Genomic DNA, 112,834 nt, shown 5'->3' with positions numbered 1-112,834 from the left:
CAGCGTGCGATCCTGGCCGACAAAGGAAGCGACGAAGTCGTTGGCCGGCCGCGCCAGCAGCTCATCGGCGCTGGCGTTCTGCACGATTTTGCCTTGGCGGAACACCGCGATGCGATCGCCGAGCTTCAGCGCTTCGTCGATGTCGTGGCTCACCAGCATCACGGTCTTTTTCAACTGGCGCTGCATGTCGAGAAACTCGTTCTGGATGGTTTCGCGGTTGATCGGATCCACTGCGCCGAAGGGTTCATCCATCAGCAGCACCGGTGGATCGGCCGCCAGCGCGCGGATCACGCCGATGCGCTGCTGCTGCCCGCCGGACATCTCTTTCGGGTAGCGGTGCAAAAAACGCTTGGGATCCAGCGCCACCATGCTCATCAGCTCCTCGGCGCGATCGTGGCAGCGTTTTTTGTCCCAGCCCAGCATGCGCGGCACCACGGTGATGTTCTCCTCGATGGTCATGTTGGGAAACAGGCCGATCTGCTGGATGACGTAGCCGATTTTGCGGCGCAGGCTGACGGTATCCAGCGCGCTGGTGTCTTCGCCGTTGACCAGAATGGTGCCGCCGGTGGGTTCGATCAGGCGGTTGATCATCTTGAGCGTGGTGGTTTTGCCGCAGCCGGAAGGGCCGAGCAGCACGCAGATTTCGCCTTCCGGCACGTCCAGATTGATGTTGTCGACGGCGTTGAACGGCGTGCCGTTCTTTTGCATGAACTGTTTGGTCAGATTTTCCAATTTAATCATGAGCGGATCCCCTTGGGCGTTAGCGCAATTTGCAAGCGGTGCAATAACCAATCGAGGACGATCGCCAGCAGGCTGATCATCACGGCGCCGGTAATCAACTGGCGAATGTCGCTGCTGCTGATGCCGTTGAGCAGCAGCAGGCCGAGGCCGCCGGCGCCGATCACCGCGGCGATCGCCATCACGCCGATATTCATCACCACGGCGGTGCGGATGCCGCCGAAGATCACCGGCAGCGCCACCGGGATCTCCACCCAGCGCAGGCGTTGCCAGAACGTCATGCCGATGCCGCGGCCGGCTTCGCGCAGCCCGCCGGGCAGGTTGTCGAGCGCGGTGTGGGTGTTGCGCACGATTGGCAGCAGCGAGTAAAGGAACACCGCGGTGATCGCCGGCACGTAGCCGATGCCGTGGCCGATTAAGGAAAACAGCGGGATCATCAGCCCGAACAGGGCGATGGAGGGCACGGTCAGCACCAGCGTGGCCAGGCTCAGCACCGGCGTCGCCAGCCATTTGTGGCGGACGATCAGCACGCCGAGCGGCACGCCGATCAGGATCGCCAGGCCGACGGCGACGCCGACCAGCAGCAGGTGTTCCAGCGTCAATCCGGCGATATAGGCCCAGTTTTGCCAAGCGTAAAGTATGGTATTCATCATGCCTCCCTAAATCAGGCCGCGCTGCTTGAGGAACGCGTCGGCGACCTGTTGCGGCGTCTGGTAGTCGATATCCACCCTGGCGTTAAGCTCGGTGATCACCTGATTGTTGAACTGTTTCGACAGCGTGTTCAGCGCCTCTTCCAGCCCCGGCGTGTTTTGCAACACGTCGGCGCGCACCACCGGCGTGACCGCATAGCTCGGGAAGTAACCCTTGTCGTCTTCGAGCACCTGCAGATCGAAGCCTTTCACCCGGCCGTCGGTGGTGTACACCAGCCCGGCGTCGACGAAGCCGTCGCGGATGGCGTTGTAGACCAGGCCGGGGTCCATTTGGCGGATTTGCGGACGATCGAGCGGCATGTCGTACAGCGCCTGCATCGGCTTCAGGCCGTCCGAGCGGCCGGCAAACTCCAGATCCAGCCCCAGCAGCCAGTTGTGTTTCGGGTCGGTTCTACGCACCTGTTCCACTTTGGCCACCAGCTGCGACATGGTGCGAATCTGCTCTTTTTCCGCGCGCTGGCGCTGCATGGCGAAGGCGTAGGTGTTGTTCATGTCCGCCGGCTGCAGCCACACCAGGCCGAGTTTGGCGTCGAGCTTTTTCACCGTGTCGTAAGTTTCCTGCGGCGTCATGCGCTTATTGATGTGGTTAAAGATGATCAGCGAGGTGCCGGTGTATTCCCAGGTCATGTCGATCTGTTTGTTGATCATGGCGTTGCGGGTGATCACCGTGGCCAGATTGGTCTTGGGTTCGACCTGAAAACCTTTGGCCCGCAGGTATTGCACGGTGATCGCCGACAGAATGCGCTGTTCGGTGAAGTTCTTGCTCGCCAGCGTCAGCGGGGCGGCCCAGGCGGCCGCGCCGGTCATCAGCAAGGAGAACAGCAGCGCGTGGCGGAGGCGTTGTAACCATCGAGTCATCGCGTTTCTCCCATCAGGATGCGGTGTGCGGGCTGAGCCGGCGGCCGAGACCGGCCAGCGCCAGATCGAGCAGCAGGGCGATCAGCGCGGTGGCGGCGGCGCCGAGGATCAGCGTCGGGAAGTCGTTCAGGTAGATGCCGGGGAAGATCAGTTCGCCGTAGCTGCTGGCGCCGATCAAAAATGCCAGCGGCGCGGTGCCGACGTTGATCGCCATTGCGATGCGCACCCCGGCGAAGATCACCGGCAGGGCGTTGGGCAGTTCGACCTGTCGCAGCCGCTGCCCGGCGGTCATGCCAATACCGTTGGCGGCCTCGACCAGCGCCGGCGGCACCGAACGCAGGCCGGCATAGGTATTGCGCACGATGGGCAGCAGCGAGGCGAGGAACAGCGCCACCACCGCCGGCCGGTCGCCGATGCCGATGATCACCATCGCCAGCGCCAGCACCGCCAGCGGCGGCAGGGTGTTGCCGACGTTAAAGATCTGCATCACGTGCTCCGCCCAGCGGCGGGCGAAAGGGCGGCTCAGCAGGATGCCGCTGGGAATGCCGACCAGCAGCGACAGCAGCATGGAGCACGCCACCAGGAACATGTGCTGCTGGCCGAGGTAAATCAAATCTTCCCGGCGCGACTTGAGGGTTTCCCAGCCGATGCCGTAAACCAGCAGCGCGACGACGGCGATAAACAGCAGGCTCCCGAGGAGCAGGCGCCGGTATGGCGCTGACTTGTGCATGATGTTGCGTCCTCCGTTGCGCGGAGCGGCCGATAGGCGGCGCATTCCGCTCTGATTGTTACCCACTGCCCGGCGGGCGTGGCGGTACAAAACGGGCGTTTCGCATGAGGTTAGCGAGATTGAGCGAAGGGTGCGTTCGGCACAGCGTGCTGAACGTAGGCTCAATACGTGAGTTAATCAGCATAAGATACTGATATTTAAACCCGAGAAAGCACGAAGCCCAAAGGCGCCGGCTAGGGAAGGTATAGCACCCTGTCGTTGAGCGTGCCAAGTTTTATGAACAAAATCAGCTGATTGAGTTTGCCCAGATTGGCGCCGCAGACCGCGTCAGCGCTGGGATGCGTGGAAAGTAAAAAAAATCCGCAGCAAAACGTTACGCCGTAACAATCAGTCCAAATGGTGCGATTCGCCGCCGGCAAAGGCAGGATGTGAGGGCGGATAGACTCGGCGCAGACGCTTGCTGATATACTCAGGGAAAATAAAAACGCCAGGAAGCCTGCATAACGCCATGACAAATAACGTTTCACCCGCACCCATCGCCCACCGCCCGCTGATCCTGATCGCCTGCATGCTGGCGATGTTCATGTCGGCGATCGAAGCCACCATCGTCGCCACCGCCATGCCGACCATCATCGGCGATCTCGGCGGCTTTTCGCTGCTGGGCTGGGTGTTCGCGGTCTATTTGCTGGCGCAGGCGATCACCATTCCCATCTACGGCCGGCTGGCGGATCTCTACGGCCGCAAGCGGGTGTTCTTCTTCGGCGCCACGCTGTTCCTGCTGGGATCGGTGCTGTGCGGCTTCGCCCCCGACATGTATTGGCTGATCGGCTTCCGTCTGCTGCAGGGGCTGGGCGCCGGCGCCATCATGCCGATCGCCTCCACCATCATCGGCGACATCTACAGCGCCACCGAGCGGCCGAAGGTGATGGGCTACCTGTCGAGCGTGTGGGGCGTGTCGGCGATCATCGGCCCGCTGCTGGGGGCGTTTATCGTGCAGCACCTGCCGTGGGCGCTGGTTTTCTGGGTCAACCTGCCGATCGGCCTGCTGGCGATGTTCTTCCTCTGGCGCTATCTGCCGGCGCATCAGCAGCTGCGGCGGCACGCGCTGGATCTGGCGGGCACCGCCTGGCTGACGCTGTTTGTTTCGGCGCTGCTGCTCGCGCTGTTGCAGATGGAAAGCCTGGGATGGTGGGTGGCGCCGTTGCTCGCGCTGGCGGCGGCGTCGCTGGCGCTGCTTGTCCGCCAGGAGCGGCGCGCGGTCGAACCGCTGTTCCCGCTGGCGCTGTGGCAAAGCCGGGTGATCGTCGCCGGCAACATCGGCGGGCTGGTGATCGGCGCGGCGATGATGGGCATCAGCGCCTTCCTGCCTACTTTCATTCAGGGCGTAATGGGCGGCTCGCCGCTGGAGGCGGGCACCACGCTGGCGCTGATGTCGATCGGTTGGCCGCTGGCCAGCACGCTGAGCGGCCGTTTGATGCTGATGACCTCGTACCGCGCGACGGCGTTGCTGGGTGCGCTGCTGTTGGTGGCGGGCGGCCTGATCCTGCTGATGCTGCAGCCGACCGGCGGCCTGCTGTGGGGGCGGGTGGCGGCGTTTATGGTCGGCGCCGGCATGGGGTTGTGCAACACCACGTTTTTAGTGTCGGTGCAGAACGCGGCGCATTACAGCATTCGCGGCATCGCCACTGCCTGTACGGTGTTTACCCGCATGGTGGGTTCGGCCATCGGCACTGCGATTTTGGGCGCCACGCTGAACCTCAACCTGCAGTGGCGTTTGCCGGAGGTTGACGATCCGGTGCAGCGGCTGATGGAGCCGGCGGTGCGGCAGAGCATGGGAAGCGAAGCGCTGGCGCAGCTGATCCAGCAGGTGGCGGCTTCGCTGCATTGGGTGTTCCTGGCGTCGGCGTTGGTGTCGTTGCTGGCGTTGGCGGCGGCGATGCTGATCCCGGCGCGTTGTCGGCCGCAGGGCGAAGGGGAAGAGGCGGAGCAGGCGTAAGGGAAAAGTAAAGGGCGCGGCTGTGAATGAACTGCGCCCTGGATAGCCGATGCGGCTTACTGCGTGTTGGAGGTATCCTGGCTGCTGCCGGTCTGCGCCGCGTCACCGCGATCGTCGCCATTGTTCAGGCGGGTATAGACGATCTTCTGGGTGTCGTTTTCGCAGTGGCCGACCACTTGGCCGCCCGCTTGATCGGCCTGATCGTTAGGCACGATCTCCAGTTTGAAGCCGGACTCCGGAACGCCGTTATTGATGATTTTCTGCGAAATGTCCGCTTTCACGCTTTCGCAGGAGGCCAGAGCCGCCAACGGCGCGCCGGCCAGCAAGACAGCGGTTAATATCAGCGTTTTCTTCATCACGTCATCCTTTTAGACAATGGACTTCCTGTAACAGGATAGCAGTAATGGCGGCCGGGTTTCACGCTTGCCCGCCCGCCGCAGGCGGATTAAGGATTAATCCGACGCCCGGTCTGACGATCCAGACATTTACGGGTGTCCGGCTCCCAGTATGCGTTAACGTTGTTGCTGTCGTTGCAGCGATCTTCGTCATCCGCCGCGCGATCGGCCTTGTCGAACTCTTTCTCGACGCGAGTGTTAACCTTGTGGCGCAGGGATTTGGTATCATTCCACTGCTCTTTGCTCTGGCGTGCTTCTTCGGTGCTCATCGCGCCGCTGCCTTTGCCATCGACGGTGACGCAGGTGCTGCCCTGCGTGCAGGTGGCGGCCAGCGCCGGCGCCTGCCAGGCGCCCATAACGGCCAGCATGGCGACCGGCAGCATCCCGCGCAGCAGTCGTTGGGTCGAAAATGTTTTCATCGTTTCATCCTTATGAGTGAGTGCGCCTGATGATGGCGACACTGGCGTTACTTCGCCCGCAGGCGTGGTGACAAATATACCACCGCGCTTCTGAAATTCACCAGCCAAGCGCCGATTCGTTTACTTTATCGAGAGAAAACTGCGACCGATGTTAAAAACCACGCTGTTGTTTTTCGCCACCGCCCTGGCTGAAATTATCGGCTGTTTCTTGCCTTATCTCTGGCTCAAAAAGCAGGGCAGCGCCTGGCTATTGCTGCCGGCGGCAGTGAGCCTGATGCTGTTTGTTTGGCTGTTGACGCTGCATCCGGCGGCCAGCGGGCGGGTCTATGCGGCCTACGGCGGCGTGTATGTGGCGACGGCGTTGCTGTGGCTGCGGGTGGTGGACGGGGTGAAGCTGTCTGCGCTGGACTGGGTGGGCGCGGGGGTGGCGCTGGCGGGCATGTTGATCATCGTTTCCGGCTGGCGCGCAGCCTGAGCAAACACGGCGGGAGTCGCCTCCCGCCGCCGGAGATCAGGCGCCGCGGTGGATGTTCAGCCCGGCGAAGGACTGGCTGACCGGCATCATTTCCAGCGTGTTGATGTTGACGCGCGCCGGCAACGTCGCGACCCAGAACACCGACTCGGCGATGTCTTCCGGCGTCAGCGCATCGGCGCCTTCGTAGGTTTTGTTGACCTTGCCGTCATCGCCCTTGAAGCGCACGTTGGAGAACTCGGTGCCGCCCACCAGGCCCGGCTCGATATCGGTCACGCGGATGCGCGTGCCGTGCAGATCGGCGCGCAGCCCCAGGCTGAACTGTTTGACGAACGCCTTGGTGGCGCCGTACACATTGCCGCCGGCGTAAGGCCAGTTGGCGGCGGTGGAGCCGATGTTGATCACATGGCCGACGTTGCGCTCGACCATGGCCGGCAGCAGCGCACGCGTCATGTTCACCAGCCCTTTGGCGTTGGTGTCGATCATGGTTTCCCAGTCATCGGCGTTGGCCTTGTGCGCCGGCTCCAGCCCCAGCGCCAGCCCGGCGTTGTTCACCAGCACGTCGATCTGGCGCAGCTCGGCCGGCAGTGCTTCGATCGCCTGTTGAATGGCGGCGCGGTTGCGCACGTCGAGCCGCACGATGTGCAGCGCTTGCCCTAATTCGTCCTGCAGCTCTTCGAGACGCTCAAGGCGGCGCCCGGCGGCGATCACCTGATGGCCTTCACGGATAAAACGGCGTGCGATTGCCTCGCCGAAACCGGAGGTGGCGCCGGTAACAAAAATAATCATGTTGCTGTTCCTCAACTGTTTTTACCCTACATGCCTCTATCATTAGCACAAACCCGCTGGCAGTGGCAGCGGTTATCGCGGCGCAGAGAAAAAAAGGCCGCACCGGGCCGGCGGGCCGGCGCGGATCAATGCTGAGGCGGCAGGTGGTAGACCACGGCGTCATACTTGATGTTTTCACGCTTGCCGGCCAGCACGCCGCCCAGCGACTCGGCGAGGCGGCGGCTGGCGGTATTTTGCTCGGCCACCGGGTAGATAAGGTGCTGAGGCTGAAAGCGCTCGCTGACCCAGCGCGCGATGCCCTGCACGATTTCGCGCCCGTAGCCCTGGCCGTGCAGGCTCTCTTTCACCCAGATGCCCAGCTCCGGGGTGCGGCTGCGCAGGTTGTGCGCGCCGCCGACGCCGACAAACTGCCGGTCTTCGCGCCGACGGGCGACGAAGATCACTTCTTCGCCTTCGCGCATCAGCGGCAGCCAACCTTGCCAGACGTTGGCGAAATCTTCCGGCGACGCCTCCGGCTCAAAGGCCATAAAGCGCGTCAGAGTGGGGGTGATCGCCTGGTAAACATCGTCGGCGTCTGCTGCGGTAAAGGGGGCAATCAACAAACGGTCGGTGTCCACGCGGCACTGAGAAAGGTCATTATGATTCATCTTATTTTCCCTCGCTTTTCAGGCCAGAACGGCAAAAAATCCGCGCCCATAAATCAGGGCGGATCGTCGATATTACGCGCATTGACGGCAGAAGCGACTTATTTTTCGCCGCTTGGGCAAGATGGAAAGATCGGGCTTGGTGACAATGTCACGTTATGAATGAAGCGGCGAGCGCGCTGAGGTGCGCCCGCCGTCGGGGATCAGAACTTCACCGAGCCTTGCAGATAGATCGTGCGCGGCTGGCCGATGTACAGACCTTTGTTATTGTCGTCATAGGCGCGGGTGAAATATTCGTGGTTGAACAGGTTTTTCACGCCGACGCCCAGATTCAGGCCGGCCATTTCCGGGCCGAAATCATAGGCGGCGCGCACGCCCCACAGCATATAGCCGGGAATGCGACCGGTGCTGCCGTCGGCGCTTTCCGCCACGGTGTTGGCGTTATCGGCGAACTGGCTGGATTGGAACTCGCCGTTGAGGTTAAACGCCCAGTTGCCCGGCGTGTAGTCCAGCCCCAGCGTGCCTTTATGCTTCGGTGAGAACGGCACCTGGTTGCCCTTGTAGCCGCCGTCTTCGCGGATAGTGGCGTTGACGTAGGCGTAGCTGGCGTAGGCGGTCAGATCGTCCAGTTTCGGCGTCAGCTGCGACAGATCGTAACGCAGGCTGCCCTCCAGCCCGGCGTGGCGAGTTTTGCCGCGCGCGGTCACGCTGTCGGTCACCTGGTTGGAGTCGTACTGGTTGTTGAAGTTGATCAGGAACAGCCCGATCTCGCCGGTCAGCGCATCGCCGGCGTAGCGGGTGCCCAGCTCCCAGGTGCGCGCCTTCTCCGGTTCAATCTTGCCGCTGTCGACCGCTTTGCCCATCTGGCTGTACTGCACGGTGCCGAAGGAGCCTTCGGTGTTGGCGTACAGGTTCCAGTATTCGTTCAGGTGATACATCACGTTCAACGCCGGCAGCGGCGCGTTATAGCTGACGTCGAGGCGGTTGTTCTTGATGTAGTTGTTCTGATACGACTTGATGTACTCGTAGCGCATGCCTGGCGTGATGGTCCAGTCGCCGATGTCGATGCGATCGTCGATATAGAAGGCGTGCGCCTCGGTGCCGGACTGGGTATCGCGATCGTACGGGCTGGCGCTGGACGGCAGCCGGCCGGTGCTGGCCTTGCTGGTGTAGCGCAGCTCGTGGGTGGATTCGCTGACGTAGCGATAGCCGACGCCGACCTCATGCGCCGAGTCTCCCCAGCGGAAGCTCTGGCTGTAGCGCGGTTCCACGCCGCGCACCCAGTATTCGCGCGGTGACAGCGTCAGATTTTTGCCCTGATCCAGATAGCCGCTGCGCAGGGTGTAGGTGTAGAAGCTCTGCACGTCGAACTTGTGCTGTTGATCCGACTGATACTGATAGCCGAAGTTCGCCAGCTGGCGGCGGCCCCAGAACTTGTCGTACGGGCGCGTCGACTGGAACGGGTTGGCGTTGTAGTCCGCCCGGCTCAGGCCGCCCGGCATGTCCGCCTCGCCTTCGTAGTATTGCAGCAGGCTGTTGAAGGTGTGCACCTCGTTCGGGGCGTAACGGCTTTTCAGCATCACGTCGTCAATCTTGGTCGCGCTGTGCTCGCGCCAGTCGCTGCCGCGGGTGCCGGAGTAGAGCAGCGCCGCGCCGAAGCCGTTGTCGGCGGTGCCGCCGATCATCAGGTTGCCGGTGCCTTTCGGGTGATCCTGGCGCGAAGTCGGGCTGAGCTGCCCCTGCATGCCGGCCTCCATGCCGAAGGTTTTCGGGATGGCGCGGGTGACGAAGTTGACGACGCCGCCGACGCTCTGCGGCCCATAACGCACCGCGCCGCCGCCGCGCACCACGTCGATCGCGTCCATATTGCCGAGCGAGACCGGCGCCAGCGACAGCTGCGGCTGGCCGTAAGGAGCGAAGGGCACCGGGATGCCGTCCATCAGCACGGTGGAGCGGCTGGCGAGGCGCGGGTTGAGGCCGCGAATGCCGAAGTTCAGCGCCATGTCATGGCTGCCGGTGCCGTTGTTCTCCGGCGCCACTACGCCCGGCACGCGGTTCAACGCTTCGCGCACGGTGGTGGTGCCGGTTTTGGCGAATTCTTCGCGGCGCACCACGTCGCGCGCGCCGGGATGTTCGAACACGTCTACCTGGCGGCCTTCCGCCAGCCAGTCACCGACCACGGTGATGTCTTCTTCCTTCTGCGGCTGAGGCAGTTTGGCCAGCGTGTAACCGTTGTTGCCGAGCGCTTTAGCCTGCAGGCCGCTGCCCGCCAGCAGGGCGTTCAGGCCGTCATCGACGCCGTAGCTGCCGCTCAGGCCCGGCGAACGTTTACCGGCGGTCAGCGTGCCGTCCACCGAGAGCGCGATGCCGGCGCGAGCGGCGAAAGCGTTCAGCGCGCCGTCCAGCTCACCGGCCGGAATATGATAGGCTGCGGCGACGCTGGCGGCGCTCGCCGTCAGCGGTGCGGCGAATGCCAGGCCAATGGCCACGGCCAGCGGCGTGGCGCGTTTTCCCCAAAGCGAAGCCGGCGCTACCTTTCCCCAAGCGTTGTTCATACCTTCTCCTGAATCATTTTTTATTTATTGCTGCAGTGTTTTCCTGGGAGTCGGATGAGCGAAGCAAAAGGGACAATCAAGAATGCGATTTTTTATCATTTTCATTTAAAAAATTCAGGCGGGAACGATTTGCAGCCAATAGCGGGTAAAGCTCTGCAGGCGCACCGGCAGCGTCTGGCTGAGCAGGGCGAGGGCGCGATCGGTATCGTTGAGCGGGAAACTGCCGCTGACGCGCAGGCCGGCGACGGCCGGATCGCAGCTCAGGTGGCCGCGTCGGTAGCGCGCCAGTTCGGCGATCACCCGGTCCAGCCGCCATTGGCTGACGCTCAGCACGCCGCGCAGCCAGCCGTCCTCCGCCGCAGCCGGTTGCTTGTCGCTGAAGGCCGAGGCGCTGAAGCCGATCTGTTCCCCGGCGTCCACCCGGCGCGTTTGCTGCGGATCCTGCGCCAGCTGCGCTTCGACCGCATGCTCCAGCACCGTCAGGCGCGTCTCTCCGCCGATCTCGCGCACCAAAAAGCGGGTGCCGAGCGCGCGCATCGCCCCTTGCGGGCTTTGCACCCACAGCGGCCGGGGGTCGCGCCCGGTAATCAGGCTGATTTCTCCGGCGTGCAAACGGATCAACCGTTGACGATCGTCGTAATGCACGTCCACCGCACTGGCGGTGTTCAGCACCAGCTGGGTGCCGTCGCTTAACACAATGGGTTTGATTTCGCCGGTGGCGGTGCGGTAGTCGGCGCGCAGCTCCCGGCCGAACGGCGATTGGTAAAGGAAACCGCCGCCGCCTACGCCGAGCAACAGCAGCAGGCTCTTCAGCAGGGTGCGGCGATCGATTGCCGACTGGCGGCCGGCGCGATCGAGCGCGCGGTAGCTGAACTTGCCCGGCACGCCCTGCAGCTGGCTCTGCAGCGCTTCGACGCGCTGCCAGGCCCAGCGGTGATCGGCGTGCTGCTGGTGCCAGGCTTGCCACTGTAGGCGCTGGCGGTCGGTGACGTGCTCATCGCACAGCAGGGCATACCAGTGTGCGGCCATCTTCAGCGCCTGGCGCTGCTCGGGGGTAATGGCGTTGCTCATGAGAAAACGTCGTTTTCCAGGCTGAACAGCAGGCAATGCTCGGTGGCCTTGGCCATGTATTTTTTAACCGAACTGACCGACACGCCGAGGCGCACGGCGATGTCCGCATAGCCCAGGCCTTCGAGCTGCGACAGCAGAAAGGCCTGTTTCGCTTTCGGCCCCAGGCCGTCGAGCATGGCATCGATCTGCTGCAGGCTTTCCAACAGGCTCTGGCGCTGTTCCGGCGACGGGGCGTAGCCTTCCGGGATCAGCGTCAGCATCTCCAGATAGGCGCGCTCCAGCGTTCTGCGGCGGAACAGATCGACCATCACCCGCTTGGCGACGGTGACCAGAAAGTCTTTCGGCTCGCGCAGGGTCGCCGCGGCGTCGCTTTTCAGCAGGCGCATAAAGGTGTCCTGCGCCACATCGTCCGCGTCGAAAGCGCAGCCCAGCCGACGGCGCAACCATCCCTGCAACCAGGCGTGATGGGTGGCGTAAAGGCGCGACAGCGCGGCGTGCGGGGCGGAAGCGGTGGCGGACATGGTTTTCGCATTGCTGGTCAAAAAGATGCGCGGATGATAATTGAGAATGGTTATCGTTTCAAGTTTGTCGGGTGGGTTCCTGAATGGTTCCGGCCTCTTTTTATCGCGTTGAAATAGGCTGACGGGCGCGAAAATATCCCTTTGCCCATTAAAGGTGCAGCAACGGTGTTATTTCGGTAAGCAAACGGTTGCTATTAGTCTGCCGTCGAAGATCGCCGCGTGTTTTATTCTTTTTCTTCGGTTGGTTTTCTTTGTTTAATTAGTATCACTTTGTTTTAACGTGAAAATATATTTTATGTCGGTCTGTTGGCACACGGCTTGCTATGCTTAACCCGGTCTTTAAGTTTGGGCAACAGAAGGCATTGTTTCATCGACGCAGGTTATTATGCGGGTGAGATTGGCCGGTCGTCACAAGGAAGAAAATAATGGCACTGCAATTCACCACGGCTATTCGTGGCAATTTTTTTGATATCGCGGCCTGCGTGGAGGAACCGCAACAGCTTGACGAACGCCTGCGGCACATTCCCGACGGTTTGTTGCTGCTGAACGGGGGCGTCATCGTCTGGTTCGGCAGCTGGCAACAGGGCGAGGCGCTGCTGCCGCCGGGTTTCGCGGTCACGGAGTATCGCGACAAACCGATCGTACCGGGCTTTATCGACACCCATATCCACTATCCGCAAACCGAAATGATTGGCGCCTATGGCGACCAACTGCTGGACTGGTTAAATAATTACACCTTCCCGACCGAAAGCCGCTATGGCTGCGAGCGGCACGCCGACGCGATGTCGGCCTTCTTTCTGCGGGAGTTGCTGAGCAACGGCACTACCACCGCGCTGGTGTTCGGCAGCGTGCATCCGCAGTCGGTCGATGCGCTGTTCAGCCAGGCGCAAACGCTGAACATGCGCCTGATCGCCGGTAAGGTGATGATGGATCGCCATGCGCCGCAGGCGCTGCTGGAAACGCCGGAGCAGAGTTACCGCGACACGCGCGAGTTGATTGAACGCTGGCACGGCAAAGGCCGCCTCGGTTACGCCATTACGCCGCGCTTTGCGCCAACCAGCACCCCGGCGCTGCTGGCGCAGGTGCAGCGGCTGCGCGAAGAATTCCCCGACGTGTGGCTGCAGACGCACCTGAGCGAGAATCCGCAGGAAGTGGCCTGGGTAAAATCGCTGTTCCCGCAAAGCCAAAGCTATCTGGACGTTTACCATCGCTACGGCATGACCGGCGGCAAAAGCGTGTTCGCCCACTGCCTGCACCTGGAGGAGCAGGAGTGGGACTGCCTGTGCGAGACCCGTTCGGCGATCGCCTTTTGCCCCACCTCCAACCTGTTCCTCGGCAGCGGGCTGTTCGACCTGCAGCAGGCCTGGCGCAAGCGGGTGAAGCTCGGCATCGGCACCGACGTGGGGGCAGGCACCTCCTTCAATATGCTGCGCACGCTGGGCGAGGCGTACAAGGTCGGCCAGCTGCAGCATTACCGGCTCTCCGCCGTAGAAGCGTTCTATCACGCCACCCTGGGCGGCGCCCGCGCGCTGTCGCTGGACGACAAAATCGGCAACTTCGACGTCGGCAAAGAGGCGGATTTCGTGGTGCTCGATCCGGCGGTGACGCCGCTGCAGCAGTTACGCTACGCCAACAGCGCCACGCCGGCGGAACAAGGCTTCGTGCTGATGACGCTGGGGGACGATCGCAATATTTATCGCACCTATGTGGACGGCAAGGTGGTTTATCAGGCGGCGGTGTCAGACTGATTTCATTCGCGGTGCCGGCGCAAAGGCATATTGGAATACGCCGACACCGCGTGGCGACAATTTTAACATAAGGAAGTGAAAGCCTTGATAGCGTTATTGCTGCACACATTGTGGATGAAAAACAGACAATGGAAGGGCGGCGCATGATTATTTATTGGACATGCCGAGATGTAGTCTGAATACGATTATTTGGTTAGGAGACTCTTTATTGGTTTTTTATGAATATACCTAGTGATATACAGCCATGTTGCTGGATAAGTGCGTAAAAAGCATTGCATTTCTTCGGGGGGCTCTATATCATAATGAGAATAATTATCTTTACGATATCGCTGCTTAAAAAGCAACAGGCTTGTTTTAATCACTGTTGCTGTTTTTTCGGTGTACTTCTGCATTTTACGAGCCAGGATTGGCTTGCGCTTTATTTCTGGAAAGGGATTTCATGCGTGATTTGTTTCGACAGGAAGCCACGGATCATCAGCGGGCGAAATGGGCGGGTAAGGCCTTATTGATAAACGGCTTGCCCGCCTGGTGCTTTGGTCTTTTATCGTTTTTATTTATTCTTGTTTTCCTCTCTTTTCTTATATTCAGTCATTATACTCGCCGCATTAATGTTTATGGTGAAATCACCACCTTCCCCCGCTCAGTCAATGTGTTTGCACCCCAGCAGGGTTTTATCTCGGAACGCTTCGTCGAAGTGGGCGACGTGGTTAAAAAAGGCCAGCGTCTTTATCAGATTGATGTCAGCAGGGTGACGGATAACGGGAAAGTGAGCGCCAATACGCGCCTGGCGCTGGAAAACCAGTTAAAACACGTTGACAGCATCATCCTTAAGTTGCAAGACAACAAGCGCATGACGCTGGAAAATCTACGCGCGCAAAAAAAACAGTATGAATTGGCGCACATGCAGTCCAAACAGCTGTTGGATAACGCACGAGAAGGGGTGGCATTTGCTCAGGACAACATGCGTTCCTATAAGGAATATCAGCAGCGCGGTCTGATTACCAAAGATCAGCTTAGCGGACAAACCTATTCGTTTTATCAACAACAAAGTCTGTTCCAAAACCTGCATAGCCAACACATTCAGGAATCGTTGCAAATTACGAATTTGGAAAGCGACATCGTTACGCGCGCGGCAGATTTCGATAATCAAATTTCACAGTACCAGTTTCAGCGTAATGATTTGCAACGGCAGTTAGCGGAAGCCGATGCCAGCGGCGCATTGATCGTGAACGCCCCGAGCGATGGCCGCATTGAATCTCTCAGCGTTACCCCGGGTCAGATGGTCAATAGCGGTGACAGTCTGGTACAGATTATTCCACGTAATTAAACATGATGTTTGGCGGCCTGGGGGCGTTTATCGCCACCTGCGATCAGGTGATCATCCTTTGGCTAGGCGCGGCATTGGTCATAGACAATCAAATGACGATCGGCATGTTTATCGCGTTTAACGCCTACCGCGGGCAGTTTTCGGAGCGTGCCAGCAGCCTGATCGACATGATGCTTCAGCTGCGAATGCTGAGTTTGCATAATGAAAGGGTGGCGGACATTGTGCTTTCGTCACCGGAATCGCAAATGCCCGCGCGCCAGCTCTTCACAAAAGGCAAAGCCGCGGAGCTTCGGGTGCGGAATCTGCGCTACCAGTATGATCGCTTGGCGAAACCCATTATCGCGGATTTGAATCTCAGCATTGCAGCGGGAGAAAGCGTGGCGATTGTCGGTCCCTCCGGCGCGGGTAAAACCACGTTGATGAAGTTAATGTGTGGGTTGCTGTCGCCGGATGAAGGGGCCGTGCTGGTCGACGGTATGGATATCAGCAACATTGGCGTTAATAATTATCGCCAATGTATCGCTTGCGTGTTGCAGGATGACAAGCTGCTGGCGGGATCTATCGCTGAAAATATTTCAGGATTTGATGCCGAAATGGATCTGAAGCGTATTGAGGCGTGCGCACGACGTTGCAATATGCATGATGATATTCAAAACATGCCGATGGGCTATGAAACATTGATCGGCGAACTGGGGGGGAGCCTTTCTGGCGGGCAGAAACAGCGCTTATTGATAGCCCGTGCGCTCTATCGTCGCCCCAGCATTCTGTTTATGGACGAAGCGACTAGCCACCTGGATCTAGATAATGAAACACATATTAACCGCGCTATTTCACAACTGAACATTACCCGCGTGATTATTGCGCACCGTCCGTCGACGATTGCCTCTGCGGATAGAGTCATTCGACTCGGGTAATGTCAGCTTCGCTTTACCTGGCCTCTTCACCCCGATATTTTCGCTACGTCAACCGCGCACTCATCCTGCGGTGAACCCATGAAAAAAGGGTTATCACAATGATAACCCTGGCATGATGTGACGCTTTAGGCGCTGAAGCCAATGTTAACCGCTGAGGTCAACCGCGAGGCTTGCAGGGCCCCGATCAGTTCGAATCGGTATTGTTGTTGTTCCCCCACATGGTACCGCCGCCGTTGCTCCCGCCCCAGGGAATGCCTGATGGGCCAACTGAGCCGGGGGCACGATCGCCGGTGACATAGTTACCGACAGCACCGCCGACAATAGTGCCGACAACGCCGCCCGCCACGCCACCAATAGAGCCGATGCCGCCGCCGATCGCTGCGCCGACAGTTTCTGCGGAAACCGTCAATGTACCGCTGCGATCTCCTGCACCGGAAATGATTGAACATTCTTCAGAGGTAAGATTGCGCATACTTGCTCCTTAGTAATTAAATTTTAAAATAAGCCACGTTGATCATGCTGAGCGTCGCCCGCGATCGCTATTGAGCAATTTATGCGTGGCGATAACGGCAAAGGCGATAAGGGCGTATTTCAAGAAACGATTGAGGCTGAAATAATCCGCAATCGCGCCAACAACAAGCCCGATTAAAATGGCGAACAATATAATGAATAATCTTTTCATATGATGGATACGAATCTTCCTGCATTAGTTACTGTCGGCAGGATTGTTCGTCGATGTTTGTTTATTGCCACCCAACATGGATTCCACCATTTTGCCAGCGGTATAGGCGGCACCACCGATAACGGCACCGGCAACAGCGCCTGGGCCGGCACCGACGCCGCCAGCCATGGCGCCGGTCATCGCTCCACCAACCGCGCCGGCAGCGACTGCACCGCCCAACTCTGCATAGCTGAAATCCCCAGCTGCCGCGATAAAGTTCACTTCATTAAGTGTAAGCTCTCTCATAATGACTTCCTTATATTATTGGTTTTTGGTTTTTGCAGTTTTCCGATACCAGAAAAATGCCACTAGCAAGGTTGAAAAGATAAAGGATTGAATGATTGTGCTGGTAAACCTCCTGTCTTCGGAAAAAAATAAAGAATAAAAAATATCCATAAATGTGTAGTAAAAGCAGAACAAAAAAATCCAACTGCTTGGTAATTTCATCAGTGCCTCGATAGGTTTGATTGATAGGGGGTATCTTCTCGCGTTATTCCAATGATGTTGACAACGCGTGCAGCAATTGCGTCAGCGCTCGAAGAAGTTGAGCGTTGTTTAAAATGCTGTAATGCGTTTCTGCACAATAACTGAGTTGAACGCTATGCGAGGATTGCATCTCCCAGCGTTGTGCAAGATGGGGGTGTTTACGCTGACGTTGCTGGCTGAGCCAAAGCGTTAGCGGTATCGCTATCTGCGGCAGGGGGCCGGCGTTATTCGTTAGTTCGAACGATTTTTTCAGCGCCCAACAGAAGGTTTCGGCATGTTCCAGCGTGATCTTCTCCGCAAGCACGCTCTGATTCAGCGCATAGTGCATTTTTATCTCGTTGGCGAAGCTGTCTATCGCATTCGTTTCTTGACGCCGACACAAATGGCGCGCAATACCGAGGGAGTCGAACAGACTGAGGTAACTTTGGGCCACGCTGAAACGTCGCTTCACTGCGGGCTGCTGGGCGGGCAAACCGCTGTCGACAACCACCGCATGCGCAAAGGGCGCGCCTTGTTCCGTGGCCAGCGCCGCCATATGGACAGCTAATTGGCCACCCAATGACCAGCCGGCGATAACGGCCGTGTCGCGTTTGGCACGCGGTATGGCCGCCAAGTGGGAGGCGGCCAATCGCTGCAGGGTGAGTGTGTCGTCTGCGCCTGGCGCGGCCAACCCCGGGCTGGCGATGGTAATGATGTTGGCGCAGGCGCAAAGCTGTTTTGTCCACTTTGCATATTGATGTACCTGGCCGCCGGCGCCATGCACCAAATACAAGGTGGGCAGAGAGGGGCGATCGGCTGAGCCGGACAGCATCGATAACGGCAGGGGCGCATTCGCGCGCAGACGCTCGGCAAGTTTATCGAGCTGTGAGTAGCCAAGGATTTCCGCCAGGGTTAATTCCACATTAAGGGCGCGCTTGATGTTGCCCAAAAACGTGATGCCGGAAAGCGAGCTGCCGCCATTGCTGAAGAAGCTGGCATGGGGGTCGATCTTGTCTGGGGTACAGCCTAACGTATTCGCCAACAGCTCTCGTAGCAGCATGAGTTCCGCGGACGCCGCGGGTGCAACATCGCTGGCCTGACTCCGTTCGGTGCCTGGCGATAGCAAGGTGCGATCCAATTTGCCGTTGCGTGAAAGCGGGAAACGTTCAATGAGATGATAGCGGGATGGCGCCATATACGTGGGCAATGCGGCCGTAACCAGCTCGCGTATTCTTTGCTCTGCTTGAATGCAGGTTTTCCCCGCCTCGGTCAATGTGATGTAAGCCTCCAGATGCGGTGTGCCGTTCCCGGTTTCATCGCGACAGACGACACACGCTTCAGCGACCAGCTCGCTGCTTTTGAGCGCGAATTCGACGTCACCCAATTCGACGCGAAAACCCTGCAGTTTCACCTGTTGGTCTTCGCGGCCGAGAAACTCGATGTAACCGCTGCGATGCCAACGGCCGCGATCGCCGGTGCGGTACACGCGTTCTCCGGTGGTTGGGAAAAGCACAAAGCTGCCGGCGGTGGTTTGGCTATCGCGCCAATACTCGCGGGCAACCCCAACGCCACCGATATAAATGTCGCCGGTAACGCCGAAACCGCACGGCTCGAGTTTTTCATCCAACACCCACATGCTCTGATTTGGCAATGCGGTTCCATAGGGGATGGCGTTTCTGTAGTGCGTATCTCGTGTAACCGGATGATAAATTGACCATATTGCCCCTTCGGTTGCACCGCCAAGGCTGGTGATGGTGGCGTTGGGGCAAAGCCGATGTGCCTCGGCGATCAGCCGCGAAGAGATGCGATCGCCGCTCAGCCAAATATGCCGCAGTTGAGGCAGCGACAGGATGTTTTCTTGTGCGCAATATTGCACCAGCATTTGCAAGATGGCGGGAACCGAGTTCCAGATGCTGATTTGCCGCTGGCGTATCGCATTTAGCCATGCTGACGGCTCTTTCGCTTCATGCGGCGATAGCACCGTTACCGATGCGCCGGCTAGCCAGCTGCCGAACAGGTCATAGACCGATAAATCGAAGGCCAGATCGGCGAGCGCCAATACGTTGTCACGATGAGAAACGTTAAACTGTCGGTTCATGGTCAGCAAGGTATTGGTGACGGCACCCTGTTCCATAGCCACACCTTTTGGCGTGCCGGTCGTCCCCGACGTATAAATGACATAGGCGAGCGCTTCCGCTTCGCCTGGCGGGAAGGTCGCTGTGTCTGTGACATGAGGGGAAAACAGCGCCTCCGGATCTTGAATGCGGGTAGTCTGCGGATAGCGGGCGCGATGGTGAGCCTGGTTGCTCAAAACCCAGGCGCAACCTGATATCCGCATAATGGCGGCTGCGCGGGCATCCGGCAATCCTTCGGCCAACGGCAAGTAGGCGCGTCCGGCGAGGATCACGCCGAGCGCCGCAATAGCTTGATGAGCGCCGCGTGGAAGATCGATGGCGATGAGCGCGCCTGGGGCGGTATGGGCGATCAGCCAATGCGCCACGAGGCCGGCGTGCCGCAACAGCCGATCGTAATGCCATACGCTATCGCCCTCGTACAACGCCGGGCGATCCGCATGCTGGTGGGCAGTGCGTAACAGCCGATCGGAAAGAGGTTGCCGCAAGAATGCCGGCATCGCCTGTCCGATGGAGAGCTGATGCAATTGCCGGTTATCGGCCATTGACGCCAGCGAATAGTGGCCGACGGCCCGCGAGGGATCGCAGGCAATTTGCTGCAGCAGCAATGCGTAAGCTTGCGCCAATCCGTCAATGCGCTCCGGCGTAAACAGCTTGGCGTTGTATTGCCATTCCAACTGAATGCCCTCCGCGCTGGAAATCACCTCCAGAACCAGATCAAACTTGGGCGGCGCATAGCGTCTCGGCAGGGTGTTAACCTGCGCACCGCCAACATTCAGCTCATTGCTTTTGCGATGTTGGCAGACGAACATGATTTGAAAAATGGGGTGAAACTTGCCGCGCGTGGGCTTGAGTTGTTCAACCAGGTAAGAGAATGGCAAACCCTGATGTTTGAAAGCGCGCGCAAATTTATTCGCGTTCTTTTGCAGCAGCGCGGTGAAACTGTCGTCGCCAGTGATGATAAATTGGTGAGCGATCGTGTTGACGAAGCTGCCCACGGCATCGTTTAACGTCGGCTCGTTCCTGTTGGCGATCGGGCTACCGATGACCACGCGATCCGTCGCAGATTCTCTGGCAATCAGTAACGCGAAGGCGGAGTGCAACAGCGTAAACAGCGTCGTACCGTTATGTTTGGCTAACTGGGCCAGAGCCGACTGCAGTTCGTTCGTCAGCGATGTTCTGACGATATTCTGTGTTTTGCCTGCCGCGGTGATGGCGATATCGTATTCAAGCGCGTGTTTTTCCGGCGCACCATCCAGTTCATCGCGCCAAAACGCCATGCTGTCATCGACATTGGCGACGGCGAGGAAAGGGTCTTCAAGGTAGCGGAAAAACGCCTGGCCGTTGTCATAATGGCAATGCTCTTCGTGCGCGTGATAGCCACGGCTCAGTTCATCCACCAGCAAATTGGCCGTCCAGCCGTCGACCACGCAATGGTGAAAGGTCAAGAACAGATAGTGGTGCTGCGCGCTCTTTCTCAAGATCCGGCAGCGCAGGGGATACTCGGCACCGAGATCAAACGGAATCGTGCACTGGGCGTTAAGCGCCGCCAGCATACTTTTTTGCTGCTCCTCACTATTCTGCCCGCTGATGTCCTCGAGACTGTGTTCGAAAATGGTTTCATCAGGATGCACGATGTCAACGGTGATGGCTTCCCCGTCTAGCCGATAGCGGCCGCAAAGCGCACCGTGCCGCTTGAGTAGTTTTTTCAGCGCGGCGAGCAAACGCGTGGGTTCAAAGGGCCCCAGGATCTCTTTGGCGATCGGAATGTTATACAGCGGGCTGTTCTTGGTGAAGTTTTCATACAGCCACAGGTATTGCCCCGCGTAGTGATTGACGGTGTAACAAGGCTTCTCCCCGGTGTCTCGCACTGCATTATCTGGCGTACAGACAGATAAAAATGCGGTGATGTCTTCCTGCACCGCACTGAGGGCGGCGGCGTCGACATGCTCGATGGTTTGGCGTCGAGGTGACAGCTCGCCGAATGTTGCTCCCTGTTTCGCCATTTCCATCAGATTGATCAGGCCGATGACGCTCATCAGTGCACTCCTTCTATGTTGACGTCGATAGCTTTCCCTGTTCGACCGCTTTTATTCGGGCGTTTGTCGCTGTGGGCGGAAATCAAATTCAGCCAATGCGACAAGCTACACAACTGCACTCCCGGGTTTCTCCGCTGTGCCATTGTGAAGGCGGCGCGATGATCGATATTCTCGCCATCATCGAAGCCGAAGATCCTCAGTACGCAGCCGTTCAATCGCTCATTGGCCGTATCGAACCGGATGTGCGGGAAATAGCCAAGCCGCGCGGAAAAGGCTATCAACTCAGTAACGCCGGCGTCGACGGCTTGGCGGCGCGAATCGGTTTTATGCAGCAACAGCAGCCGCTCATGCCGAAAATCGCGCAGCAGGCTTTGCGTGAGTCTGGCGCCGCCGGCTGTATCATGCATAAAGATCATGTAGTTAACTCGGCCGGGCAGGACGAGCAGCAGGGCCGAAAGCGCATCAAGCCAGCTGGCATATTGCGTGGCTTCGTTCGGTACGTTGAATATGGCCACGTTCAGCGGCCATTCAGCATGCAACGGCAGCGCCTGCGGTGACAGAATGTCCACACCGTGTTTGTCGGCGAGGGCGGCCAACAAAAGTCGTTCATCTGCGCCTTCGGGAGATTGAATAAACAGCCGGCTGCTGGCCGGCGCCTCGGTTGATAGGCGGCGGCCGATAGCGCAACGGATGTCAAGATGCTGCGGATCCAGGCCATAGCGTGCATGGGCCAGCTGCGTTAGGTGTCGGCAGAAATCGGCGAGTCTCGGATGTTCAAAAATGTCGCTCAGGTTCAGATCCAACCGACAGTGGGCGTTAAGCGCGTTAATGATTTTTATGGCCTGCAGCGACTCGCCGCCGAGCGTGAAGAAGTCGCCATCGTCACTGCCCAGCGTCGCCAGCCAAACCTCATGCACCAGGGTGTTGAATGTCGTCGAACGCAATTCCCGTGTGGGTTCAGGCAGCCGGGATTGTCTTTCCAGGGTGCGATAATCAATCTTGCCGTTAGCCAGTTTGGCCAGCGGCGTTGGGTGATGCACGAAGCGCTGAGGAATATGTGCATTGGGCAGTTCGCCATACAGCGTGCGGCGCATTGCCTCGCTGAGCGGCTGCCGGCTGTGATAATGCGCGTACAGTTCCGTTCCCGCGTCGCCGCTTTTGGCCAGCACGGCAATTTCGACAATTGCGGGCAACCGGGCCAGACAGCTTTCTATCTCACCCATATTGACGCGCTGCCCGGCGATTTTCGCTTCACGAATTTTGCGGCCAAGGAACACCAACTGCCCATCCTGGCGCTGGCAGGCGATATCGCCGGTACGAAAGGCGGGCATGGGATGGCCGTTAACCTCAAGGGTGACGAACTTTTCCGCGCTCAGCGTTGGCTGATGCAAATATCCCAGGCTGACGGTCGCTCCGGCTATCAGTAATTCGCCGCTGCAGCCGAGCGGCAACAGCCTGAGATCCTCGCCGACGATCGCCGTGTATATACCGTCCAACGGTGCGCCTATCGTCACGGCGGCGCCATCGTTTTTGATTTCGGCGACCGTCGCCACCACGGTTGTCTCGGTTGGGCCGTAGGAGTTGAATAACTTTCTGCCTTTGGGATAGTGCGCGAACCAGCTTTCTTTGGCTCGCGGTGAAAGGCTTTCGCCGCCGATGATAACGGTCGTGACGGCCGGCGGCAGCGTCTGTTCGCCGCCGGAGGCGAACAGCATCTCATTAAAGTAGGCGGTCGGCAGATCCAGCAGGCTGATTTGATGATCGGCGCAGAATGTGAAGAAAGCGGCAAAACTGTGCTTGACGGCCTCAGGGGCGATACACAGGTGGGCGCCGGCACCCAGCGTCATGAAAATTTCTTCAATGCACGCATCGAAATGCAAGGGCGCAAATTGCAACACGCGTTCATGCGGTTGAATGCCATAGCATTTTATCGCCGCATCGACAAAAACGTTGAGAGCATGTCGGGCGCCTATCACGCCTTTAGGCATTCCCGTCGAGCCGGAGGTAAACATGATATAGCCGGTTCCGGCCGGGAATGGCGGCGCCTCTGCCGCTGTTTGCCGGCGAAACACGGTGAAGTGCGCGAAATCCGCCGGCATATCGAGTGTCGATGCGCGCCAATGCGCCAATGCGTCAGGTTCGGAATGAAAGGAGGGAAGTGTGCGATCGGTAATCAGGATAGCGTCGCTAAACTGTTCAAGCAGTTGACGATGAGCCGCTCCATCCCCTTTGGCATTCAGGTTGACGAACGGCATTTTCAACTGCAGCGCAGCAAGCATGCAGATGATGGCTTCCGGCCCTTGCAGCAAGTCGAGCAACAGCACGGTGTATGCAGCACGGGCGGGGGCGAGGGTATCGGCCAGCGCACGCCACTGTTGCTGCAAAACGGCATAAGACAGCGCTCTTAGCGACAACGAAGCGTGTGCGGGCGTGAGGATCGCCGTGCGTTGCGGCGCTTGAACGACGGCACGATCGATACGTTGCATTATATCGACCACGTTCTCGTTGGCTGCTTTACCCTGCAGCGAGAGCGGGAAACGTTGTCGCAATGCCGCGACGGAAAGATTTTCCGGGTCGTGATACAGCAAGTCGCACAAGGTCTGTATCCCCTGGCTGTGCCGCACCAGGCTGGCCGCATCGTAAAGCCCTGAGTCGGCATCGATCTCCAGCCGAAGCGTTTGGTTATCGAGATCGGGACGCATGTTGAAGACCAGATCCTGCGCGCCTCCTGAGCGTAAATTACGGATTTCGCTGCGCTGCGCGGAAGAAAATGAGGCTGCCGCTTCAAAGGGAATGATATTGACCACGATGTTGAACAGCGGCGAGCGGCTGGTGACGCTCCTCAGACTTTTTATCTCTTCGTAACGGAACGCTTGATGTTTTTTGAGTTGCCTGAGCATGCGTTCAATGGTTTGCGCCAACTGTCGGCATGAGGCCGTGTCCTCAATATCGAGCGTCAAAGGAACAACGTTGGTTTTGCAAGTCAGCGCCTGCCTCGTCAGGGAGTCTGTTCGCGCCATCATTGGGACGCCGATCGTTTGCTGTTTCTCGCCGGTACACAAGTACAAATATGCCATCACTGCCACGAAAGTGCGCGCCAGCCAAGAAGGGTGCCCGGTTTGCAGCGCAAGGCGCTCGGCAGGATAGGGCAACGAAGTCACATGGCGGATCGTTTGTCCCGAGGGAATATTGGCGCAGGCTAATGTCATCGGGTCTGGCAGTGAGGCGCTGGCTGCTTGCCAAAAATGTCGGTCCGCTTGATAGGCGGCTGACTGTTTATACTCAGATTCAGCCCTGAGCAAGGCATCGATCGCAGGTACGTCTTGCGGTTGCTGCGTTTGGCCTCGGTAGGCCTGTGCCACTTGGTGGATCAGCAAATAAGTGCCGTAACCATCAAGCAGCAGATGGTGGCTGCAGAAATACCACAGAAAGCGTTGCTCACCCAGTCTAATGATTTTTTGTCTGAATAACGGCGCAGCGTTCAACGAGAACGGGCGCTTGGTATCCGCTTCCATTAATTCGATAGCGGTGGCCATATTGTTGGCGCGCTGCGAAAGATCTACCCATTCCACTGAGATGTTGGCGGTGACGGGATATTGATAAGGCGTACCGTTATCTTCATCAAACAGAACGTGCAGCGTCGGCGTTTGGCTGATGACGCGATGAATGGCACGTTTCATTCTTGCGATATCGAGAGTGTGATTTATTTCGACATATTCCGCGATATTATAGCTCGATTTGTCATCGCCGATCTTGGTGCCGTAGTAAAATCCCGCCTGTGAATCCAATAGTTGATGCTTGCTCATCGGCTCATCCCTGATGTTTATTTTTCTTTATTTTTTTACCGTCATCAGTTTGCCCGTTCGGCGGGAACGCCATACAACCGTGCGACGTTCTGCGATTGGGTGAACTGTTTTAAGGTGTTCCAAACATAAATGCGCGCTGCCTGGTTTGCAGCAAAAATCTAAAATACACAGCGTGCCGCCCTCATCCCATTCTGAGGTATGGAGAAGAAACTGCGGATCGTTAATAAATCGACCCAGCGTCTCATCTCTCAGGTAGGCCCAGGTTATATATCCTAACGGATTGTCCAAATGGTCGAATAATATTTTGAATTGGTTTTGATTAATCGCTTCCTGAGTCCATAGCTGCAACGTTTTTATATGGTACAAACTGTAATTTTTATTCATCAGCATACAGTTAACGGCGAAGCCCAGGCTCTCGTATTGACTGAACTTACTTTTACCCTGCTGGTTTTCTTTGATAAAACTCACGAAATATCCTCAGCGTTATTATTGTAATACGTTGATCGCCTGGCGCTCGAAACGATCCAGATAGGTTTGCAACTGTTCGCTGATCTCGCTGACTTCACCGCGCCAGCCGGCAATTTCTTGAAAAATCACTTCACGGCGCATGAACGCGCGGGAGCCCAACCTTCGGGTGACGGTCTGCTTCATCGCCTGTTGTAATCCGGCGGCGGTTTGATCCGCTGATGTTTCCTGAAGGTACTTCGCGTATAACCGCTGGAATGCCAGAGAAAATTTCTCCTCCGCTGTCGTACCCTGTTGTTCGGCGGAAACCCTTACGGGCGAGTCGATGAGCCGATGCAACAGGGCAATCGCCGGATGAGCATTCCCCTGGCCCAGACCTTGTCGACGGCTAAAGACGCCGGGAGCCAAATCGAACATTTTTTGCAAGCGTTCGCCTAAGGCGAACCATTCGGCGGTGAGAGGCAGGCGTTGTAAAAATGCAGGGGCAAAACCCGCCATACCGAGATTATCCAGCAGGCAGGCTCGCTTGTAGGCCATACTAAAGGCCGCGCCGATGCCTTGGTGCGCTGCCGCGAGAAATGCCGGGCCAAATTGATGCTTGGCTAAATAAAAAGCGAGATCTTGCATGCCTCTCAGCAACAAAGGGGCGTCTTCGTTGAGTTTGTTGTGCTGAATGTAGCTGCGGCCGGGATCTCGACGTTCTGCGGGAAAAACGCTGCGAACACCATGAAAGTCCAGCAGCCTGCCGGCCATATCGCAATTGGAGGGTGAGGTCATCATCACCAAATGGCGGGTACGGCAGTAAGCTATCTGCGTCGCAAGGCGCCGGGCAAGCTCGCAGAGCCCGTAGAATGCTCGTTCTTCCTGCGGCAATGCCAACCAGCGCACAGCGTCAAACTCAGAGGGACGAGGCAGAAAGGACGGTGCGGCGACAATGAGCTTTTCGGTCCGCTCAATATCCGAAGGCTGCCTTTGCATCGCATCATGAGGATGATAGTAGGGCGCGCGGCAAAAATGTGCAGGGCGCACGACGGGTTCGCGCACCAGCAACGCCTTGCGGTTATGGACATCTCCCGCCGATGCAGGAGAGAGGGTGGCGATGGGGTTGTCGGTCAGCAAGATCGCCTTATTGGGCACGGCGCCGTAAGGCAGCAGTTTGGCCATGACGTTTCCCCACAATGCCTCCAAGACTGCGCCGGTCATTGTCAACTCGCCATCGACATGCTTTGCCCCTTGACCGACTAACGCATTGGCTCCGATGCCTTTAACCTGCCATCGCCCATCAAAGCCACAGCGTGCGCCACCGCCGTTGCGCGAAATAGCCCCGCCGCCATAACGTTCGGCGAAAAAGACTTTTTCATCGTTTAAGAGCGGCGTGCCGTCATCAAAAATAGCATGACGATTATTTTCTTCGATGAGATAGCTGGCCTCATTTTTCAGTTCGTCCTGCTCGGCAGGGCTTAATTCGTTGTGCCAGAGTAATTGAGAACCTGTCTTTTTTGCGACAAAAGGAATCAAGCTTTCGTGAAGCATGGCGAGGTTTTTCATTTTTTTAATCGTTATTTTTATGGGTGCAGGGCAAGTTAAATATCGGCCTTGTTGTTCAAGGGATAATAAGGCCCACGTTTTTTAATTTGAAGAATCCGGTGTTGAAAGTGACGACGACGGTGAAGGGCGACCACCGCCACTGCCATTCCATGTTGGGCCCATGGGAACCTGTGGAATAGCAACGTTAACCGGCATGTGCGGTGCGGCCTGAATAGCGATTTCCGTGCCCACGCCCACGGCTAATGATACGGGGGTGGGCAATTTCGCTATTGTGCTCAGGCTGCCGACAATAAGTGAAGTCGGATTATAAGAATCATTGCCGTCAGAACCGTTAATACATGACAACTCAACTTCCGTTAAGGCTCTCATTTAAGCTCCTTCTTGCGAGAGGTAATAGATAACACAAGCGAAAAAATAACTGCCATCGACAAACCATACATTGCCGTGATTTTAAGGGCGGCCGTATCCAAAAGGATCGCTTGGCGCTGCAGGCAGTAGTCTAAAAATACGGCAAGGGGGAATATCAAGAACAGCATGACGATATGGTACGTGCGCAAGCCTTTTTTCTTCGCGTTTTTATAAGTTGCACTGATAATGAGGATGAAAATGACAATAAGAACTATTTCCGTTATAAGCTGCAATTTGATTAGCTCCATTAATCAAAATTTACATCAAGTTACATTGAGTAACCTGATAAGTCAACAGGGTATTTTATGATTCTTCTTTATTTATCAATGGCATTGAATTAATTTCCTATAAACTAATTACATTATGTGACTATATATTGATGATAAAAAACAAAGATGTCACTGGCGCTTCTGGCAGCGGCCGGCGAGGCGGCTAACTTCTAATCACTTGTTTTTGCTCAAACTGCCAACTGCACCTAAGCTAGGAGGTGACTCAGAGGGAGCGATTCCCCGAGACCTTATTCCGTGGACATGGAGGAGTTTCGATTTGATGCGTTTATCCACATTGGTGCTGGCGATCGGCATGGCGCTGGGCTCGCAGGCACAGGCAGCAGAAACCCAACCTCACGCCGACCATAGCGCACTGCCCAGCGGCCAGGCGAAGGAGGCTAACGTGACCGGTGAAGCCAATCAGCACGACAAGCAAAAGACTCAAAATCCGTTCTTCTATCAAAGCCGTCTGCCGTTCCAGGCGCCGCCGTTCAACCTGATCAAGGAGAGCGACTACGCGCCGGCGATCGAAGCGGGCATCAAGCAAAAGCGGGAAGAGGTGGAGAAGATCGCCAACAACCCGGCCAAGCCTAATTTCAAGAATACCTTGGTGGCGCTGGAGCAGGCCGGTTCGCTGCTGACGCGGGTGATGAACGTGTTCGGCGCCATGACCTCGGCCAACACCAGCGACGCGCTGCAAAAGCTGGATGAAGAAACCTCGCCGAAGCTGGCGGCGCTGAACGACGACATTATGCTCAACGGCAAGCTGTTCGCGCGCATCAAGGCCATCTATCAGGATCGCGACGCGCTGAAGCTGGATCCGGAGTCGCGCCGGCTGGTGGAAGTGACCTACAAGAACTTCGAGCTGGCGGGCGCCAACCTGTCGGACGCCGACAAGGCCAAGCTAAAGGCGCTGAACCAGGAAGCGGCGACGCTGAGCACCCAGTTCACCAACAAGCTGCTGGCGGCGAGCAAAAACGGTGCGCTGGCGATAACCGACCAGGCGAAGCTGGACGGCCTGTCGGAAGGCGAGCTGGCTGCGGCGGCCCAGGCGGCCGCCGAACGCAAGCTGGAGAAACAGTGGCTGCTGGTGCTGCAAAACACCACGCAACAGCCGTTGCTGCAGAGCCTGAAAGATCGCGACACCCGCCAGGCGCTGTTCGACGCCTCCTGGACGCGTGCGGAGAAGGGCGACGGCAACGATACCCGCCAGACCATTTCCCGTCTGGCCAAGGTGCGCGCCGAGCAGGCCAGGCTGCTGGGCTACCCGAACTACGCCGCCTGGAAACTGCAAAACCAGATGGCCAAGACGCCGGATGCCGCGCTGAGCTTTATGCGCAACATCGTGCCGGCGGCCACCGCGCGCGCCGAGCGTGAAGCCAAAGACATTCAGGCGGTGATCGACCAGCAGAAAGGCGACTTCAAGGTGCAGGCCTGGGACTGGCAGTTCTATGCCGAACAGGTGCGCAAGGCCAAGTACGATCTGGACGAGTCGCAGATCAAGCCTTACTTCGAGCTGAACAACGTGCTGAACAACGGTGTGTTCTACGCCGCCAACCTGCTGTACGGCATCAGTTTCAAGGAGCGCAAGGACATTCCGGTCTATCAGCCGGACGTCAAGGTGTACGAAGTGTTCGACAAGGACGGCAAGTCGCTGGCGCTGTTCTACACCGACTACTTCAAGCGCGACAACAAGGGCGGCGGCGCCTGGATGAGCAACTTCGTCGATCAGTCGAAGCTCAACGGCACCAAGCCGGTGATTTACAACGTCGCCAACTTCACCAAACCGGCGCCGGGCCAGCCGGCGCTGCTGTCGTATGACGATGTAATCACCATGTTCCACGAGTTCGGCCATGCGCTGCACGGCATGTTCGCCGATCAGGAATACCCGAGCCTGTCGGGCACCAACACCGCGCGCGACTTCGTCGAGTTCCCGTCGCAGTTCAACGAGCACTGGGTCAGCGATCCGAAAGTGTTCAGCCACTTCGCCAAGCACTACCAGACCGGCGAAGCGATGCCGCAGGAACTGGTCGACAAGATCAAGAAGGCCGACAAGTTCAACAAGGGCTACAGCATGACCGAGCTGCTGTCCGCCGCGCTGCTGGACATGCACTGGCACATGCTGACCGCCGATCAGCCGCAGCAGGACGTGGACAAGTTCGAGGCCGAGTCGCTGCAAAAAGACAAGGTCGATCTCAGCTACGTGCCGCCGCGCTACCGCTCCAGCTACTTCCAGCACATCTGGGGTAACGGCTATGCCGCGGGCTACTATGCCTATCTGTGGACGGAAATGCTGGCGGACGACGCCTTCCAGTGGTTCACCGAACACGGCGGCCTGACCGCCGAAAACGGCCAGCGCTTCCGCGACATGATCCTGTCGCGCGGCAACAGTCAGGATCTGGAGAAGCTGTACATCGACTGGCGCGGCAAAGAGCCGAGCATCGAACCGATGCTGATCAACCGCGGGCTGAAGGACGAGTAAGTTCGGCCACTCCCGGTAAGCAAACAAAAGGGCGCGTTATGCGCCCTTGGTCTTTTTGGCTTGGTCGACATTCAGCGGTTCACCACCTTGGCCGGCAGGGCCACCACCAGCAGCGAGCTGAGCAGCAGGCAGCCGGCGAAGGCCCAGAGCGCGCCGCCGCTCTTGCCGGTCAGATCCAGCGCCAGCCCCATCAGCGAATTACTCACCAGCCCGGCGATGTTGGCCAGCGAACAGGCCAGCGCGAAGCCGGTCGCCGCCGCCGTGCCGCGCAGGAAGGTGGCCGGCAGGCTGAAGAACACCGGCACCGCGCCGATGATCGCCGCCTGGGCGATGGAGAATAGCAGCACCGTGGCCAGCGCGTTGTGGGTAAAGAAGGTGCTGCCGGCCATCGCCAGCGCGCCGACGATAAACGGCACGATGATATGCCAGCGCCGTTCGCGCAGCCGGTCGGAACTGCTGCCGATCAGCAGCATGCCGAGCAGGGCGGCGACGCTGGGGATCGCCGTCAGGTAACCGATGGTGGTGATGTCGGTGACGCCGGCGGTTTTGATGAAGGTCGGCATCCAAAAGCCCATGGCGTAGGCGCTGAGCAGAATGGCGAAGTCGATGCCGCCGAGCATCCAGACTTTCAGGTTGAAGAAGCCGTCGCGGAAGCTGTGCTTGCCGTGATCGGCCTCGGCGTCGTCGCGCGCCAGATCGTCGGCGATGCGCTGTTTCTCCTCGGGCGTCAGCCACTTGGCCTGCTGGTAGGTGTTAGGCAACAGCCAAAAGGTCAGCACGCCCAACAGCACGCTGGGAATGCCCTCCAGCAAAAACAGCCATTGCCAGCCGTGCAGCCCGTGAAGCATGTCGAAATGGCCCATGATCCAGCCGGACAGCGGCCCGCCGATCACGCTGGACAGCGGCAGGCCGATCATGAACAGCGCGATGATGCGGCCGCGGCGATAGGTCGGGAACCACAGCGTCAGGTAAAAGAGCACGCCGGGCAGGAAACCGGCCTCCGCCACGCCGAGCAGGAAACGAATGACGTAGAACTGGGTCGGCGTGGTGACGAACATGGTGGCGGTAGACAACAGCCCCCAGGTGATCATGATGCGGGCGATCCACATCTTGGCGCCGACGCGCTGCAGGATCAGGTTGCTCGGCACTTCGAACAGAATATAGCCGACGAAGAACAGCCCGGCGCCGAGGCCGAAGGCCGCTTCGCTCAGCTGCAGCGCGTCGGCCATCTGCAGCTTGGCCAGCCCGACGTTGATGCGATCGAGGTAGGCCGCCAGGTAACACAGGCAAAGAAACGGGATCAGTTTCCAGGTGATTTTGCGGTACAGCAGCAGCGATTCTGCGTCCGCTTTCCCCGCCAGCGGGGTGTCGACAATGGCCATGATGTTGTCTCCAGGTGGTGCGTATTGGCCTCCGCAGGAGGCGCCTGTTGTGTTTGCGTTGCATGGGCGCCGCCCTGTTTCGGGCGGTCGCGTGAGGCGCTGTTTGCGCCTTCGTTATTGTCGTTGCAGGTGAATCCTTGACTCATAACCGGTTCAGGTAGTCGAGCGCCTCCCGTTTGTGCACCACGTCGCCGTATTTGCTGTCGATATCGAACAGGTTGGCTTCGTGCGGGCCGGGGTGACGATCGCCGACGCACTCGCGCACCACCATGGCGCGAAAGCCGTGCTGCACCGCGTCCACCGCGCTGGCGCGGATGCAGCCGCTGGTGGAGCAGCCGATCATCAGCAGCGTGTCGATCCCTTGCGCCACCAGCAGCGGCGCCAGCGCGGTGCCGAAGAAGGCGCTGGCGTATTGCTTGCTCAGCACCACCTCATCGGCCAGCGGCGCTACCGCCGGGCAGAACGCCGCCAGCGGGTTGCCCGCCACCATGTCCTTCATCACCGGCGCTTTTTTGACCCACAGACCGCCATCGGCAAAATGGCCTGCATGATAACGGATATGGGTGTGGATGACAGGAATTCCCGTGCGGCGCGCGCAGGCCAGCAGCTCGCGGCTCTCCTCGACCGCGCTCACCACGCCCGGCGCGAACAGCGGCGCGCCTTCGGTGGTGTAGGCCTGCATAAAGTCGATCGCCAGCAGCGCCGGGCGCCGGCCGAAGCCGATGCGCTGGCCCCAGACGCCGCGGTAGTTGTCGCTGAGGGTGTCGTTCATTCTGCCTCCTCAATAGGCGCCGGACAGCAGGGCGCCGGCGCCGGGAACGATCGGTTCCAGCTCCAGCGCGGTCAGCATCGCGTAAGTGGTGGCGATGGCGGCGGTGATCACCGGCTTGCCGGTTTGAGCCTCCACCGTCGGAACCGCCGGCAGCGAAGGCATCTGCACGCAGGCGGACAGCACGATAGCATCGACCTCGCGTAAATCCATCTCGGCGACGATCCCCGGCAGCCTGGCCGGATCGTGCCGGCCGACTTCGAGGTTGTCCGGGATCTCCAGCGCGCGCCACACCTTGACCTCAATGCCTTCGTGCTGGATGTAGTCCACCACCAGCTGGGTCAGCGGTTTCATGTAGGGCGCCACCAGCGCGATGCGTTTGGCGCCGATCACCTTCAGGCCGTTGACCAGCGCGCCGGCGCTGCTGATAACCGGCGCGGCGGCCTGATTGTCTTTCGTCACCTGCGCCAGCCGGGCCTGCGATTCGCGGTGGTAGCCCAGCCCCATCGCCATGATGGCCACCAGGCAGGCGTAGCCGAGCACGTCGACCCGCGCGTCGGACAGCTCCAGCGCGCAGCGATCGGACTCGGCGTCCATCGCCGCCAGCTCTTCTTTATTGACGTGTTTCATGCGCATGCGGCTGGAATGAAAGGTGAAGCGCTCCGGGCGTATCAGCTGGCGCGCGCCCAGCATCGCCGGGATCTCGGTTTCCATCGTGGTGTTGGAGCTGGGCACGATCTGGCCGATGCGGTAGTGGTTGCTCATGTCGGTGTTCCTCAGTTAATCCAGAAAATCGCCCAGGGCGCGGAAGAAGCCGTCGAAGTCGTCCCACGGGATCATGTGCCCGGCGTTCTCGACCTCGACGATGGCGATCTCCGGCTGCAGCGCGCGGATCTCCGCCCGGTCTTCGGGCTGAATGACGCCGCCTTTGCCTGCGGCCATCAGCAGCGTCGGCATGGTCAGCAGCGGGTAGTCGCGGTGGCTGTCCACCTGATGAAAATCGTCGTAGGCGCGTTGGATCGCCGGCTCGTAGCAGGTGTGCAGCCACTCGGCGCGCAGCCGGCGCTGCTCTTCGCTCCAGGTCGGGCAGAAGGCGCGCATCTGCTCGGCGCTCATGCCCGGCAGCGACTGCCGGATCGAGTCGGCGTACCACGGCCATTGGCCGGGATAGGCGCGGCGGCCGGGGCCGGAAACCGGCGGATCGACCAGCACCAGCCGCCGCACGCCGGCGGGCTGCAAAACGGCGGCGCGCAGGGCGAAGCGGGCGCCCATCGAATGGCCGAGCAGGGCGTAACTGTCCAGGCTCAGCGCGGCGGCGAAGGCGTTGACGTCCTGCGCGCAGGTCTCCGCGTCATAAGCCAGTTCCGGGCCGCTGGACGACAGACCGCGGCCGCGCACGTCGAGCACGTAGACGTCGTATTTTTCCCCCAGCCGCTCGGCGACGAAACCCCAGGTGATCGCCGGGCTGGTGATGCCGGGGATCAGGATCAGCGCCGGGCCGTGGCCGCCATAGCGCAGGTAGTGTTGGCGAATGCCGTTGGCGTGAACGTGGGCGCCGTAGAGGAAGGTGCTCATGCGGCGTTCTCCGATTTCAGCGCTTGCGCGTACAGGTCATAGCCGTAGACCCAGGCCGGATCTTCCTGGGTGCGCAGGAAGGTGTTGGCGTTGGACACCGCCTGCACCCGTGAAGCGCGCTCCTTGCGGTTGGCTTCATACAGCTGGAAGGCGGTGCGGTAGTCGCCGAGGCCGGTTTCCTGCAGGCAGCGGGTCAGCATGGCGGCGTCTTCGATCGCCATCGCCGCGCCCTGCGCCATGTGCGGCTTCATCGGGTGGCAGGCGTCGCCGAGCAGCACCAGGCGGCCTTCGCTCCACAGCGGCAGCGGTTTGCGGTTCAGCAATGGCCATTTGGTGACCTGCTCGCTGGATTCGATCAGCGCCTGCACGATCGGGTGGTAGCCGGCGAAGGTCTCGAACATCTCTTCGCGGCTGCTGTCGATGAAGCTGCCCTGGAAATCCCAGGCCGGGTGCGGCACGCCGCTGACGTAGTAATACTCGTCGCGCCGTTGGGTGGTGTAGTAGACCATCAGATGGCGGTCCGCCGACCACCACTTCACGCAGTCTTCGAACGTCAGGTTGTATTTCGCCAGCTTCTCGCCGCGGATCAGCGCGCGGTGGGCCACCCAGCCGCTGTAGGTCGGCGCTTCGGCGCCCAGCAGATGTTCGCGGATGCGCGAATTGATGCCGTCGGCGCCGATCACGATGTCGGCATGGGCCGAGGTGCCGTCGATGAAGTTCAGCACCACCTCGTCACCGCGATCTTCAATCTTGCTCAGGCATTTGCCGAAGTGCAGGGTGCCGGGCTGCAGCGCGGAGAGCTGCAACGCCTGCAAATCGCCGCGGTGCACCGTCACATAGGCGGCGCCGTACTCCCGGCGGGCGAAGCCGCCCAGTTCGATGCGCGACAGGTAGTCGCCGCTTTCGGCGTCGCGGCTGAACCAAAAATCGGGATGAGACGCCATCTGCTCCAGCCGCTGCTCAATACCGAGCCGGCGGAAAATCTTCAGGACGTTCGGCCCCATGTGAATGCCGGCGCCGAGGCGCGAGAACGCCGGGCTCTGTTCATACAGATCGACGGTAAAGCCGGCTTTTTGCAGCAGCCCGGCGGCGGCGGCGCCCCCCAGCCCGGCGCCGACGACGGCGATGCGTGGTTGTTTGCTCATCATGTTTCCCCTGTCTGTTGGCTTTTTCAGCGTAGGTCCAACGCATGGCTGGACGATCGATTTATAGTGTATGCACTAGATAACGCAAAGTTGCAAAAGTGTTAAATCAGATCTTGCTCACGCTAATTGACAGCGCTTTACTGTTAAACTCATGTTAATCACAGGATTGACAAGGGATGAAATAGGACTTTCTTATGGTGGATATTCGCAGCTTGCTTTCCTTTGATTTTTTGACTTAGATAAAAATGAGTGTGTTCGCTTTAAATTGTTTAGAAAATCACCGCCGCCTTGCGGGCGTCGGACCCCCTTGACGAGACAGGAGACAGGCCATGGCGGTCAATGAAACCCAGTTGGTACAGCTGTTCGAGCAGGTGCTTACGCTGTCGAAGGTCGATGCTTCGCAGAGCGTGGCGATTTTGAAAAGCCATTATTCCGATGCGCGCACGGTGCGCGCCGCGACCGACGCGGCGCTGCGGCTGGGCGCCAGGGTGTATGCCGTCGAGCTGCCGGCGTTCAACCATCCGCGGGCGATGGGCAACGACATGACCGCCTATTGCGGCGATACCGCGCTGACCGGCAACCTGGCGGCGCAGCGTGCGCTGGAAGCCGCCGACCTGATCGTCGATACCATGATGCTGCTGCATTCGCCGGAGCAGGAGCAGATCCTGAAAACCGGCACCCGCATCCTGCTGGCGGTGGAGCCGCCGGAGGTGCTGGCGCGCATGTTGCCTAACGCGGAGGACAAGGCGCGGGTGCTGGCCGCCGCCGCCGTGCTGGAGCAGGCGAAGCTGATGCAGGTGACCTCCGCCGCCGGCAGCGATTTCCGCGCGCCGCTCGGGCAATACCCGACGGTGACCGAGTACGGCTATGCCGATGAACCGGGGCGCTGGGATCACTGGCCGAGCGGTTTCCTGTTCACCTGGCCGAATGAGGAGCAGGCGGAAGGGGTGCTGGTGCTGGAGGTCGGCGATATCTTGCTGCCGTTTAAAAGCTACGCGCGCGAACGCATCACGCTGGAGATCGAACAAGGCTTCGTCACCCGCATTCACGGCGGCTTCGAGGCGGAATACCTGCGCGAATACATGAAATACTTCGACGATCCGGAGGTGTACGGCATCTCGCATATCGGCTGGGGCCTGCAGCCGCGCGCCCAGTGGACGGCGATGGGCCTGCACGACAAGAACGACGGCATGTGCATGGACGCGCGCGCGTTCTACGGCAACTTCCTGTTCTCCACCGGGCCGAACACCGAAGTGGGCGGCACGCGCAAAACGCCTTGCCATATGGACATCGCGCTGCGCCGCTGCGACATCCGCCTCGACGGGCAAACGGTGGTGGCGGATGGGGAAGTGGTGGCGCCGGAGGCCTCGCGCGTGCGTCGGGCTTAATCGTTGCTGCCAACGGCGGGGGTTTGTACTATTCTCGTGAATTCCATAGATGGTGAGAGTAACGCAATGACGCCTCCCGAATACCCGTCAGCCGTGAGCGGCCAACCCGAAAATTATCATTTTACCGAGCAAGTCGGGCACCTGCTGCGCAAGGTTTATCAGCGCCACCTGGCGATTTTTCAGCAAAACGTCGGCGATTCGCAGCTGACGGCGGTGCAGTTCATCACCCTGTGCGCGGTGCGCGATATGGGGCCGAGCTCGCTGACCGAGCTGGTGCAGGTGACGGCGGTGGATCAGGCCACCATACGCGGCATCGTCGAGCGGCTAAAGGCGCGCGATCTGATCACGGTGACGCCGGATCCGGTGGATCGGCGCAAGGTGGTGGTCGGCCTGACCGACGCCGGCGCCGTGCTGCTGACGGAAACGGTGCCGCAGGCGGCGAAAATCACAGAGCTGACGTTCGGCACGCTCAACCCGGCCGAACGGATAGCGCTGATATTCCTGCTGAATAAAATGCTGGAAGATCCGCCCACCGGCTGATTCGCCCGCGCAACGTCGGTTGCCTGGTGGTCGGTGGCGAGAGGCCAGCCCATAAGACCATCAAGTGCAGGCGGAGACGCGAACAATGGCGATATCTGAAGTGCAATCGCCCAGGGAAGGCGCGAAAACCACGCTGACGGAGCATCCGCTGATGCTGTCGGTGAACGGCGAACAGCTTCATGCGCAGGTGATGGCGGATACGCCGCTCTTGCTGGTACTGCGCAACGATCTGGCGCTCAACGGCCCGAAATACGGCTGCGGCCTGGGCGAATGCGGCGCCTGTACCGTGTTGATCGACGGCGTGGCGGCGCGCTCCTGCGTGATCCCGGCGCTCGGCGTGTCCGGCCGGGCGATCGTGACCCTGGAAGGCCTTGGCGATCGCCAGCGCCCGCACCCGGTGCAGCGTGCCTTTATCGAAGAGCAGGCGGCGCAATGCGGCTACTGCCTCAACGGCATGATCATGACCACCAAAGCCCTGTTGGATCGCAATCCCGCCCCGAGCGAGGCGGAGATCCGTCAGGCGCTGTCCGGCAACCTGTGCCGCTGCGGCACCCATCTCGAAATCCTGCGTGCGGTTCAGCGCGCCATCATTCTCTGCCGCGATGAGGGCGCCCACGCTTATGACTGATTCCCGTCCCTCATCGCCGAGCCAGGCCGAATTGCTGCAGCGCGACGGCGTGCTGCTGATCGTCGACAGCGTGCAACCGCCTTCGGGGCCGGTGCCCAAAGGGCAAGCGCCGGTGCTGAAGCCCAGGGAGCAAGGGCTGTTTATCGCCCTGTGCGGCAGCGGCGAAATCTATGCCTTTAACGGCCATGTCGATCTCGGCACCGGCGTGCGCACCGCGCTCGGCCAGATCGTCGCCGAAGAGCTGTACCTGCGCATGGATCAGGTGCGCATGGTGTTGGGCGATACCGAACGCGCACCGAATCAGGGCGCCACCATCGCCAGCGCCACGCTGCAGATCTCCGCCGTGCCGCTGCGCAACGCCGCCGCCGAAGCGCGCCGTTGGCTGTTGCGCCAGGCGGCGCAGCGCTTCGATGCGCCGGTGGAACAGCTCACGCTGGAGGAGGGCGTGATCCGCAGCCCGCAGGGGCAGGCGCTCAGCTACGCCGAGCTGGTGGCCGGCGGTCATGTCGAGCTGTCGATTTCCGGCAACGCGCCGCTGAAACCGCAGGCGGAGTACCGCCTGGTGGGCACCAGCGCCGCGCGCGTCGATATTCCGGCCAAGGCGACCGGCGAAACCACCTATGTACACGATATGCGCCTGCCGAACATGCTGCACGGCCGGGTGGTGCGGCCGCCCTATGCCGGGTACGACAGCGGCGAATTTGTCGGCACCAGCCTGCTGGCGGTGGACGAAACCTCGATCGCGCATATTCCCGGCATCGTCAAACTGGTGGTGATCGGCGATTTCATCGGCATTGTCGCCGAGCGCGAAGAGCAGGCGATCAAGGCGGCGCAGGCGCTGCAGGTCAGTTGGAAAGACTGGCGGCGCAATTTGCCGCAGATGACCGACGTGGCGCAGGCGCTGCGCGACAACCCGCACTCGACCCGGGTGGTGCACGATACCGGCGATGTGGACGCGGCGCTGGCGACGGCCGACAGGCGTTTCACCCGCAGCTACCTGTGGCCGTATCAGCTGCATGCCTCGATTGGCCCTTCCTGCGCGCTGGCGGACTACCGGCCGGAGCGCCTGCAGGTCTGGTCAGGCAGCCAGAACCCGCACCTGCTGCGCGCCGATCTGGCCTGGCTGCTGGAATACCCGGAAGCGCAGATCGAGATCGTTCGCATGGAGGCGGCCGGTTGCTATGGCCGCAATTGCGCCGATGACGTCTGCGCCGACGCGGCGCTGCTGTCGCGCGCGGTGGGCAGGCCGGTGCGGGTGCAGCTGACCCGCGAGCAAGAGCATGTGTGGGAACCGAAGGGCACCGCGCAGCTGATGGAGGTGGACGGCGGGCTGGACGCCGCCGGGCATCCGGTCGCCTACGATTTTCGCACCTATTATCCTTCCAACGGCGCGCCGACGCTGGCGCTGCTGCTGACCGGCCGGGTTGAACCGCTGCCGGTGGCCTATGAAATGGGCGACCGTACCTCGGTGCCGCCTTATGAATATCCGGCGCTGCGCGTCAGCATCGAGGACATGGCGCCGATCGTGCGCGCCTCCTGGATGCGCGGCGTTTCCGCCTTGCCGAACACCTTCGCCCACGAATCTTATATCGATGAGCTGGCCCACGCCGCCGGTGTCGATCCGCTGGAATATCGGCTGCGCTATATCGATGACGAACGCGCCAGTGAGCTGATGCGCAGCACGGCAGAACGCGCCGGCTGGACGCCGCATACCGAACCGATGCAGACCCCGGCGGAAGACGGCGTGCTGCGCGGGCGCGGCTTTGCCTACGCCCGTTACATCCACAGCAAGTTTCCCGGCTTTGGCGCGGCCTGGGCCGCCTGGGTGGCCGACGTGGCGATCGACAAAGCCAGCGGCGAAGTGGCGGTGACGCGCATCGTGGTCGGCCACGACGCGGGCATGATGGTCAACCCGGACGGCGTGCGCCACCAAATTCACGGCAACGTATTGCAATCGACCAGCCGGGTATTGAAAGAGCGCGTGACCTTTGAGGAATCGACGGTCTCCGCCAAAGAATGGGGAGCTTACCCGATCCTGACCTTCCCGGAGGTGCCGGAAGTGGACGTGGTGATGATGCCGCGCCCTTACGATCCGCCGCTGGGCGCCGGGGAGTCGGCGTCGGTGCCCAGCGCGGCGGCCATCGCCAACGCGGTATTCGACGCCACCGGCATTCGTTTTCGCGAGCTGCCGATCACCTCGGATAAACTGCGCGAGGCGCTGAACGGGCCGGACGCCGAGCGGCAGGCCGCCCCGCCCAAGAAAAAGAAGCGCGGCAAATGGTGGTTCGGCGGTGCGGCGGGGCTGTTCGGCGCGGTGCTGGGCATCGCCGGCAGCGCCTTGCCGTGGCGGGCGGAGATCGCGCCGGTGGCGACGCCCGGCGCCGGCACCTGGTCGGCGGCCACGCTGGAGCGCGGCCGCCAGTTGGCCGCTGCCGGAGACTGCGCGGTTTGCCATACCGCGTCGGAAGGGGCGACCAACGCCGGCGGGCTGGCGATGGCGACGCCGTTCGGCACGCTCTACAGCACCAACATTACCCCGGACGTGGCAACCGGCATCGGCAACTGGTCGTTTACCGCGTTCGATCGGGCGATGCGCCAGGGCATCGCCCGCGACGGCCGCCATCTGTATCCGGCATTTCCTTACACCGCCTTCAGCAAAATGACCGACGGCGACATGCAGGCGCTGTACGCTTATCTGATGTCGCAACCGGCGGTGCGCCAGAGCAATCCGGCCAATCAGATGCGCTTCCCGTTTAACCTGCGGCCACTGATGGCCGGCTGGAACGCGCTGTTCCTGCGTCAGGGGGAATTTCAACCCGATCCGCAACAAAGCGCGCAGTGGAACCGCGGCGCCTATCTGGTCAACGGGCTCGGCCACTGCGCCGCCTGCCATTCGCCGCGCAATCTGCTGGGGGCGGAAAAGGGCGGCGCGGCTTTCCTGGCGGGGGGAATGGTGGACGGGTGGGAAGCGCCGGCGCTGAATCAATTGGCCAATGCGGACAAGCCCTGGACCGAGGAACAGCTGTTTCAGTACTTCCGCAGCGGGCATTCCGCCGAGCACGGCGTGGCGGCCGGGCCGATGGGGCCGGTGGTCAGCGAACTGGCGACGTTGCCGCAGAGCGATCTGCGGGCGATGGCCAACTATGTGATGTCGCTGAGCACCAAGGCGACGCTGAATGTGGAACCGCAGGCGCAGTTGGCGGCCCGCGCCTTGCCGGCGGCGGGGCAACTGGCCGGAGAGCGGTTATTTCAGGGCGCTTGCCAGGCCTGCCACAGCGCCGCCGCCGGCGGGCCGCGGCTGTTCGGCGTCAGTCCCGATCTGGCCAATAACACCAATATCTTCAGCGATCGCCCCGATAACCTGATCAAGGTGATCCTGCAAGGGATCCCCAAACCGGCTACCGCCGAATTGGGCTTTATGCCGGGCTTTAAGGACAGCTTTTCCGATCGGCAGGTGACGGCGCTGGTGAATTATTTGCGCCAACGCTATGCCGGCGACAAACCGGCCTGGCGCGACGTGGAGGAGCAGGTGGCGCGGCTGCGCGCGGAGCCGGGGAATCATTAACATTGTAAATTGTTACATTGGGTTATTGACTGGCGGCGCTCATTTGGTGATTAATGTTAGCCTGATTTTCACCTTACCTATAAAAAACAGGAAGTTAACATGGCATTAACCACGCATAAAATGGAAAGCGGCCTGGCCGTAACAGTTCGTTTACCTGAGAATCAGGCCAAGGTTCCGGCGATTATTCTGTGTCACGGCTTCTGCGGCATTCAGGAGCTGTTGCTGCCGGCCTTTGCCGAGGCCTTCGTCAACGCCGGTTTTGCGGCGGTGACGTTTGACTATCGCGGCTTCGGCGCCAGCGAGGGTGAACGCGGGCGGCTGGTGCCGGCGCTGCAGATTGAGGACATTCTGGCGGTGAGCCGTTGGGTGCAAACGCAGCCGCAGATCGACAGTGAGCGCATCGGCCTGTGGGGCACATCGTTTGGCGGTTGCCACGTGTTCGGCGCTGCCGCGGCCGATCCGGCCATCAAGTGCATCGTTAGCCAGCTGGCCTTCGCCGACGGGGAAACCATCGTGACGGGGAAAATGGCCGCCGACGAAAAACAGGCGTTCATCGCCACGCTGGACAAAATGGCGGAGAAGAAACAGGCCACCGGCAAAGAGATGTTTGTCGCCGTCACCCGGGTGTTGAGCGATGACGAGTCGAAAGCGTTCTTCGAGGAGAACAAGGCGCGCTACCCGGCGATGGACATCAAGATCCCGTTCCTGACCGTGCGCGAAACGCTGCGCTATCAGCCGCGCGACAATGCGGCGCGCGTCACATGCCCGGTGCTGGTGGTGGTGGCGGGCAACGATACCGTCAACCCGCCGGAGCAGGGCATCGCGCTGTATGAGGCGGTAGGCAGCGCGAAAAAGGCGCTGCACGTCGAGCAGAATGCGAAGCACTACGACATGTACGCCGGCCCGCATTTCGCCGGCATCATCGGCCGTCAGATCGCCTGGTTCAACGAGCACCTGTAATATCGTCCTCCTCCTGGCGCAGAAATGCCACCAGCCGCTGCGCCGGCAATGGCAGCTGCGCCCGTTCGCGCACCACGATCGACAGACGCCGGATCGCCCAGTCGTCCGTCAGCGGCAGGGCGTTGCGCAGGATCTCGGGCAGCCGCCGGGCGCTCTCTTCCGGCACCACCGCCAGACCGGCGCCGCGCAGCACCATGCGGCAGATGGCGTCGAAATTGGCGGCGCGCGCCCGCAGCCGCATCGGGCCGCCGCTGCGTATCGCCAGCTGCTCCAAATGCTGTTGCAGCGCGCTCTGTTCCGGCAGGCCGATAAAGTCGAAAGGCAGGGCGTCCGCAAAGCTGAGCTGGCGGCGGCCGCTGAGCGCATGCCCCGGCGGCAGCGCCAGCACCAGACGATCCTGCCGGAAGGGGTAGCTTGCCAGCCCGCGCAGATCGGCATGATCCGCCACGATGCCGATATCCGCCGCCCGTTCGGCGATCGCCTGCGCGATGGCTGGGCTGGGCAGCTCCTCCAGCGCGATGTCGGTGTACGGGTGCAGCACCAGAAAATCGGCCAGCAGTTCCGGCAGAAAAGCGTCGGCGGCGACGGTATTGGCGACGATGCGCAGCTGGCTGCGCTGGCCCGGTGCGAACTCGGCCATGTCGCCGCGCAGCCGGTCGCGCTGCTGCAGCAGCACGCGCGCGTGTTGCAACAGGCGTTCACCGGCGGGCGTCGCCTGGACGCCGCGCGGATTGCGCGTCAGCAGCGCCACGCCGGCCTGTTGCTCCAGCCCGCGCATGCGTGCGCTGGCGGCGGCCAGCGACAGCCCGACGCGCTCGGCGCCGGCGGTGATGCTGCCGGTCTCGAGCACCGCCGCCAACAGCCGCAGATCGATAAAGTCAAAATGCATGCGTTCTTCCTCTGTCTTTGCCGCAGGCAGGCTCTGCCATTGCCGCATTGTGCCGTGGCGCGGCGCCGGCCACAATCGGGCCGTTGATTCGCCATAAGGATAGACGCATGTCGCTGACGTTACTCGAAATTGTCGCCCTGACGGGCATTTTTACGCTGGCCGGCACGGTCAAAGGGGCGATCGGTTTGGGATTACCGACGGTGTCGATGGGGCTGCTCAGCCTGATGATGCCGCCGGGGCAGGCCGCCGCGCTGCTGCTGTTGCCCTCATTGATCACCAACCTGTGGCAACTGCTGTGCGGGCCGCGGTTGGGGGCGCTGTGCCGTCGGCTCTGGCCGATGATGCTGTGCGTCACGCTGGGCACCTTGCTGAGCGCCGGCGCGCTCACCGCCATCGACGGCCGCCTGGCGCCGCTGGCGCTGGGCATTTGCCTGACCGGCTATGCGCTGTTGGGTTTTACCCGTTTCGACTGGCGGGTTTCCGCTGCGGCGGAGCCGTGGCTGGGGCCGCTGTGCGGCCTGTTGACCGGCGTGCTGACCGGCGCCACCGGCGTGTTCGTCATACCGGCGGTGCCCTATCTGAACGCATTGGGTCTGGCGCGTGACGATCTGGTGCAGGCGCTGGGGCTGTCGTTCACCGTCTCGACGCTGGCGCTGGCCGCCGGATTAGCCTGGCATCAGGTGCTGCCCGGCGCGCTGCTCGGTGTTTCGCTGTTGGCACTGCTGCCGGCGTTGGCCGGCATGTGGCTGGGCGGGATCGCGCGTCGTCACAGCAGCCCGCTGATTTTTCGTCGCCTTTTCTTTATTGGGTTATTCATCTTGGGCGTTGAGATTATTTGGCGTTCAATTAATTGAATCGATAGCACCTACGTGTAATCAGGTTCGGTATATTATTCTGGGTTTTATTCTAATATGATGGTTTTCGATATTTTAAATACACTTTGCTTATTGGTTTGTTTATGAAATACAGAGTGGTTATGGATTGTTATTAGTGTATTTTACTTTTGCAACTACAACCCGTTTTAAACAGGGTAACCCCAGTGAATCCATAGGAGAATATTGATGAAGGAAATTTTAAGCAGCCAACTCGATGCGGTGTCGGGTGGATGGCAGGATCGAGATGGGAGTGGAAAAAGATCGTCTGATAACGGAGGCTCCGGTTCTTCAAGTCGCGGCGGAAATAACGGCGGTGACCGCGGGCTTCAGTCATTCCTGTCAAAAAATAGCCCGTATGGCAGTGGTTCCGGCGCCAGTGGTTTCTGGGGGAATGGCAGTTCTGCAAGAAATGGGTATGGCGGCAATGGCACTGGGCCGAGAGAAGCCAGAGAATTCGGAACCAAACGCTAATTAACTGATGCAATCCCAGCACAGAAGTAAAATTCTGTGCTTTTATGGGGTATATGATGAATAGATATGTTGTTTTTATAAAGAGTGATGAATCAAGAGTGCTAAGAAAGGACGTGGTTACACGCGAAATCATTAAGGATATGAAGCTGAAGGGCTTCAGAAAGCATCATGTCGAAGTAGAGGCTGATAACGAAAGCGATGCCATTAACAAATTAAATAAGAACAGCAATGACTATTTGGATTCATTGAAAAATTTTTCCGGTGATTTATTGCTCTGTTCTATTTGTGTTATTGTGATGGCGATCGTCTATTTTTTTAGCTAAGCCATAATCCAGCATTGAATCATTCAAGTTTTCCATACTATAGTTTTCGTGGTGATTTAAATGAGCCATCAGGCATTGGGTATTGATTTATCAAAGGTAGAAAGGTCATCCGTTCCAAATATCCTGCATTTTGTATGGATTGGTGACTTAAATGAAGTAAATACGCATTATATCGACATATGGAAAAAAACAAACAAAGATAAGCAGATATTCTTTTGGTATGACCAAGACTCTTCACTGTGCCATTTGCTAAACAATGCCATACGCGATTTCGTCAGCGTCAAAAAAATTAAAAATAAAGTTAAGGCTGAATTAAAAATAAAAAATCAAGCCTTCAAATATATATATCCAAAAATAAAGGCAGGTTTTTCTTTTGATGAGCTCGTTATTGAATTCTTAACCAAGCATAAAATCCCTTATCAGAGACCGCCAAAAGCGATTGAAGACGCATGGTTTGGCAACAGAGGTTTTATAAAAAAGTCTATAACGGAGCTTTTTTGCAATGATTTCGATGATTTTATGAGGTATTATCACTATGAGATTATACTAAGGCATAACATTGCCAGTGCAAGTGACATTGTCAGACTTTTAATTATCTATCAGTATGGCGGTACTTATATAGATGTTGATACGCTCCCATACATTGACAATATATATCATAAATTAAATGAATATATAAGAAAAGAGGGCATTGTCGAGAGTGACTCGTTTCTATTGTTTAAAACCGTATGTTTTTTAAAAAAGATAAATTCAGAAGGGGTGCTGCCTGAAGCCGTGATCGGCTGCGATGAAAATGAGTTAGGGTTAGATGCTGTTGGATTTGAAGAAATCAAAAGGCTTATCGAACTGGATCTCACTGATTTTTCTTTGGATATGATATTGCCATTGGGTGAGACATACGTTCATAAAAATTTATTGGCGCTAGGATCACTCAGAAGATTTAAAGGTGTTTATTTTAATAACTTCATATCCTCTCACCAAAAATCCAAGGCGGTAAGGATCATTCTTAGAGTAATGAAAAAAAGATACCGCTTTTTAGAAAGAAACAATTGCATATTTGACTGTTATATTGATGATGGGTCAAGGTGTTATCTGACCAGGATCTTACCATGGAGGAGCGAGTTAACAACAAGGAACTATTGCGTTACCTCGGTCTTAACGGGGCCGGGTTTAATTGTCGAGGTTTTATTGGGGTTGGCTTATAAGGCCTTTAATATTGGATGTCTGATAGAGCCCTCCAGCATTGCGGAATATATGCAAAATCCTGATTTTGGAATTGCATTGTTTCAACACACTATAGATACCCCTGATGGCGCCTATTCCACGTGGCGCAAATAAAAAGGGATGGTTTGTAATGCAGATTCACTGACGTTCCGCTTGTTTTATTACCAATGCAATAGCCTGTGAATTTGAATATTAGCTTTCAATAAGGGACGCTGATGATGTTTCGCCAGGAAGCGATCGATAATCAGAAAATGAAATGGCGTGGTCGGGCCATCCTGCTACCCGGTATTCCCTTTTGGCTCACGGCAGGGCTCTGCCTGTTTTTTCTCATTGCTTTTCTCACCTTCGCCATCGCCGGCACCTATACCCGGCGGGTCAACGTGACCGGCGAAATCAGCACCTATCCCCGGGCCGCCAACGTCTATTCCGCCGTCCAGGGGGTGGTGGTCAAACAATTCGTCACCGAAGGGCAGGTGATCGCCGCCGGCGCGCCCATTTACCAGATTGACGTCAGCAAAAGCACCCGCAGCGGTGTCGTCAGCGATAACCAGCAGCGGGATATCGACGGCCAGCTGGCGCGCATTGCGCAAATCATCAGCCGGCTGGAAAGCAGCAAGCAGGCCACGCTTACCATGCTGGAACAGCAGAAGGCGCAATACACCGCCGCGTTCACCCGTTCAACCGACATCCTCAAACGCGCCCAGGAAGGGATACGCATCATGAAGGAAAATATGGAGAATTACCGGCACTATCAAACCAAGGGATTGATCACTAAGGATCAGCTCACCAACCAGGTGGCGCTGTATTACCAACAGCAGAACAACCTGCTGGGCCTGTCCGGCCAGAACGAACAGAATTCGCTGCAGATCACCGCGCTGGAAAGCCAGATCCATATCCAGGCCGCCAACTTCGACAACCAGATTTACCAGATGGAGCTGCAGCGCCACGAGCTGCAGAAGGAGCGGCTCAACATTGATGCCGGCGGGGCGATCATCGTTCGCGCGCTGGCCGACGGCCGCATCGATTCGCTGAGCGTCACGGTTGGCCAGATGGTCAACGTCGGTGACAGTCTGCTGCAAGTGATCCCCCACAATATCGCTCACTACGCCCTGGTGCTATGGGTGCCCAACGACGCCATCCCCTACATCGCCGCCGGTGACAAAGTCAATGTGCGTTATGACGCCTTTCCGGCGGAGAAATTCGGCCAGTTTGCCGCTACGGTATCCGTCATCTCCAAAGCCCCGGCCTCACCGCAGGAAATGCTGACCTACCAGGGGGCGCCCAAAGCGGCGCTGACCGCCGCCGTGCCGTACTACAAGACGATCGTCATTCCGGAAAAACAGGTCATTGCCTATGACGGTAAACGTCTGAGCCTGGAAAACGGCATGAAAGCGCAAAGCACCCTGTTTTTGGAAAAAAGGCAGATTTATCAGTGGATGTTGTCACCGTTTTACGACATGAAACACAGCGCGACGGGGCCGATCAATGAGTAAGCCCACGTTCAAACAGCGGATCAGCCAGCTGGATCTGCGGCTGCGCCAGCGGGTTCCGATGGTGCACCAGACCGAGTCGTCAGAATGCGGGCTGGCCTGCCTGGCGATGATCTGCGGTTACTATGGTAAAAACGTCGACCTGATCGCGCTGCGTCGGCAGTTCAGCCTGTCGACCCGCGGCGCCACGCTGACCGGGTTAACCGGTATAGCCGAACAGCTGGGCCTGGCCACTCGCCCTCTATCACTTGATATTGACGAGCTCAGCGCGCTGAAACTCCCCTGTATTTTGCACTGGGAGTTCAACCATTTCGTGGTGCTGGTCAGTATCAAGGGGCACCGCGCGGTGCTGCATGATCCGGCGCGCGGGCACCGGGCCATCAGCCTGACGGAACTGTCGCACAGTTTTACCGGCGTGGCGCTTGAGGCCTAGCCCGGCAGCGCCTTCACCGCCGGCAGCGTCCGCCACCGCATTCACCTGCGCGCGCTGATTGGCAGCGTACACGGTCTTAAGGGGGCGCTCGGCAAAATCTTTTGCCTGTCTCTGGTGTTCGAAACCATCAACCTGGTGATGCCCATCGGCACGCAGCTGGTGATGGATCATGCTATTCCCGCCGGCGATCGCGGGTTACTGACGCTCATCTGCGTTGGTCTGATGCTGTTCATCCTGCTGCGGGCAGCTGTCGGCATGGTGCGCGCCTGGTCCGGGCTGGTCATGTCGACGCTCATCAACGTGCAGTGGCAATCCGGGTTGTTTACCCACCTGTTGCGCCTGCCGCTGGGCTACTTTGAACGGCGCAAGCTGGGTGACATTCAGTCGCGCTTCGGCTCGCTGGATACGCTGCGCAGCACCTTCACCACGAGCATTGTCGGGGCCATCATGGACGGCATCATGGTGATCGGCGTGCTGGTGATGATGGTGCTGTATGGCGGCTGGTTGACCTGGGTGGTGATTGCGTTCACCGCGCTCTACGTGCTGATGCGGCTGCTGACCTACGGCTATTATCGCCAACTGTCCGAAGAAGCGCTGGTCAGGGAGGCCCGCGCCGGCTCGTATTTTATGGAGACGCTGTACGGTATCGCCACCGTCAAGATGCAGGGCATGGCGGAACGTCGCATTGCCCATTGGCTCAACCTTGAAATCGACACCATCAATACCGGTATCCGGGTCACCCGTATGGACATGCTGTTTGGCGGGATCAACACCTTGATTGCCGCCTGCGATCAGGTCGTTATTCTTTGGCTGGGAGCCAGCCTGGTGATCGATAACCAGATGACCCTCGGCATGTTCGTGGCGTTCGGCGCCTTTCGCGGGCAGTTTTCCGACCGCATCGGGTCGCTGACGGAATTTTTGCTGCAGTTGCGCATGATGAGCCTGCATAACGAGCGCATCGCCGATATCGCCTTGCACCCACGAGAAAACCGTAAACCGGACCTTCCTTACGCGGCGGGCCTGCAACCTTTGGGATTGACGACCCATGCCCTGAGCTATCGTTACGACAGCCAGTCACCGGCGGTCTTTGATGCCTTGGACATCAGTGTTGCGCCGGGCGAGAGCGTGGCCATCGTGGGCCCGTCGGGCGCCGGCAAGACCACGCTGATGAAGGTGCTGTGCGGGTTGTTTCCCCCGGACTCAGGGCGGGTTGAGGTGAACGGCGTCGATATCCGGCAGCTTGGCATCAACAACTACCACAAGATGATCGCCTGTGTGATGCAGGACGACAAGCTGTTCTCCGGCTCGATCCGGGAAAATATCTGCGGGTTCGCGGACGAGGTGGACGACGCCTGGATGGAAGCCTGTGCCCGCGCCAGCTATCTGCACGACGTGCTCATGCGTATGCCGATGGGGTATGAAACCCCGATCGGCGAGCTGGGGGAAGGATTGTCCGGCGGGCAGAAGCAACGCCTGTTCATTGCCCGGGCGATTTACAAGAAGCCGGCGATTTTGTTCCTGGATGAGGCCACCAGTGCGCTGGATAAGGAGAGCGAAGCTGTGGTGAATCAGGCCATCAAGAGACTCAATATCACGAAGGTGATCATTGCCCACCGTGAAACGACCATTGCGTCGGCAGATCGGGTCATACATTTTGGATAAGGGGGGATATCACCAGCGGCACCGGCCGTTAACCCTGTTTTGCCCCCTAAAAACCCAATAAGCTCAGGCCTGCGGGCCGCCAAAATGGTCCCCCACATGCCGGCGAGTTGGTCCGAACGGCGATGGGGCAAGGCTATTTTTTCTGCCCGCTCCGGTTTTCAATTTACTGGGCGCTTACATTGCGCGATATTCTGGTTTTCTGATGGGCTAAGGCGGATGAGGGAACCATGACGGACAGCCAGGCGTTTGAACAACAAAGCCTCGACAATCTGCTGAGCTATTGGCGGCGCCATCGCCGCCTGCCGGGCGCGCGCTATCCGGCCGGCCCGACCGATACCCTGTGCGACGTGCCGGGCGTCAGCGTCGGGCATCACACCTTGGCCGACGGCGAATGCCAGACCGGCGTTACCGCCATCGTGCCGCCGGGCGATCTGTTCAACCAGCCGTTGCCGTGCGGCAGCGCGGTGCTCAACGGCTTCGCCAAACCGCTGGGGCTGGTGCAGCTGAACGAGCTGGGGGTGCTGCAAACGCCGATCCTGCTGAGCAACACCTTCGCCGTCGGCACGCTGTTCAATGCCATGGTGCGGCGCAGCTGTCTGCGCTACCCGCAGATCGGCCGCGGCAGCGCCACCATCAACCCGCTGGTGCTGGAGTGCAACGACGGCTACCTCAACGATATTCAGGCGATGGCGGTGCGCGAGGAGCACGTCTTCAGCGCGCTGGATAACCATTCCACCCGCTTTGCGCGCGGCAGCGTCGGCGCCGGGCGCGGCATGAGCAGCTTCGGCCTGAAAGGCGGCATCGGCACCGCCTCGCGCTATTGCCCGGGGCTTGGCACCACGCTCGGCGTGCTGGTGCTGGCCAACTTCGGCACCCTCGACTCGTTGACGCTGAGCGGCGTGCGCGTTGGCCAGGCGCTGGGCAGGCTGCTGGCGGATCCGCCGCCGCAGGTGGACGCCGGTTCGGTCATTATCATCATCGCCTGCGATCGGGCGCTGGACAGCCGCCAGCTTAACCGCATCGCCCGCCGAGCGGGCGCGGGCCTGGGGCGAGTGGGCAGCCATTGGGGGCACGGCTCCGGCGATATCGCGCTGGCGTTTTCCACCCGGTTGCTGGGGGCCACGCTGCCGGACGAACGGCTGGAGCCGCTGTTTGCGGCGGCGGCGGACGCCACCGAATACGCGGTGTTGGATGCGTTGCTGAGCGCCGAGGGCGTCAGCGGTTTCCAGCGGCACGATCGCATGGCGCTGGGCCCGCTGCTCGATCGGCTGGCGGAAAATTAAATAACGGGAGCGTGACGTGAAAGTCTTTATCTCTGCGGATATCGAAGGTATCGCCGGCGTAATGCGGCCGGAGCAATGCAACCCGGCCCATGCCGACTATGCGGCGGCGCGCGAGCTGATGGAGCAGGAGGTCAACGCGGCCATCGACGGCGCTTTCGCCGGCGGGGCCACCGCGGTGACGGTGGCCGACAGCCACGCCATGATGCAGAACCTGCGCGCCGATCGCCTCGATGGGCGCGCGCGCCTGGTGCAGGGTAAACCGCGTGGGCTGTCGATGGTGGAAGGGCTGCAACACCAACGTTACGACGGCCTGATGTTCATCGGCTACCACAGCGCCGCCGGCGAGCATGGCGTGCTGGCGCATACCATCAACGGCCGGGCCTTTTACCGCGTCAGTCTGAACGGCGAAGCGGTGGGCGAAAGCGATCTGTACGCGGCGGCGGCGGCCGAGTTGAACGTGCCGCTGTGGCTGGTGAGCGGCGACGACGAGCTGCAACGCTGGGTAGCGGAACGTTACCCGCACGTCGGCTATGCCTGCGTCAAGCGTGCGATCTCGCAAACCGCCGCCGAATCGCTCAGCCCGCAGCGGGCGCGCGCCGAGATCCGCGAACGGGCAATGCAGCAGGTGCGCCAGGGCGGGAAGCTGCCGGTGGAGCGCCGCTTCATGCCGCCTTACCGGCTGACGCTGATGGCGGCCAAACCGGTATTGGCGGATCTGTTCAGTCTGGTGCCCGGCGTGGAGCGCCAGGACGCGCTCACCGTGGCCTTCGACAGCGACAACATGGCGGCGCCAATCCGCCTGCTCAGCGTCTTTTCGTATCTGGCGACGACGCAGAATTGATGCACGATGTGCGGGCTACCCGCCCGCAGCGCACGATTCCTCAACGAAAAAATCCCTTATCAAGATTAGGCCTGCTGGATAATAGGCTACGCTAATTATTGCTCTGTTGCGCTATGTCACCCGACGGGCGCAACAACCCATTTCCATAACAAGATTTGTTTCGCCGAAGGCAGTGACGCCTTCGGCTTTTTTGGAGTCATGAGCAATGAGCATATCCCAAGTTCCGCTTTCGCGGCGGCGGTTTATCGTCGGCGCCGGGGCGTTGGTGATCGGCGCCTATCTGCCGTCCACCGGCGCGCTGGCGCGGTCGAATGCCCCGGCCGCCTCCGGCGCGGCAGCGTTTGACGCCAACGCCTTCGTTCAGATCGGCGCCGACGGCGTCGTCACCGTCATCAGTAAACACACCGAAGTGGGCCAGGGGGTCTATACCGGCATGGCGACGCTGGTTGCCGAAGAGCTCGATGCCGACTGGGCGCAGGTGCGGGTCGTCGCCGCGCCGGTGGACACCCATATCTACAAAAACCTGGCCTTCGGATTCCAGGGCACCGGCGGTTCCAGCTCGGTGGCCAATGCCTATGAGCAAATGCGCCGCATGGGCGCCATGGCGCGCGCGCTGCTGGTGCAGGCCGCCGCGCAGAGCTGGAAAACCTCGGCGCAGGAAATCACCGTGCAGGCGGGCAAGATCCGCCATGCCGCCAGCGGACGCGAAGCGGGCTTCGGCGAATTCGCCGCGCTGGCCGCCACGCTGCCGCCGCCCGATCCCGCCAGCCTGACGCTGAAGGATCCGGCCAATTTCACCCTGATCGGCAAAACGCGCGGCCTGCATCGCGTCGATTCGCTGGCGAAAACCAACGGCAGCGCGCAGTTCTCGCAGGATATCCACGAGCCGGACATGCTGACCGTCACCATCAAGAAACCGCCGCGTTTCGGCGGCAAGGTGGCGGCCTTCAACGCCGAGCGCGCGCTGGCGGTGCCGGGCGTGGTGGCGGTGAAACAGGTTGCCACCGGCGTGGCGGTTTACGCCAAAAATACCTGGGCGGCGATCCAGGGGCGGGAGCGGCTGAAGGTGACGTGGGACGACGCGCAGGCCGAACGGCGCAACACCGAGGAGATCTACGCCGAATTCCGCCAGGTGGCGCAGAAAACCGGCGTGGTGGCGAAGAGCCACGGCAAGCCGGACGAGGTGTTCGACAAGGCCGACAAGGTGATCGAGGCCGAATACACCTTCCCGTACGTCGCCCACGCCCCGATGGAGCCGCTCGACGGCTATCTGTTCTGGGACGGCGAGAGCGTCAAGGCGCACTACGGCTGCCAAATTCAAACGCTCGATCACAAGCAGCTGTGCGATCTGTTCGAGTTGCCGCCGGACAAGGTGCAGATTGAAACCATCCTGGCGGGCGGCAGCTTCGGCCGGCGCATCGATTTAGGCAACCCGACGCTGGGGCCGGATCTGGCGGCCGACATGGCGGCGGCGGCCAAGGGTATCGGCCCCGGCCACGGCGTGAAGGTGGTATGGACGCGCGAGGACGACATCCGCAACGGCTGGTATCGCCCGATGATCCTGCACCGCCTGCGCGGCGCCATTCGCGGCGGCAAGGTGGTGGGCTGGACCGATACCGTGGTCGGCCACTCCTGGACGCGCCACAGCGCGATGGATGCGCTGGTGGTCAACGGACTCGATCAGATGATGGTCGAGGGCGCCAGCGAAGTGTCATACACCTTCGAAGCCTTCCGCTGCGATGCGCACATCGTGCCCGGCAAGGTGCCGACCACCTCGCTGCGGTCGGTCGCCAGCACCCACACCGGCCACGCGGTGGAGAGCTTTATCGATCAACTGCTGCAGGAAACCGGCCAGGATCCGGTCGAAGGGCGGCTGGCGCTGATGGGCGACGCGCCGCGCGCGGCGGGCGCGCTGCGGGCGGTAGCGAAAGCCGCTGACTGGCAGGGCGCGAAAGTGGTGGACGGACGCGCGCGCGGCGTGGGCGTCGCCAAGGCGTTCGATACCTATGTGGCGCAGGTGGCCGAGGTGTCGATCGGCGAAGGCGGCATCCCGAAAGTGCACAAGGTGTGGTGCGCGGTGGACTGCGGCGTGGCGGTGAACCCCGACGTGATCCGCGCGCAGATCGAGGGCGGCATCGGCTACGGCCTGAGCATGGCGCTGTACGGCAATATCACGCTGAAAGACGGCGTGGTCGAACAGTCCAACTTCAATAACTTCCGCCCGCTGCGCATCGATGAGATGCCGGAGATCGAAGTGATCATCGTGCCCTCGAGCGAGAAACCGACCGGCGTGGGCGAGCTGGGGGTGCCGACCATCGCCCCGGCGGTCGGCAATGCGCTGGCGCTGCTCGGGCGGCCGCGCACCTCGCTGAGCCTGCCGCTGCATAATCCCACCGCGAACCCGGCGTCTGACAAGGAGAGAACCTGATGATTCAATTAACCGTAAACGAGCAGCCGCTGACCTTCGAGGGCGATCCGCACATGCCGCTGCTGTGGTTCTTGCGTGACGAAGCCGGCCTGACCGGCACCAAGTTCGGCTGCGGCATCGCCATGTGCGGCGCCTGCACCGTGCATCTGGACGGTGTGCCGGTGCGTTCGTGCATGACGCCGGTCTCCGCCGCCGTCGGCAAGAAAATCACCACCATCGAAGCCGTGGGCGCCACGCCGGAAGGCAAGGCGGTGCAGGAAGCCTGGCTTGATCTGGACGTGGTGCAGTGCGGCTACTGCCAGTCCGGCCAGATCATGAGCGCCAGCGCGCTGCTGGCGCAAAGTAAAAATCCGAGCGATGCGGACATCGACGCGGCGATGGGCGGCAACGTCTGCCGCTGCGCCACCTATGTGCGCATTCGTGCCGCCATCCACCAGGCCGCCAAGGCGTTGGGTTAGGGAGAGATGCGATGAGCAACGCCTTGAAAGGGCTGTTATGGCTGATTATCGCCGTGGTGGTGTTGGCGGGAGGATATGCGCTATACACGCTGCTGCGGCCCACCGGCGCGGAGCCTGCGGCGCCGATCGCCGGAGCGCCGGCCGGCATCACCGATAAACTGGCGCGCGGCGAGTACCTGGCGCGCGCCGCCGACTGCGTGGCGTGCCACACCGCGCCGGGCGGCACGCCTTATGCGGGCGGCTTCGCCTTCAAACTGCCGTTCGGCACCATTTACGGCACCAACATCACCGCCGACAAGGAGACCGGCATCGGCAACTGGAGCGACGATCAGTTCGTACGCGCGGTGCGTGAGGGGATCGGCCCGCAGGGCAACCTGTATCCGGCGATGCCGTACACCTCCTACACTGGGCTGAGCCGCGACGACGTGCTGGCGATCAAAGCCTATCTGTTCAGCCTGCCGCCGGTGAAGCAGGCCAACCCACAAAACGATCTGTCGTTCCCGTTCAATCAGCGTTGGGGCATGAAATTCTGGAACCTGGCGTTCTTCCATGAGCAACGCTTTACGCCGGATCTCAACAAGGACGAGCAGTGGAACCGCGGCGCCTATCTGGCAACTGCGCTGGGCCACTGCGGCGAGTGCCACACGCCGCGCAATCTGGGGTTCGGCCTCAACCAGAGCAAGCACCTGAGCGGTGAAGTGGTGCAGGGCTGGTTCGCCGCCAACATCACGCCGGACAAACAGACCGGCATCGGCGGCTGGAGCGACCAACAGCTGTCGCAATATCTGGCCACCGGCCATGCGCCGGGGCGCAGCAGCGCCGCCGGCCCGATGGCGGAAGCGGTGGAAAACAGCCTGCAGTTCCTGACGCCGGAAGATAATCTGGCGCTGGTGAAATACCTGCGCGATATCGAACCGATCGCCGGCGACGCCGCCGCGGCGGTGAATCTGCAGCCGAAGGGCGCGGGGGCTTCCACCCCGATCCTGCCGGGCGGGCAAGAGCAGTCGCTCGGGCGGCGGGTGTTCGCCAACGACTGCAGCGGCTGCCACCAGTGGAACGGGCCGGGCCGCCAGAGCGAGTATGCGTCGCTGGTGGGCAGCACGGCGGTGAACGATCCGCAGGGGCGCAGCGTGGTGCAGGCCATCCTGAAGGGGACGAGCATCAGCATCGGCGAACGGCATGAAATGATGCCGGCGTTCGGCAGCGCCTATTCCGACGAAGAAGTGGCGGCGGTCGCCAACTTCGTGGTCGGCCACTTCGGCGATAAGCAGGGCAACGTCACCGCCAAACAGGTGGCGGAGCAGCGCAAGCAGTAAAGAAAGCGGCGAGGGAGCTTCTCCCTCGCCGTGGCGTCAGCGGCTGCGCCGCGACATGACCCGCTTGTCTTTCGGCCGGTCCTGCCAGTCCTCAACCTGATTATTGAAGTTGTCCGCCAGCAGGTAGGCCGGGGTTTTCGCCAGCCAGTCGGACAACGAAATATCCTGATAAATGCCGTTGTCCATCACGATCAATACCTTCAAATCCTCATCGCCGATGTTCTCGATGTAATGGCCGAAGCCCTGCGGCACGTAACCGACGTCCGAAGGGGCGTACTCTTCCGTCTGCGCGTGGCCGTGTGAGCTGAACACCGTCATGCGGCCTTTGCCGGCAATATAGTATTGCCATTCGTTGGCATTGGGGTGCCAGTGCAATTCCCGGATCGCGCCGGGTTTCACGATCTCGATGATGCCGGTCATGGTGGTGGAAATGGGAAATTCTTTCGATGACACCAAATGGACGCTGCCGGCGTCATTTTCAAAGAACGGTTTTTGCTTCATTAATTCATAGCGGTGGGTCAGCGGGGCGTTATTTAATCCGCCGTCGTTTTTCGGCAATGGCAAGGTGGGCGGAACGGCGCCGCCGACAATATAAGCCTCGCCCTGTTTGGCCTTGGAAAATACCGCCGCCGGCATGTTGACGCTTTTTCCAATACCTCTTTCGGCATATGCGCCACCCAATCGGTAATGCTGAAGGTGCCGAACTCGGAGAAATGGCCGTTATCGAACGCCAGAATAAAATGCGCGCCGTCTGCCAGCGCCTGAATGGAATGGCCATAGCCTTTCGGGAAATACCACACGTCGCCGGGGCCGAAATCCGCCACTTCGCATTTGCCCTCGGGGTCGAGGATGGTGATGCGCGCATGGCCTTCCAGCATAAACGCCCATTCGGCGGCGATGGCGTGCCAGTGCAGCTCGCGCACGCCGCCCGGCTCCAGCGTCATGTCCACGCCCGCCACGCCTTCGGAGATCGGGAATTGCTCGACGGTGGCTTCGCGCGCCCAGCCGCTGGGCAGGCTGCGCTTCTTGCTGTCGGTGAATTTATATTTATAGAGATGCTGCGCATCGGCAGGCGGCTGATAGCTGCTGGGGGGGACGATATTGCGATGATCGTCGGCAGCGGCATTTTTTACGATGCCGCCGATCATGCCGGCGGCGGCCGCGCTGACGGCGGAGACTTTCAATATATCACGACGCGATAGCATAGCATTTTCTCCAATATAAAACCGCGCGTCTGAATAGGCAGGCGCAGGGAAGGCATAATTGCTCTTGAAAGGTGTTTTGTCATCGACAAAATAGGCTGCGACCCTTAAATCCTAGCGGCTGGAATGTATTGGGTAGGCGTTTATTTGTTTGCGTTTGTTACTAAGTGAGTGCAGGTTTAATTAATTTATCTGAAGTTGAATAGTCATTAAGTGGAATTAAATTTAGTCGCCGAATAGTTTAAATCAATAATAAACGAACTTCATTTATTATTGGCCGTTCGGGCTTTTTATGACTGCGCCACGGTCTCCAACACCAGCTGACGAAAGCGCTCGACGATCGGCGAAGCCGGGCTGCGGCGCAGCGCCAGGTAAAGCGGGGCGCTGAGCTGCGCTTCTGCGGCGAGAGTGCGGTAGACGATGCCGTCGCCGCCCAGCCGCCGCATTGAGCCGGGCACCACTGACAGCCCCAGCCCGGCGCCGACCAGGCTGAGGGTGGCCGGCAGGCGCGGCGCTTCCTGCACGATGCGCGGGCTGAAGCCGGCGCGGTGGCAGGCGGCCAGGATGGCGTCGTACAGCCCCTGGCCGGCCGGGCGGCGATAGAGAATAAACGCCTCGTGCGCCAGTTCGGCCAGCGGCAGCGGTTGCTGCGTTTCTTGCGCCAGCCGGTGGCCCAGCGGCAGGGCGACGATCATCGGCTCGCTGAGCACCGGCTCGACGCTCAGGCCGGGAATGCCGTTGGCCGGCGAGCGCACGAAGGCGGCGTCGAGGCGCTGTTCCAGCAACGCCTCCATTAGTTCGCCGCTGCCGGCCTCTTCCAACTGGGTAGTGATGCCCGGCTGGATGTCGCGGTAGCGGCGCAGCAGATTGGGCACGAACGGGTGCAGCGCGGCGGAGCTGGTGAAGCCGATGGCGATGTGCCCCTGTTCGCCGCGGGCGGCGCGCTGCACCGCTTCGCGCAGGCGTTCGGCGCGCGCCAGCAGGGCGCGGGCCTCTTCGAACAGCACGCCGCCCGCTTCGGTGACGCGCACGCCGCGCGGCAGGCGCTGCAACAAGGTTACGCCCAGTTCGTCTTCCAGCCCCTGCAGCAAGCGGGTCAGCGGCGGCTGCTGGATAAACAGCCGCTCGGCGGCGCGGGTGATGTTGCCTTCTTCCACCACGGTGACGAACGCCCGCAGGCGACGCAGTTCGATCATAGCCATACCTCAAAGGTATCTTTGGTTGTTCCGGAATGCATTAGACATCATGGCACGGCGGCGCGCATGATACCAGACATCAAAACAAGCGATGTGGAACGGCAATGTCATGTCAGATATCAATACGTTAAAACCGCACCCGGCGGCAGCGCCGGGCAACGCGGAGCTGTTTGTGGGCTTTTTGTGGCTGGGGCTGATCGGCTTCGGCGGCGTGCTGCCGTTGGCGCGCAGCATGCTGGTAGAGCGCCGGCGCTGGTTGAGCGGCGAACAGTTCACCGAGCTGCTGGGGCTGTGCCAGTTCCTGCCCGGCGGCAACGTCATCAACCTGTCGGTGGCGGTGGGCATGGAATTTCGCGGGTTGCGCGGCGCGCTGTGCGCCTTGCTGGGCCTCATCAGCGCGCCGACGGCGATCGTGGTGGGGCTGGGCGTGGTCTACGCCCGCTTCCAAAACGATCCGCACGTGCAGCATGTGTTCGCCGGGCTGGCCGCCGCCGCTGCCGGGCTGCTGCTGTCGACCGGGATCAAGATGCTGCTGCCGCTGCGCGGTAAATGGCCGGCGCTGGCGATCGTCGCGCTGGCATTGATCGCCATCGCCTGGCTGCGCCTGCCGCTGCTGCCGACCATGCTGGTGCTGGCGCCGCTAAGCATTCTGCTGATGTGGCGGTGGCCGTCATGAGCGGGGTTCTGATTGCGCTGGCGCTGATCTTCACCGAGCTCTCGCTGTTGGCGTTCGGCGGCGGCATGACCATTCTGCCGGAGATGCAGCGGCAGGTGGTGGAGGTGCATCAATGGATGAGCGCCCAGGAGTTCAGCGCGCTGTTCGCCATGGCGCAGGCCGCGCCGGGGCCGAACATGATGATCGTGCCGCTGGTCGGCTGGCACGTGGCCGGTTGGGCGGGGCTGCTGGTTTCTTCGGTCGCCAAGTTCGGGCCGTCTTCCATCGTTACGTTGCTGGTGATGGGCGCCTGGCGGCGCTTTAAGGATCGCCCGTGGCGCCGCATCGTGCAGGCCGGTCTGGTGCCGCTGACCGTGGGGCTGGTGGCGGCCAGCGGCATCTTGATCGCCGAGGCTTCTGCGCCCAGCTGGCGGCTGGCGGCGATCGTGGCGCTGGCGACGGGATTGAGCATGAGCAAGCGCCTCCATCCGCTGTGGGTGCTGGCGGGCGGCGCGCTGCTCGGGTTGCTGTTCGCCTGAGGGATTAGCGCGGGATCAGCATAAAGCGTGAAGGGCCGTTGCGATCGATCAGCTCATAGCGCTTCGGCGCGGTCAGGGCCAGAAACGCCACCATGCCGCCTTCGGCGTCGGTCAGCGTCATGCCGTCCGGCGTCGGCCGCCAGGCGACCGGCAACGTTTGCAGCGCCAGCGGCTGCAGGCACTGGGCGGAGGCGCTGAAGCGGAAGGCGTTGGTGTTGGCCACCGCTTCGTCGCTCAGCTGCACCTCGCAGACGGCTTTACCGTCGCCGATGGCGGCGAGCTGCCAGTCGCCCTTCAGCGCGGCGGGTTCCAGCAATGGCAGTGAACTGCCCAGGGCACTGCTGCACAATACGCTCATAACGACTCCCGTCAGGCTGGCGCGGCGCAAGGCGCGCATAAGAAAAAAGGTTGGCATCGGGTCACTCCTTTCGGCTGTCCGTTCACACTTTAGCACGTACCCACCTTGATGATGAGGGAAGGATTAGGTTTTTTAATCCTCGATTATTCTGATCTAACCGGCGATAAAATGCGCAAAAAGACGAATGATTAACCCGTTAATGCACTTATTTTTCTCATTAATATAGTGAGAATACAAATTGTTACGAGCATCTCCATCTCAATGCCCGGCACGGTGAAGCCAGGCGGGGCGGGCTCGCGCCGCCGGGGTGAGTCACTATACTGGTCATTCCTAAGCCTTGGCTTAGATTAGAACGACTGATGAATAGTCTTACAAAGCGAGTGGGTTCCTATTGTGTAAAAGGAGAATGCAATGCGCCGTAGCCACAATGACATTTTGCAAGATGATGATGAGTTCACCAGCCTGGCCGCCACATCCCCCAACGATCATAACTATCAATTTTACTATCACCAGCCCGGCAGCCCCTATGACGGATTGGGCTACGGCGCGCTGTTTACGCTGGACAACGCCAACCTCTACAGTAACCAGCGCGGCGGGGCAGCCATCAACAACCTGGGTAAAATCCGCGATAACTTCAGCTTCGATCGCGCCGCCGATCAGCTGACGCGGCCGGGCCTTACGCACAACGGCGACCAGGTGTATCACCAGCCGGTCGCGCTGACTTATTCCTTCCTGACGCAGAGCGCGCTGAACCGCATCGGCCAGACTGGCGACGGTGACAAGGGGCTGCAGCCGCTGACCCAGGCGGCGCAGGCGCAGGCGCTGAAATCGATGCAGGCCTGGGCCGACGTGGCGAACGTGACCTTTACCGAAACGGCGTCCACCGATATCGACCATCGCGCGGACATCACCTTCGCCTACTTCACCCAGCGCGCCGACGGCAGCACCGCAGCCGGCAGCGGCCCGAATGCCATTAATGCTTACGCCTATTACCCGCCGAGCTCCAAACCGGGCAGCGATAACGCCTTTGCGGGCACGGTGTGGTTCAACAAGAACTTCGCCACCCATCAGGCGCCGGTTAGCGGCGACTTCAGCAGTCAGACCTTCACCCACGAGCTGGGGCATGCCCTGGGGCTGGCGCACCCGGGATCTTATGACGCCTCGTTGGGCAACCCGAGCTACCAGAACGACGCGGCTTACTATCAGGATTCGCTGCAATACTCGATCATGAGCTATTTCAACGCCGGTTACACCGGTGCCGACACCAAAGGGGTGTATGGCTATGGCCCGATGGTGGATGACATCGCCGCGATCCAAAAATTGTACGGCGCCAACATGAACACCCGCACCGGCGACACGGTGTACGGCTTTAACTCCAACACCGGGCGCGATTTCCTGACCGCCACGGCGGACAACGGCAAACCGGTCAACTTCGCGGTGTGGGACGCCGGCGGCAACGACACGCTGGACTTCTCCGGCTACAGCCAGCAGCAGATGATCAACCTGAACGACGGCGCGTTCTCCAGCGTCGGCGGCGGCACGCAGAACGTCGCCATCGCGCGCGGGGCGATCATTGAGAACGCCATCGGCGGCAGCGGGCGCGATGTGATCATCGGCAACGATCAGGACAACCTGCTGGCGGGCAACGCCGGTTCCGACATCCTGTACGGCGGTCTGGGGGCGGATCATCTGTGGGGCGGCAAAGACGCCAACAACTTCACCGACTATTTCGTCTATCTCAATGCCAAAGAGTCCACGGTGGCGGCGTTCGACGTGATTGAAGACTTCGAGCACGGCATCGACAAGATCGATCTCTCCGGCCTACGCTTCAACAACAGCCTGAGCGAGCTGCGCTTTATCGACAGCGGCAGCGCCTTCAGCGGCCAGAAAGGCGAGATCCAGCTCAACTTCGACGCCTTCAACGGCACCACCGATCTGTTGATGAACACCCAAAGCAACAGCTATGCCGCCGACTTCAAGATCCATGTGGTCGGGCAGGTAGAGCAGAGCGATATTCTGTTTGCCTGAGGGCGATGCAGGGGAAAGAGAAAAGGGCCGAACGGCCCTTTTTTTACGGCTGGGCCACCGCGGCGCTTTCCGCCACGAAGGAGCCGGTCGTCACCGCGCCGGCGCGGCGGTAGTGGGCCACGATCACGCCGCCGGGCGAGACCACCGATTGGGCCAGCGTGAAGGCCGCCGGCGCCGCGTTGTCATCGAACAGCCGTTTGCCGCCGCCGAGCAGCACCGGGTAGGTGAGCAGGCGCAGTTCGTCCACCAGATCGTTGGCCAGCAGCTGTTGCATCAGCGTGCTGCTGCCCTGCACCAGCAGTACCGGCCCCTGCGCGCGTTTCAGCTCGCGCAGCCGGGCGAGGATGTCCCGCCCCAGCCACTGGCTGTTCTGCCACGCCAGCGTCTCGCCGTGGTGGGTGGCGACGTACTTGGTGGCCTGATTGAACACGCGGGCGATATCGGCGGATAACGGGTCGGCCTCGTCGGTGATCTGCGGCCAGTAGCCGGCGAAAATGTCGTAGGTGCGCCGCCCCAGCAGCAGATCGAACGGCGCGGAGAAAAGATCGCCCATCGTTTCCGCAATGGCGTCATCCCAGTAGGGGGCTGTCCAGCCGCCGAAGCGAAAGCCGCCGCTGCGGTCTTCGTCCTGCCCGCCGGGCGCCTGCATCACGCCGTCGAGGCTGACGAAGGCGCTGGCAATAATCTGTCGCATGGCTGTCTCCTGCCGTTGAGTGCCAGCTGAAAGTTTAGCCGCCGCGCGGCGGCTGCGCCAACCGGCCGCTCAGGGCTGCAGCGCCTTGAGCAATGCCTGATGGAAACGCTCCGGCTCCTCCATTTGCGGCGCATGGCCCAGCCCGGCGAACTCGATCAGCGTGGCGTGCGGGATCAGCTTCGCCGCCTGTTTGCCTAACACGTCATAATGCCCGATCCTGGCCTTGACCGCCGGCGGGGCGATATCGCTGCCGATGGCGGTAGTGTCGGCGGTACCGATCATCAGCGTGGTGGGGGTTTGCAGATCCTTGAACTCGTAGTACACCGGCTGGGTGAAGATCATGTCGTAGATCAGCGCCGAGTTCCACGCCACCAGGCGATGGCCCGGCCCGTTGTTCAGCCCGGCCAGCATATCCACCCAGCGATCGTACTCCGGCTTCCAGCGGCCGCCGTAGTAGGTGCGCTGCTCATAGTTGCGGATGCCCTCGGCGGTGGTGTTCAGCTCGCGCTCGAACCATTGATCGACGCTGCGCCACGGCACGCCTTTCGCCTTCCAGTCCTCGAGGCCGATCGGGTTGACCATCACCAGCCGTTCCACTGCCTGCGGATACATCAGGCTGTAGCGCGTGGCCAGCATGCCGCCGGTGGAGTGGCCGATGATGATGGCCTTACTGATTTTCAGGTTCTGCAGCAGGCCGTGGGTATTTTGCGCCAGCTGCTGGAAGCTGTACTGGTAATGTGCCGGTTTGGTGGAGGAGCAAAAGCCGATTTGATCCGGCGCGATGACGCGGTAACCGGCCTTGCTCAGCGCCTTGATGGTGTCCTGCCAGGTGGCGGCGCAGAAGTTTTTACCGTGCAGCAGCAGCGCGGTGCGGCCGTTGGCGGCACCTTCCGGCGGCACGTCCATATAGCCCATTTTTAACGGCTGCCCCTGCGAGGTGAAGCTGAACTGCTGCAACGGGTAAGGGTAGTGAAAGCCCTGTAGCTCCGGGCCGAACTTCGGCGTTTCGGCGGCGGCGGGGAACGCGGCCAGCGTGGCGCACAGCAGCGCGCGACGGGTGAATCTCAGCATCCTGATCTCCTGAAAAACGGACGATAGCCGAGTATAGCCACAATCAGGGCGTCGGCGCGCCAGCAGTTTCAGATAATTCTGTAATGTTACGGCCCGATCCCGGGCAAGGTTCCGGCCACGGCCTTGTACACAGTGAACGCGGTCACGCCGCGCAATATTGGCGGAGCCTGAAGGTTTTATTTCAAGGCTAAGTTATGCGATGCTTAAGCATTATTTATGCAAAAGGATCCTCGCATGTCCGCTTTATCCCGCTGCGCTTTCAGCGAAGGCAGCGTCGCTTTGCCGGAAGGCTATGCCGATCGCACCGTCAACGTGCTGTTGGCCGGCGATGATGTTTCCCCCTCAATCAATATTTCCCGCGATGCGCTGCAGCCGGCGGAAAACCTGGAAGGCTACGTCACCCGCCAGCTTGATGCGCTGGCGCAGGGCCTGAAAGGCTGGGCGTTTAAAAGCCGCGAGCCGGCGACGCTGGGCGATGGATTAACCGCCGGTGAATGGGTGCGCGCCAGCTACTTGCGCGACGGCAAGCGCATCTGGCAAAACCAGGCGGTGTTCGCGCTGGCGGAGGGCCGGGTGCTGGTGTTCACCCTGGCGATGGCGCGCAAGCTGACGCCGCAAGACGACGCGCTGCTGCAGCAGGTGCTGAGCAGCTACCGGGCGGCCTAACGATGAACTCTTTGCGTAAAAGGACCTTACGATGACCGAAGCGGCCCGCGTCGGCGATACCATCGGGCATTCCCATGCCCTGGCCGGCATGATTGCCGGCACGATTGTCGGCGGCCTGATCGCCGCCGCAGGCGCGGTGGCGGCGGGTGCGCTGTTCGTCGCCGGCCTGGCGGCTTCCTGTATCGGCGTCGGCGTGCTGCTCATCGGCGCCAGTCTGGCGGTGGGGTATCTCACCGGGGAGGCGGCCACCGCGGCGCGCGACGGCATTGCCGACGCCGGCGCCGGTAGCCTGACCCCCAAAGGCAATATCGTCACCGGCTCCCCCAACGTCTTCATCAACGGCAAACCCGCCGCGCTCGCCACCAACAGCCAGGTGGCCTGCAGCGACGACGGCCCGAGCATGCAGATGGCGCAGGGCTCCGACAAGGTCAGCATCAACGGCCAGCCCGCCTCGCGCGTGGGGGACAAAACCAACTGCGACGCGCAGGTGATGGAAGGTTCGCCCAACGTGTTTATCGGCGGCGGCACCGTCACCACCTTGCCGATCAAGCCCGAAGTGCCGGATTGGCTGTACAAGGTCTCTGACCTGACGCTGCTGTTCGCCGGCCTGGTGGGCGGCGTGGGCGGTGCCGCCGGCAAGCTGGGGGCGCTGGGCAAACTGCTGGGCAAGCTGCCCGGCATCAACAAGCTGGCGCGCATCGCCTGCCGCGCCGGCACCCTGATGACCGCCACCGCCGCCGTCGGCATTATCGCCCGGCCGGTGGATATCGTCAGCGGCCAGAAATTCCTCGACGGCGAAGACGATCTCGATTTCGTGCTGCCTTCGCGCCTGCCGGTCGCCTGGCAGCGCTATTGGCGCAGCGGCAACCCCGGCGACGGCGTACTGGGCCGCGGCTGGAACCTGTTCTGGGAGAGCAGCCTGCAGCCGTATCAGGACGGCCTGGTGTGGCGCGCGCCTTCCGGCGACTTCGTCGCTTTCCCCAGGGTGCCGCGCGGCCACAAAACCTACTGCGAAGCCGAAAAATGCTGGCTGATGCACAACGACGACGGCAGCTGGCAGCTGTTTGACGTCGGCGAACAGATTTTCCACTACCCGCCGCTGGCGGGCGACCAGCCGAGCCGGCTCAGCATGATCACCGACGCCATCGGCAACGCCACCTCGCTGTTTTACGACGACGAGGGGCTGCTGAGCGAACTGGTGGACAGCGCCGGGCAGCGCCTGATGTGCCGCTATGCGCAGGGCCGCCTGCGCGAAGTGGCGCTGCAAACCGCCGAAGGCGAACGGACGCTGGCGCGCTACGATTACGATGAGCAGGGCCAACTGACGACGGTCAGCAACCGCGCCGGTGAGGTGACGCGCCGCTTTGGCTGGCGCGACGGCCTGATGATCAGCCACCAGGACGCCGCCGGACTGCTGAACGAATACCAATGGCAAGAGATTGACGGCGTGCCGCGCGTGACGGCCTACCGCAACAGCGCCGGAGAATCACTGGAGTTCGGTTATGACTTCGCCGGTGGGCGCCGCAGCGCGGTGCGCGGCGACGGCAAACGGGCGGAGTGGCGGCTGGATGACGACGACAACGTGGCGCAGTACACCGACTTCGACCAGCGCCGCTACGGTTTTATCTACCAACGCGGCGAACTGTGCAGCGTGCTGCTGCCCGGCGGCGCGCAGCGCCAGAGCGAATGGGATCCTTACGGCCGCCTGCTGTCGGAGACCGATCCGCTCGGCCGCGTCACTCGCTATCAATATTCGCGCAACAGCGGCCGGCTGTTCGCCGTCGCGTACCCGGACGGCAGCAGCGAAGCGCAGCACTGGGATACGCTGGGGCGCCCGACGCGCTATGTCGATGCGCTGGGCAATGCCACGCTGTACCGCTATCCGGATGACGAAGAGAGCCTGCCGGCCGGCGTGATCGACGCGCTGGGCGGGGAAGTGAAGCTGGAGTGGGACGCCCGCGGCCAGCTGACGCGCTACACCGACTGTTCCGGCAGCGTGACGGCTTATACCTACGATGCGCTGGGGCAACTGACGGCGCAGACCGATGCCGAAGGCCACCAGACGCGCTACCGGTGGGATAACGGCGGGCGCTTGCACACCCTGATCCACCCGGACGGCGGTGAAGAGCGCTTTAACTGGAATGCACACGGCCAGCTGGCCGAACATCAGGACGCGCTGGGCAGCCTGACCCGCTGGCAGTACAACGCCCTGGGGCTGCCGGTCAGCATCACCGACCGCATCAACCGCACCCGGCGCTATCACTACAGCCCGCAGGGCTGGCTGACGCGGCTGGAGAACGGCAACGGCGGCGAATACCGCTTCAGCTACGATGCGGTGGGCCGCGTGCTGGCCGAAGAGCGCCCGGACGACACCCGCCACTATTATCGCTACGGCGCGGCCGGGCTGCTGGAGGAGCACCGCGAGGTCGGCCTGCCTGGCAGCGCGGGTGAGCTGACGCAGCGCGAACAGCGCTTCCGCTTCGACGAGGCCGGGCAGCTGGTCTGGCGCGGCAACGCCAGCGCGGAATGGCATTACCGCTTCGACGCCATGGGGCGGCTGCGCGAGCTGAACCGCCTGCCGACGGCGAGCGGCGCGGCGCTGGGCATTGAGCCGGACAGCGTGCAGATGCGCTATGACGCCGCCGGGCGGCTGCTCGGCGAGCAGGGCGTGAACGGCGAGCTGCAATACCAGTGGGATGCGCTGGCCAACCTGCAGGCGCTGACGCTGCCGCAGGGCGATCGCCTGCAGTGGCTGTATTACGGCTCCGGCCACGCCAGCGCCATCAAATTCAACCAGCAGGTGGTGAGCGAGTTCACCCGCGATCGCCTGCACCGGGAAACCGGCCGCAGCCAGGGCGCGCTGCAGCAGCAGCGGCGTTACGACGCCATGGGCCGCCGCAGCTGGCAGAGCAGCGCCTTCGGCCACGACAAACTGACCCGGCCGGAAGACGGCGTGCTGTGGCGCGCCTATCGTTACACCGGCCGCGGCGAGCTGGCCGGGGTGAGCGACGCGCTGCGCGGCGAAGTGCACTACGGTTACGACGCCGAAGGCCGCTTGCTGCAACACCGCGAACCCAATCAGGGCAAACCGGGCGCGCGGCTGGTGTACGATCTGGCGGATAACCTGCTGGGCGAGCGCAGCCCGCAGAGCGACATCGACGCGCACCTGCCGCTGGCGCCGATCGCCGATAACCGCCTGACGCACTGGCAAAAACTGTTTTACCGTTACGACGCCTGGGGCAACCTGATCAGCCGGCGCAACGGCCTGTATGAACAGCACTACCGCTACGACGCTGACAACCGGCTGGTGCAGGCGCATGGCCGCGGCCCGCAGGGCGAGTTCGAGGTGCAGTACCATTACGACGCGCTGGGCCGCCGCAGCCGCAAGGCGGTGCGCTACAAGGGCAAAACCGAACAGACGACTCGTTTCCTGTGGCAGGGTTACCGGTTGCTGCAGGAGCAGCGCGACGACGGCAGCCGCCGCAGCTGGAGCTACGATCCGGCCAGCCCGTGGAGCCCACTGGCTGCGCTGGAGCAAGCGGGCGACAGCCGCTCGGCGGATATTTACTGGTATCACACCGATCTGAACAGCGCGCCGCTGGAAGTGACCGACGCAGCGGGCAACCTGTGCTGGTCCGGGCAATACGACACCTTCGGCAAGCTGCAGGGCCAGACGGTGGCCGGCGCGGCGAAGCGGCAGGGCGCGCAATATCAGCAGCCGCTGCGCTACGCCGGGCAATACCAGGACGACGAAAGCGGCCTGCACTACAACCTGTTCCGCTACTACGAACCCGAGGTGGGGCGTTTCACCACGCAGGATCCGATAGGGTTGGAAGGCGGGTTGAATTTATATGCATACGCGAAAAATCCGCTCATTTGGGTTGACCCGTTAGGCCTTACTGGTTGTAGCATTCAACCTGGTAAAAACTTTAAAGATCACTTTATTCGGCATAAAGGTATACTAGAAGGCTATTTAGGGAAAAAATATCCAAAATGGAAAGTGGATGAAGGTGCTGAGTTCTTGAGAGATGTTGAAAAGTTACGAGATAGCGGGAAATTGGTCCATGTAGGACAAGGGACAATTAAAAAAGGTCAGCCTGTGATGGAGATATATAGAGGCGAAGGGATGACCTATATTTCTAAAAAGCTGTCTGATGGTAGGGAGGAATTTGTAACTCTTATTGAGTCTGGCAAAGGCATGGATCTTGGGATTGTTTTTTCACCATAGGAGTGCATATGAAAGAATTTATTGAGCATGTAACTAGGAGTAGCGTCAGTGATATAATTGTCACGGGTTATATAGATGGGGAAACAGTACCAGTGTTTCATCCGATGTATGACAGAGTTTACTTTATATCAGATGAAACTATATTTGAACTGTATATTGATGATGATGGGATTGTTAATTCACGTTTAGTTGAAAACATCGTTCCATGGTTTGAGGTGGATGAGGATGATAAGTTTTCCATGATGTCAATTTATTCCCAGTCATTTAAAACTGAGCAGGAGGTTAGCATAGTTGGAGTAAATTATAGTGACGATCCGTTCTCAGGGGTTTTCTTAAAATATAAGGCAGGTGACGATGAGCGGCTATTGTCTTTAGAATCAAATAATTTTTTCGGTTTTCTTATTTCATAGTTAAAAGGATTTCGAGATTATTGAATGCTAGTAGTTAATTGAAGCTTTGAGTTTTTTGATAGTGGTATTGAAAATTAGAGGGTTATTGTAAGTAACATGGTGATTGACAGTTATAAATAACTTATTCCATCTGTCGTAGGGGGAGGAAAGAACTGTGGAGTCCGATAAGAATTATTATAAAGGTACATGTGAACTCATTTCTGGCGAAGGGAGGATCTATACCGAGTTTAATGGCGATGCTGCAACAAGACAAATAACTATAATAAATGATTTGTATTATTCATCCTCATCTTTGGAAGATTGGCACGAAGATATAGGTTTTTTACTTTATGATGGTAAGAAAAGTGAGCTTGATCTTTCTGAGTCAAAGTTGATAACTAGTCTTGAGTTTGAAAGTGAATGGAATAAGACGATCACCTCTGATGTTTTGAATGATTATGTCAGTTTTAGCTATGGTGATGCATCTATTCCTTCGTCAAAATCTAAAATGATCATTCATATTGTGAATAACAAGGGTAAGTGGGGAAAAGGCTTTGTTGTTCCTCTATCAAAACGCTATCCAGCAGTAAAGGAAGAATATTTAAAGTGGTTCTCTGAAAAAAAGGATTTTTTCTCGGGAATGTACAATTCATCTGTGTGAGCGAAAATGAGCGGATATATGTTGCAAATATGTTGGCTCAGGATGGACTAAAGAAAAGTAAAGATGATAATGCTCAGTATGTTTCATATGAAGCACTTAAAGAATGTCTAAGTCTGGTTTCTGATTATGCATTAAAAGAAAGGCTTAGTATACAATTGCCTATGATTGGTGCAGGATTGGGAGGTGGTGATTGGGATGCTATTTTTTCTCTAATCAAAGAGCGCTTAGCAAGAAAGAAAATAAAATGCAACATCGTTAAGTTAAGTTGAATGAGAGTGACATGAACTTCTATACTTTCAATAGTTTTACATTTGGCGATAACTTGATTTGTTTTCCCGATCCGAAATCAAGATTGTCCAGCTTTTTTATTTGGAATGAAGGTGATGGTAATTTCCTATCCTACTCACTGCCAAAAGGGAAAATGCCAAGCGCTTCGAGTAGCGATATTTTTAATTTGCATGACTATTTTCCTGCCAGTCTCGGAATTCCAATCTTTTCAAAAAGAGCTAAGGCTGTATTTGAACGCAAGGTTTCGTCTGAGATGTTATTCTATGAATGTGCGGTAGAAAACGTAACTGAAACAATTTTTCTGTGTAAAGTGAATAATTATTTTCAAATTATTGATGAGGAAGCCTCGACGTTCAGAGAACTTGAAGATGGAAGCAAGCTCATTGATGTGCCTGCTTACAAGTGTGACAGGGAGTTCTTTATTGCTAGGGATAGCATCTATTGTGAAAGAATAATTGTCTCTCAGCAGTTTGTTGACCTATGTAATGAAGAACAGCTAAACATAGGCTTTGAGCGTTGCTAATTGACGTTCCCAAAAGATGCTCACTATCCTCTTACCCCCCAAACTAAATACCCAATGTGCCATCAATCAGGGTGCGGCAGTGTCCGCCGATCCAGGGTTCGCCGTCAATAAAGCGCACGCTCACGCGGCCATCTCGATTCAGTTGGGTGCCCTGGCGCACCTGGTAACCCTGTGCGGTCTGGCTGCCGTCGGGAAAGTGGTTGGCCTTCAATAAGCGCGCCAGGCAGGCGTTGGCGCTGCCGGTCACCGGATCTTCAATCAAGGCGCCGCATTCCACCATAAACGCGCGCATTTCGTAATCGGCCGGTTCGGTTGCGGAGCAGGCGCCATAAATCACCACGCCATCCACATTGCAAGACGTTTGCAGGCGTTTAATCGTGGCCTGATCCGGCGTCACCGCCAGGCAGGATTGTGCGTCCGGCAGGCGCACCATCAGCCAGCGAATGCCCATCTCGGCAATCACCGGCAGAGGGCTTGCTGCCATCACCGCGGGCCGTAAAGCGGCCATCAGCCGTTCTGTTTCCTCAGCCGCCATTGGGCGGAGCTCAACTTCGGGCGCGGCGAACGCCAATGTACCTTCCTGCTGGATATCGACCGCCACCAGGCCGACGCCGCATTCCTGCATCACCATCCCAGGCCGTTTAGGCGTCAAACCGGCTTCCAGCAGGGCGTGGGCGGTGCCCAGCGTCGGGTGGCCGGCGAAGGGCAGCTCTTTTTCGGTGGTGAAAATGCGCACCTTATAATCCGCCGCCGGGTGCGTCGGTTTAAGCACAAAGGTGGTTTCCGAAAGGTTGGTCCAACGGGCCAATGCCAGCATTTGCGCGCTGCTCAGCCCCTCGGCCTCCAGCACCACCGCCACGGGGTTGCCCTGCAGCGGCGTACGGGTAAACACGTCCACCTGTTTGTAGGCGCGGGGTGTCACATCATCACTTCTGAGCATTTGCCATCATCCGTTATCAACAAAACCTGATGATAACGATATTCGCCAATGGCTTCAAAGGGTTGAGTTTTGTTTTGAGATACCTGGCCGTCGCCATTTCAGCCCCGGCTTGGCGAACATCACCAGGTTGCCCAGCAGGATCAGGCACAGGCCCAGCACAGCGTTGAAGTGCCACTGATAGCCTTCGTAGATCGTTGAGATGGTCAGCGCTACCAGCGGGAACAGCAGGGTGCTGTAAGCCGCCGCGCCGGCGCCGATGCGGCCGAGCAGGCTGAAGTAGGCGGCGAAGGCGATCACCGATCCGAAAATCGCCAGGTACAGCAGGGAGCCGATATAGCGGCTGCTGAATTCGATCTGGAACGATGCGCCCTGCGCCAGGGCGATCAGCGCCATCAGCAGCGCGCCGTAGGTCATGGCGTAGGTGTTGGTGGAAAAGATATCCAGCCCGCGGCGCTGATGGCGCGTGCTGATCATGTTGCCCAGCGAGAAGCCGTAGGTGCCGAGCGCGCTCAGGCCGATGCCTTTGAGCAGCTCCGGCGCCATGCGGGTGGCGGCCAGATCTTGCCAAAACAGCGCCACGATGCCGGTCAAACCCAGCAGCGCCGCCGGCAGCAGGTTGGGGCTGGGACGCTGGCGGAAAAACAGCAGGCTGTTGAGGGCGTTGAACAGCACCGCCATCGAGAAGATCACCGATTCCAGCCCGCTGCTGATGTAGGCCGCCGCGTGGTAGAAGCAGAAGAAGTTGAAGCCGAACACGCAGCAGCCCTGCAGCACGCAGAACAGATGATCGCGCGGGGCGAGGCGGCGCAGGCGGCGTGTTAGCAACAGCACGGCGAACATCACCGCGGCGGAAATGGCGAAGCGGTAAGCGATCGAGACGGGAATGGCCACCGGGCCTTCCTGTTGCAGGGTGATCGCAATCCAGGTGGTGCCCCAAATCAGCACTACGGCGAGGTACAACAGCGCATTCATTCTATTTGTTACTCCGAAAAAACCGATGGTGCAGTATCCGCTTTGGCGCGCGGCGGCGCTTGCAGAGCTTTGCGGCCAGTTGCATATTCTTGCGCTTTTTTTGCCAAAAGCGCGGGGCGGCGGCTGGTATGCGGCGGCGCCACTCTTTACACTGTCGGCATGTCGAACAACGGGGCCGGCGATGTCCAACTATCAGGCGTTTGAAACACTGCGTGAGCACAAGGCGCGGCTGCACGGCAGCGTGCTGCTGGGCACCGGCGTGGAGCTGGCCGCCTGGTCCAACTGCAACGATCGCGTCACGCAGGAAAGCGCCGACCACCATACCCTGAGCCTGTACGTCGCCGACGGCTATGAGTGCTACCAGCAGGTGCCGGGCGGCTGGCGCAACGGCGGCGGGCCGGATCGGTTCTGCATCATGCCGCGCCAATACGCCTCCACCTGGGACGTGCGCAGCGATCTGTCGTTCGTGCACCTGTATTGCACCGACGGGCATCTGCGGCAGCTGGCGGAGCAGACCTGGGATCGCAGCCCGGCGGCGATCAACGTAGAGCCGCGCAGCTTCGGCGAAGATCCGCGGATCACGCTGCTGTATCGCCAGTTTTTGCTCAACTGCGACTGGCGGGACAGCGCCAATCTGCTGGCGCTCAGCAGCGCGTCGAACCTGCTGATGTCGCATCTGATCCAGCGTTACAGTCAGCTGCAGTGGAAGCTGCCGCAGGCGCGCGGCGGCCTGGCGCCTGCGGTGGCAAGGCGGGTGCGGGAATATATCGAAAACCACCTCGATCGGCCTTTGCTGTTGGCGGATCTGGCGGCGCAGGCCGGGTTGAGCGAATACCATTTCGCCCGCATGTTCAAGCACGCCACCGGGTTGGCGCCGCACCAGTTTGTGATGCGCGCACGGCTGCAGCGGGCGGAACGGCTGCTGCGGCACAGCCAACAGCCGATCACCGAGATCGCGCTGGCGTGCGGCTTCAGCTCCGCCAGCCACTTCAGCAACCGCTTCAAGGCGGCCTATGGATTTGCTCCGCTGCAGGTGCGGCAGGGGCGCTAACCGAAAGGGAGTGCAGCATGGATCAACAGTTTGCCGGGCTGGGCGTGTTGTTTGTCGCCGGATTCGGGCCCATCACGCGTGAGAGCGACGAGAGCAAGGCGTTTTATGTCGAGGCGCTGGGGCTGCCGCTCAAGCCGATGCCGGGCAACGAAACCTATCTGCTGTCGGAGCAAGGCGCGCTGGACGGCGTGAAGCATTTCGCCCTGTGGCCGCTGGCGCAGGCGGCGCAGTCCTGCTTTGGCGACGATCGCTGGCCGGCGGATCTCGCGCTGCCGCAGGCGTGGATCGAGTTCGACGTGGCCGACATGGCGGCCGCCACCCAGGGGCTGGTCGATCGCGGTTATCGGCTGTTGGTCGCCAACCGCGAAGAGCCGTGGGGGCAGAGCGTTACCCGTTTGCTCAGCCCGGAAGGGTTGCTGGTCGGCGTCACCTATACGCCCTGGCTGCGTTAAACGCCACGCCGTTCGCCGCCGCCTTTCGGGGGTGGGCGGCTTAAGAACAAATACGCATTAGCTTAAAGCGATCTGCGCTATAGACCCATCAAATCTCCGAGCAGTTTCCCTTCCTGAAAGCAGAAATTCCGTTCATTGCGTAAAAACCAATGGCCAGAACGCGCTATTGCCATGCCATTCCGCGGCGATTTTTCGCCGTCTTTTTTCGCCGCCAGGTGCCTGATAGGAATAGAGATTATTCTTATATTTCTGCCCATTGCCAAATGATGATAATGATTCTCGTTTTCAACCACGGAAAGGAGAAGGAACGATGAAAACAGTGAAGAGAACGGGCATCGCGCTGGCGATAGCCCTGACTTTCCCCCTCGCATTACCCGCCGCTACGGCGGCGCAACCCTCCCTGACTAACAGTAAGGCGGCAACGATGACGGAAAAACACGGGCAGTTCATTGCGGTCGGTAAAGTGGTGCAGGTGACCTTCGGCGATTTCGCCTTCAAGCTGGATTTTACCGATGACAAGACCATGACCTTCACCGGTATCGGCGAGGCGTCGCAGGGCATCACCGACACCGTGCAGTACACCGCGGTGGAGATCCGGCCAAAGGTCTATATGGTCTATTGGCATGAGCCGCAGTCCGGCGACAACGTGACGCATATCGAGGACTTTGAGCGCGGCGAGGTGTACACCAACATCGCCGCCAAGGACGGCAGCTTCACCCATCTGAAAGGGCAGCTGAAAATCGTAGGTCACTCAGGAAAATAAGGAGCAGTTATGAAAAAGGCATTGATCACCTGTGCGATCGTCGGCGGCTTGCTGGCGAGTTACCCGGCGCTGTCAACGGATCAGGCGGCGTCTGACAAATCGGCCGGCAAAGGCGGTTATCATCATGCTCAGCAGAAGCTGAAGGTGGTGGAAGACCTGTACGCGGGCTTTTTCAATCGCCACGACATCGGCGTGGCGCAGAAGCTGATTGTGGAAAACTACAAGCAGCATAACCCGTTCGTCGGCGACGGCATCAAGCCGTTCCTGGATTTCTTCAGCCAGACCTTTAAAGACAATCCGCAGTACAGCGCCAAAATATACCGCAGCGCGGTCAACGGCGATTTGGTCTATGTTCACGTCAAATACCAAAATAACCCGCAGGATCGCGGTACCGCCAGCGTGGATATTTACCGGGTGAACGATCAGGGGAAAATCACCGAGCATTGGGACGTCAATCAGGATGTGCCGGAAAAATCGGCCAACGACAATACCATGTTCTGATCCGCAAGGGCCGCTGCGGCGGCCCTCAACACGCCCGCAACACTTTATTTACTTACATAAATACCAAACGATCGCCGCGTCGAGTAGGCTACGGCCGCCTTTGGCAGTGGTGGCACGGTTGATGGGCGTCATTGTCCCGCCACTGCTTGAGGCGTTTCCCCACATTCCCCGTTATCCCGCGCGTTGACTCTCCACTTTTTTGAACTGATGGCGCAGCTGCAGCGCATTGCAAAGCACCAACACCGCCGTCACGGCGAACACCCAGCGGAATCCCATCATCGCCGAAATGCCCGACCCCAGCAGCGGGCCAACCACGTTGCCCAGGTACATAAAGGATTGGTTATAGCCGAAGATGCGCCCGGTCACCTGATCGGAGGAATACTTCAGCAGCAGCGCCTGCACCGCCGGCATCAGCGCGCCGTCGGCGAAGCCGAGCAGGAAACGCAGAATGCCCAGCTGCAGCGGCGTATTGACCCAGGCCATCACGGCGAACAGGCCGGTGGTGAACAGCAGCGCGGCGATCAGGATGCGCGCGGTGCCGATGCGATCGCCGAGCCGCCCGAGGCGCGGCGCCGAGATCAGCGCTGCAATGCCGGGTACGGCGGCGATCATGCCGCTGACAAAGGCGATATTGCTGACGTCGCCGGACAGCTCGCGAATGAACAACGTCAGGATCGGGCTGATGGACGAGTTGGCCAGCTGGATCATCAGGGTGCAAACGAACAGGGTGAGGATCAGCGTCGGATAGGGCAGCGAACGGAACACCGCCTTGCCGCTCAGCTGATCCGCTTTCTTCACCGTGATGCGCCGCTCTTTAATCAGGAACAGCGTCACCAGGAAACTGACGAACATCAGCCCGGCGGTGACGAAAAACACTACCCGCAGCCCCAGATGGTCGGCCATCAGCCCGCCCAGCAGCGGCCCGGCGATCACGCCGGAGATCTGCCCGGTAGAAAGCGTGCCCAGCGCCCAGCCGCTTTTATCGCGCGGCACCTGCGAGGCGACCAGCGCCATGGCGTTGGGAATATAGCCGGACGTCAGCCCCATCAGGGCGCGCAGTGCGAACAGCTGCCAGACGTTGGTGGCCAGCCCCTGCAGCGCGATGACGATCGCCATGCCCAGCGAGGCGCGCAGCAGCATCAGCTTGCGGCCTTTGCGGTCGGCCAGGCTGCCCCACAGCGGCGACACCACCGCCGAGACCAAAAAGGTGCCGCTGAACACCAGCCCGGACCACAGGCTGAGGGATTGGTGATCGCTGACGCCGAGCTGTTCGACGTACAGCGGCAGAAAAGGGAGGATTTGGCTCATCGCCAGCCCGGTGAAGAAACACCCGAGCCAGACCGAGATCAGATTGACTTTCCACGCTTCCATCGGCTTACCGTACCACGTTGAATAAGGAGGGATTTATTGAGCAAAATAATAATAACACTGCAAATTAATCGGCGAGAGGCAATGCGTGAGCAAACGTAACCCTGCCGACGCAGTGTCTTTTTGCTATATATTAATAGCTATATTATCATAGGTAACTGGGTTAAGCCAGAGCCGCGCGATCCGGCGGTGTGAAAGCAGAGATAAACTGAACGCTAGATTGATGCCAATGAAAAAAGATCATCCTGAAGACGTGACGCTGCTGCGCACGCAGTTAATGTCGCTGGTGCGCCGTATGCGGCGCGAATCGCGCAGCGACGAAAAATCCTGGGCCCAGCTGATGCTGTTGGGGGCTATCGATCGCCACGGCGGCGAGGCGACGCCGTCGCTGCTGGCGGAATCGGAGCGCATGCGTTCCTCAAACCTGGCGGCCGCGTTGCGTGAGCTGGAGGCCGATGGGCTGCTGGTGCGCACGCCGGATGCCGAAGACAAACGCCGGGTGCGGGTGCGCCTGACGCCCGCCGGGCTGGGCCTGCTGCAGGAGAGCCGTACCCGGCGCGAGGCGTGGTTGCTGGCGGCGATGGAAAACTGTTTAACGGAGCGGGAGCAGGAGCTGTTGATTGAGGCGGGGGCCTTGATGGCGCGGCTGGCGGCGGCGCCGTCAGCGGAAACGGAATAATCGGCGGGGCGGCCGGTGCGCCGCCCCCGCGGCGAGGTTACGGCATCGGCCAATCGACCGGCATGGTGCTGACCACGTCCACATAGCGATCCCAGGTCGATGACCAGAATTGGGTGAAAGCTTCCAGGGTGAGGTGGATGCCCATCAGGCCCATCACGAACCAGCAGGCGGTAAACAGGCCCAGGCTGCTGAACATGAACGCCATGCCGTTACGGCTGGTTTTACGGCAAACGACGTTTAACTGGCTGGCGAAGAACATCATCACGGCGCTCAGCAACTCCCAGCGCATCATGACTAAACCGGTGGCAATGGTACTCATCGAACTCGATCCTATGTAACAAAAATCCGCATCCGGCAGGGCGCCGACAGGGAAATGCGGGGGAATATCGGTAATATTGTGATTCAGATCACATTGTAGCATTGGGGCGAACGGCGGCTCAATGGGAAGCGCGGTGAAAAAAACGCCGCCGGTAACATTCCAATATGCTGAAACAGTTATGCCATTTCATTAGCAACCTTTTCATGGGGCGGTGCGCCCGATAACGCTATGCTTGCCGGCTTTTCAGTTCCCTGATTTTGCGGGGAAATGTGACGCAAAAGGTATCGGCACCGCATGGCCCTGTTAAAAGAAACAATTCGCGACCACTCTGCGGAAGAGAGGCTGTTTATCCGCCGGGCAGGCGTGGCGCTGGCGCTGGTGGTGGTCTGTTTCGGCGCGCTGATCGTCAACCTCTACCGGCTGCAAATCCGCCAGCACGGCTTTTACCAGACGCGCTCCAACCAGAACGACATCAAAATGCTGCCGATCGCCCCCAGCCGGGGGCTGATCTTCGATCGCAACGGCACGCCTTTAGTGCGAAACGTGACACTGTATCGTATCGAAATCACGCCCAGCAAAATCAGCGACATGGCGGCGCTGCTGCAGGCGCTAACGCCGATCGTCGACCTGACGCCGGAGGACATCAGCGCGTTTCGCGACGACATGCACCACAACAGCCGTTACAAACCGGTGACGCTCAAAGCCGGGCTGAGCGACACCGAGGTGGCGCGCTTTGCCGTCAATCAATACCGTTTCGACGGAGTGACGATCGATACCTATCAACAGCGTGAATATCCTTACGGCGCCCAACTGGCGCACGTGCTGGGCTATGTGTCGAAGATCAACGACAGCGATCTCAAACGCCTGGACAAGGCCGGGCTGAGCGAGAACTATGCCGCCGACCGCAACATCGGCAAACAGGGCATCGAGGCCTATTACGAGGCCGAACTGCACGGCACCACCGGCTATCAGGAGGTGGAGGTGGATAATCACGGGCGGGTGGTCCGCCTGCTGAAAGAGCAGCCGCCGAAGGCCGGCAAGAACATCTACCTGACGCTGGATCTGCCGCTGCAGCAGTACATTGAATCGGTGCTGAAGGGGCAGCGCGCCGCGGTGGTGGTGGAAGATCCGCGCGACGGCGGCATCCTGGCGATGGTTTCCAGCCCCAGCTACGATCCCAATCCTTTCGTCAAAGGCATCGGCTATCAGGCCTATAAGGCGCTGCTGACCAACCCGGATTTGCCGCTGATCAACCGCGTCACCCAGGGCTTATACCCGCCGGCGTCGACGGTTAAGCCCTACATGGCCGTTTCGGCGCTGTTCGCCGGGGTGATCGCGCCCACCACCACCTTTTTCGGCGCGCCGACCTGGACGCTGCCCGGCACTGAGCGCCGCTACCGCGACTGGCTGAAAACCGGCCACGGCATGCTCAACGTCACCAAAGCCATTGAGGAATCCGCCGACACCTTCTTTTATCAGGTGGCGTATGAAATGGGCATCGATCGTATACACCACTGGCTGAGCCAGTTCGGCTACGGCCAGTCCACCGGCATCGATCTGAACGAAGAGTATCGCGGCGTGCTGCCGAGCCGCGACTGGAAGCTGAAGGTGCACAAAAAAGGCTGGTATCAGGGGGATACGGTTTCGGTGGGCATCGGCCAGGGGTATTGGGTGGCGACGCCGATCCAGATGGTGAAAGCGCTGACCACGCTGATCAACAACGGCCAGGTGAAAACGCCGCACCTGCTGTATTCGCTGCAGCAGGGCAACCGGGTGACGCGCTACCCGCCGCCGGCGAAAACGGCGCAGATCGGCGATCCCCATTCGCCTTACTGGGGCATCGTGCGCAACGGCATGTACGGCATGGCCAATCTGCCGAACGGCACCGGGTACAAGCTGTTCCACACCGCGCCGTATCAGATCGCCGCCAAATCCGGCACTTCGCAGGTATTCAGCCTGAAGCAAAACCAGACCTACAACGCCAAAATGATCCCGGTGCGGCTGCGCGATCACATCTTCTATACGCTGTTCGCGCCTTACAAAAACCCACGGGTGGCGATGGCGCTGATCCTGGAAAACGGCGGCGGTAACGGCGTGGTGGCGGGGCCGACCGCCCGCGCCATCCTCGACCATATTTTTGACCCGGCCAACGCGCCGCAGCCCGGCGATGCGAGGCAAAGTAAACCGCAGTTAAACGACAGTGCCGATGTGCAACGGTGAGGCGGTTTGTTTTTACTTTCTTACAAACTGCAATCTCCTGACCATTTCCGGCAAGGTAGACTGAAATAACACCATAAACCGAATAAAAACGCAGGGTTAACACAACAGTGGCGCCATCGACCAAAAAAAGCGGTAAAACCTATTCCACAGTTCGTTTCGGCTGGATTTGCGCCGGCATGCTGGTCTGTTTTTTTCTGTTGGCGTTCAGGGTCGGTTACCTGCAGCTGCTGGAGCACCAGCAGCTGGCGGATCAGGCCGACCAGCGTTCGATCCGCACCCAGGTGGTGCCGACCAACCGCGCCATGATCACCGATCGCAACGATGAGGCGCTGGCGGTCAGCGTGTCGTCCAAAGACATCGTGCTGGATCCGAAGCATATTCTCGATTCCCAGACCGACACCGGCAACGAGCGCTGGCAGAGCATGGCCAACGTGCTGAAGATCCCGCTGGCGGACGTGCAGCATCTGATCCAGAGCAACGCGCACAAGCGTTTCGTCTATCTGGCGCGCAAGGTGGAGGACGACAACGCCGCCTACATCAGCAAACTGCACCTGACCGGCGTCAGCACCGAGCAGGATTTCAGCCGCTTTTATCCGATGGGCCAGGACGCCGCCGGGCTGATCGGCATCGTCGGCCAGGACAACCAGGGGCTGGAGGGCATCGAGCTGGGCTTCAACCCGTTGTTGCAGGGCAAAAACGGCCTGCGGGTCTATCAGAAGGACGGCAGCGGCGCGGTGATCGGCGTGCTTAAAAGCGTGGATCCGGTGCCGCCGCCGAACGTGACGCTCAGCATCGACAAATTTATCCAGTACGTACTCTATGCGCAGATCCGCGACGGCGTGGTGGCCAACCAGGCCGACTCCGGCTGTGCGGTGCTGGTCAAGATCGACACCGGCGAGATCCTCGGCATGGCCAGTTACCCGTCGTTCAACCCCAACAACTATGCCGGCACCCCGGCGAAAGACATTCGCAACGTGTGCAGCAGCGACAGCTTCGAACCAGGCTCGACGGTGAAACCGGTGGTGGTGATGGTGGGGCTGGAACATAAGCTGATCCGGCCGGATACGGTGCTGGACACCACGCCGTATCGGGTGAACGGTCACCTGATTAAAGACGTCGGCCACTGGTCGAAGTTGACCATCACCGGCGTGCTGCAAAAATCGAGCGACATCGCGGTATCGCACATTGCTCTGGCGCTGCCGGCCACGGTGCTGCCGGCGGTCTACCGTAGCTTTGGCCTGGGGCGGCCGACCGAGCTTGGCATCGGCAACGAGAGCAGCGGTTATCTGCCGCAGCATCGCGAACGCTGGGCCGATATCGAACGCGCTACCTTCTCCTTCGGCTATGGGCTGCGCGTGACGCCGCTGCAGATGGCGCGTGAGTACGCCGCGATCGGTTCCTTCGGCATTTATCGGCCGCTGTCGATCACCAAGGTGACGCCGCCGGTGATGGGGCAACGCATTTTGCCGGCGGATACGGTACGCTCCGTGGTGCATATGATGGAGAGCGACGCCTTGCCGGGCGGCAGCGGGGTGAGCGCCGCGGTGCCGGGCTACCGGCTGGCGATCAAAACCGGTACCGCCGAGAAAATGGGCCCGAGCGGCAAATACGACGGCGGCTACATCAACTACACCGCCGGCGTGGCGCCGGCCAGCGATCCGCAGGTGGCGCTGGTGGTGATGGTCAACAACCCGAAAGCCGGCAAGCACTTCGGCGGTTCGGTGGCCGGTCCGGTGTTCGGCAAGATCATGGCCCAGGTGCTGGAGCACATGAATATTCTGCCGGACGCCCAGCCGCTTAACGTGGTGTCGTCGGTCAAGGGATAACCGATCTGCAGGCGCTTCAGCGCCTGCAGATCGGCGTTCACCAGCCCGGCGTCGCGGGCGAACAGCGCGTCGACCATGCCCCGCTGGCGGCGATGCTTCAGTGTAGATCCCGCCGCGTTCAGAAGTAGTAACCGATGTTTACGTTGGTGCGAAAATACCATTTATTGCTGCCGGAGGATTGGGTGCCGGTCCAGCCGGTGGCGTTTTCCACGCCGCCCCACGGATTGGCGTTCTGCGCCCAGGTCAGATCCACCCACAGCATCACCGGCATGGCGAACACCTGAACCCCCAGCGTGTTCATTTTGGAATCTGAGCCGCCGTGCCTGTCTTTCCAGAGCACGCTGTAGTCGTTGTAGAACCGCAGCTTTTTCACCGGCCCCCAGGGCACGTCGACGTCGCGCGCCAGGTTGATGGCGGCGGTGGTGGCCTGCGACGGGATCAGATAGGCCGGCGTCAGGCCGTTGCCCCCCATCAGGATCACCGAATTGTTGGCCCCGGCCGGGCCTTTGGCGTCGTAACCGTAGCGGATCACCTGGCCGGACAGATGCCAGGGATCGTAATTCACCAGCGTATGTAAACCCGCCGCCCAGAAGCTGCCGTTATCGCCGGTCGCCTGGTTATAGAGCCGCGAAGCCGCCAGCGAACCGCCGAGCTCATTGTCCCAGCCGCCCTGATGGAAAGCGCGCGTCAGCCGCAGGTTTACCTGATCGCGTTTTTCGTTGCGCTGCAGGTGCTGTGACGCATAGTTGGTGTTTTTCAGATCGTCGTAGCTGGCGACGTCGGGGGCGTAACGCACGCCGGTCGGCATCATGCGCGGGTAGTAGGCGGCGTCGAAGGCCCAATCGTCATGCTGATATTGGTATTTGGCACCCAGCCCGGTGTTGACGCCAAAGCCGAGGTAAAACGGAATGCCGTACGACCAGCCGAACTGCGGGTAGGGCATCAGGCCGAACGGTTTGAACGGCGCGCCAAGCTGCACGGCGGAACGTTCAGACAGGTGGTAACCGACATAGGCGCGGTCGATGGCGTATTTGCGCCGATCCTGAAACCAGAATCCGCTATCGAAAAACGCGTCGTTTATCTGGCCGGCGGCATCGATGCGAAAGGCGTCAAAGCGTAAATGCGGCGGATTCCGATAATTGCTGCTGTGCCAGTCTTCATAGCGATAATTGGCACGCAGCGCGCCGCCGATATCAATATTCTTTTTATTATCCTCGCTTTGCCAATGAATATGCGGCAATGCCGGACGGCTTTTTTTTACCGGTGCCGCGGTGGCGGCAGCGTCGTTGGGCAATGCGGCGGTGGCCGCATAACTCACTGGTGAAACAAGGAAAAAACAAAGCGTGATCGTGCGCATGCCAGGCCCCTGATGAAAGTAGACTGTTTATTAAGGCGAGCGAGTTTCACCTGTGAACAGGGCATTTACGCTCATTGGTTTTATATTTGAGACGATTTTATTGTGCGTTTCATATATTAAATTCAGCGTCGGTTAATATATGAAACTTTGTTTCTTGTTTAATGGAAAAACTATAAATCCGGTATTAAACAAGTCAAGAAATAAAAATGAGAGTTGACGGGCAATACCGATTATTGGGGCGCCTTGGCCTGCGGGGGCGACGCAAAGCGGGCTGAAATATTAGTGTCATCAATGCCCGTTAGACTCGCGGCATCCTGGTATTACTGACTAAAAATCATGAACATAAAACTGACACTGGGCCGCAGGGTAAAAACTGCGGCAGCGCTGCCGCGCGCGTTTGGCTTCGGCAAGAGCATGGGCTTATTAAGCGGCGTAATTTGCGTTATCGCGCTATTTTCTCTGCTGCAATTGTTTTCCACCGTATTTATTTCCAATATTCTGCGCGACGCCAAGGTTAACCTGGTGACGGGCGACGCCTTGCATCGCCAGCAGGCGACGATGGATCGTGCCAGGCTGTCGCTACTGACGGCCAGCGACACCCTGAACCGTGCGGGCATCTATTATCTGCAGGACAAAGCCACCGGCTCCGACGGCAGCTGGCACAGCCTGCTGGATGAGTCGTTGGCGGCGCTGCAGGCTTCAGAGCAGGCCTTTGCCCGGTTCGAGCGCTTGAGCGCGGATGCGCCGGAAGCGCCGGGCGCCCTGCAAGACAGCTATCGCCTGTTCTATGACGGCCTGAAAGAGCAGGCGCAAGGATTGCAGGGCAACAGCATCGATGCGTTTTTCGCCGTGCCGATCCAGGCGTTTCAGGCGGATTTCAACGAGAAGTATCTCGCTTACCAGGCGCTGAATGAACGGCGTGGCGATGACGTCAACGTGCGGCAGTTGGCGGCGCTGGAGCAGGCCAAAACCTTTGCGCTCGGCGCGTTGGCCGCGCTGGCGCTGATCGCCGTGGGCGTTTGGTTCGGCGTCTCTCGCTGGGTGATCGCACCGCTGCGGCAGGCGATCGCGCACCTCAACGTACTGGCCGCCGGCGACCTTTCGCGGCCGCTGCCGCCTGGGCGCGCGTTCAACCGCGAGATGCGTCAGCTGCAGACCAGCATTGGCCATATGCAGGGCGGCCTGCAACGCCTGGTGAGCGAGGTGCGCGATGCGGCGGGCGGGATCCTGAACGGCGTCGGGCGGCTGGCGGACGGCAATCGACAGTTGACGGCGCAGTCGGCGAAGCAGGACGGCGAATTGCAGTTGGCGACCGAGCACGTGCGGCAACTGGCGGCGCGGGTGGAAGAAAACGGCCAATATGCGCAGCAGGCCAGCCAACGAACCGAACAGGCCCGGCAGTGCGCCGGCGCCGGTGAGCGGATGATGCAAACCGTCAATGTTTCGATGCAAGGGATCGTCAACCAATCGGCCGAGATGCGCGGCATCGTCGCGCTGATCGACAGCGTGGCGTTCCAGACCAATATTCTGGCGCTGAATGCGGCGATCGAGGCCGCGCACGCCGGGGGGCACGGCCGCGGCTTTGCCATCGTGGCCAAAGAGGTGGGCCTGTTGGCGCAAAAGAGCAGCCATTCGACGCGCGATATTCAGCAGTTGATCAACCGTTCGCTGCTGCAAATCGATCAAGGCTCGCAGGCGGTGGATCTACTGACGGGCAACCTGCGCCAGATTATCGATCTGGTGAACAAATGCAGTACGTTGATGGGAGAAATCTCCCTGGCGTCGCTCAATCAGGGGGAGAGCATTCAGGACGTGACGGCGCGCATCGCGGCGCTGAATCAGGTGGCGCGGCAAACCGGCACGGTGGTGAACGCGGTGACCGAGGCTTCGCAGCGGTTGCAGGGCGAGTCGGAACGGTTAGAAAAAGCGATGGCGCGTTTCAGGCTACCGGCGCAATAAATACTTCCGATGCAGGTTAATGAATAATAAAGCTGCGCTTAACGTTATTTATTATTTTCCCTCACTGAGGGAATTTATCGCGATAAATAAAAAACAGGCCGGCGCTTATGGGTTAAAAAATCGCCGGCCTGCAGAGATTATTTTAACCGGATGATTAACGGCCGGTCTGGTGGCCGATAATACCGCCCAGCGCTGCGCCGCCAAGGGTGCCCAGCGTACTGCCGTCGGTCAGCACAGCGCCGCCGACGGCGCCCACGCCCGCGCCGATCGCCGTGTTGCGATCGCGCTTGGACATATGCCCGCATGCGGTAACGGAAAGCGTTGCCATGACCACCACCAACACTCCTGCGGCACGTTTAATATTCATAATGAGTTCCTGGTAAATTGGCTGATTAATGGATTAAAAATAATCCGATTAATCCGCCGGTAGAAGTTGAGATGAATGTATTCCTCCGTAAGAAAATCGAACAGGTAAAAATTCTTAATTTTGCGGCGCTGAAAAGCGACTGCTCGCAGAATGCGCGGCCGCCGGCAAAACCGCTGGTCTATACTGGGAAGACGCCTCGCGGAGGGGCGCACACTCTGGAGGCCGCCATGTCCGATCTCGTTTCCGCATCCGGCAAACCGGTGAAAATCCCCGGCCCGGATCACCCGATCGCCTTGGCCCGCCATCCGACGCGGGTCGTGGTGCGTGCCGGCGGTCAGACCCTGGCCGACAGCCACAACGCGCTCATTCTGCAGGAAGCCACCTATCCGCCGGTGTTTTACTTTCCGCGTGAGGACGTGAATATGGCGCTGTTGCAGAAAAACGAGCACGTCAGCTGCTGCCCTTATAAGGGCGACTGCAGTTATTTCTCCCTGGCGCTTAACGGTGGGCAGGGCACCAATACGGCCTGGTGCTATAAAATGCCCTACAACGCCGTGGTGGCGATCAAGGATCATCTGGCATTTTATCCCGACAAAGTGGCGGAAATCCGTGCCGAAGCCTGAGCCCCGCCGCATCCGGGCGTGGGCAGGTTGACATTCTTCTTATCCCTACTCATTATGTGTATTACCGGAAATTGATACGTTTTCCTTATGTTTTAGTCCGACATAAACGAAGCTCTGAGCAGGTGCCAAGGTGTCTACCTCTACGCGATTTGCCGTTGCCATCCATATTCTGACCAATATCACGCTGTGCCGTGGCCAGACGGTGCGTTCCGAAGATATCGCGCGCAGCGTCAACACCAACCCGACGGTGGTGCGGCGCATCCTCGGCGCACTGGCGGAGGCGGGGCTGACCTATTCACAGATGGGGCAAGGCGGCGGGGCGCTGCTGGCGCGGCCGGCGGAAGCGATCTCGTTGCTGGACGTGTATCGCGCGGTGGAAGATCAACCGTATTTCATGCTGCACCGTACCCGGCCTAACGATGCGTGCTATATCGGCCACGCCATTACCCCGGTGCTGGAGCAAGAGTTTGCGCGCGTCGGTCTCGCGCTGGAAGCCAGCCTGGCGCAAACCAGCATCGCCGAAATGGCCGGGCAGGTCGAGCGGCGCGCAGGCTATCCTTTTGTTCCTTGTTCGCCGCAATATCAAGCGGATACGCAATAAAAACCCACGCCAATTCCTTCTTCGCGCAGAGCATTTTTTGCATTGCGTTAATGTAATTGTGTAAGTTACATTAGCTCGCATCAAGTGTGATGTAGCTCACGTTTTAGACTGCCTCCCCACGATACTCAACCGATTGGCCGGAAACCTTTTCTTCCGGCACAGATTCGCTGTGCTTATAAACCAGGAGAGAACGATGTTAGAAATGATTGAAAGCTTGGCCACCGTGGTGGTCCTGGTGCCGGTAATGGTGGCCGTCTTGCTCGGCGCGATTTACGGCCTGGGTGAAGTGTTCAACGTCTTTTCCGCTATCGGCCGCAAAAAAGGCTGATCGGCACGCCCGGGGGCGGTTCTCGTCCTCCGGCCCCCCGCATTTCCCTTCCCATCATTACTCCATCGCGTATACCGTCTCTAGTCCCGAAAAAGCCGGGCGCTCAGCGTATCGATAAACACCCTGAGTTTTGGCGTCAGGTGTTTGCTGGAAGGCCACAGAACTTTAAAGCTGCCGGTGTGGTGGCAATGCTCAGACAAGATCGGTTGCAATCGCCCCTGTTCCCGTGCGCGCTTCACGGCAAAATCCGGCAAACAGGCGATGCCCTGTCCGCTTTCCGCCAGGTAAATCAGGGTATCGACGGTATTGCAGACCAGCCGGGCGTTGGCCCCTTCGGTGAGCAGCTTTTCCCATCCGGCGACCGGCCAGGGCTCCACTTTGCCGGTCGAGGGAAATTTGTACAGCAGACAGGCATGGCCTTGCAATTCCGCCGGTTGATGCGGGATCCCCATCTGGCGCAAATAATCCGGCGAGGCCACCAGCTGCAGATGAAACGTGCCCAGCTGGCGGCTCATCAGCCGTGAGTCTTCGGTCTCGCCGACGCGAACCACGGCATCAAAACCTTCTTCGATGACATCGACCCGACGGTCGGAAAAATCGGTTTCCAGCTCAATTTCCGGGTAACGCCGAACAAATTCCGCCAGCACCGGATTCAACAGGCCGCCCACCAGCGGCAAACTGACACGCAGCTTGCCGCGCGGCGCGCTGTGCGTATCGCTGATTTCCCGTTCCGCCGCCGCCAATTCCCCGAGAATGCGCTGACAGCGGTGCAGAAACAGCCGGCCTTCGGCGGTCAGCGTCATGCTGCGCGTGCTGCGGTGAAACAGGCGCGCCCCCAGCCGGTTTTCCAGGCGGGCGATGCTTTTCCCCACCGCGGAAGCGGAAATGCCGAGCACACGCCCGGCCTCAACGAAACTCAGCGTCTCCGCGGCCTGCACAAAGACGCTTACCCCAGACAGATTATCCATTGCTTGCCCCATTGCGGACGTGAATGTCCGCTATGAAAGGAAATCTAGCCTGTTTTTCCGTTAATCACCACGCTCTATGCTCGGTGGCGACAGCATGGGCTGACTACCTGGAGCAATAAAGATGAGTGAATACGGATCCTCCACCAACGCGATCGACGGCGCGCTAGAGAAAGCTTTGCGCGAAAAACGCTTGGTTGGCGCGGTCGTTTTGGTGGCGCAGGGCGGTGAGATCGTTTATCGACGCGCGGCGGGCATGGCGGATCGCGAAGCGGGCAAGCCGATGGCGTGCAATACGCTGTTTCGGCTGGCTTCGGTGTCCAAACCGATCGTGTCCACGGCGGCGTTGGCGCTGATGGCGCAAGGCGGCATGCGGTTAGACGATCCGATAACGCGTTGGCTGCCGAATTTTCGCCCGCGGCTGGCGGACGGCACCCAACCGTTGATGACGCTATGGCATTTGATGACCCACACCGCCGGATTAAGCTACCGTTTTTTCCAGCCGGAAGGAGGATTCTACGCCCAGTCGGCGGTCTCCGACGGCATGGATGAAGCGTCTGTCAGCCTGCAGGAAAATGTGCGGCGTATCGCTTCCGCGCCGTTGCTGGCTCCGCCCGGCGCGGCGTGGCGTTATTCCATCGCCACCGATGTGTTGGGCGCGGTTATTGAACAGGCGAGCGGCCTGCCGCTGGCGCAGGCGGTCAAAAAATGGGTGACCGGGCCGCTGGCGATGACGGATACCGATTTCCTGGCGGTGGACGCCGCGCGTTTGGCGGCCGCATACGCCGATCATCCCGGTGAGCCGCGCCGCCTGCGCCAGCCGGATCGTTTGCCGTTCATCGACGGCAGCGCCGGTTTTCATCTGTCGCCGGCGCGAGCGCTGGATCCGCAGGCGTACGCCTCCGGCGGCGCCGGCATGGTCGGTTCGGCGGAGGATTTCCTGCGCCTGCTGGAAACGTTGCGCCAGGGGGGCGGGCAGGTGCTGCCGGCTGATTGGGTGGCGGCGCTGACCACCAACCAAATCGGCGATCTGCCGATGCCGTTTTGGCCAGGGCGCGGGTTTGGCCTGGGCATCACCGTGCTGAAAGATCCCGTCGCCGCGCAAACGCCGGAGTCCGTTGGCAGCTGGCGGATGGGCGGCACCTATGGCCACTCGTGGTTTGTCGATCCTGCCCGGCAGCTCAGCGTGGTGGCGTTTACCAACACGGCGCTGGAGGGGATGTCCGGCGCCTTTGTCGGCGAGATTTGTCAGGCGGTTTATGCCGCGACGGGAGCGATGTGATGGGCCTGTTGCCACCGATTTTCTTCATCGCGCTGGGGCTGTTCGGCGTTTACTGCATCGAGTTTGGCGTAGTGGGTATCTTGCCGCAGATCATCGCGCGCTATGGCATCTCCACGGCGCAGGCCGGCTGGCTGGTCGGGGTCTTCGCCCTGACCATTGCGCTGTTCGGGCCGCTGTTGGTGCTGCTGGCATCGCGGTTTAATCGCAAACGCATGCTGTTGATCGCGTTGGCCGTGTTTGCGGCAGCCAGCGCGCTGGCCGCTCAGGCGGACAGCTTTGCCATGCTCATGCTGCTGCGCATTTTGCCGGCGTTGTTTCATCCGATCTACTTTTCACTGGCGATGGTGGCGGCCGCGGCGCTTTATCCGCCGCATCTGGCCACCAAAGCAACCGCTTATGCGTTTATCGGCACCAGCATGGGCATGGTGTTGGGGATACCGTTGACGCAATGGATCGCCGGGCAGTTCAGTTACGAGGCGTCGTTCCGATTTTGCGCGCTGGTCAATCTGCTGGCGGCGCTGGGATTGCTGTGGCGCTTGCCTGATGCGGCCGTGCAGCGCCTCAGCTATGGCAAGCAGTTGGCCATCCTACGCAGCGGCACGCTGTGGCTGAATATCACCACCTGCGTGCTGATCTTTGCCGCCATGTTTGCCGTCTACGCCTACGCGGCCGAGTATCTCAGCCGTGAAATCGGCCTCAGCGGCGGCGCCATCGGCTTGCTTCTGGTGGCGTTCGGTGTGGGCGGTGTCGCGGGCAACCTGTTGGCCGGCAAGTGGTTGAGCCGTCATCGTGCGGTGACGGTGTTGCTGCACCCGATAGCCTTGATGGCGGCCTATGCGCTGCTGTATCGCTACGGCAGCGTGAATATCGGTTCCATGACGGCGCTTTGTCTGTATTGGGGGGCGGCGCACACCAGCGGTTTGATCGTGACGCAGGTCTGGCTGACCTCCGAAGCGCCGCAGGCGCCGGCGTTCGCCACCGGGCTGTATATCGCCTTTATCAACCTGGGCGTGGCGGTGGGGTCGCTGGTGGGCGGTTGGTTTATCGCTGCCTGGGGGCTACAGGGCAGCCTGCTGTGTGGGGCCATGTTTGCCGCACTGGCGGCGATCGCGATCGCCGCCAGGCTGTGGCTGCAACGGCAGGCTACGGTTGCGTTGCGTCAATCATCGCCATCACCTGCCGAAACATCGCGCTTTCCGCATCGGCCAGCTCGTTGACCAGCGTAAAGTGATTGCAGTGGCGATCGGCCAGCAGCTGGACGTCGAGGCCGCGCGCCAGGCAGGCGTCATAATAGGCCTGCGTCTGGTTTTTGAAGCCTTGGGTTTCCCGCTGGCCGACGTCGAGCAGGATCTGCGGCGCATGCGATTTCGCCGGCAGCAAAAACAGCGGGCTGAGGGCTTGCGCCTGTTCGGGCGTCAGGTGCAGCCAGTCGTTGATATAGATATCGCACAGCGGCCGCAGATCGTAGAGGCCGCTCAGCGCCAGCGCGCCTTTGATCGCGTCGGGCGGCAGGCGATAGCGTTGCTGCCAGCCGTCGGCGATCAACATGCCGCACAGGTGGCCGCCGGCCGAACTGCCGCTGACGAAAATGCGCGCCGGATCGATGCCGAAGGGCGCCCCGTGATGATAGAGCCAGGCGACGGCGCTGCGCACCTCGTGCACGATCTCCGCCAGCGTCGCCTCCGGCGCCAGCGTGTATTCCAGCGTGGCGACCGCCACGCCGCGACGGGCAAACGCGGCGGCCATCGAGCAGGCTTCCTCTTTGCGCTGTGAATGCCAGTAGCCGCCATGAATAAAGATCAGCAGCGGGGCGGGCTGCGTGCAGGCCGGGAACAGATCGAGGCGCTCGGCGGCGCTCATGCCGTAGCGCAGATCGTAAATGCCCGGCGTCTGCGCCCTGGCACGCTGGGCCAGCGCGGCGTATTCCGCCATGCAGGCGTCAAAATCTTCCACCGAAGCGCGGGCGTTGTATTGCACGGCGCGCGCGCTCAGGTCTGTAAACGTCAGATCGATGCTCATCACCTCTCCTGATTGTTATGCGTTATGCCCTCATCGTCGTCCCGCAGGCGAAAAGATGTTTGATCTTCGGTGCGCATCATTGCGGCTTCTCTGTTGCTGTTTTCTGCTGTATATTGCTGTTTTATGCTTTTTACTGCGGAATAAACCCATGCACAAAGCGGCACGACAGCGCCATTTACTGGATTTGCTCAGCGAACGCGGGCAGGCGGCGGTGGCGGAATTGGCCGGCGCCATCGGCGTTTCGGTCGATACCGTGCGCCGCGATCTGGCCGATCTCGAGCGGCAAGGGTTGGCGCAGAAACATCACGGCGGGGCGATCGCGCTCGAACCGTCCGGCATGCCGCGCCAGGCGCGCGCGGCGCTGTTGCCGCAGGTCAAGCAGCGGCTCGGCCGCGCGGTGGCCGCGCAGATCCCGCCCGGCAGCACCCTGATGCTGGATGCGGGCAGCACGCTGCTGGCGGTGGCGCAGGCGCTGCGCGGGCCGGCCACGGTGATCACCGCTTCGCTGGATATCGCGCAGTGCCTGAGCGACAGGCCGGAGATCAACCTGATTCTGCTCGGCGGCCAGTGGGATGCGCGCCAGCGGCTGTTCGCCGGCAGCGCCACCCTGGCGTTGTTGGAACGCTACCGCGCGGACATCGCCTTGCTGGGCGCCTGCGCGGTGCATGCGCAGCTGGGGCTGAGCGCCGGCGAGGAGGCCGATGCAGAGGTCAAACGCGCCATGCTGGCCAACAGCGGCGAGCGCTGGCTGGTGGCCGACCATATGAAACTGGACCGCTGCGAACCGCATCACGTTGCGGATCTGGCGCAGATCCAACGGCTGTTTACCGATCGCCCGTGGGACAACCTGGACGAACAATCACTGATTGAACTTTGTGTCGTCGCCGACGACCGCTAGAGGAGAACACTGATGAACGATACCGCACGACCGTTGCAGGTGGCGCTGATTGGCTACGGCTTTGTCGGCAAGGCGTTTCACGCGCCGCTGATTAACGCGGTGCCGGGGCTGGAACTGAGCGTGGTGGCTTCGCGCGATGCCGCCAAGGTGCATGCCGATCTGCCGCACGCGCAGGTGATCGCCGATCCGCGGGAGGCCATCCGCCGGCCGGAGGTGGATTTGGTGGTGATCGCGTCGCCGAACGACACCCATGCGCCGCTGGCGCTGGCCGCGCTGGAAGCGGGTAAGCACGTGGTGGTGGATAAGCCGTTTACGCTGGACTTGGCACAGGCGCGCACGCTGATTGCGGCGGCGGAAAAACACGATCGCCTGCTGTCGGTGTTCCAGAACCGCCGCTGGGACAGCGACTACCTGGGGGTGAAGCAGGTGATCGAACAGGGGCTGATCGGCAAGGTGACGCACTTTGAGTCGCACATCGATCGTTACCGCCCCGAAGTGCGGGTGCGCTGGCGCGAGCAGAACCTGCCGGGCAGCGGGCTGTGGTTTGATCTGGGGCCGCACATGGTCGATCAGGCGCTGCAGCTGTTCGGTTTGCCGCACAGCGTGCAGGCCAACATCGCCACGCTGCGCCCCAACGCGCAGGTTAACGACTGGGCCCACGTGGTGCTCAACTACCCGACGCACCGCGTGATCCTGCATGGCAGCATGCTGGTGGCGGGAGGCGTGTCGCGCTTTACCGTGCACGGCGAGAAAGGCAGCGTGGTCAAAACGCGCGCCGACGGGCAGGAGAGCCAACTGCTGGCCGGCGTGACGCCGGGCTCGGCGGAGTGGGGCAAAGACGACGACGCGATGAGCCTGTTTATCGGCACGGAGCCGGTGCGCACGCTGCCGACGCCGGATGGCGATCAGCGCCAGTATTACTTCCAGGTACGCGACGCCCTGCGCGGCGCCGGCAGCAATCCGGTTACCGCTGCGCAGGCGCTGGCGGTGATGGCGGTGCTGGAGGCGGCCACCCTGGCGGCGGAAACCGGCGTCACCCAAACCCTGCCGCTCACCGAGGCGGAGATCGCCGCCTGGTAACGGCTCGCGTAAGATAAGGCGTCAGACGCATGGATACAGTGCATGCCGTGCGTCTTCCGCCATCCCAACCCCTGGCATAGGCTAATCCTCAGTCTATGTCAGGAGTGTTTACCATGTTATCCCATCCTTCGCCGCAGGGCGTCCGCGGCATACTGGCCGCACTGTCTCTGAGCATGCTGCTGTCATCGCTCGGCATCAGCATCGCCAACGTTGGGCTACCGGCGCTCGCCGCCGCGTTCCATGCTTCGTTCCAGGCGGTGCAGTGGGTATTGCTCTGTTATTTACTGGCCGTCACCACCTGCATCATCGGCATCGGCCGCCTCGGCGACAGCCTTAATCGCCGCCGCCTGCTGCTGGCGGGCATCGCGCTGTTTACCGCCGCTTCGCTCGCTTGTGCGCTGGCCCCGCAGCTTTGGCTGCTGCTGGCGGCGCGCATGGCGCAGGGGCTGGGGGGCGCGGTCATGATGTCGATCGCCATGGCGCTGGCGGGCGAGGCGCTGGGCACGGATAAAATCGGCCGCGCGATGGGGCTGCTCGGCACCCTGTCGGCAGTGGGCACCGCGCTGGGGCCGTCGTTGGGCGGCGCGCTGATCGCCGGTTTCGGCTGGCGGGCGATGTTTCTGATCAATCTGCCGCTGGGGCTGCTGGCGCTGTGGCTTGCCTGGCGATACCTGCCGAATGGGCCGCGCCCGGCAGCGCGCCAGGAACCGTTCGATCGCGCCGGTACGCTGCTGCTGGGCGGCGCATTGCTCTGCTATTCGCTGGCGATGACCCTTGGGCGCGGCAACTTCGGTGCGCTCAACCTGGCGTTGATGCTGGGGGCGCTGTTGGCGGGGGCGCTGTTCATCGGCGTGGAACGCCGCGCCGCATCGCCGCTGTTGGCGCCGGCGATGTTCCGCCACCCGGCCCTGACGGCGGGGCTGGCGGCCAGCGCGCTGGTGATGACGGTCATGACCGCCACGCTGGTGGTCGGGCCGTTCTACCTGTCGCGCGCGCTGGGGCTAAGCGCAGCGCAGGTCGGGCTGGTGATGTCGGCGGGGCCGGCGGTGGCGATCCTGACCGGCATTCCGGCCGGTTATCTGGTGGATCGTTTCGGATCGCAGCGCATTGGCCAGTTTGGGCTGGCGGCAGTGGCCGCCGGGGCGGCGTTGCTGTCGCTGCTTAACCGCTGGGGCGTGCTCGGCTATGTTGGCCCCATCGCGCTGCTGACCGCCGGCTATGCGCTGTTTCAGGTGGCAAACAACACCATGCTGATGAAGGATCTGTTTCCCGAACGGCGCGGGCTGGTCGCCGGCATGGTGAACCTGGCGCGCAATCTTGGGGCGATCACTGGCGCTTCGGCGCTGGGGGCGCTGTTTTATCTGGCTTCGCAGCGGGTGGCGGGCGCCGCCGCCGCCGCGGCTTACGGCATGCAGGTGACCTACGGCGTGGCGGCGCTGTTGGCGTTAGCGGCGCTGCTCATCGCTTTCGGCGGCCGCCGCCTGATGCTGCGTTACGATTCGCGCTGAACTGCGTAACGTGCTTGCGCGAACCCGTTGTCCTAGGGGGGGACGGCGATGAATCCGGCCACGTTGGAGGCGATATAAACCGAACATTTCATCAGGCGAGATCGCCCCGGTACACCACATGGACTTTGTTGCCGTCGGGGTCGCGCAGGTAAGCGCCGAAATAGCCCTTGCCGTAATGCGCGCGTTCGCCGGGCTCGCCTTCACCGCTGCCGCCCGCCAGCAGGCCGGCGGCGTAAGCGCGTTTGACCTCCAGCTCATCGGCGGCGAGAAACGCCAGCATGCTGCCGTTGCCGGCGCTGGCAGGTTGCCCGTCAAAGGGTTGGTAAGCATAGAAACGCGGCAGCGTTTGGCCCGGCATCACCCAGCAGCGGGCGGCGGGGCCGCCGTCCGGCGTCACTTCCCGCCGCTGTAACCCCAGCGGCAACAGAATGGCGTCGTAGAAGGCGGCGGCGGCGTCCAGATCGCTGACGCCGACGGTAATATGGCTGAACATGGCGCTTCCTTTCCGAAGAGAGAGTATGAACGCATAAAACAGTAGCAGCGATATTGCCGAATGGACAGACCGCAACGGAGGATTCGGATTAGAGACGCGCGCAGGGGCAAAGCGCGCTTCACGGTGTGCGGGGCAGGCCGCCGCTCAATTGCTTTCGACGCGCGGATTGGCGTGAGTCGGTTGGCTGGGATAGTCCACCTGATGCTTGTGCAGATAATCGCGGATCAGCTGGCGCACCACCTGGGAAGGGGTGACATCCTGCTGCAGGCACAGTTCCTCCAGGGCTTTCTTCTTGTCCGGGTCAATCAGCACCGTTAGCCGCGCCGTTTTCTTTTCCATCAGGATCCTCCAGAGAATGATAACTGAATGATAATACCATGTGGGCGAAGCGGCCAGCCAGACCGCGTCGCCGCCCGTCTTTAGCGGAAATGCAACCGCTCTATTTTGCGTGACAGGTAGCCGAGTTCGCAGTTGAACAGCTCGCCGCTGCCGGCGGCCAGGCTGCGCAGCGCGCTCAGCGGCAGCGTCACCTGGGCCGGCGTGGCGTAAATGATCACGTTACCGCTGGGGGCGACGCAAAACAGTACGGTGCCGAATATTCGCTGCAGGCTGTGGTACAGCAGGCTGTTTTCGTCAGGCAGATCGTGGTAATTGAGCACCAGCCAGCCCCCGTCGTTCAGCCGCGCGGCGCAGTTTTCCAGGAAGGTCTGGGTGCCTTGCTGCGGATCCATGGCGAACGCCGAATAGAGATCGGAGAAGATCAGATCGTAGCGCGTCTCGACGGGCGGGCGCACGAAGTCCATGGCGTCGGCGGTGCGCAGGCTGATGGTGTCGGTGGCCGGCAGCGTAAAATAGCGGCGCGCGACGGCGATCACCGCAGCGCGCAGCTCGACGACGTCGAGGCGCATGGCCGGATCGAGCGCGTGCAGCGCGCGCAGCAGGCTGCCACCGCCCAACCCCAAAATCAACGCCGAGCTCGGCGGTTGCCAGGCCACCGCCATCAGCATCGCTTTGATGTAGTTGTGGATCGGCTGCGCGGGGTTGCTGAGACTCATCTTGCTCTGTTCGCAGATGCCGTCAAACCGCAGCGTGCGGTAGTCCTTATGATCGGAAACGATGATTTCGCCCCAGGCGTCGGCTTCGCGAGCGATCACCTGGCCGCGCGGAGAGAAATCGAGGGTTCTGAGTAAGCTGTCAACCAGAGACATGGTATTCGCAGGGCTCCTTTGGCAAGCGGCCTATTTACGGGCGCACATGAAATCGGCGGTGCAAATGCGCCGGCCATCGATGCTGGCGCGGCCGGTAAAGCGGGCGATCGCTCCGCGCCGACGAACAAAAGCGACCTCCATCAGCACCTGGTCCCCGGGGCGGGCGGCGCGATAAAACCGCGCGCGCTGAATGGCGGCGAAATAGTAATGCTCCCCCTCATTCAGCGCCCCGAGATAGTAGTGGGCCAGCAGACCGGTGCTTTGCGCCAGCGCCTCCACCAACAGCACGCCGGGAAATCCGGCGAAGTGCGCGTGGCCGTTCCAGAACGTCGGCTCATTGGCGGTGATGTTCTTGATGGCGCTCAGCCGCCCTTCGGCAATGCAGGTGCCGGCGGGCAGCACGCGATCGACCAGCAGGCAGGGATAACGATGAGGCAAAATCGCCTGAATATCGTTGAATTGCAGGGGGTGACCAGTCAATGGCATGAGAGAGCGTGATCCTGTCTGCGGCGAAACCGGTGCGAGGGCCGGCGTTCAGTCCATGATGAGTGTAATAACATTATAATAAAATTATCATCATATGTGCCAGATGAAAAAAACGACGGCGCAGAAACAGGCGAAGAGAGGAGCGAGAGGGAGGCACCCGATCCTGGCGATCGGGTGTGGCAGCGCGTTTAGTGCTTGGAGCGGGTCACTTTATCCAGGTAGCCCATCACGAAGGCGGACAGCACAAAGGTAAGGTGGATGATCACATACCACATCAGCTTGTTGTCCGGCACGTTCTTGGCGTCCATAAACACCCGCAGCAGGTGAATGGAGGAGATGGCGACGATAGACGCAGCAACTTTGTTTTTCAGCGAGGTGGCATCCATTTTGCCCAGCCAGCTCAGCTTTTCTTTCCCTTCGGTGATATCCAACTGCGAGACGAAGTTTTCATACCCGGAGAACATCACCATCACCAACAGCCCGCCCACCAGCGCCATGTCGACCAGCGACAGCAGGGTCAGGATCAGATCGGCTTCGGCGATAGAAAAAATGTTGGGCAGGACGTGCAGGATCTCCTGAAAAAATTTGATCGACAGGGCGACCAGAGCCAGTGAAAGGCCGACATAAACCGGTGCGAGCAGCCAACGGGAGGCGTACATCGTGTTTTCGAGCAAGCGTTCAATCATAAAAATTTATTAATTACGTGGCTAAAAGAGCGCTCAGTATAACTCAGGAGACCCGGGCGAAATCAACCGCGTGCCAATGGCTTGGAGAAATTCGCGAATGAACGTTCGCTTCGAACGGGTTCATGACAATGATATCGCATGGGGATAAACTGCCGCGATATCTTGCCTTGCTACTGTTCCGTCAATCGCTGCTCAAAACTAAGGATGGTTATATGGTCGACAATGCGTTTATCGCGAGAACGCGAGCCGTCAACGGCTGCTTTTCCATGTTTTTGCTGATGTTCCTGATTACGTTTATTCCGCTGTTCCTTGAGAACAGAGCCGCCTTGATGCGACAAGGGCTATTGCTGCCGCTGCTGTATGGAATGGAATTCGTCGCTATCTTTTCGTTATACCTGCTCTTTTTCCGCCGCAGAGAAGGATTGGGCAAAGGCGAGGTTAAACGCAGCGATTTTGCACTGCTGCTGTTCGCGCTGTTGGTGATTCAGTTTATTTTCCCGCGTTTGATGGGCGTGGAGAAAACGGAAACCTGGGTGACGGAGCAGGTGGCATTGCCCGGCGAGATTTTGGCGCTCAATGCCGCTTTGTTGGTTTTCGTCGTCCCCGTCTATGAAGAGATCGTATTTCGCGGCTGTCTGTTTAACGCGCTGATGTATTGGTTTAACGACAAGGTGCTTTGGGCCGCGTTAACGGTGTCTGTCATCTTTGCCGTTTTGCATACCCAGTACACCGATTGGCGCACATTAGCAGCTCTGGTGCTCATCTCGCTGGTGTTGACGGCCGCACGAGTCAAATCCAAAGGGATCTATTTGCCCATCGGGCTGCATATGACCATGAACGGCGTCGTGATGGCGGCCAGCTATGCGTTAAGCTGAAGCCGTGCTTACCGCCCGATTTTCAGTGCCGGGCTTTTTTACCGTCGCTGTGGCCGAGAGAGCGATCGGGGAAGCTGTGATCGCGCAGCCGTTGCTTTAACTGCGCCGCATCGGGGAAACCGCCGTCAATCTTGCGATCCCAAATCATTACGCCATCGACGCTGATTTGATAGACCCCGCCGGTGCCCGGCATCAGGGTGACGGAGGCGAGATCGTCGCCGAAGGTGTTCAGCAGCTCTTGCGCCATCCAGCCGGCGCGCAGCAGCCAGTTGCATTGTGAACAGTAGTGGATCGTAACGGCGGGGGCATTTTTCATCGATGATCGACCGGTAGTGGTAACGGCTTGCAATCAGCCTGAGGAACCTGCAAACGATGGTGGCCTCGTCTCGCCAAATAGTCAAGCGTCTGCAGCGGCAGGAACGAGAGGGGGGTCGAGCGCGCGTCACGGCCGCTTGCTGCCGGCAAACCATTCAACCCCACGCAGCATGCCCGCCCAATAAAACCGGGGTAAAAACCAGGCTTTCAGCCACCAGGCCAGACGGCTGGGCTGGGTGGCGTCGAGCAGCGGAAACGTGGGCAGCAATTTACCGTCATAGCCAAACTCCGCCAGCACAACTTTGCCTTTCTCAACCGTCAATGGACAGGAACCATAACCATCATAATGGGCAGTGAGAGGCGCGCCTTGAATCAGCGCCGCGACGTTTTCCGCCGCCACTACCACCTGCTTGCGGGCTGCCGCCAGGGTTTTGGCATTTGGCGTCGAGCAACAGTCGCCTACCGCAAAAATATCCGGCCAATGCTTATGCTGCAGCGTCGATTTATCCACATCGCACCAGCCGGCACCATCAGCGAGGCCGCTTTGCGAAATAAACGCCGGGGCCGATTGGGGCGGCACCACGTGGAGCATATCGAAGGGCAGAGTTAACTCGCGTTTTCCTTCTTCCTTTGTCTCTACGGCAAATGTCGCTTGCCGCTTCTCGCCATCAACGCGGATCAAATGATGATTGAAATTGACCTGTGCTCGGTATTTTCTCAAATACTCGGTCAGCGGGGGAACAAATTGCGGAATGCCGAAAACCGCCGCGCCCGCAAGGCAGAAATTGACGTTAATATTATTCAGGATGCCTTGGCGACGCCAGTAATCGCATGACAGATACAAGGCTTTTTGCGGTGCGCCGGCGCACTTGATGGGGAGCGGTGGCTGAGAAAATATCGCCTGACCGCCTTTCATTTCGCGGACCAGTTGCCAGGTATATTCGGCAAGATCAAAGCGATAATTAGAGGTGACGCCGTTTAATCCCAGGGTTTCTTCAAGGCCCTCTATTTTATCCCAGCGTAAAACGAGGCCGCATGCAACAATAAGAAAGTCATAGTTTATTTTCCGCCCCTGACGGGTCTCGATGTATTTTTGGCTGGGCTCAACCCTGACCACGCTATCCTGTATCCATGCGGTGCCTGAGGGCAGAACGGCATGCATGGAGCGACGTGTTTTCGTGATATCAAAGAGCCCGCCGCCCACCAGAGTCCATGCCGGTTGATAATAATGACAATCGTTAGGCTCTACTATCGTTATATCGATGTCTTTAACTCGCTTCCTTATGCTTGCCGCGATACCTATTCCGGATGAGCCGCCGCCAATAATAACGACGCTTTTCTGGGTATTTATTTTTTCTGGTTTCATGCAGGCCTCCTTTCATAAGAAAGTAGGGGGTTGTCGCCCAGATTAAAAGCGAATTCATAGAACTTGTGGTTATATAAAAAATCAAATATTCCATTTTGCTATATGTAATAACAAATCGAAATAAGTTATTTGACATTGCCGGTTAACTGATCGTTAATAAATGGCATGGGCATCATTAAGGGATTAGTGCAGTGGATTTTTTCCATTTCAGTTTTTATATCGTGATGCTGTTAGTGGTCACCGGGGGAATTGTGGGATTTCTCCTGGCCCTGACCGGCGGCGGCGGCTCAATCGTCTGCGTGCCATTATTGCTGTATATGGTGAAAGTGCCGGATACGCATTTGATTATAGGGACCAGCGCCATGTCTGTGGCCATTAACGCGCTAATCAACCTGGCCGCGCACGCCTCCAAAGGCAACGTCAGGTGGCAGACCGGGCTTGTCGTTTCGCTGCTCGCCGTCATGGGGGCTCTGGCCGGCTCTCAGATGGGAAAAATCACGGACGGACACTACATAACCCTGCCTTTCTCCCTGTTGATGCTGGTGGTCGCCGGATTGACGCTGAAAAGAAATCCCCTTGCCGGCAACCCCTTGCCGTCCTCCCATTCTGCCGTTCATCCCGCCATCGTATGGCCCAGCGTTCTCGCGCTGGGCGGGCTGGCGGGCTTTCTGGGCATTGGCGGCGGATTTTTGGTTGTGCCGGCGCTGGTCTGGTTTTTTCGATTCTCGATGGTTGAGGCGGTGGCAACCTCACTGGTGGTCGTGGCGGCCATGGGGCTGTCGACCAGCGCCAGCTACGCCATGTCCGGAAAGGTGTCGCTCGCCATTACGTGCTGGCTCATCGTCGGCGGCGTTCTGGGGGGCGTGGTGGGGGTGGCGCTCGCCGAGCGCCTGAAAAAACGCGAGGGCATTATCAACGTGCTCTATGCCCTCATGCTCCTGGCGCTGGCCCTGTATATGTTATTTAAAAGCCTATGAAACGGAAGGAAACAAACATGCGCATCCGCACTTACCACCCTCAACTCTCCTTTTCGGCCGCGCCCGAAGCGAGTGATTTCAAGGCGCTGTCTCAACAGGGCTACCGCCTTATCGTCAACAATCGGCCGGACGAGGAGCCGGGGGAGTATCTTGACCATCAGCAAGAGAAAGCGTTGGCTGAACAAGGGGGGATGCGCTACGTCTATCTCCCTTATACGTTCGATACGCTGACCTGGGAGACCGTTTACACCTTCCAGTTTCTGTTGCGGCAAGGCAAGAAAACCCTGGCGCACTGCAGAAGCGGGGCTCGCTCTGCCTGCCTTTCCCTGCTGTATGCGCTGCGCGAAGGTCAGATAGATGAAGCGCAGTTTCGCCGCCAATGCGACGAATACGGCGCGGACGCCGATAAGGCGCTCAGCTGGTACTACAAGCATCAGTCCGTGCGGGCCACGGCGGAAGTTCACGCGTTTTATGAGCCGGAAAGCGGCAGCCTGCAGTATGTGGTTGCCGATCCTGAGGCGCGCCGCTGTGCGATTATCGACCCGGTGCTGGATTTTGACCGCCGATCGGGCACGGTCTCGCATCAACAGGCCAACGATATCCTGAATTTTATTCATCAACGGGGGTGGGGAGTGGCCTGGGTGCTGGATACGCACCCGCACGCCGATCATTTTTCGGCCGCCACCTGGCTGGCGCAGAAAACCGGCGCCTTCACCGGCATCGGTGAAAAAATTACCGCCGTTCAGGGGCTGTGGGAAGAGATCTATAATTTAAAAGACCTGCCTGCGGCCAATACCGTCTGGGATGCGCTGTTCGCGGACGGCGACGTCTTTTTTATCGGCAACCTGCGCGCTGAAGTCCTGCTGTCTCCCGGGCACACGCTGGCGTCCGTCACTTATTACATTGCGGATGCGGCGTTTATCCACGATACGTTCTTCATGCCGGACAGCGGTACCGCAAGGGCCGATTTTCCTGGCGGCAATGCGGAAGCCTTGTGGGAGTCATTGCAGCGGATCTTGAGCCTGCCGGCGGATACCCGCCTGTTTACCGGCCATGATTATCGCCCGGCGGGGCGTGAGGCCCGCTGGGAAAGCACCGTGAGAGAGCAGCGCGAGAACAATCCCTGGGTGGTCAATATGGATAAATCCCGCTTTATTGCGCAAAGAAAGCAGCGGGACGCCACGCTGCCGCACCCGGAACTCATGCTGATGGCGCTGCAGGTCAATATTCGCGGCGGTGTGTTGCCTGACTGCGAAGACGATGGGCAACGCTACCTGAAAATTCCCGTGAATCGATTTAAGCGCTGAATCAAGCCAGAGGTGCGCGATCGTTCGCCGCCGCTGCGGTCAATGCGAATGAGATCGCGCCGTCTGTTAATTGTTTTTTATGAAATAATCATGCTGGTTCATATTTAATTATTTGTTTTTACACAAATCATGCGGCGCTTGCCCTCACCGAATACAGTCACTACATTAACAACTGTACTTCCCACTCTGCTAAGGAAAACACCATGAAAGCTGCCGTAGTGACGAAAAACCATACCGTAGACATTCAGGATAAATTGCTGCGCCCGCTGAAACACGGCGAAGCGGCGTTGAAAATGGAGTGTTGCGGGGTGTGCCACACCGATTTGCACGTGAAAAACGGCGATTTCGGCGAGGTGCCGGGCATTACGTTGGGGCATGAGGGCATCGGCGTGGTCTCCGCCGTCGGTGAGGGCGTCACCTCGCTAAAAGTGGGTGACCGCGCCAGCGTCGCCTGGTTTTACCAGGGTTGCGGCCATTGCGAATACTGCGTCAGCGGCAACGAAACCCTGTGCCGTTCGGTGAAAAACGCCGGCTACAGCGTTGACGGCGGCATGGCGGAAGAGTGCATCGTGGTGGCGGACTACGCGGTGAAAGTGCCGGACGGGCTCGATTCTTTCGCCGCCAGCAGCATCACCTGCGCCGGCGTCACCACCTACAAGGCGGTGAAAATTTCCGATATCAAGCCGGGGCAGTGGATCGCCATCTATGGCCTGGGCGGGCTGGGCAACCTGGCGCTGCAGTACGCCAAGAACGTGTTTAACGCCAAAGTGATCGCCATCGACGTCAACGACGGCCAGCTGGAGTTCGCCAAACAGATCGGCGCCGATCTGGCCATCAATTCCAAAACTCAAAACGCCGAGGAGATCATTCAACAGCAAACCGGCGGCGCTCACGCGGCGGTGGTGACGGCGGTGGCGAAAGCGGCCTTCAACTCGGCGGTCAATGCGGTGCGCGCCGGCGGTAAAGTGGTGGCGGTGGGGCTGCCGCCGGAGAGCATGGATCTGAGCATTCCGCGCCTGGTGCTGGACGGCATTCAGGTGGTGGGTTCGCTGGTGGGCACACGCGAAGATCTGAAAGAGGCGTTCCAGTTCGCCGCCGAAGGCAAAGTGACGCCGAAAGTGACCAAGCGACCGCTGGGCGACATCAACGCCATCTTCGACGAGATGAAGGCGGGCACCATTCGCGGTCGCATGGTGATCGATCTCGGCATGGCGAAGTAAGCGTTGCTAAACTAAAAAGGAAGGCCACCTGCGGGTGGCCTTCTGGTTGTTACGCCCGGCTCAGAACAGGCCCAGCGGTTTGGCGTCGTAGCTGACCAGCAGGTTTTTCACCTGTTGATAGTGCGACAGCGCCGCCTTGTGGGTTTCGCGCCCGATGCCGGAGTTCTTGTAGCCGCCGAACGCGGCGTGCGCCGGATACAGGTGGTAACAGTTGGTCCACACGCGCCCGGCCTTGATCGCGCGGCCCATGCGGTAGGCGCGGTTGATGTCGCGGGTCCACAGCCCGGCGCCCAGCCCGAACTCGGTGTCGTTGGCCAGCGCCAGCGCTTCGGCTTCATCTTTAAAGGTGGCGACGCCGATCACCGGCCCGAAGATCTCCTCGCGGAAGAAGCGCATGCTGTTGTTGCCGGTAATCAACGTCGGCTGCAGGTAGAAACCGTTTTGCAATTCATCTCCATGCTGCGTGCGTTTGCCGCCGGCGAGGATGTTGCCGCCCTCATTCTTGGCGATGTCGATGTAGGACAGGATCTTATCGTACTGTTCTTGCGACGCCTGCGCGCCGAGCATGGTGTCGGTGTCGAAGGGATCGCCCTGGCGGATGGTGGCGATGCGCGCCAGCACTTTCTCCATAAACTGCGGGTAGATGGATTCCTGGATCAACGCGCGTGAAGGGCAGGTGCAGACCTCCCCCTGGTTGAAGAAACCGAGCACCAGCCCCTCAACCGCCTTGTCGATAAACTCCGGCTCCGCCTGCATGATGTCTTCAAAATAGATGTTGGGCGATTTACCGCCCAGTTCGACGGTGCTGGGGATGATGTTTTCCGCCGCGCAGGCGAGGATGTGGCGGCCGATCGGCGTGGAGCCGGTGAACGCGATCTTCTCGATACGTTTGCTGCGAGCCAGCGCTTCGCCGGCCTCGGCGCCGAAGCCTTGCACCACGTTGAGCACGCCCGGCGGCAGCAGATCGCCGATCTCTTCCATCAGCACGCTGATGCCGAGCGGGGTCTGTTCCGCCGGTTTCAGCACCACGCAGTTACCGCCCGCCAGCGCCGGCGCCAGTTTCCAGGCGGCCATCAGCAGCGGGAAATTCCACGGGATGATCTGGCCGACCACGCCCAGCGGTTCATAGATATGGTAGGCCACGGTGTTCTGGTCGATCTCCGCCGCGGTGCCTTCCTGCGCGCGCAGGCAGCCGGCGAAGTAACGGAAATGGTCGACCGCCAGCGGCAGATCGGCATTCAGGGTTTCGCGGATCGGTTTGCCGTTGTCCCAGGTTTCGGTCAGCGCCAGCATCTCCAGCCGCGATTCGATGCGATCGGCGATCGCCAACAGCACGTTGGAACGCGCCTGCACGCTGGTTTTGCCCCAGGCGTCCGCCGCCGCGTGCGCCGCGTCGAGCGCCAGCTCGATGTCCTTGGCGTCGGAACGCGGGAATTCGGCGATCGGCTGGCCGGTCACCGGCGAGGTGTTGGTGAAGTAGTTGCCGGATACCGGTTCGACGAATTTGCCGCCAATGTAGTTGCCATAGCGTTTGCGGAACGAAACCAGCGAGCCAGGCAAACCGGGGTGGACATATTTCATGTTAAGCACCTCTCTGCAGATGAAAATCAGCGCTATTGGGCTGCGCCTGTGAATGCGGCATGCCGCCGCAGCACAGAGAAGCACGGCGCGTGCCAGATTAACAAAAGGCGAGAATGCTGATTAAAAGGGCTTATTTATTAGCGTGTTAAAAAATGATGTGGCTTAGCGAATCGGGCGATTCCGCCGCCGTCGGTGTTTTTTTGTGTCCCGTGTCGCAACACTTGGTACACATCTGTGGTACATATTTGCAACACTCGCGAACGGGGGAGAAACGCATGTTGCCTGACGACCGCTTGCCCACCGAGGGCGCCAGTCCGCTGGCGGAATCCTGGCAGCGCAGCCGGGGCTACGGCCTGACGCGCGCCGATCGCCATATCCCGTTTATCAAAGCCGGACTGCTCGAAGAGCTGCGCAGCCGCAACGACTGGGTGCCGCAACGGGTACAGCCGCTGATCGAGCAGCTGGGCGCGCAAATTACGCGCCAGCCCGCCATTGTGGTGATCGCGGACGCCGACGGGCTGGTGCTGGAAACCCGCGGCAATACCGACTTTTTGCACAAGGCGTCGCGCTTTGCGCTGGCGCCGGGCAACCAGTGGGGAGAAGCGGAGCGGGGCACCAACGCCATCGGCACCGCGCTGGCGCTGGGCGCGTTCTGCGAAGTGCGCGGCGACCAGCATTTCCTCAACCAAAACGCCGGGTTGAACTGCACCGCCGCGCCGATCTATCGGCCGGATGGCCGCATTGCCGGCATACTGGATCTCTCCGCCCCCGCGCAGCGGCCGTATCGCGATGCGCAGCGCCTGATCATGCAGGCGGTGCGGCATATTGAACACCGCTGGGTCAGAAGCGCGATCGCCGATCGTCACTGGACGCTGCGCCTGCACGCCGATGCCGGTCGTCTGGGCAGCGCGCAGGAGCTGCTGCTGGTGTTTCACGACGAAGTGCTGGTCGCCGCCAATCGGCTGGCGATGATGGAGTTTCAGCTCTCGCCGGCCGCATTCGGCTCCGTCGAGTTCGCCCAGCTGTTCCCCGATCTGTTGCGACAGCCCTCCGGCGCGCCGCGTCAGACGCTGGCCGGCAATCAACGGCACTATTATTCTTTGCTCGAGGCGCCGCAGCGCCGCGTCAGCGCCCTGCGTTCCACGCCGCCGGCGGAACGGCATGACGAGCAGCATCAGAAAGCGCTGCGGATCCTCAATGCCGGCCTTTCGCTGTGCGTGACCGGCGAAACCGGCTGCGGTAAAGAGCACTTCAGCCGACGCCTGTTTCAAGAGAGCCGCTGGCGCAACGGCAACTTCGTGGCGATCAACTGCGCGGCGCTGCCTGAACCGCTGATCGAATCCGAGCTGTTCGGCTATGCGCCGGGGGCGTTTACCGGCGCCAACCCGAAAGGCTATATCGGCAAGATCCGCGAGGCGGACGGCGGCGTGCTGTTCCTCGATGAAATCGGCGACATGCCGGCGGGCCTGCAAACGCGGCTGCTGCGGGTGTTACAGGAAAAAACGGTCACGCCGCTCGGCAGCCGCAGCGCTTATCCGGTCGATTTCGCGCTGGTCTGCGCCACGCACCACGATCTGCCTCGGCAGGTTGAGGCGGGGGCGTTTCGCGAGGATTTGCTGTACCGCATACAGGAATACAGCCTGCGTATTCCGCCGCTCCGAGAGCGGGCGCAGCTGGAGGCCTTTATTATGCAGCTGTGGCGAGAGCTGGGCGGTGAGCGGCGCGACATTCGCCTGCTGCCGGAAGCGCTGGCGATGCTGGCGCGCTACCCGTGGCCCGGCAACGTGCGGCAGCTGTTGAGTACGCTCAAGGTGCTGCTGGCGCTGGCGGACGATCATGCGGTGCTCACTCTGGACGATCTGCCTCAGTCCATCGCGGTGCTGGCGCCGCGCCAAGAGAGCGCCGATACCGGCCTGGAGGCGCTGCAGGCGGCGATCGACAGGGCGGGCGGCAACCTCAGCCGGGCGGCCAAGGCGCTCGGCGTTTCGCGCAGCACGCTGTACCGCAAGCTGGGAAGGCAGAAAGCGGCGGCGGAATGACACTTCTCGATTGAGCGGCGATAAGGCCCCGCTGCGCGGAGCCTGTTGCTCTCTCAATCCCCCAGCCCCGGCGGGTTAATCTCCGAATGGGCGATCTTCTCGTCGCTCTCCGCCCAGCGATCCAGCACCTGCAGATAGCTGCCGTTGGCGATGGCGCTGTTGAGCGATGCCTGCACTGCATCCACCAGGCCATTGCCTTTCTTCAGCGTGACGGCGATGTTGGCGGTCTTCGGCCAGCCGCCGGGCACGATGCCTACCAGCCGGGTTTTGCCGGTCAGCCGCGCCTGATAAGCGCCGGAGACGTTGGGGCCGAAGGTGGCGTCGGCGCGGCCGGACTGAATGGCCAGCGTGGAGGCGGCCTTGTCGGTGACGTACACCGGCTGCAGCGGCGCCAGTCCCTTGGCGCGGTTCTCCTTGTCCCAGGCCAGCAGCACCGCTTCCTGATTGGTGCCGGAATCGACGATGATCTTCTTGCCGGCGATATCCGGCGCGGTGTTGATCTGGGTGATTTTACTGTCGGATTTGACGTAGAACCCCAGCGTATCCTGGCGATAGGTGGCGAAATCGAATTTGGTCTTGCGTTCGTTGGTTACGGTGATGTTGTAAACCGCGGCGTCATATTTGCCGGAGGCCACCCCCAGCGGCCAGTCTTCCCACGAGGTGGGCACCAGCTTGAGTTTCAATCCCAAGCCGTCGGCCACCAGGCGCGCGATGTCCGCCTCGCTGCCGATCACCGTTTTATTGTCGCGGGCGTACAGGCCGAATGGCGGGCCGCTGCCCAGCAGGGAAATGGCCACCGTCAGCGTGCCGGGTTCCACGAACCGGAAGCCGGCGGGGATTTTGGCCACGGCTTCGGCGCTCTTCACCGTGTGGATCGGCGTTTCGTTGGCGACGAGATCCACCCCTGGCGCGGCCGCGGCGGAAAAGCTCAGCAGCGCCGCCATCACAATCATCTTTTTGCTATATATCATTATGTTAATTACCTTCATTATTATGGGTGTCACAAGGTCGTTGCACTATCTCTAAAGGCGGCAGATCTGTGAACGAACAAAATCAACTATCCAATCTTGGAAATGTCATGAAGCGCCGCCGGTGGCGCTGAATCTCTCGAGGATGAACCATGCTGTCGCGTTTCGCTACGTTGGGCCGCATACCGCGCGGCGTGTGGGTGTTGGGTGGGGTGAGCCTGCTGATGGACGTCTCCTCGGAAATGATCCACAGCCTGCTGCCGCTGTTTATGGCGACGACGCTCGGCGCCAGCGTGATCGTCATCGGGCTGATCGAAGGGCTGGCGGAGGCGACGGCATTGATCGTCAAGGTGTTCTCCGGCGTGCTGAGCGATTACCTCGGCAAGCGCAAAGGGTTGGCGCTGCTGGGCTACGGGCTGGGTGCCATCAGCAAACCGTTTTTCGCCATCGCGTCGTCGTCCGGCATGGTGATGAGCGCGCGCCTGCTGGATCGCGTGGGCAAAGGCATCCGCGGGGCGCCGCGCGATGCCCTGGTGGCCGACGTGACGCCGCCGGAGATTCGCGGTGCGGCCTTCGGGCTGCGCCAGTCGCTGGATACCGTCGGTGCCTTTTTAGGGCCGCTGCTGGCCGTCGGCCTGATGCTGCTGTGGCACAACGATTTTCGCGCCATCTTTTGGGTGGCGGCGATCCCGGCGGCGCTGGCGATTGCGCTGCTGTTTTTTGGCCTGAAAGAGCCGGCCGCCGCGATAACCCACAAGCGCACCAACCCGATCACCCGCGCCAATCTGCGGCTGCTGGGGCGCGGCTATTGGTGGGTGGTGGGTATCGGCGCCGTCTTCACGCTGGCGCGCTTCAGCGAAGCGTTCCTGGTGCTGAAGGCGCAGCAGGGCGGCACGCCGCTGGCGTTGATCCCGCTGGTGATGGTCGCCATGAATCTCGTCTACGCCTGCTCGGCCTATCCGTTCGGTAAACTGTCCGATCGCATGAGCCATGAAGGATTGCTGAAAGCCGGGCTGCTGGTGCTGATCGCCGCCGATGTGGTGTTGGCGCTGAGCGATCATTGGGGCGGGGTGCTGTTTGGCGTCGCGCTGTGGGGCGTGCACATGGGCATGACGCAGGGACTGTTGGCGGCGATGGTGGCGCATACCGCGCCGGCGCACCTGCGCGGCACCGCGTTCGGCATGTTCAATCTGATCAGCGGCGTGGCGTTGCTGCTGGCGAGTCTCGGAGCCGGAACCCTGTGGGAGCTGTTCGGTTCCGCCTCCACCTTCTACGCCGGGGCGCTCATCTGCGTGGTGACGCTGGTCGGCATGCAGCTGGCGCCGTTCGGCGAACGGCGGGGCGCTTAACGGCCGTCGACAAGTTGCGGCATCGCCTGCAGCAGCTCGGGCACCCGCTGGGATTCCACAGCCCGGCTGAACAAATAACCCTGGCCGATATGGAAACCGGCTTCGCACAGCGTTTGCCGCTGCTGCTCGGTTTCCACGCCCTCGGCGATGATATCGATCGACAGTTTTTGGCCGAGGATGCCGATGCTTTCCACGATCGCCAGGATCGCCGGTTCGGTATTCATCCGTTGAACGAAGTCGCAGTCCAGCTTAATGCAGTCCAGCGGGTAATCCATGATATGGCTGAAGGAGGAGTGGCCGGTGCCGAAATCGTCCAGCGCGATGCGGATGCCCATCTCCTTGAGCATTTGCAGCGCGCGCAGCACGTACTTCGAGCCGTGCTTGTTGAACGCGTGTTCGGTCACTTCCAGTTCGATCAGAGGGTGGGGAATGTGGAACTTCAGCAGGCGCTGCAGGAAGGTTTCGGCGTAGTTGTCGCGTAAAAACTCGATCGGCGACACGTTCAGCGAGATGGGCCGCACCGCCACGCCGGCCGCGCGCCAGCGGGCGATATCGGCGAAGACCTTCAGCTGCATAGCCTCGCTGATCTTGGTCGCCAGCTCGTAGTCGTTGAACGCTTCGCTTACCGTTGCCGGCAACTGCACGCCGTTGATCGGGCAGTGCCAGCGCAGCAGCGCTTCAAAGCCGACGATGCTGCCGTCGGTCAGGCAGACCTTCGGCTGGTAGCTGGGACGGATGCAGTTGTCGCGCACGATCTGGCGTGCGTAGTTGAGCTGGCTGGCGCGGGCGCGCGCTTTGTCCATCATTTTGCGGTCGAACATATAGACACCGCCGCGGCCGCCGTCTTTCAGCTCATACAGCGCGGTATCGGCGCATTTCATCAGCTCTGAAGCGTCGCGCGCGTCTTTGGGATAGATGGCGCCGCCGAGGCTCATGCCGCAATGCAGCGTCTTGCCGCCGTGGGTGATCGGCGTCTCCAGCTGCAGCAGAAACTTGTTGGCGATGCGGAAAATATCCTGCTCGTTTTCGACGTCGCTAATCACCACGGCAAACTCGTCGCCGCCGAGGCGGGAGACAAACGAGTGCGTATTCATGCAGGCGCTGAGTCTTTTGCCCAAAACCCGCAGCAGATGGTCGCCCGCCGCGTGGCCCAGCGTGTCGTTCACCAGCTTGAAGTGGTCAAGATCCAGCAGCATTAGCCCGAGGGACTTGTTGCCGTGCAGGGCGCGCTTCATCTCTTGCTTCAGCTTTTTCTTGAAGAGGCGCCGGTTGGGCAGGCCGGTCAATTCATCATATTCGCTGGCGAGCAACAGACGTTGTTCCATCACGCGCTGTGAAGTCACGTCGCGCGAGACGCACAAGATCTCGGCCACGGCGCCGTGTTCGTCGCTGACCGGCGTGAGAATGTTGTCCCAGTGCTGTTTTTTACCCTGCGGCGTCACGCTCAATCCGGTGAAGCGCGCATTCTTTCCGGCTCTGACGCTGCGCAGCGCCTTACTGCCGCGGCGCCGGATCTCGGGCGACAGCAGCCCCAGCCAGGGCATGCCAAACTCTTTTTGCGCCGGATCAAGGCCAAGGGCCAGGCTGCCGGAGCGGTTCATGTGGCGCAGCGTGCCGTCGTGATTGATCACTTTGATGCAGTCGACGCTGGCGTCCAGCATGTCTTGCTGGATAGAGAGCGCCTGAACGTTTTGCTGGCGCTGCAGCATTTGCGGATGGATGTCGGTCGCCGTGAGGTACCAGCTGAGCTCCAGCGCCATGCCGTCCTGCCGGGCGTTGAACGCCAGCATAAACCAACGGTAGGCGCCGCTGCGATCGCGCAGGCGGGCTTCGCCGGCGAACGAGGAAAGGGCCACGATCGCCTGGCGCCATTGCGCGGCCAGCCGCTCGCGATCGTCGGGGTGCAGGGCATCGAGCCAGTCGGCGGCGCCGTGTTCACCGGCGATGGCGCCGGTATAGTCGCGCCACTGTTTATTGAAGTAACCGCCAAGGCGGTTGCCGAAGCAAATCAGGCCGGGCAAGTCGTCTACGATTTCGCCATAGAGATCAATCGGATTTTTGTTATTGCTCTGCTTGGGCAACAGGGTCATGCGGTATTTCCTCGGAAAATTACCCATATTCTCGCTCTAGGGCAGAGCTTCTTTCAATATAGTCTTGCCAATTAAAATGGGAATAGCCAGCGGGCGCGGCTAAAAATCGGCCCGCCAGCATGGAATACATCCCGCGTGAACGCATTAGGAATACTCCTGTTATTTATAAGCATCCCTTATATTGCAGCGAAAAATAAGTAATCGGACCACGCCGCGTTATTGCCGTGAAAATTAATCATTCCTGATGTTTCTCTGTGGCCAAATGTTCAGTCGCCATGATGTACTTCCGAACGGTATTCTGCCTGCTCTATGCGGTAACACTGACAAAAACCGCAGTCCAGACGGTGATAAACGCCATTTTATGCACTCTGCAACGCCCGTCATCGCCCGTTCACTGGGGCTTAGCAAACAAATCATGATGCAAATCAAGAAATGTTTTGTTTCATCTGTTGACACTTCGCTTACGTGTGAGATAGCCTCGCGAATGATAATCATTAGCAAAACTGGATGGTGGCGCAAATGCATTCACGTAATTTTCTTCGGGTAACGGTTCGGATAACAGGCAACGGTCACAACACGAGACCACGTCTGCTGTGGTCTCTGGCAACGAGACAATGCATCGAACGGCCGTTGTCATCCGCCCCTTTGAGCGGCATCTCAACTTAGCCTCAACGCGCAAACTCTGGAATCAAACCCTTGCCGGATCAATGCGCCTATTATTTCCGTGCATTTTGCACGGAAATATCGCGATCTCACGCAGTTGCATCAGTTCTCAATCATGGGTTAAGGAGGCATCGGGTAGTTAAAAGTCAATTGTAAAGGGATAGGCAAAAAGAGTGGGGCGTATCGGGTGATCGCTATTCTCAGGATCTTGATTATCCCCAAGGGACATTTCGGATGTCATAGCAATACTAGCTACTTTGTGGAGAAAGTTATGGGTAATACCATGAATGGAAACGAAACGGGTTGGGACAGCGTTAACGATCTTATTCACTACCATGAACGCGGAAATGGTCTGACGATAAATAACAAACCGTCTTATGACATAAATCAGGCGGGGTTGCAGATCGCGCGCGGCGATAAAACCTGGAATGGCGTACACGTCACGGGAAAAGAGGCGACGGTGACCTATTCCTTCCCGGATTGGGATTATAACGAACTGAACCTGGGCCACCGCTCCCCGGAACGTGATACGGGGCTGAGCGCGTTCACGCAGCAGCAACAAGAACAGGCGAAGCTGTCTTTGCAATCCTGGGCTGATGTTGCCAACATCAAATTTGTCGAAGTTGCCGCAGGCCAACCCTCCAATATTACCTTTGGCAATTATGAGGGGACAGGACAAGCGTATGCCTTGAAACCGTTCTCATATAATGGCAATGATTACAGGGGGTTCAATTCTGATGGGCAAAGTTGGTACAACATTAAGAATCA

At 60.0% G+C, this 112,834-nt stretch carries 100 protein-coding genes and 3 pseudogenes (2 of these 103 only partly in view); 54 read left to right on the top strand and 49 right to left on the bottom strand.

Annotation, left to right across the window (positions count from 1 at the left end):
- The 4 genes from osmV to ACF8MC_RS04470 all read right to left on the bottom strand — a co-directional run.
- Positions 1 to 741: the 5' portion of an osmoprotectant ABC transporter ATP-binding protein OsmV gene (osmV, locus tag ACF8MC_RS04485; protein ID WP_033638454.1), read on the bottom strand. The gene continues 399 nt to the left of window position 1, outside the view; 741 of the gene's 1,140 nt are visible here — the first part of the coding sequence; the start codon lies at positions 739 to 741; the stop codon falls past the left edge of the window.
- Positions 738 to 1,388, bottom strand: a complete 651-nt coding sequence (osmW, locus tag ACF8MC_RS04480; RefSeq protein WP_033638455.1) for an osmoprotectant ABC transporter permease OsmW — start codon at positions 1,386 to 1,388, stop codon at positions 738 to 740. Before osmW ends, osmV begins: the two co-directional genes overlap by 4 nt.
- Positions 1,389 to 1,397: 9 nt before the next feature.
- A complete protein-coding gene (locus tag ACF8MC_RS04475; RefSeq protein ID WP_223479913.1) occupies positions 1,398 to 2,255 on the bottom strand; it encodes a glycine betaine ABC transporter substrate-binding protein in 858 nt (285 codons plus the stop codon).
- Between the two features lie 64 nt (positions 2,256 to 2,319).
- A complete protein-coding gene (locus tag ACF8MC_RS04470) occupies positions 2,320 to 3,036 on the bottom strand; it encodes an ABC transporter permease (RefSeq protein WP_033638459.1) in 717 nt (238 codons plus the stop codon).
- A 508-nt stretch (positions 3,037 to 3,544) separates the two neighbouring features.
- Here ACF8MC_RS04470 and ACF8MC_RS04465 point away from each other — a divergent pair.
- The gene (locus tag ACF8MC_RS04465) at positions 3,545 to 5,032 is read left to right on the top strand and encodes an MDR family MFS transporter (RefSeq protein ID WP_047567634.1); all 1,488 of its coding nucleotides are present in this window, start codon (positions 3,545 to 3,547) and stop codon (positions 5,030 to 5,032) included.
- A gap of 56 nt (positions 5,033 to 5,088) precedes the next feature.
- Here the strand turns inward: ACF8MC_RS04465 and ACF8MC_RS04460 are convergent, their stop codons facing one another.
- Together ACF8MC_RS04460 and ACF8MC_RS04455 are read right to left on the bottom strand one after the other, a co-directional pair.
- Positions 5,089 to 5,388: a DUF1161 domain-containing protein gene (locus ACF8MC_RS04460; RefSeq protein ID WP_033648229.1), complete on the bottom strand. Its 300-nt coding sequence runs from the start codon at positions 5,386 to 5,388 to the stop codon at positions 5,089 to 5,091.
- Between the two features lie 89 nt (positions 5,389 to 5,477).
- A complete protein-coding gene (locus ACF8MC_RS04455) occupies positions 5,478 to 5,846 on the bottom strand; it encodes a DUF1283 family protein (protein ID WP_004938560.1) in 369 nt (122 codons plus the stop codon).
- A gap of 148 nt (positions 5,847 to 5,994) precedes the next feature.
- Between ACF8MC_RS04455 and ACF8MC_RS04450 the strand changes: the two genes are divergently transcribed.
- The gene (locus tag ACF8MC_RS04450; protein ID WP_033648230.1) at positions 5,995 to 6,321 is read left to right on the top strand and encodes a YnfA family protein; all 327 of its coding nucleotides are present in this window, start codon (positions 5,995 to 5,997) and stop codon (positions 6,319 to 6,321) included.
- Positions 6,322 to 6,357: 36 nt separating this feature from the next.
- Here ACF8MC_RS04450 and ydfG read toward each other — a convergent pair whose 3' ends face one another.
- The 5 genes from ydfG to fecI all read right to left on the bottom strand — a co-directional run bounded on the left by ydfG (position 6,358) and on the right by fecI (position 11,898).
- Positions 6,358 to 7,107 carry a bifunctional NADP-dependent 3-hydroxy acid dehydrogenase/3-hydroxypropionate dehydrogenase YdfG gene (gene ydfG / locus ACF8MC_RS04445; protein WP_025302722.1) on the bottom strand — a complete coding sequence of 250 codons (750 nt, stop codon included), beginning with the start codon at positions 7,105 to 7,107 and terminating at the stop codon, positions 6,358 to 6,360.
- Between the two features lie 125 nt (positions 7,108 to 7,232).
- Positions 7,233 to 7,754 carry a GNAT family N-acetyltransferase gene (locus ACF8MC_RS04440; protein WP_033638468.1) on the bottom strand — a complete coding sequence of 174 codons (522 nt, stop codon included), beginning with the start codon at positions 7,752 to 7,754 and terminating at the stop codon, positions 7,233 to 7,235.
- A gap of 200 nt (positions 7,755 to 7,954) precedes the next feature.
- Complete coding sequence (gene fecA / locus ACF8MC_RS04435; RefSeq protein WP_164104915.1) at positions 7,955 to 10,306, bottom strand: TonB-dependent Fe(3+) dicitrate receptor FecA; 2,352 nt, start codon at positions 10,304 to 10,306, stop codon at positions 7,955 to 7,957.
- 114 nt (positions 10,307 to 10,420) lie between these two features.
- Entirely contained in the window at positions 10,421 to 11,377 is a 957-nt protein-coding gene (gene fecR / locus ACF8MC_RS04430) for a ferric citrate uptake sigma factor regulator FecR (protein ID WP_033638470.1), read from the bottom strand.
- A complete protein-coding gene (gene fecI, locus ACF8MC_RS04425; protein ID WP_033638471.1) occupies positions 11,374 to 11,898 on the bottom strand; it encodes a ferric citrate uptake sigma factor FecI in 525 nt (174 codons plus the stop codon). The genes fecR and fecI overlap by 4 nt, the downstream gene beginning before the upstream one ends.
- Before the next feature lie 425 nt (positions 11,899 to 12,323).
- On the opposite strand from fecI, the gene guaD reads away from it, so the two are divergent.
- The 3 genes and pseudogenes from guaD to ACF8MC_RS04410 all read left to right on the top strand — a co-directional run.
- Positions 12,324 to 13,646 carry a guanine deaminase gene (guaD, locus tag ACF8MC_RS04420; protein WP_033655182.1) on the top strand — a complete coding sequence of 441 codons (1,323 nt, stop codon included), beginning with the start codon at positions 12,324 to 12,326 and terminating at the stop codon, positions 13,644 to 13,646.
- 439 nt (positions 13,647 to 14,085) lie between these two features.
- Positions 14,086 to 14,973, top strand: a complete 888-nt coding sequence (locus tag ACF8MC_RS04415; protein WP_392423146.1) for a biotin/lipoyl-binding protein — start codon at positions 14,086 to 14,088, stop codon at positions 14,971 to 14,973.
- A pseudogene (locus tag ACF8MC_RS04410) lies at positions 14,970 to 15,887 on the top strand (peptidase domain-containing ABC transporter); the annotation flags it as partial. The gene ACF8MC_RS04415 and the pseudogene ACF8MC_RS04410, both read left to right, overlap by 4 nt.
- Positions 15,888 to 16,071: 184 nt before the next feature.
- Here the strand turns inward: ACF8MC_RS04410 and ACF8MC_RS04405 are convergent.
- From ACF8MC_RS04405 to ACF8MC_RS04365, 9 genes are all read right to left on the bottom strand, one after another.
- On the bottom strand, positions 16,072 to 16,359 hold the full coding sequence (locus tag ACF8MC_RS04405; protein WP_025302730.1) for a hypothetical protein: 288 nt from the start codon (positions 16,357 to 16,359) through the stop codon (positions 16,072 to 16,074).
- Between the two features lie 42 nt (positions 16,360 to 16,401).
- Positions 16,402 to 16,569 carry a hypothetical protein gene (locus tag ACF8MC_RS04400; protein WP_154067229.1) on the bottom strand — a complete coding sequence of 56 codons (168 nt, stop codon included), beginning with the start codon at positions 16,567 to 16,569 and terminating at the stop codon, positions 16,402 to 16,404.
- Positions 16,570 to 16,593: 24 nt separating this feature from the next.
- Positions 16,594 to 16,854, bottom strand: coding sequence for a hypothetical protein (locus tag ACF8MC_RS04395; protein ID WP_049196799.1), 261 nt, complete (start codon positions 16,852 to 16,854; stop codon positions 16,594 to 16,596).
- A 244-nt stretch (positions 16,855 to 17,098) separates the two neighbouring features.
- Positions 17,099 to 21,244 (bottom strand): amino acid adenylation domain-containing protein, encoded by a 4,146-nt coding sequence (locus ACF8MC_RS04390; RefSeq protein WP_314235248.1) that lies wholly within the window; start codon positions 21,242 to 21,244, stop codon positions 17,099 to 17,101.
- Positions 21,244 to 25,050, bottom strand: a complete 3,807-nt coding sequence (locus ACF8MC_RS04385; RefSeq protein WP_164104917.1) for an AMP-binding protein — start codon at positions 25,048 to 25,050, stop codon at positions 21,244 to 21,246. Before ACF8MC_RS04385 ends, ACF8MC_RS04390 begins: the two co-directional genes overlap by 1 nt.
- Positions 25,051 to 25,077: 27 nt before the next feature.
- On the bottom strand, positions 25,078 to 25,518 hold the full coding sequence (locus ACF8MC_RS04380; protein ID WP_033634445.1) for a toxin-activating lysine-acyltransferase: 441 nt from the start codon (positions 25,516 to 25,518) through the stop codon (positions 25,078 to 25,080).
- 18 nt (positions 25,519 to 25,536) lie between these two features.
- The gene (locus ACF8MC_RS04375; RefSeq protein ID WP_128884729.1) at positions 25,537 to 27,063 is read right to left on the bottom strand and encodes an MchC protein; all 1,527 of its coding nucleotides are present in this window, start codon (positions 27,061 to 27,063) and stop codon (positions 25,537 to 25,539) included.
- Between the two features lie 81 nt (positions 27,064 to 27,144).
- Positions 27,145 to 27,432 (bottom strand): hypothetical protein, encoded by a 288-nt coding sequence (locus ACF8MC_RS04370; protein ID WP_125460888.1) that lies wholly within the window; start codon positions 27,430 to 27,432, stop codon positions 27,145 to 27,147.
- Positions 27,429 to 27,704 (bottom strand): hypothetical protein, encoded by a 276-nt coding sequence (locus tag ACF8MC_RS04365; protein WP_060420559.1) that lies wholly within the window; start codon positions 27,702 to 27,704, stop codon positions 27,429 to 27,431. Before ACF8MC_RS04365 ends, ACF8MC_RS04370 begins: the two co-directional genes overlap by 4 nt.
- A gap of 316 nt (positions 27,705 to 28,020) precedes the next feature.
- On the opposite strand from ACF8MC_RS04365, the gene dcp reads away from it, so the two are divergent.
- Positions 28,021 to 30,222 (top strand): peptidyl-dipeptidase Dcp, encoded by a 2,202-nt coding sequence (gene dcp, locus ACF8MC_RS04360; RefSeq protein ID WP_033655188.1) that lies wholly within the window; start codon positions 28,021 to 28,023, stop codon positions 30,220 to 30,222.
- 71 nt (positions 30,223 to 30,293) lie between these two features.
- On the opposite strand, the gene ACF8MC_RS04355 is transcribed toward dcp, so the two are convergent.
- From ACF8MC_RS04355 to ACF8MC_RS04335, 5 genes are all read right to left on the bottom strand, one after another.
- Positions 30,294 to 31,604: an MFS transporter gene (locus ACF8MC_RS04355; RefSeq protein WP_033655189.1), complete on the bottom strand. Its 1,311-nt coding sequence runs from the start codon at positions 31,602 to 31,604 to the stop codon at positions 30,294 to 30,296.
- A 142-nt stretch (positions 31,605 to 31,746) separates the two neighbouring features.
- Complete coding sequence (locus tag ACF8MC_RS04350; RefSeq protein ID WP_033655190.1) at positions 31,747 to 32,376, bottom strand: N-carbamoylsarcosine amidohydrolase; 630 nt, start codon at positions 32,374 to 32,376, stop codon at positions 31,747 to 31,749.
- Positions 32,377 to 32,385: 9 nt separating this feature from the next.
- A complete protein-coding gene (locus ACF8MC_RS04345) occupies positions 32,386 to 33,138 on the bottom strand; it encodes a maleate cis-trans isomerase (RefSeq protein ID WP_015377793.1) in 753 nt (250 codons plus the stop codon).
- 15 nt (positions 33,139 to 33,153) lie between these two features.
- On the bottom strand, positions 33,154 to 33,948 hold the full coding sequence (locus ACF8MC_RS04340) for an alpha/beta hydrolase (protein ID WP_039566278.1): 795 nt from the start codon (positions 33,946 to 33,948) through the stop codon (positions 33,154 to 33,156).
- On the bottom strand, positions 33,945 to 35,096 hold the full coding sequence (locus ACF8MC_RS04335; protein WP_033655192.1) for an FAD-dependent monooxygenase: 1,152 nt from the start codon (positions 35,094 to 35,096) through the stop codon (positions 33,945 to 33,947). Before ACF8MC_RS04335 ends, ACF8MC_RS04340 begins: the two co-directional genes overlap by 4 nt.
- A 326-nt stretch (positions 35,097 to 35,422) precedes the next feature.
- Between ACF8MC_RS04335 and ACF8MC_RS04330 the strand changes: the two genes are divergently transcribed.
- The 5 genes from ACF8MC_RS04330 to ACF8MC_RS04310 all read left to right on the top strand — a co-directional run bounded on the left by ACF8MC_RS04330 (position 35,423) and on the right by ACF8MC_RS04310 (position 42,174).
- Positions 35,423 to 36,481, top strand: coding sequence for a 2,5-dihydroxypyridine 5,6-dioxygenase (locus ACF8MC_RS04330; RefSeq protein ID WP_015377796.1), 1,059 nt, complete (start codon positions 35,423 to 35,425; stop codon positions 36,479 to 36,481).
- A gap of 66 nt (positions 36,482 to 36,547) precedes the next feature.
- The gene (locus ACF8MC_RS04325) at positions 36,548 to 37,021 is read left to right on the top strand and encodes a MarR family winged helix-turn-helix transcriptional regulator (RefSeq protein WP_033634451.1); all 474 of its coding nucleotides are present in this window, start codon (positions 36,548 to 36,550) and stop codon (positions 37,019 to 37,021) included.
- Positions 37,022 to 37,106: 85 nt separating this feature from the next.
- Complete coding sequence (locus tag ACF8MC_RS04320) at positions 37,107 to 37,649, top strand: (2Fe-2S)-binding protein (protein ID WP_033648245.1); 543 nt, start codon at positions 37,107 to 37,109, stop codon at positions 37,647 to 37,649.
- On the top strand, positions 37,642 to 41,214 hold the full coding sequence (locus ACF8MC_RS04315) for a molybdopterin cofactor-binding domain-containing protein (protein WP_164104918.1): 3,573 nt from the start codon (positions 37,642 to 37,644) through the stop codon (positions 41,212 to 41,214). The genes ACF8MC_RS04320 and ACF8MC_RS04315 overlap by 8 nt, the downstream gene beginning before the upstream one ends.
- 99 nt (positions 41,215 to 41,313) lie before the next feature.
- The gene (locus ACF8MC_RS04310; protein ID WP_033655284.1) at positions 41,314 to 42,174 is read left to right on the top strand and encodes an alpha/beta hydrolase; all 861 of its coding nucleotides are present in this window, start codon (positions 41,314 to 41,316) and stop codon (positions 42,172 to 42,174) included.
- On the opposite strand, the gene ACF8MC_RS04305 is transcribed toward ACF8MC_RS04310, so the two are convergent.
- Complete coding sequence (locus tag ACF8MC_RS04305) at positions 42,158 to 43,063, bottom strand: LysR substrate-binding domain-containing protein (protein WP_033655283.1); 906 nt, start codon at positions 43,061 to 43,063, stop codon at positions 42,158 to 42,160. The genes ACF8MC_RS04310 and ACF8MC_RS04305 overlap by 17 nt on opposite strands.
- Before the next feature lie 107 nt (positions 43,064 to 43,170).
- Between ACF8MC_RS04305 and ACF8MC_RS04300 the strand changes: the two genes are divergently transcribed.
- The 11 genes and pseudogenes from ACF8MC_RS04300 (at position 43,171) to ACF8MC_RS04250 (ending at position 55,867) form a co-directional block, all read left to right on the top strand.
- Positions 43,171 to 43,917 carry a sulfite exporter TauE/SafE family protein gene (locus ACF8MC_RS04300; RefSeq protein WP_164104919.1) on the top strand — a complete coding sequence of 249 codons (747 nt, stop codon included), beginning with the start codon at positions 43,171 to 43,173 and terminating at the stop codon, positions 43,915 to 43,917.
- A gap of 207 nt (positions 43,918 to 44,124) precedes the next feature.
- Entirely contained in the window at positions 44,125 to 44,409 is a 285-nt protein-coding gene (locus ACF8MC_RS04295; RefSeq protein WP_154231898.1) for a hypothetical protein, read from the top strand.
- Between the two features lie 56 nt (positions 44,410 to 44,465).
- Complete coding sequence (locus ACF8MC_RS04290; protein ID WP_033655287.1) at positions 44,466 to 44,732, top strand: hypothetical protein; 267 nt, start codon at positions 44,466 to 44,468, stop codon at positions 44,730 to 44,732.
- Between the two features lie 60 nt (positions 44,733 to 44,792).
- Positions 44,793 to 46,070 (top strand): TcdA/TcdB catalytic glycosyltransferase domain-containing protein, encoded by a 1,278-nt coding sequence (locus tag ACF8MC_RS04285; protein WP_164104920.1) that lies wholly within the window; start codon positions 44,793 to 44,795, stop codon positions 46,068 to 46,070.
- Positions 46,071 to 46,174: 104 nt separating this feature from the next.
- On the top strand, positions 46,175 to 47,449 hold the full coding sequence (locus ACF8MC_RS04280) for an HlyD family secretion protein (protein WP_033638481.1): 1,275 nt from the start codon (positions 46,175 to 46,177) through the stop codon (positions 47,447 to 47,449).
- Positions 47,442 to 49,541 (top strand): annotated as a pseudogene (locus ACF8MC_RS04275) (peptidase domain-containing ABC transporter). Before ACF8MC_RS04280 ends, ACF8MC_RS04275 begins: the two are co-directional and overlap by 8 nt.
- 227 nt (positions 49,542 to 49,768) lie before the next feature.
- Complete coding sequence (locus ACF8MC_RS04270) at positions 49,769 to 50,824, top strand: P1 family peptidase (protein ID WP_033648254.1); 1,056 nt, start codon at positions 49,769 to 49,771, stop codon at positions 50,822 to 50,824.
- Positions 50,825 to 50,840: 16 nt separating this feature from the next.
- Positions 50,841 to 51,665 carry a M55 family metallopeptidase gene (locus tag ACF8MC_RS04265; protein WP_033648255.1) on the top strand — a complete coding sequence of 275 codons (825 nt, stop codon included), beginning with the start codon at positions 50,841 to 50,843 and terminating at the stop codon, positions 51,663 to 51,665.
- Positions 51,666 to 51,870: 205 nt separating this feature from the next.
- Positions 51,871 to 54,093, top strand: coding sequence for a molybdopterin cofactor-binding domain-containing protein (locus ACF8MC_RS04260; RefSeq protein WP_164104921.1), 2,223 nt, complete (start codon positions 51,871 to 51,873; stop codon positions 54,091 to 54,093).
- The gene (locus ACF8MC_RS04255; RefSeq protein WP_025302752.1) at positions 54,093 to 54,551 is read left to right on the top strand and encodes a (2Fe-2S)-binding protein; all 459 of its coding nucleotides are present in this window, start codon (positions 54,093 to 54,095) and stop codon (positions 54,549 to 54,551) included. The genes ACF8MC_RS04260 and ACF8MC_RS04255 overlap by 1 nt, the downstream gene beginning before the upstream one ends.
- A gap of 11 nt (positions 54,552 to 54,562) precedes the next feature.
- Positions 54,563 to 55,867: a cytochrome c gene (locus tag ACF8MC_RS04250; RefSeq protein ID WP_164104922.1), complete on the top strand. Its 1,305-nt coding sequence runs from the start codon at positions 54,563 to 54,565 to the stop codon at positions 55,865 to 55,867.
- Between the two features lie 36 nt (positions 55,868 to 55,903).
- Here the strand turns inward: ACF8MC_RS04250 and ACF8MC_RS04245 are convergent.
- Positions 55,904 to 57,072 (bottom strand): annotated as a pseudogene (locus ACF8MC_RS04245) (cupin domain-containing protein).
- Positions 57,073 to 57,359: 287 nt separating this feature from the next.
- Positions 57,360 to 58,271: a LysR family transcriptional regulator gene (locus tag ACF8MC_RS04240; protein WP_164104923.1), complete on the bottom strand. Its 912-nt coding sequence runs from the start codon at positions 58,269 to 58,271 to the stop codon at positions 57,360 to 57,362.
- A 103-nt stretch (positions 58,272 to 58,374) separates the two neighbouring features.
- Between ACF8MC_RS04240 and ACF8MC_RS04235 the strand changes: the two genes are divergently transcribed.
- Together ACF8MC_RS04235 and ACF8MC_RS04230 are read left to right on the top strand one after the other, a co-directional pair.
- A complete protein-coding gene (locus ACF8MC_RS04235) occupies positions 58,375 to 58,941 on the top strand; it encodes a chromate transporter (RefSeq protein WP_033634481.1) in 567 nt (188 codons plus the stop codon).
- A complete protein-coding gene (locus ACF8MC_RS04230) occupies positions 58,938 to 59,459 on the top strand; it encodes a chromate transporter (protein WP_033634482.1) in 522 nt (173 codons plus the stop codon). The genes ACF8MC_RS04235 and ACF8MC_RS04230 overlap by 4 nt, the downstream gene beginning before the upstream one ends.
- A gap of 4 nt (positions 59,460 to 59,463) precedes the next feature.
- On the opposite strand, the gene ACF8MC_RS04225 is transcribed toward ACF8MC_RS04230, so the two are convergent.
- A complete protein-coding gene (locus ACF8MC_RS04225) occupies positions 59,464 to 59,817 on the bottom strand; it encodes an AprI/Inh family metalloprotease inhibitor (protein ID WP_033648487.1) in 354 nt (117 codons plus the stop codon).
- 411 nt (positions 59,818 to 60,228) lie between these two features.
- Here ACF8MC_RS04225 and ACF8MC_RS04220 point away from each other — a divergent pair, with 411 nt between their 5' ends.
- Positions 60,229 to 61,845, top strand: a complete 1,617-nt coding sequence (locus ACF8MC_RS04220) for a serralysin family metalloprotease (RefSeq protein ID WP_048321530.1) — start codon at positions 60,229 to 60,231, stop codon at positions 61,843 to 61,845.
- Positions 61,846 to 61,888: 43 nt separating this feature from the next.
- Here ACF8MC_RS04220 and ACF8MC_RS04215 read toward each other — a convergent pair whose 3' ends face one another.
- Positions 61,889 to 62,539: a dihydrofolate reductase family protein gene (locus tag ACF8MC_RS04215; protein ID WP_060443235.1), complete on the bottom strand. Its 651-nt coding sequence runs from the start codon at positions 62,537 to 62,539 to the stop codon at positions 61,889 to 61,891.
- 69 nt (positions 62,540 to 62,608) lie between these two features.
- The gene (locus ACF8MC_RS04210; protein ID WP_048321532.1) at positions 62,609 to 63,610 is read right to left on the bottom strand and encodes an alpha/beta fold hydrolase; all 1,002 of its coding nucleotides are present in this window, start codon (positions 63,608 to 63,610) and stop codon (positions 62,609 to 62,611) included.
- A gap of 234 nt (positions 63,611 to 63,844) precedes the next feature.
- Here ACF8MC_RS04210 and ACF8MC_RS04205 point away from each other — a divergent pair, with 234 nt between their 5' ends.
- The 6 genes from ACF8MC_RS04205 to ACF8MC_RS04180 all read left to right on the top strand — a co-directional run bounded on the left by ACF8MC_RS04205 (position 63,845) and on the right by ACF8MC_RS04180 (position 70,365).
- Positions 63,845 to 64,276 carry a DcrB-related protein gene (locus ACF8MC_RS04205; protein ID WP_033655257.1) on the top strand — a complete coding sequence of 144 codons (432 nt, stop codon included), beginning with the start codon at positions 63,845 to 63,847 and terminating at the stop codon, positions 64,274 to 64,276.
- A 31-nt stretch (positions 64,277 to 64,307) separates the two neighbouring features.
- Positions 64,308 to 68,504 (top strand): RHS repeat-associated core domain-containing protein, encoded by a 4,197-nt coding sequence (locus ACF8MC_RS04200; protein ID WP_239506339.1) that lies wholly within the window; start codon positions 64,308 to 64,310, stop codon positions 68,502 to 68,504.
- 8 nt (positions 68,505 to 68,512) lie between these two features.
- Positions 68,513 to 68,914 (top strand): hypothetical protein, encoded by a 402-nt coding sequence (locus ACF8MC_RS04195; protein WP_039566212.1) that lies wholly within the window; start codon positions 68,513 to 68,515, stop codon positions 68,912 to 68,914.
- A gap of 154 nt (positions 68,915 to 69,068) precedes the next feature.
- Positions 69,069 to 69,554: a hypothetical protein gene (locus ACF8MC_RS04190; protein WP_239506340.1), complete on the top strand. Its 486-nt coding sequence runs from the start codon at positions 69,069 to 69,071 to the stop codon at positions 69,552 to 69,554.
- Complete coding sequence (locus tag ACF8MC_RS04185) at positions 69,551 to 69,823, top strand: hypothetical protein (protein WP_239506341.1); 273 nt, start codon at positions 69,551 to 69,553, stop codon at positions 69,821 to 69,823. The genes ACF8MC_RS04190 and ACF8MC_RS04185 overlap by 4 nt, the downstream gene beginning before the upstream one ends.
- Before the next feature lie 11 nt (positions 69,824 to 69,834).
- A complete protein-coding gene (locus ACF8MC_RS04180; protein ID WP_039566211.1) occupies positions 69,835 to 70,365 on the top strand; it encodes an imm11 family protein in 531 nt (176 codons plus the stop codon).
- 43 nt (positions 70,366 to 70,408) lie between these two features.
- Here ACF8MC_RS04180 and ACF8MC_RS04175 read toward each other — a convergent pair whose 3' ends face one another.
- Both ACF8MC_RS04175 and ACF8MC_RS04170 read right to left on the bottom strand, forming a co-directional pair.
- Positions 70,409 to 71,305, bottom strand: a complete 897-nt coding sequence (locus tag ACF8MC_RS04175) for a PhzF family phenazine biosynthesis protein (protein ID WP_164104924.1) — start codon at positions 71,303 to 71,305, stop codon at positions 70,409 to 70,411.
- 54 nt (positions 71,306 to 71,359) lie between these two features.
- A complete protein-coding gene (locus tag ACF8MC_RS04170; protein ID WP_049196756.1) occupies positions 71,360 to 72,277 on the bottom strand; it encodes a DMT family transporter in 918 nt (305 codons plus the stop codon).
- Positions 72,278 to 72,458: 181 nt separating this feature from the next.
- Between ACF8MC_RS04170 and ACF8MC_RS04165 the strand changes: the two genes are divergently transcribed.
- From ACF8MC_RS04165 to ACF8MC_RS04150, 4 genes are all read left to right on the top strand, one after another.
- Positions 72,459 to 73,328 carry a helix-turn-helix domain-containing protein gene (locus ACF8MC_RS04165; protein WP_060428355.1) on the top strand — a complete coding sequence of 290 codons (870 nt, stop codon included), beginning with the start codon at positions 72,459 to 72,461 and terminating at the stop codon, positions 73,326 to 73,328.
- A gap of 17 nt (positions 73,329 to 73,345) precedes the next feature.
- Positions 73,346 to 73,780 (top strand): glyoxalase/bleomycin resistance/dioxygenase family protein, encoded by a 435-nt coding sequence (locus tag ACF8MC_RS04160; RefSeq protein WP_060420630.1) that lies wholly within the window; start codon positions 73,346 to 73,348, stop codon positions 73,778 to 73,780.
- A 310-nt stretch (positions 73,781 to 74,090) separates the two neighbouring features.
- Positions 74,091 to 74,543 carry a MoaF N-terminal domain-containing protein gene (locus ACF8MC_RS04155; RefSeq protein WP_204275775.1) on the top strand — a complete coding sequence of 151 codons (453 nt, stop codon included), beginning with the start codon at positions 74,091 to 74,093 and terminating at the stop codon, positions 74,541 to 74,543.
- A 9-nt stretch (positions 74,544 to 74,552) separates the two neighbouring features.
- The gene (locus ACF8MC_RS04150) at positions 74,553 to 75,044 is read left to right on the top strand and encodes an ester cyclase (protein ID WP_033648272.1); all 492 of its coding nucleotides are present in this window, start codon (positions 74,553 to 74,555) and stop codon (positions 75,042 to 75,044) included.
- Between the two features lie 171 nt (positions 75,045 to 75,215).
- Here ACF8MC_RS04150 and ACF8MC_RS04145 read toward each other — a convergent pair whose 3' ends face one another.
- The gene (locus ACF8MC_RS04145; RefSeq protein ID WP_039566203.1) at positions 75,216 to 76,415 is read right to left on the bottom strand and encodes a multidrug efflux MFS transporter; all 1,200 of its coding nucleotides are present in this window, start codon (positions 76,413 to 76,415) and stop codon (positions 75,216 to 75,218) included.
- A gap of 226 nt (positions 76,416 to 76,641) precedes the next feature.
- On the opposite strand from ACF8MC_RS04145, the gene ACF8MC_RS04140 reads away from it, so the two are divergent.
- Positions 76,642 to 77,091: a MarR family winged helix-turn-helix transcriptional regulator gene (locus ACF8MC_RS04140; protein ID WP_164104925.1), complete on the top strand. Its 450-nt coding sequence runs from the start codon at positions 76,642 to 76,644 to the stop codon at positions 77,089 to 77,091.
- 37 nt (positions 77,092 to 77,128) lie between these two features.
- On the opposite strand, the gene ACF8MC_RS04135 is transcribed toward ACF8MC_RS04140, so the two are convergent.
- The gene (locus ACF8MC_RS04135) at positions 77,129 to 77,410 is read right to left on the bottom strand and encodes a YjcB family protein (protein ID WP_164104926.1); all 282 of its coding nucleotides are present in this window, start codon (positions 77,408 to 77,410) and stop codon (positions 77,129 to 77,131) included.
- A gap of 294 nt (positions 77,411 to 77,704) precedes the next feature.
- Between ACF8MC_RS04135 and mrdA the strand changes: the two genes are divergently transcribed.
- Entirely contained in the window at positions 77,705 to 79,630 is a 1,926-nt protein-coding gene (gene mrdA, locus ACF8MC_RS04130) for a penicillin-binding protein 2 (protein ID WP_164104927.1), read from the top strand.
- Positions 79,631 to 79,737: 107 nt separating this feature from the next.
- Positions 79,738 to 81,456: a penicillin-binding transpeptidase domain-containing protein gene (locus tag ACF8MC_RS04125; protein WP_033634500.1), complete on the top strand. Its 1,719-nt coding sequence runs from the start codon at positions 79,738 to 79,740 to the stop codon at positions 81,454 to 81,456.
- A 118-nt stretch (positions 81,457 to 81,574) separates the two neighbouring features.
- On the opposite strand, the gene ACF8MC_RS04120 is transcribed toward ACF8MC_RS04125, so the two are convergent.
- Positions 81,575 to 82,813, bottom strand: coding sequence for a hypothetical protein (locus ACF8MC_RS04120; RefSeq protein ID WP_060420636.1), 1,239 nt, complete (start codon positions 82,811 to 82,813; stop codon positions 81,575 to 81,577).
- A gap of 414 nt (positions 82,814 to 83,227) precedes the next feature.
- On the opposite strand from ACF8MC_RS04120, the gene ACF8MC_RS04115 reads away from it, so the two are divergent.
- Positions 83,228 to 84,772: a methyl-accepting chemotaxis protein gene (locus ACF8MC_RS04115; RefSeq protein WP_204350879.1), complete on the top strand. Its 1,545-nt coding sequence runs from the start codon at positions 83,228 to 83,230 to the stop codon at positions 84,770 to 84,772.
- Between the two features lie 154 nt (positions 84,773 to 84,926).
- Here the strand turns inward: ACF8MC_RS04115 and osmB are convergent, their stop codons facing one another.
- Positions 84,927 to 85,139 carry an osmotically-inducible lipoprotein OsmB gene (gene osmB / locus ACF8MC_RS04110; protein WP_033648276.1) on the bottom strand — a complete coding sequence of 71 codons (213 nt, stop codon included), beginning with the start codon at positions 85,137 to 85,139 and terminating at the stop codon, positions 84,927 to 84,929.
- Positions 85,140 to 85,366: 227 nt separating this feature from the next.
- Here osmB and ACF8MC_RS04105 point away from each other — a divergent pair, with 227 nt between their 5' ends.
- The 3 genes from ACF8MC_RS04105 to ACF8MC_RS04095 all read left to right on the top strand — a co-directional run bounded on the left by ACF8MC_RS04105 (position 85,367) and on the right by ACF8MC_RS04095 (position 86,691).
- The gene (locus tag ACF8MC_RS04105) at positions 85,367 to 85,762 is read left to right on the top strand and encodes a DUF427 domain-containing protein (protein ID WP_164104929.1); all 396 of its coding nucleotides are present in this window, start codon (positions 85,367 to 85,369) and stop codon (positions 85,760 to 85,762) included.
- A gap of 130 nt (positions 85,763 to 85,892) precedes the next feature.
- Positions 85,893 to 86,363 (top strand): Rrf2 family transcriptional regulator, encoded by a 471-nt coding sequence (locus tag ACF8MC_RS04100; RefSeq protein WP_033648278.1) that lies wholly within the window; start codon positions 85,893 to 85,895, stop codon positions 86,361 to 86,363.
- Between the two features lie 193 nt (positions 86,364 to 86,556).
- A complete protein-coding gene (locus ACF8MC_RS04095; protein ID WP_033634505.1) occupies positions 86,557 to 86,691 on the top strand; it encodes an AcrZ family multidrug efflux pump-associated protein in 135 nt (44 codons plus the stop codon).
- Between the two features lie 80 nt (positions 86,692 to 86,771).
- Here the strand turns inward: ACF8MC_RS04095 and ACF8MC_RS04090 are convergent, their stop codons facing one another.
- Positions 86,772 to 87,659 carry a LysR family transcriptional regulator gene (locus tag ACF8MC_RS04090; RefSeq protein ID WP_049197012.1) on the bottom strand — a complete coding sequence of 296 codons (888 nt, stop codon included), beginning with the start codon at positions 87,657 to 87,659 and terminating at the stop codon, positions 86,772 to 86,774.
- A 121-nt stretch (positions 87,660 to 87,780) separates the two neighbouring features.
- Between ACF8MC_RS04090 and ACF8MC_RS04085 the strand changes: the two genes are divergently transcribed.
- Positions 87,781 to 88,938 (top strand): serine hydrolase, encoded by a 1,158-nt coding sequence (locus ACF8MC_RS04085; RefSeq protein WP_060443231.1) that lies wholly within the window; start codon positions 87,781 to 87,783, stop codon positions 88,936 to 88,938.
- Complete coding sequence (locus tag ACF8MC_RS04080) at positions 88,938 to 90,155, top strand: MFS transporter (protein ID WP_164104930.1); 1,218 nt, start codon at positions 88,938 to 88,940, stop codon at positions 90,153 to 90,155. Before ACF8MC_RS04085 ends, ACF8MC_RS04080 begins: the two co-directional genes overlap by 1 nt.
- On the opposite strand, the gene ACF8MC_RS04075 is transcribed toward ACF8MC_RS04080, so the two are convergent.
- Positions 90,082 to 90,957 carry an alpha/beta hydrolase gene (locus ACF8MC_RS04075; RefSeq protein WP_164104931.1) on the bottom strand — a complete coding sequence of 292 codons (876 nt, stop codon included), beginning with the start codon at positions 90,955 to 90,957 and terminating at the stop codon, positions 90,082 to 90,084. The genes ACF8MC_RS04080 and ACF8MC_RS04075 overlap by 74 nt on opposite strands.
- Positions 90,958 to 91,105: 148 nt before the next feature.
- Between ACF8MC_RS04075 and ACF8MC_RS04070 the strand changes: the two genes are divergently transcribed.
- From ACF8MC_RS04070 to ACF8MC_RS04060, 3 genes are all read left to right on the top strand, one after another.
- Complete coding sequence (locus ACF8MC_RS04070; RefSeq protein WP_033634510.1) at positions 91,106 to 91,855, top strand: DeoR/GlpR family DNA-binding transcription regulator; 750 nt, start codon at positions 91,106 to 91,108, stop codon at positions 91,853 to 91,855.
- A 12-nt stretch (positions 91,856 to 91,867) separates the two neighbouring features.
- Positions 91,868 to 92,935 (top strand): oxidoreductase, encoded by a 1,068-nt coding sequence (locus tag ACF8MC_RS04065; protein WP_033634511.1) that lies wholly within the window; start codon positions 91,868 to 91,870, stop codon positions 92,933 to 92,935.
- A gap of 113 nt (positions 92,936 to 93,048) precedes the next feature.
- Positions 93,049 to 94,443 carry an MFS transporter gene (locus tag ACF8MC_RS04060; RefSeq protein ID WP_164104932.1) on the top strand — a complete coding sequence of 465 codons (1,395 nt, stop codon included), beginning with the start codon at positions 93,049 to 93,051 and terminating at the stop codon, positions 94,441 to 94,443.
- 91 nt (positions 94,444 to 94,534) lie between these two features.
- Here the strand turns inward: ACF8MC_RS04060 and ACF8MC_RS04055 are convergent, their stop codons facing one another.
- The 5 genes from ACF8MC_RS04055 to ACF8MC_RS04035 form a co-directional block, all read right to left on the bottom strand.
- Complete coding sequence (locus ACF8MC_RS04055) at positions 94,535 to 94,936, bottom strand: VOC family protein (protein WP_033634513.1); 402 nt, start codon at positions 94,934 to 94,936, stop codon at positions 94,535 to 94,537.
- A 144-nt stretch (positions 94,937 to 95,080) separates the two neighbouring features.
- Positions 95,081 to 95,275, bottom strand: coding sequence for a ribbon-helix-helix protein, CopG family (locus ACF8MC_RS04050; protein ID WP_004928567.1), 195 nt, complete (start codon positions 95,273 to 95,275; stop codon positions 95,081 to 95,083).
- Positions 95,276 to 95,355: 80 nt separating this feature from the next.
- Positions 95,356 to 96,144 carry a spermidine synthase gene (locus tag ACF8MC_RS04045; RefSeq protein WP_033634514.1) on the bottom strand — a complete coding sequence of 263 codons (789 nt, stop codon included), beginning with the start codon at positions 96,142 to 96,144 and terminating at the stop codon, positions 95,356 to 95,358.
- Positions 96,145 to 96,174: 30 nt separating this feature from the next.
- A complete protein-coding gene (fabZ, locus tag ACF8MC_RS04040) occupies positions 96,175 to 96,630 on the bottom strand; it encodes a 3-hydroxyacyl-ACP dehydratase FabZ (protein WP_033648284.1) in 456 nt (151 codons plus the stop codon).
- A 188-nt stretch (positions 96,631 to 96,818) separates the two neighbouring features.
- Entirely contained in the window at positions 96,819 to 97,313 is a 495-nt protein-coding gene (locus ACF8MC_RS04035; RefSeq protein ID WP_033648490.1) for a TIGR00645 family protein, read from the bottom strand.
- A 215-nt stretch (positions 97,314 to 97,528) separates the two neighbouring features.
- Between ACF8MC_RS04035 and ACF8MC_RS04030 the strand changes: the two genes are divergently transcribed.
- A complete protein-coding gene (locus tag ACF8MC_RS04030; RefSeq protein WP_060418608.1) occupies positions 97,529 to 98,191 on the top strand; it encodes a CPBP family intramembrane glutamic endopeptidase in 663 nt (220 codons plus the stop codon).
- Positions 98,192 to 98,213: 22 nt separating this feature from the next.
- Here the strand turns inward: ACF8MC_RS04030 and ACF8MC_RS04025 are convergent, their stop codons facing one another.
- Entirely contained in the window at positions 98,214 to 98,507 is a 294-nt protein-coding gene (locus tag ACF8MC_RS04025) for a SelT/SelW/SelH family protein (RefSeq protein WP_004928553.1), read from the bottom strand.
- 126 nt (positions 98,508 to 98,633) lie between these two features.
- Positions 98,634 to 99,872, bottom strand: coding sequence for an FAD/NAD(P)-binding oxidoreductase (locus tag ACF8MC_RS04020; RefSeq protein WP_164104933.1), 1,239 nt, complete (start codon positions 99,870 to 99,872; stop codon positions 98,634 to 98,636).
- A 191-nt stretch (positions 99,873 to 100,063) separates the two neighbouring features.
- On the opposite strand from ACF8MC_RS04020, the gene ACF8MC_RS04015 reads away from it, so the two are divergent.
- The 3 genes from ACF8MC_RS04015 to adhP all read left to right on the top strand — a co-directional run bounded on the left by ACF8MC_RS04015 (position 100,064) and on the right by adhP (position 103,376).
- Entirely contained in the window at positions 100,064 to 100,849 is a 786-nt protein-coding gene (locus ACF8MC_RS04015) for a sulfite exporter TauE/SafE family protein (RefSeq protein WP_077791463.1), read from the top strand.
- 17 nt (positions 100,850 to 100,866) lie between these two features.
- Positions 100,867 to 102,156, top strand: coding sequence for a bifunctional sulfur transferase/dioxygenase Blh (gene blh / locus ACF8MC_RS04010; protein ID WP_164104934.1), 1,290 nt, complete (start codon positions 100,867 to 100,869; stop codon positions 102,154 to 102,156).
- 203 nt (positions 102,157 to 102,359) lie between these two features.
- The gene (adhP, locus tag ACF8MC_RS04005; protein ID WP_164104935.1) at positions 102,360 to 103,376 is read left to right on the top strand and encodes an alcohol dehydrogenase AdhP; all 1,017 of its coding nucleotides are present in this window, start codon (positions 102,360 to 102,362) and stop codon (positions 103,374 to 103,376) included.
- 60 nt (positions 103,377 to 103,436) lie between these two features.
- On the opposite strand, the gene ACF8MC_RS04000 is transcribed toward adhP, so the two are convergent.
- Complete coding sequence (locus ACF8MC_RS04000; protein ID WP_048321557.1) at positions 103,437 to 104,957, bottom strand: aldehyde dehydrogenase family protein; 1,521 nt, start codon at positions 104,955 to 104,957, stop codon at positions 103,437 to 103,439.
- 275 nt (positions 104,958 to 105,232) lie between these two features.
- On the opposite strand from ACF8MC_RS04000, the gene ACF8MC_RS03995 reads away from it, so the two are divergent.
- Positions 105,233 to 106,996 (top strand): sigma-54-dependent Fis family transcriptional regulator, encoded by a 1,764-nt coding sequence (locus ACF8MC_RS03995; protein WP_164104936.1) that lies wholly within the window; start codon positions 105,233 to 105,235, stop codon positions 106,994 to 106,996.
- Positions 106,997 to 107,049: 53 nt separating this feature from the next.
- Here ACF8MC_RS03995 and ACF8MC_RS03990 read toward each other — a convergent pair whose 3' ends face one another.
- Complete coding sequence (locus ACF8MC_RS03990) at positions 107,050 to 107,967, bottom strand: ABC transporter substrate-binding protein (RefSeq protein WP_086556917.1); 918 nt, start codon at positions 107,965 to 107,967, stop codon at positions 107,050 to 107,052.
- A 149-nt stretch (positions 107,968 to 108,116) separates the two neighbouring features.
- On the opposite strand from ACF8MC_RS03990, the gene ACF8MC_RS03985 reads away from it, so the two are divergent.
- On the top strand, positions 108,117 to 109,313 hold the full coding sequence (locus ACF8MC_RS03985; RefSeq protein ID WP_048321558.1) for an MFS transporter: 1,197 nt from the start codon (positions 108,117 to 108,119) through the stop codon (positions 109,311 to 109,313).
- Here the strand turns inward: ACF8MC_RS03985 and ACF8MC_RS03980 are convergent.
- Positions 109,310 to 111,403: a bifunctional diguanylate cyclase/phosphodiesterase gene (locus tag ACF8MC_RS03980; protein ID WP_060446025.1), complete on the bottom strand. Its 2,094-nt coding sequence runs from the start codon at positions 111,401 to 111,403 to the stop codon at positions 109,310 to 109,312. The two genes, ACF8MC_RS03985 and ACF8MC_RS03980, sit on opposite strands and share 4 nt — an antisense overlap.
- A gap of 934 nt (positions 111,404 to 112,337) precedes the next feature.
- Between ACF8MC_RS03980 and ACF8MC_RS03975 the strand changes: the two genes are divergently transcribed.
- Positions 112,338 to 112,834, top strand: partial view of a serralysin family metalloprotease gene (locus tag ACF8MC_RS03975; protein ID WP_033648293.1) — the start only. 943 nt of this gene lie beyond the right edge of the window; only the first 497 of its 1,440 coding nucleotides appear in the window; its start codon is at positions 112,338 to 112,340; the stop codon falls past the right edge of the window.

Source organism: Serratia sp. LACPHL-BACT-2024-00286 (genome assembly GCF_043109535.1).
GTDB classification, from domain to species: domain Bacteria; phylum Pseudomonadota; class Gammaproteobacteria; order Enterobacterales; family Enterobacteriaceae; genus Serratia; species Serratia sarumanii.
This window is presented reverse-complemented; position numbering and strand designations above follow the sequence as displayed.

What these genes read in the sequence shown, in the direction of transcription:
- dcp (WP_033655188.1), top strand. Translation starts at nt 28,021, where the DNA reads ATGCGTTTATCCACATTGGTGCTGGCGATCGGCATGGCGCTGGGCTCG.
- ACF8MC_RS04470 (WP_033638459.1), bottom strand. Translation starts at nt 3,036, where the DNA reads ATGCACAAGTCAGCGCCATACCGGCGCCTGCTCCTCGGGAGCCTGCTG.
- ACF8MC_RS04200 (WP_239506339.1), top strand. Translation starts at nt 64,308, where the DNA reads ATGACCGAAGCGGCCCGCGTCGGCGATACCATCGGGCATTCCCATGCC.
- ACF8MC_RS04355 (WP_033655189.1), bottom strand. Translation starts at nt 31,604, where the DNA reads ATGGCCATTGTCGACACCCCGCTGGCGGGGAAAGCGGACGCAGAATCG.
- ACF8MC_RS04195 (WP_039566212.1), top strand. Translation starts at nt 68,513, where the DNA reads ATGAAAGAATTTATTGAGCATGTAACTAGGAGTAGCGTCAGTGATATA.
- ACF8MC_RS04465 (WP_047567634.1), top strand. Translation starts at nt 3,545, where the DNA reads ATGACAAATAACGTTTCACCCGCACCCATCGCCCACCGCCCGCTGATC.
- ACF8MC_RS04395 (WP_049196799.1), bottom strand. Translation starts at nt 16,854, where the DNA reads ATGAGAGAGCTTACACTTAATGAAGTGAACTTTATCGCGGCAGCTGGG.
- ACF8MC_RS04095 (WP_033634505.1), top strand. Translation starts at nt 86,557, where the DNA reads ATGTTAGAAATGATTGAAAGCTTGGCCACCGTGGTGGTCCTGGTGCCG.
- ACF8MC_RS04405 (WP_025302730.1), bottom strand. Translation starts at nt 16,359, where the DNA reads ATGCGCAATCTTACCTCTGAAGAATGTTCAATCATTTCCGGTGCAGGA.
- ACF8MC_RS04240 (WP_164104923.1), bottom strand. Translation starts at nt 58,271, where the DNA reads ATGGCTATGATCGAACTGCGTCGCCTGCGGGCGTTCGTCACCGTGGTG.
- ACF8MC_RS04475 (WP_223479913.1), bottom strand. Translation starts at nt 2,255, where the DNA reads ATGACCGGCGCGGCCGCCTGGGCCGCCCCGCTGACGCTGGCGAGCAAG.
- ACF8MC_RS04080 (WP_164104930.1), top strand. Translation starts at nt 88,938, where the DNA reads ATGGGCCTGTTGCCACCGATTTTCTTCATCGCGCTGGGGCTGTTCGGC.
- osmB (WP_033648276.1), bottom strand. Translation starts at nt 85,139, where the DNA reads ATGAATATTAAACGTGCCGCAGGAGTGTTGGTGGTGGTCATGGCAACG.
- ACF8MC_RS04030 (WP_060418608.1), top strand. Translation starts at nt 97,529, where the DNA reads ATGGTCGACAATGCGTTTATCGCGAGAACGCGAGCCGTCAACGGCTGC.
- blh (WP_164104934.1), top strand. Translation starts at nt 100,867, where the DNA reads ATGCGCATCCGCACTTACCACCCTCAACTCTCCTTTTCGGCCGCGCCC.
- ACF8MC_RS04235 (WP_033634481.1), top strand. Translation starts at nt 58,375, where the DNA reads ATGTCAGATATCAATACGTTAAAACCGCACCCGGCGGCAGCGCCGGGC.
- ACF8MC_RS04320 (WP_033648245.1), top strand. Translation starts at nt 37,107, where the DNA reads ATGGCGATATCTGAAGTGCAATCGCCCAGGGAAGGCGCGAAAACCACG.
- ACF8MC_RS04335 (WP_033655192.1), bottom strand. Translation starts at nt 35,096, where the DNA reads ATGATGAGCAAACAACCACGCATCGCCGTCGTCGGCGCCGGGCTGGGG.
- ACF8MC_RS04260 (WP_164104921.1), top strand. Translation starts at nt 51,871, where the DNA reads ATGAGCATATCCCAAGTTCCGCTTTCGCGGCGGCGGTTTATCGTCGGC.
- ACF8MC_RS04225 (WP_033648487.1), bottom strand. Translation starts at nt 59,817, where the DNA reads ATGAGCGTATTGTGCAGCAGTGCCCTGGGCAGTTCACTGCCATTGCTG.
- ACF8MC_RS04070 (WP_033634510.1), top strand. Translation starts at nt 91,106, where the DNA reads ATGCACAAAGCGGCACGACAGCGCCATTTACTGGATTTGCTCAGCGAA.
- ACF8MC_RS04025 (WP_004928553.1), bottom strand. Translation starts at nt 98,507, where the DNA reads ATGAAAAATGCCCCCGCCGTTACGATCCACTACTGTTCACAATGCAAC.
- ACF8MC_RS04220 (WP_048321530.1), top strand. Translation starts at nt 60,229, where the DNA reads ATGCGCCGTAGCCACAATGACATTTTGCAAGATGATGATGAGTTCACC.
- ACF8MC_RS04150 (WP_033648272.1), top strand. Translation starts at nt 74,553, where the DNA reads ATGAAAAAGGCATTGATCACCTGTGCGATCGTCGGCGGCTTGCTGGCG.
- fecA (WP_164104915.1), bottom strand. Translation starts at nt 10,306, where the DNA reads ATGAACAACGCTTGGGGAAAGGTAGCGCCGGCTTCGCTTTGGGGAAAA.
- ACF8MC_RS04085 (WP_060443231.1), top strand. Translation starts at nt 87,781, where the DNA reads ATGAGTGAATACGGATCCTCCACCAACGCGATCGACGGCGCGCTAGAG.
- ACF8MC_RS03995 (WP_164104936.1), top strand. Translation starts at nt 105,233, where the DNA reads ATGTTGCCTGACGACCGCTTGCCCACCGAGGGCGCCAGTCCGCTGGCG.
- ACF8MC_RS04105 (WP_164104929.1), top strand. Translation starts at nt 85,367, where the DNA reads ATGTCCGATCTCGTTTCCGCATCCGGCAAACCGGTGAAAATCCCCGGC.
- ACF8MC_RS04075 (WP_164104931.1), bottom strand. Translation starts at nt 90,957, where the DNA reads ATGAGCATCGATCTGACGTTTACAGACCTGAGCGCGCGCGCCGTGCAA.
- ACF8MC_RS04285 (WP_164104920.1), top strand. Translation starts at nt 44,793, where the DNA reads ATGAGCCATCAGGCATTGGGTATTGATTTATCAAAGGTAGAAAGGTCA.
- ACF8MC_RS04045 (WP_033634514.1), bottom strand. Translation starts at nt 96,144, where the DNA reads ATGTCTCTGGTTGACAGCTTACTCAGAACCCTCGATTTCTCTCCGCGC.
- osmW (WP_033638455.1), bottom strand. Translation starts at nt 1,388, where the DNA reads ATGAATACCATACTTTACGCTTGGCAAAACTGGGCCTATATCGCCGGA.
- ACF8MC_RS04375 (WP_128884729.1), bottom strand. Translation starts at nt 27,063, where the DNA reads ATGAAAAACCTCGCCATGCTTCACGAAAGCTTGATTCCTTTTGTCGCA.
- ACF8MC_RS04350 (WP_033655190.1), bottom strand. Translation starts at nt 32,376, where the DNA reads ATGAACGACACCCTCAGCGACAACTACCGCGGCGTCTGGGGCCAGCGC.
- ACF8MC_RS04055 (WP_033634513.1), bottom strand. Translation starts at nt 94,936, where the DNA reads ATGTTCAGCCATATTACCGTCGGCGTCAGCGATCTGGACGCCGCCGCC.
- ACF8MC_RS04120 (WP_060420636.1), bottom strand. Translation starts at nt 82,813, where the DNA reads ATGCGCACGATCACGCTTTGTTTTTTCCTTGTTTCACCAGTGAGTTAT.
- ACF8MC_RS04180 (WP_039566211.1), top strand. Translation starts at nt 69,835, where the DNA reads ATGAACTTCTATACTTTCAATAGTTTTACATTTGGCGATAACTTGATT.
- ACF8MC_RS04315 (WP_164104918.1), top strand. Translation starts at nt 37,642, where the DNA reads ATGACTGATTCCCGTCCCTCATCGCCGAGCCAGGCCGAATTGCTGCAG.
- ACF8MC_RS04450 (WP_033648230.1), top strand. Translation starts at nt 5,995, where the DNA reads ATGTTAAAAACCACGCTGTTGTTTTTCGCCACCGCCCTGGCTGAAATT.
- ACF8MC_RS04310 (WP_033655284.1), top strand. Translation starts at nt 41,314, where the DNA reads ATGGCATTAACCACGCATAAAATGGAAAGCGGCCTGGCCGTAACAGTT.
- ACF8MC_RS04250 (WP_164104922.1), top strand. Translation starts at nt 54,563, where the DNA reads ATGAGCAACGCCTTGAAAGGGCTGTTATGGCTGATTATCGCCGTGGTG.
- ACF8MC_RS04210 (WP_048321532.1), bottom strand. Translation starts at nt 63,610, where the DNA reads ATGCTGAGATTCACCCGTCGCGCGCTGCTGTGCGCCACGCTGGCCGCG.
- ACF8MC_RS04135 (WP_164104926.1), bottom strand. Translation starts at nt 77,410, where the DNA reads ATGAGTACCATTGCCACCGGTTTAGTCATGATGCGCTGGGAGTTGCTG.
- ACF8MC_RS04295 (WP_154231898.1), top strand. Translation starts at nt 44,125, where the DNA reads ATGAAGGAAATTTTAAGCAGCCAACTCGATGCGGTGTCGGGTGGATGG.
- ACF8MC_RS04145 (WP_039566203.1), bottom strand. Translation starts at nt 76,415, where the DNA reads ATGGAAGCGTGGAAAGTCAATCTGATCTCGGTCTGGCTCGGGTGTTTC.
- ACF8MC_RS04115 (WP_204350879.1), top strand. Translation starts at nt 83,228, where the DNA reads ATGGGCTTATTAAGCGGCGTAATTTGCGTTATCGCGCTATTTTCTCTG.
- ACF8MC_RS04160 (WP_060420630.1), top strand. Translation starts at nt 73,346, where the DNA reads ATGGATCAACAGTTTGCCGGGCTGGGCGTGTTGTTTGTCGCCGGATTC.
- fabZ (WP_033648284.1), bottom strand. Translation starts at nt 96,630, where the DNA reads ATGCCATTGACTGGTCACCCCCTGCAATTCAACGATATTCAGGCGATT.
- ACF8MC_RS03985 (WP_048321558.1), top strand. Translation starts at nt 108,117, where the DNA reads ATGCTGTCGCGTTTCGCTACGTTGGGCCGCATACCGCGCGGCGTGTGG.
- ACF8MC_RS04140 (WP_164104925.1), top strand. Translation starts at nt 76,642, where the DNA reads ATGAAAAAAGATCATCCTGAAGACGTGACGCTGCTGCGCACGCAGTTA.
- ACF8MC_RS04400 (WP_154067229.1), bottom strand. Translation starts at nt 16,569, where the DNA reads ATGAAAAGATTATTCATTATATTGTTCGCCATTTTAATCGGGCTTGTT.
- ACF8MC_RS04460 (WP_033648229.1), bottom strand. Translation starts at nt 5,388, where the DNA reads ATGAAGAAAACGCTGATATTAACCGCTGTCTTGCTGGCCGGCGCGCCG.
- ACF8MC_RS04325 (WP_033634451.1), top strand. Translation starts at nt 36,548, where the DNA reads ATGACGCCTCCCGAATACCCGTCAGCCGTGAGCGGCCAACCCGAAAAT.
- fecR (WP_033638470.1), bottom strand. Translation starts at nt 11,377, where the DNA reads ATGAGCAACGCCATTACCCCCGAGCAGCGCCAGGCGCTGAAGATGGCC.
- ACF8MC_RS04415 (WP_392423146.1), top strand. Translation starts at nt 14,086, where the DNA reads ATGCGTGATTTGTTTCGACAGGAAGCCACGGATCATCAGCGGGCGAAA.
- ACF8MC_RS04060 (WP_164104932.1), top strand. Translation starts at nt 93,049, where the DNA reads ATGTTATCCCATCCTTCGCCGCAGGGCGTCCGCGGCATACTGGCCGCA.
- ACF8MC_RS04000 (WP_048321557.1), bottom strand. Translation starts at nt 104,957, where the DNA reads ATGAAATATGTCCACCCCGGTTTGCCTGGCTCGCTGGTTTCGTTCCGC.
- ACF8MC_RS04340 (WP_039566278.1), bottom strand. Translation starts at nt 33,948, where the DNA reads ATGAGCACCTTCCTCTACGGCGCCCACGTTCACGCCAACGGCATTCGC.
- ACF8MC_RS03980 (WP_060446025.1), bottom strand. Translation starts at nt 111,403, where the DNA reads ATGACCCTGTTGCCCAAGCAGAGCAATAACAAAAATCCGATTGATCTC.
- ACF8MC_RS04175 (WP_164104924.1), bottom strand. Translation starts at nt 71,305, where the DNA reads ATGCTCAGAAGTGATGATGTGACACCCCGCGCCTACAAACAGGTGGAC.
- ACF8MC_RS04155 (WP_204275775.1), top strand. Translation starts at nt 74,091, where the DNA reads ATGAAAACAGTGAAGAGAACGGGCATCGCGCTGGCGATAGCCCTGACT.
- ACF8MC_RS04170 (WP_049196756.1), bottom strand. Translation starts at nt 72,277, where the DNA reads ATGAATGCGCTGTTGTACCTCGCCGTAGTGCTGATTTGGGGCACCACC.
- ACF8MC_RS04165 (WP_060428355.1), top strand. Translation starts at nt 72,459, where the DNA reads ATGTCCAACTATCAGGCGTTTGAAACACTGCGTGAGCACAAGGCGCGG.
- ACF8MC_RS04270 (WP_033648254.1), top strand. Translation starts at nt 49,769, where the DNA reads ATGACGGACAGCCAGGCGTTTGAACAACAAAGCCTCGACAATCTGCTG.
- ACF8MC_RS04455 (WP_004938560.1), bottom strand. Translation starts at nt 5,846, where the DNA reads ATGAAAACATTTTCGACCCAACGACTGCTGCGCGGGATGCTGCCGGTC.
- ACF8MC_RS04345 (WP_015377793.1), bottom strand. Translation starts at nt 33,138, where the DNA reads ATGAGCAACCACTACCGCATCGGCCAGATCGTGCCCAGCTCCAACACC.
- ACF8MC_RS04370 (WP_125460888.1), bottom strand. Translation starts at nt 27,432, where the DNA reads ATGAGAGCCTTAACGGAAGTTGAGTTGTCATGTATTAACGGTTCTGAC.
- ACF8MC_RS04230 (WP_033634482.1), top strand. Translation starts at nt 58,938, where the DNA reads ATGAGCGGGGTTCTGATTGCGCTGGCGCTGATCTTCACCGAGCTCTCG.
- ACF8MC_RS04205 (WP_033655257.1), top strand. Translation starts at nt 63,845, where the DNA reads ATGTCCGCTTTATCCCGCTGCGCTTTCAGCGAAGGCAGCGTCGCTTTG.
- ACF8MC_RS04330 (WP_015377796.1), top strand. Translation starts at nt 35,423, where the DNA reads ATGGCGGTCAATGAAACCCAGTTGGTACAGCTGTTCGAGCAGGTGCTT.
- ACF8MC_RS04215 (WP_060443235.1), bottom strand. Translation starts at nt 62,539, where the DNA reads ATGCGACAGATTATTGCCAGCGCCTTCGTCAGCCTCGACGGCGTGATG.
- fecI (WP_033638471.1), bottom strand. Translation starts at nt 11,898, where the DNA reads ATGTCCGCCACCGCTTCCGCCCCGCACGCCGCGCTGTCGCGCCTTTAC.
- ACF8MC_RS04050 (WP_004928567.1), bottom strand. Translation starts at nt 95,275, where the DNA reads ATGGAAAAGAAAACGGCGCGGCTAACGGTGCTGATTGACCCGGACAAG.
- ydfG (WP_025302722.1), bottom strand. Translation starts at nt 7,107, where the DNA reads ATGATTATTTTTGTTACCGGCGCCACCTCCGGTTTCGGCGAGGCAATC.
- adhP (WP_164104935.1), top strand. Translation starts at nt 102,360, where the DNA reads ATGAAAGCTGCCGTAGTGACGAAAAACCATACCGTAGACATTCAGGAT.
- ACF8MC_RS04065 (WP_033634511.1), top strand. Translation starts at nt 91,868, where the DNA reads ATGAACGATACCGCACGACCGTTGCAGGTGGCGCTGATTGGCTACGGC.
- ACF8MC_RS04290 (WP_033655287.1), top strand. Translation starts at nt 44,466, where the DNA reads ATGAATAGATATGTTGTTTTTATAAAGAGTGATGAATCAAGAGTGCTA.
- ACF8MC_RS04090 (WP_049197012.1), bottom strand. Translation starts at nt 87,659, where the DNA reads ATGGATAATCTGTCTGGGGTAAGCGTCTTTGTGCAGGCCGCGGAGACG.
- ACF8MC_RS04020 (WP_164104933.1), bottom strand. Translation starts at nt 99,872, where the DNA reads ATGAAACCAGAAAAAATAAATACCCAGAAAAGCGTCGTTATTATTGGC.
- ACF8MC_RS04390 (WP_314235248.1), bottom strand. Translation starts at nt 21,244, where the DNA reads ATGAGCGTCATCGGCCTGATCAATCTGATGGAAATGGCGAAACAGGGA.
- ACF8MC_RS04255 (WP_025302752.1), top strand. Translation starts at nt 54,093, where the DNA reads ATGATTCAATTAACCGTAAACGAGCAGCCGCTGACCTTCGAGGGCGAT.
- guaD (WP_033655182.1), top strand. Translation starts at nt 12,324, where the DNA reads ATGGCACTGCAATTCACCACGGCTATTCGTGGCAATTTTTTTGATATC.
- ACF8MC_RS04440 (WP_033638468.1), bottom strand. Translation starts at nt 7,754, where the DNA reads ATGAATCATAATGACCTTTCTCAGTGCCGCGTGGACACCGACCGTTTG.
- ACF8MC_RS03990 (WP_086556917.1), bottom strand. Translation starts at nt 107,967, where the DNA reads ATGATATATAGCAAAAAGATGATTGTGATGGCGGCGCTGCTGAGCTTT.
- ACF8MC_RS04300 (WP_164104919.1), top strand. Translation starts at nt 43,171, where the DNA reads ATGTCGCTGACGTTACTCGAAATTGTCGCCCTGACGGGCATTTTTACG.
- ACF8MC_RS04280 (WP_033638481.1), top strand. Translation starts at nt 46,175, where the DNA reads ATGTTTCGCCAGGAAGCGATCGATAATCAGAAAATGAAATGGCGTGGT.
- ACF8MC_RS04385 (WP_164104917.1), bottom strand. Translation starts at nt 25,050, where the DNA reads ATGAGCAAGCATCAACTATTGGATTCACAGGCGGGATTTTACTACGGC.
- mrdA (WP_164104927.1), top strand. Translation starts at nt 77,705, where the DNA reads ATGGCCCTGTTAAAAGAAACAATTCGCGACCACTCTGCGGAAGAGAGG.
- ACF8MC_RS04305 (WP_033655283.1), bottom strand. Translation starts at nt 43,063, where the DNA reads ATGCATTTTGACTTTATCGATCTGCGGCTGTTGGCGGCGGTGCTCGAG.